At 65.8% G+C, this 89,269-nt stretch carries 81 protein-coding genes, 1 tRNA gene and 9 pseudogenes (1 of these 91 cut by a window edge); 49 read left to right on the top strand and 42 right to left on the bottom strand.

Annotated features, from left to right (window positions below; genetic code table 11):
• Positions 1–772: 772 nt before the first annotated feature.
• The 5 genes from IPM60_16975 to IPM60_16955 form a co-directional block, all read right to left on the bottom strand.
• On the bottom strand, positions 773–982 hold the full coding sequence (locus IPM60_16975) for a hypothetical protein (GenBank protein ID MBK8909496.1): 210 nt from the start codon (positions 980–982) through the stop codon (positions 773–775).
• Between the two features lie 1,186 nt (positions 983–2,168).
• The gene (locus IPM60_16970) at positions 2,169–2,534 is read right to left on the bottom strand and encodes an efflux RND transporter permease subunit (GenBank protein MBK8909495.1); all 366 of its coding nucleotides are present in this window, start codon (positions 2,532–2,534) and stop codon (positions 2,169–2,171) included.
• Between the two features lie 725 nt (positions 2,535–3,259).
• On the bottom strand, positions 3,260–4,039 hold the full coding sequence (locus tag IPM60_16965) for an efflux RND transporter permease subunit (GenBank protein ID MBK8909494.1): 780 nt from the start codon (positions 4,037–4,039) through the stop codon (positions 3,260–3,262).
• 253 nt (positions 4,040–4,292) lie between these two features.
• Entirely contained in the window at positions 4,293–5,684 is a 1,392-nt protein-coding gene (locus IPM60_16960; protein ID MBK8909493.1) for a HAMP domain-containing protein, read from the bottom strand.
• Entirely contained in the window at positions 5,681–6,400 is a 720-nt protein-coding gene (locus IPM60_16955) for a response regulator (GenBank protein ID MBK8909492.1), read from the bottom strand. Before IPM60_16955 ends, IPM60_16960 begins: the two co-directional genes overlap by 4 nt.
• Between IPM60_16955 and IPM60_16950 the strand changes: the two genes are divergently transcribed.
• From IPM60_16950 to IPM60_16880, 15 genes and pseudogenes are all read left to right on the top strand, one after another.
• Positions 6,320–7,162 (top strand): hypothetical protein, encoded by an 843-nt coding sequence (locus IPM60_16950; GenBank protein ID MBK8909491.1) that lies wholly within the window; start codon positions 6,320–6,322, stop codon positions 7,160–7,162. The genes IPM60_16955 and IPM60_16950 overlap by 81 nt on opposite strands.
• A 54-nt stretch (positions 7,163–7,216) precedes the next feature.
• Positions 7,217–7,432: a hypothetical protein gene (locus tag IPM60_16945; protein MBK8909490.1), complete on the top strand. Its 216-nt coding sequence runs from the start codon at positions 7,217–7,219 to the stop codon at positions 7,430–7,432.
• An 84-nt stretch (positions 7,433–7,516) separates the two neighbouring features.
• The gene (locus tag IPM60_16940) at positions 7,517–7,996 is read left to right on the top strand and encodes a hemerythrin family protein (GenBank protein MBK8909489.1); all 480 of its coding nucleotides are present in this window, start codon (positions 7,517–7,519) and stop codon (positions 7,994–7,996) included.
• A gap of 15 nt (positions 7,997–8,011) precedes the next feature.
• The gene (locus tag IPM60_16935; protein MBK8909488.1) at positions 8,012–8,353 is read left to right on the top strand and encodes a YHS domain-containing protein; all 342 of its coding nucleotides are present in this window, start codon (positions 8,012–8,014) and stop codon (positions 8,351–8,353) included.
• Between the two features lie 118 nt (positions 8,354–8,471).
• Positions 8,472–8,726 carry a DUF2933 domain-containing protein gene (locus tag IPM60_16930; GenBank protein MBK8909487.1) on the top strand — a complete coding sequence of 85 codons (255 nt, stop codon included), beginning with the start codon at positions 8,472–8,474 and terminating at the stop codon, positions 8,724–8,726.
• Complete coding sequence (locus IPM60_16925) at positions 8,723–9,373, top strand: isoprenylcysteine carboxylmethyltransferase family protein (GenBank protein ID MBK8909486.1); 651 nt, start codon at positions 8,723–8,725, stop codon at positions 9,371–9,373. The genes IPM60_16930 and IPM60_16925 overlap by 4 nt, the downstream gene beginning before the upstream one ends.
• Positions 9,370–10,203 carry a prolipoprotein diacylglyceryl transferase gene (locus tag IPM60_16920; GenBank protein ID MBK8909485.1) on the top strand — a complete coding sequence of 278 codons (834 nt, stop codon included), beginning with the start codon at positions 9,370–9,372 and terminating at the stop codon, positions 10,201–10,203. The genes IPM60_16925 and IPM60_16920 overlap by 4 nt, the downstream gene beginning before the upstream one ends.
• A 139-nt stretch (positions 10,204–10,342) precedes the next feature.
• A pseudogene (locus IPM60_16915) lies at positions 10,343–10,588 on the top strand (ubiquinol-cytochrome c reductase iron-sulfur subunit).
• Positions 10,589–10,669: 81 nt separating this feature from the next.
• A pseudogene (locus IPM60_16910) lies at positions 10,670–11,710 on the top strand (YncE family protein).
• 98 nt (positions 11,711–11,808) lie between these two features.
• Positions 11,809–12,195 (top strand): DUF302 domain-containing protein, encoded by a 387-nt coding sequence (locus IPM60_16905; protein ID MBK8909484.1) that lies wholly within the window; start codon positions 11,809–11,811, stop codon positions 12,193–12,195.
• Between the two features lie 222 nt (positions 12,196–12,417).
• Positions 12,418–12,714, top strand: coding sequence for an SHOCT domain-containing protein (locus IPM60_16900; protein MBK8909483.1), 297 nt, complete (start codon positions 12,418–12,420; stop codon positions 12,712–12,714).
• Between the two features lie 281 nt (positions 12,715–12,995).
• Entirely contained in the window at positions 12,996–13,562 is a 567-nt protein-coding gene (locus IPM60_16895; protein MBK8909482.1) for a TVP38/TMEM64 family protein, read from the top strand.
• 47 nt (positions 13,563–13,609) lie between these two features.
• Positions 13,610–15,988, top strand: a complete 2,379-nt coding sequence (locus tag IPM60_16890; GenBank protein MBK8909481.1) for a copper-translocating P-type ATPase — start codon at positions 13,610–13,612, stop codon at positions 15,986–15,988.
• A gap of 112 nt (positions 15,989–16,100) precedes the next feature.
• Positions 16,101–17,450, top strand: coding sequence for an APC family permease (locus IPM60_16885; GenBank protein MBK8909480.1), 1,350 nt, complete (start codon positions 16,101–16,103; stop codon positions 17,448–17,450).
• 47 nt (positions 17,451–17,497) lie between these two features.
• Positions 17,498–17,839 (top strand): annotated as a pseudogene (locus IPM60_16880) (cation transporter).
• A 208-nt stretch (positions 17,840–18,047) separates the two neighbouring features.
• Here the strand turns inward: IPM60_16880 and IPM60_16875 are convergent.
• From IPM60_16875 to IPM60_16840, 8 genes are read right to left on the bottom strand one after another with little or no spacing between them, the layout of a single operon-like run.
• On the bottom strand, positions 18,048–18,353 hold the full coding sequence (locus tag IPM60_16875) for a hypothetical protein (GenBank protein ID MBK8909479.1): 306 nt from the start codon (positions 18,351–18,353) through the stop codon (positions 18,048–18,050).
• A 15-nt stretch (positions 18,354–18,368) separates the two neighbouring features.
• Complete coding sequence (locus IPM60_16870) at positions 18,369–19,382, bottom strand: major capsid protein (protein ID MBK8909478.1); 1,014 nt, start codon at positions 19,380–19,382, stop codon at positions 18,369–18,371.
• 12 nt (positions 19,383–19,394) lie between these two features.
• On the bottom strand, positions 19,395–19,760 hold the full coding sequence (locus tag IPM60_16865) for a head decoration protein (GenBank protein ID MBK8909477.1): 366 nt from the start codon (positions 19,758–19,760) through the stop codon (positions 19,395–19,397).
• A gap of 6 nt (positions 19,761–19,766) precedes the next feature.
• Positions 19,767–20,777, bottom strand: coding sequence for a Clp protease ClpP (locus IPM60_16860; GenBank protein ID MBK8909476.1), 1,011 nt, complete (start codon positions 20,775–20,777; stop codon positions 19,767–19,769).
• 3 nt (positions 20,778–20,780) lie between these two features.
• Positions 20,781–22,268, bottom strand: coding sequence for a phage portal protein (locus IPM60_16855; protein MBK8909475.1), 1,488 nt, complete (start codon positions 22,266–22,268; stop codon positions 20,781–20,783).
• Positions 22,268–22,486: a hypothetical protein gene (locus IPM60_16850; GenBank protein ID MBK8909474.1), complete on the bottom strand. Its 219-nt coding sequence runs from the start codon at positions 22,484–22,486 to the stop codon at positions 22,268–22,270. Before IPM60_16850 ends, IPM60_16855 begins: the two co-directional genes overlap by 1 nt.
• Positions 22,487–22,489: 3 nt before the next feature.
• Entirely contained in the window at positions 22,490–24,511 is a 2,022-nt protein-coding gene (locus tag IPM60_16845; protein MBK8909473.1) for a phage terminase large subunit family protein, read from the bottom strand.
• A complete protein-coding gene (locus IPM60_16840) occupies positions 24,459–25,031 on the bottom strand; it encodes a hypothetical protein (GenBank protein ID MBK8909472.1) in 573 nt (190 codons plus the stop codon). The genes IPM60_16845 and IPM60_16840 overlap by 53 nt, the downstream gene beginning before the upstream one ends.
• A 116-nt stretch (positions 25,032–25,147) precedes the next feature.
• Between IPM60_16840 and IPM60_16835 the strand changes: the two genes are divergently transcribed.
• The 4 genes from IPM60_16835 (at position 25,148) to IPM60_16820 (ending at position 26,432) form a co-directional block, all read left to right on the top strand.
• Entirely contained in the window at positions 25,148–25,381 is a 234-nt protein-coding gene (locus IPM60_16835) for a hypothetical protein (protein ID MBK8909471.1), read from the top strand.
• A gap of 105 nt (positions 25,382–25,486) precedes the next feature.
• Positions 25,487–25,975: a DUF3489 domain-containing protein gene (locus tag IPM60_16830; protein MBK8909470.1), complete on the top strand. Its 489-nt coding sequence runs from the start codon at positions 25,487–25,489 to the stop codon at positions 25,973–25,975.
• A gap of 11 nt (positions 25,976–25,986) precedes the next feature.
• Entirely contained in the window at positions 25,987–26,214 is a 228-nt protein-coding gene (locus tag IPM60_16825; protein ID MBK8909469.1) for a hypothetical protein, read from the top strand.
• Positions 26,211–26,432 carry a hypothetical protein gene (locus IPM60_16820; GenBank protein MBK8909468.1) on the top strand — a complete coding sequence of 74 codons (222 nt, stop codon included), beginning with the start codon at positions 26,211–26,213 and terminating at the stop codon, positions 26,430–26,432. The genes IPM60_16825 and IPM60_16820 overlap by 4 nt, the downstream gene beginning before the upstream one ends.
• A 33-nt stretch (positions 26,433–26,465) precedes the next feature.
• Here the strand turns inward: IPM60_16820 and IPM60_16815 are convergent, their stop codons facing one another.
• The 7 genes from IPM60_16815 to IPM60_16785 all read right to left on the bottom strand — a co-directional run bounded on the left by IPM60_16815 (position 26,466) and on the right by IPM60_16785 (position 31,654).
• Entirely contained in the window at positions 26,466–26,690 is a 225-nt protein-coding gene (locus tag IPM60_16815; GenBank protein MBK8909467.1) for a hypothetical protein, read from the bottom strand.
• A 41-nt stretch (positions 26,691–26,731) separates the two neighbouring features.
• Positions 26,732–28,039, bottom strand: coding sequence for a site-specific DNA-methyltransferase (locus IPM60_16810; protein MBK8909466.1), 1,308 nt, complete (start codon positions 28,037–28,039; stop codon positions 26,732–26,734).
• A 359-nt stretch (positions 28,040–28,398) separates the two neighbouring features.
• Positions 28,399–28,938, bottom strand: a complete 540-nt coding sequence (locus IPM60_16805) for a hypothetical protein (GenBank protein MBK8909465.1) — start codon at positions 28,936–28,938, stop codon at positions 28,399–28,401.
• Between the two features lie 217 nt (positions 28,939–29,155).
• Positions 29,156–30,616 carry a hypothetical protein gene (locus tag IPM60_16800; protein ID MBK8909464.1) on the bottom strand — a complete coding sequence of 487 codons (1,461 nt, stop codon included), beginning with the start codon at positions 30,614–30,616 and terminating at the stop codon, positions 29,156–29,158.
• Complete coding sequence (locus IPM60_16795; GenBank protein ID MBK8909463.1) at positions 30,594–30,776, bottom strand: primase alpha helix C-terminal domain-containing protein; 183 nt, start codon at positions 30,774–30,776, stop codon at positions 30,594–30,596. Before IPM60_16795 ends, IPM60_16800 begins: the two co-directional genes overlap by 23 nt.
• The gene (locus tag IPM60_16790) at positions 30,737–31,411 is read right to left on the bottom strand and encodes a bifunctional DNA primase/polymerase (GenBank protein MBK8909462.1); all 675 of its coding nucleotides are present in this window, start codon (positions 31,409–31,411) and stop codon (positions 30,737–30,739) included. Before IPM60_16790 ends, IPM60_16795 begins: the two co-directional genes overlap by 40 nt.
• A gap of 42 nt (positions 31,412–31,453) precedes the next feature.
• Positions 31,454–31,654, bottom strand: a complete 201-nt coding sequence (locus tag IPM60_16785) for a helix-turn-helix domain-containing protein (protein MBK8909461.1) — start codon at positions 31,652–31,654, stop codon at positions 31,454–31,456.
• Positions 31,655–31,819: 165 nt separating this feature from the next.
• Between IPM60_16785 and IPM60_16780 the strand changes: the two genes are divergently transcribed.
• From IPM60_16780 to IPM60_16755, 6 genes and pseudogenes are all read left to right on the top strand, one after another.
• On the top strand, positions 31,820–32,380 hold the full coding sequence (locus IPM60_16780) for a hypothetical protein (protein MBK8909460.1): 561 nt from the start codon (positions 31,820–31,822) through the stop codon (positions 32,378–32,380).
• 457 nt (positions 32,381–32,837) lie between these two features.
• Positions 32,838–33,263 (top strand): annotated as a pseudogene (locus IPM60_16775) (DUF2924 domain-containing protein).
• 18 nt (positions 33,264–33,281) lie between these two features.
• Positions 33,282–34,592, top strand: a pseudogene (locus IPM60_16770) (recombinase family protein).
• On the top strand, positions 34,592–34,999 hold the full coding sequence (locus tag IPM60_16765; GenBank protein MBK8909459.1) for a hypothetical protein: 408 nt from the start codon (positions 34,592–34,594) through the stop codon (positions 34,997–34,999). The pseudogene IPM60_16770 and the gene IPM60_16765 overlap by 1 nt, the downstream one beginning before the upstream one ends.
• A 274-nt stretch (positions 35,000–35,273) precedes the next feature.
• A complete protein-coding gene (locus tag IPM60_16760; protein ID MBK8909458.1) occupies positions 35,274–36,716 on the top strand; it encodes an HD domain-containing protein in 1,443 nt (480 codons plus the stop codon).
• Positions 36,709–37,233 carry a hypothetical protein gene (locus IPM60_16755; protein ID MBK8909457.1) on the top strand — a complete coding sequence of 175 codons (525 nt, stop codon included), beginning with the start codon at positions 36,709–36,711 and terminating at the stop codon, positions 37,231–37,233. Before IPM60_16760 ends, IPM60_16755 begins: the two co-directional genes overlap by 8 nt.
• Before the next feature lie 179 nt (positions 37,234–37,412).
• Here the strand turns inward: IPM60_16755 and IPM60_16750 are convergent, their stop codons facing one another.
• From IPM60_16750 to IPM60_16725, 6 genes and pseudogenes are all read right to left on the bottom strand, one after another.
• A complete protein-coding gene (locus IPM60_16750; GenBank protein ID MBK8909456.1) occupies positions 37,413–40,043 on the bottom strand; it encodes a DEAD/DEAH box helicase family protein in 2,631 nt (876 codons plus the stop codon).
• 11 nt (positions 40,044–40,054) lie between these two features.
• Positions 40,055–41,610, bottom strand: a pseudogene (locus tag IPM60_16745) (site-specific DNA-methyltransferase).
• Positions 41,610–41,786 carry a hypothetical protein gene (locus IPM60_16740; protein MBK8909455.1) on the bottom strand — a complete coding sequence of 59 codons (177 nt, stop codon included), beginning with the start codon at positions 41,784–41,786 and terminating at the stop codon, positions 41,610–41,612. Before IPM60_16740 ends, IPM60_16745 begins: the two are co-directional and overlap by 1 nt.
• A 315-nt stretch (positions 41,787–42,101) precedes the next feature.
• Positions 42,102–42,191: transfer RNA gene (locus tag IPM60_16735), tRNA-Ser, on the bottom strand.
• Between the two features lie 103 nt (positions 42,192–42,294).
• Complete coding sequence (locus IPM60_16730; GenBank protein MBK8909454.1) at positions 42,295–43,095, bottom strand: RNA methyltransferase; 801 nt, start codon at positions 43,093–43,095, stop codon at positions 42,295–42,297.
• A 23-nt stretch (positions 43,096–43,118) separates the two neighbouring features.
• Positions 43,119–44,748, bottom strand: a pseudogene (locus IPM60_16725) (citramalate synthase).
• 222 nt (positions 44,749–44,970) lie between these two features.
• Between IPM60_16725 and xrtD the strand changes: the two are divergent.
• Positions 44,971–46,605, top strand: coding sequence for a VPLPA-CTERM-specific exosortase XrtD (gene xrtD, locus IPM60_16720; GenBank protein ID MBK8909453.1), 1,635 nt, complete (start codon positions 44,971–44,973; stop codon positions 46,603–46,605).
• A gap of 42 nt (positions 46,606–46,647) precedes the next feature.
• Positions 46,648–49,086 (top strand): tetratricopeptide repeat protein, encoded by a 2,439-nt coding sequence (locus IPM60_16715; GenBank protein MBK8909452.1) that lies wholly within the window; start codon positions 46,648–46,650, stop codon positions 49,084–49,086.
• Between the two features lie 66 nt (positions 49,087–49,152).
• Here IPM60_16715 and apbC read toward each other — a convergent pair whose 3' ends face one another.
• On the bottom strand, positions 49,153–50,271 hold the full coding sequence (gene apbC / locus IPM60_16710; GenBank protein MBK8909451.1) for an iron-sulfur cluster carrier protein ApbC: 1,119 nt from the start codon (positions 50,269–50,271) through the stop codon (positions 49,153–49,155).
• Between the two features lie 266 nt (positions 50,272–50,537).
• On the opposite strand from apbC, the gene hflK reads away from it, so the two are divergent.
• From hflK to IPM60_16680, 6 genes are all read left to right on the top strand, one after another.
• Positions 50,538–51,665 carry an FtsH protease activity modulator HflK gene (gene hflK / locus IPM60_16705; protein ID MBK8909450.1) on the top strand — a complete coding sequence of 376 codons (1,128 nt, stop codon included), beginning with the start codon at positions 50,538–50,540 and terminating at the stop codon, positions 51,663–51,665.
• On the top strand, positions 51,662–52,546 hold the full coding sequence (gene hflC / locus IPM60_16700; GenBank protein ID MBK8909449.1) for a protease modulator HflC: 885 nt from the start codon (positions 51,662–51,664) through the stop codon (positions 52,544–52,546). The genes hflK and hflC overlap by 4 nt, the downstream gene beginning before the upstream one ends.
• 82 nt (positions 52,547–52,628) lie before the next feature.
• Positions 52,629–52,814, top strand: coding sequence for a DUF2065 domain-containing protein (locus IPM60_16695; protein MBK8909448.1), 186 nt, complete (start codon positions 52,629–52,631; stop codon positions 52,812–52,814).
• A 62-nt stretch (positions 52,815–52,876) separates the two neighbouring features.
• Positions 52,877–54,436 carry a DegQ family serine endoprotease gene (locus IPM60_16690; protein ID MBK8909447.1) on the top strand — a complete coding sequence of 520 codons (1,560 nt, stop codon included), beginning with the start codon at positions 52,877–52,879 and terminating at the stop codon, positions 54,434–54,436.
• Between the two features lie 154 nt (positions 54,437–54,590).
• The gene (locus IPM60_16685) at positions 54,591–55,970 is read left to right on the top strand and encodes a TrpB-like pyridoxal phosphate-dependent enzyme (protein ID MBK8909446.1); all 1,380 of its coding nucleotides are present in this window, start codon (positions 54,591–54,593) and stop codon (positions 55,968–55,970) included.
• The gene (locus tag IPM60_16680) at positions 55,906–57,207 is read left to right on the top strand and encodes a DUF1015 domain-containing protein (GenBank protein ID MBK8909445.1); all 1,302 of its coding nucleotides are present in this window, start codon (positions 55,906–55,908) and stop codon (positions 57,205–57,207) included. Before IPM60_16685 ends, IPM60_16680 begins: the two co-directional genes overlap by 65 nt.
• Here IPM60_16680 and pyrE read toward each other — a convergent pair.
• Positions 57,204–57,791, bottom strand: a complete 588-nt coding sequence (gene pyrE / locus IPM60_16675; protein ID MBK8909444.1) for an orotate phosphoribosyltransferase — start codon at positions 57,789–57,791, stop codon at positions 57,204–57,206. The genes IPM60_16680 and pyrE overlap by 4 nt on opposite strands.
• A gap of 111 nt (positions 57,792–57,902) precedes the next feature.
• Here pyrE and IPM60_16670 point away from each other — a divergent pair, with 111 nt between their 5' ends.
• From IPM60_16670 to purE, 3 genes are all read left to right on the top strand, one after another.
• The gene (locus IPM60_16670) at positions 57,903–59,159 is read left to right on the top strand and encodes a molybdopterin molybdotransferase MoeA (GenBank protein MBK8909443.1); all 1,257 of its coding nucleotides are present in this window, start codon (positions 57,903–57,905) and stop codon (positions 59,157–59,159) included.
• Between the two features lie 206 nt (positions 59,160–59,365).
• The gene (locus IPM60_16665; GenBank protein ID MBK8909442.1) at positions 59,366–62,077 is read left to right on the top strand and encodes a PHB depolymerase family esterase; all 2,712 of its coding nucleotides are present in this window, start codon (positions 59,366–59,368) and stop codon (positions 62,075–62,077) included.
• A 173-nt stretch (positions 62,078–62,250) separates the two neighbouring features.
• The gene (gene purE / locus IPM60_16660) at positions 62,251–62,748 is read left to right on the top strand and encodes a 5-(carboxyamino)imidazole ribonucleotide mutase (protein ID MBK8909441.1); all 498 of its coding nucleotides are present in this window, start codon (positions 62,251–62,253) and stop codon (positions 62,746–62,748) included.
• Between the two features lie 57 nt (positions 62,749–62,805).
• Here the strand turns inward: purE and IPM60_16655 are convergent, their stop codons facing one another.
• The 5 genes and pseudogenes from IPM60_16655 to gltB all read right to left on the bottom strand — a co-directional run bounded on the left by IPM60_16655 (position 62,806) and on the right by gltB (position 70,585).
• On the bottom strand, positions 62,806–63,372 hold the full coding sequence (locus tag IPM60_16655; GenBank protein MBK8909440.1) for a demethoxyubiquinone hydroxylase family protein: 567 nt from the start codon (positions 63,370–63,372) through the stop codon (positions 62,806–62,808).
• Between the two features lie 342 nt (positions 63,373–63,714).
• Complete coding sequence (locus IPM60_16650) at positions 63,715–64,137, bottom strand: DUF423 domain-containing protein (GenBank protein MBK8909439.1); 423 nt, start codon at positions 64,135–64,137, stop codon at positions 63,715–63,717.
• Positions 64,138–64,163: 26 nt separating this feature from the next.
• On the bottom strand, positions 64,164–64,409 hold the full coding sequence (locus IPM60_16645; GenBank protein MBK8909438.1) for a DUF1178 family protein: 246 nt from the start codon (positions 64,407–64,409) through the stop codon (positions 64,164–64,166).
• A gap of 25 nt (positions 64,410–64,434) precedes the next feature.
• Positions 64,435–65,886 (bottom strand): glutamate synthase subunit beta, encoded by a 1,452-nt coding sequence (locus IPM60_16640; protein MBK8909437.1) that lies wholly within the window; start codon positions 65,884–65,886, stop codon positions 64,435–64,437.
• A gap of 12 nt (positions 65,887–65,898) precedes the next feature.
• A pseudogene (gltB, locus tag IPM60_16635) lies at positions 65,899–70,585 on the bottom strand (glutamate synthase large subunit).
• Between the two features lie 311 nt (positions 70,586–70,896).
• Between gltB and IPM60_16630 the strand changes: the two are divergent.
• Positions 70,897–71,709, top strand: a complete 813-nt coding sequence (locus IPM60_16630; protein MBK8909436.1) for an undecaprenyl-diphosphate phosphatase — start codon at positions 70,897–70,899, stop codon at positions 71,707–71,709.
• Between the two features lie 24 nt (positions 71,710–71,733).
• Here the strand turns inward: IPM60_16630 and IPM60_16625 are convergent, their stop codons facing one another.
• Positions 71,734–72,390: a glutathione S-transferase family protein gene (locus IPM60_16625; GenBank protein ID MBK8909435.1), complete on the bottom strand. Its 657-nt coding sequence runs from the start codon at positions 72,388–72,390 to the stop codon at positions 71,734–71,736.
• Positions 72,391–72,619: 229 nt separating this feature from the next.
• Between IPM60_16625 and IPM60_16620 the strand changes: the two genes are divergently transcribed.
• The 5 genes from IPM60_16620 (at position 72,620) to IPM60_16600 (ending at position 76,639) form a co-directional block, all read left to right on the top strand.
• Positions 72,620–73,405 (top strand): sulfite exporter TauE/SafE family protein, encoded by a 786-nt coding sequence (locus tag IPM60_16620; protein ID MBK8909434.1) that lies wholly within the window; start codon positions 72,620–72,622, stop codon positions 73,403–73,405.
• Positions 73,406–73,503: 98 nt separating this feature from the next.
• Entirely contained in the window at positions 73,504–74,094 is a 591-nt protein-coding gene (locus IPM60_16615; protein ID MBK8909433.1) for an SCO family protein, read from the top strand.
• A gap of 13 nt (positions 74,095–74,107) precedes the next feature.
• Positions 74,108–75,439, top strand: a complete 1,332-nt coding sequence (locus IPM60_16610) for a cobyrinate a,c-diamide synthase (protein ID MBK8909432.1) — start codon at positions 74,108–74,110, stop codon at positions 75,437–75,439.
• Positions 75,432–75,902, top strand: a complete 471-nt coding sequence (locus IPM60_16605) for a YcgN family cysteine cluster protein (protein ID MBK8909431.1) — start codon at positions 75,432–75,434, stop codon at positions 75,900–75,902. The genes IPM60_16610 and IPM60_16605 overlap by 8 nt, the downstream gene beginning before the upstream one ends.
• 2 nt (positions 75,903–75,904) lie before the next feature.
• Positions 75,905–76,639 carry a M48 family metallopeptidase gene (locus IPM60_16600; GenBank protein MBK8909430.1) on the top strand — a complete coding sequence of 245 codons (735 nt, stop codon included), beginning with the start codon at positions 75,905–75,907 and terminating at the stop codon, positions 76,637–76,639.
• Here IPM60_16600 and IPM60_16595 read toward each other — a convergent pair.
• Genes IPM60_16595 through modA form a run of 3 tightly spaced genes read right to left on the bottom strand, consistent with a single transcriptional unit; the run spans position 76,630 to position 79,282 of the window.
• The gene (locus IPM60_16595) at positions 76,630–77,808 is read right to left on the bottom strand and encodes an ABC transporter ATP-binding protein (protein MBK8909429.1); all 1,179 of its coding nucleotides are present in this window, start codon (positions 77,806–77,808) and stop codon (positions 76,630–76,632) included. The two genes, IPM60_16600 and IPM60_16595, sit on opposite strands and share 10 nt — an antisense overlap.
• Positions 77,771–78,439, bottom strand: a complete 669-nt coding sequence (gene modB / locus IPM60_16590; GenBank protein ID MBK8909428.1) for a molybdate ABC transporter permease subunit — start codon at positions 78,437–78,439, stop codon at positions 77,771–77,773. Before modB ends, IPM60_16595 begins: the two co-directional genes overlap by 38 nt.
• A 6-nt stretch (positions 78,440–78,445) precedes the next feature.
• Positions 78,446–79,282 (bottom strand): molybdate ABC transporter substrate-binding protein, encoded by an 837-nt coding sequence (gene modA / locus IPM60_16585; protein ID MBK8909427.1) that lies wholly within the window; start codon positions 79,280–79,282, stop codon positions 78,446–78,448.
• A gap of 121 nt (positions 79,283–79,403) precedes the next feature.
• Between modA and IPM60_16580 the strand changes: the two genes are divergently transcribed.
• Positions 79,404–79,823 (top strand): HIT family protein, encoded by a 420-nt coding sequence (locus tag IPM60_16580; protein ID MBK8909426.1) that lies wholly within the window; start codon positions 79,404–79,406, stop codon positions 79,821–79,823.
• Between the two features lie 112 nt (positions 79,824–79,935).
• Positions 79,936–80,118 carry a hypothetical protein gene (locus tag IPM60_16575; protein MBK8909425.1) on the top strand — a complete coding sequence of 61 codons (183 nt, stop codon included), beginning with the start codon at positions 79,936–79,938 and terminating at the stop codon, positions 80,116–80,118.
• Positions 80,119–80,641: 523 nt separating this feature from the next.
• On the opposite strand, the gene IPM60_16570 is transcribed toward IPM60_16575, so the two are convergent.
• A complete protein-coding gene (locus tag IPM60_16570) occupies positions 80,642–81,400 on the bottom strand; it encodes a cyclase family protein (protein MBK8909424.1) in 759 nt (252 codons plus the stop codon).
• 246 nt (positions 81,401–81,646) lie between these two features.
• Here IPM60_16570 and IPM60_16565 point away from each other — a divergent pair, with 246 nt between their 5' ends.
• Together IPM60_16565 and IPM60_16560 are read left to right on the top strand one after the other, a co-directional pair.
• Positions 81,647–82,309 carry a hypothetical protein gene (locus IPM60_16565; protein MBK8909423.1) on the top strand — a complete coding sequence of 221 codons (663 nt, stop codon included), beginning with the start codon at positions 81,647–81,649 and terminating at the stop codon, positions 82,307–82,309.
• 7 nt (positions 82,310–82,316) lie between these two features.
• Entirely contained in the window at positions 82,317–82,934 is a 618-nt protein-coding gene (locus tag IPM60_16560) for a plasmid pRiA4b ORF-3 family protein (protein MBK8909422.1), read from the top strand.
• 6 nt (positions 82,935–82,940) lie between these two features.
• Here IPM60_16560 and IPM60_16555 read toward each other — a convergent pair whose 3' ends face one another.
• From IPM60_16555 to IPM60_16545, 3 genes are all read right to left on the bottom strand, one after another.
• Positions 82,941–83,102, bottom strand: coding sequence for a hypothetical protein (locus tag IPM60_16555; protein ID MBK8909421.1), 162 nt, complete (start codon positions 83,100–83,102; stop codon positions 82,941–82,943).
• Positions 83,103–83,415: 313 nt separating this feature from the next.
• On the bottom strand, positions 83,416–83,727 hold the full coding sequence (locus IPM60_16550) for a hypothetical protein (protein ID MBK8909420.1): 312 nt from the start codon (positions 83,725–83,727) through the stop codon (positions 83,416–83,418).
• Positions 83,728–84,060: 333 nt separating this feature from the next.
• Complete coding sequence (locus tag IPM60_16545) at positions 84,061–84,639, bottom strand: hypothetical protein (GenBank protein ID MBK8909419.1); 579 nt, start codon at positions 84,637–84,639, stop codon at positions 84,061–84,063.
• 37 nt (positions 84,640–84,676) lie between these two features.
• Between IPM60_16545 and IPM60_16540 the strand changes: the two genes are divergently transcribed.
• The 3 genes from IPM60_16540 (at position 84,677) to IPM60_16530 (ending at position 88,569) form a co-directional block, all read left to right on the top strand.
• Positions 84,677–86,971, top strand: coding sequence for a tetratricopeptide repeat protein (locus tag IPM60_16540; GenBank protein MBK8909418.1), 2,295 nt, complete (start codon positions 84,677–84,679; stop codon positions 86,969–86,971).
• Between the two features lie 150 nt (positions 86,972–87,121).
• Positions 87,122–87,709, top strand: a complete 588-nt coding sequence (locus IPM60_16535; GenBank protein MBK8909417.1) for a ComF family protein — start codon at positions 87,122–87,124, stop codon at positions 87,707–87,709.
• A complete protein-coding gene (locus IPM60_16530; GenBank protein ID MBK8909416.1) occupies positions 87,706–88,569 on the top strand; it encodes a putative addiction module antidote protein in 864 nt (287 codons plus the stop codon). Before IPM60_16535 ends, IPM60_16530 begins: the two co-directional genes overlap by 4 nt.
• A 226-nt stretch (positions 88,570–88,795) precedes the next feature.
• Here the strand turns inward: IPM60_16530 and guaA are convergent.
• Positions 88,796–89,269: pseudogene (gene guaA / locus IPM60_16525) on the bottom strand (glutamine-hydrolyzing GMP synthase) (it continues 1,078 nt past the right edge of the window).

The following is an 89,269-nucleotide window of genomic DNA, read 5'->3' as shown; positions in this document are numbered from 1 at the left end:
GATGACTCGGAGCCGCACGCTTTCGCCGGGCGGAACAGGCTGGTCCAGTTCGTCTCGGGGCCGTGGGCCCTGATCAGATAGGTGCAGATTGGCGCCGGTGATGTCGGCGATGCTCTGCGGGGTCCATCCGCATCTGGCCTCACGCATCGCGGTCCTTGGAGCGTCGCGCCAAGACCCGCAGTGGCGAGGTTCCTCGAAAAGGTCGCCAACAGTGCGTTTCTGGAAGTTGTAGGAGTGACTCATCTTCTTGAGCTGGGCGAACACTCGGTAGGGGTCCTCGAATATCCAGTCGGGGAGCACGGGTACGACCGTCGATCGTGATCGGCGTCTCGGCGATGGTGAGGTCGAATTCATGCGGACCGGTGCGGGGACCGGAGGCCGGCACGGCGCCGGCCACATTGCGCGCCCAGGCCGGAAGCAACCCTTGAGCCGCCAGCAGCAGGCCGGCAGACGACGTGGTCCGCAACAGTCGTCTTCTTGTTATAATGTCAGTTGGTGTTCTTGTTATCATGTCAGTCGGTGCCCTTTCCTAGTGTCATCTCCTGCGTTCGCATTCAGGTCTCCGGCATACGATCGACGGCGTCATTGGGCGACTGAGATCTTCCCTCATCCCGGCCTCGTAGTGGCCCGTGAACGTTGCAGGCGCAGCCCGATGTCAAGGCCGGGTGAACGTCCAGACGACTTCGGCGGACTGCCCGGCTCCAGCAGAACGGGCAGGATCGTGTTGCCGGATGCGGTACGGCGGCCGCCGCCCATGTCCATCTTCATCATGTCACGGTTTATCCGATCTGCCTCCCAGAGCGCGCCGTGCTCCATCATCATCGCCATTTCCCTTCTGATGTTCGGCGTGCATCGCGGCGGTGCCGATGTTGAACTCGTGGACAAGCTCGCCCTTGTTCTTGACGTGGTAGGAAGGCACCGTCTCGCCGGCCTTCAACCTCTTGATCGTCTCCGGCTCGAAGTAGCTGTCCTCCATCGTCACGTCGATGGTTTGTGTGGTTTCCGACGCCTCCGCCGGTCGGCCAAATCTTCTGTCGTGTTCCCTGGCCGCCGGCGGGTGAGCCGGCGGCGAAGGCGCCGTTGATAGGTGAAACGCGCTCGTCACGCCTGCGGTGGTGCGACAACGCCCGGAATAGCAGGGACCGCCAATGGGGCAGGACGTTTTTGTTATTGTCACTCCTCGTTCGATCGCCAGGATGTGTCTAAGTTTGATCTTGTCTTTCCAGCACTCGCTGCACTCTGGTCAAAGCAGGACGCAGATATTTCTGCCGCGGCCGCCAGTGGCGGGCGGCTCGCAGTCTCGCAGATTTAAGACGGAGTTGCTTCGAGAGCTTGTCAGCCAACCGACGGTTTGTGACAAAGTTTGCCGGGTCATCGTCCTTCGGCACCGGCCTTGGCGGGCCGAAGCCGGTGCCGGTCATCTTCACGCCGTGCTTGACGATCCAGAAAGTTTCGCCGGCGCCCACTTTGACCGCCTCCGCCAGGTCGGGCAGGTCGGGCTGCAGGCCCTTCCCCGCTTTCGGACGGCCTGACCCCGGGTGCGCCGTGACACATCACGCAAGTCTCGCTGGAAATGCTCGGCCCTTTGCGAACCTGCCATGACCCTTGTCGAAGCCCGTGGAGCGGTGACTTCGTCGGCGCGCCTGAGTCACCGAATCGTACTTCGTCGTGCAGCGCCCAGCGGATGCCATCGGTAGATTGATCCGATCCGTGGACGCCCTCAGCGCGGTTAGGTCATCGACCATGTGATGCCGTCGTCACCGCGGGCTGAGCGTGGACGTTGACCGGCGAACCAACCGGGATTCTGAGTGACAGGTCGACGCTTTCCGGACACCTTCATGTCCATGGTCATCGACGGCCAACCTGAGCGCAGCGACTGGTTCGTGAGACAGGCTGACGCTGCGGCCGGACTCCGTCCACCGAGTTGACCACGCCGATTGCGGAAACGCCTTCGGATGAAACTGGCTGTTTTCGCGGGATCGGTCATCATCTTGTCGTGAGATCCCATGGTTTTTGGTCGTGGTCTCCCTATCTTCCCCCATCGAGCCGTGGCTGACTACCCGAGCCTTGGTGAGCAGCGGCGACGCGCTGATCAAGGCGGTTGCAGCAATGGCTGCGATCATGAAAGTCCTGTGCATGGTGTCTCTCCTTTCGTTGCATGGGTTTGGTTACTCAGCGGGTGCCGCGCTCGGCACTGACAACGGGATGCGCCTTCGCTCGCGTCGCAGCGCGATGCGCTTCCAGATCAGGAAGACCGCGGGAATGACAAGCAAGGTCAGGATGAGAGCACTGCTCATCCCGCCCACCATCGGCGCAGCGATCCGGCTCATCACCTCTGAACCGGTGCCGTGACCGAACATGATCGGCAGCAGGCCAATGATGATCACCGCCACCGTCATGATGATCGGCCGCACGCGCAGGAGCGCGCCCTCGACGACGGCCTCGCGCAGGTCGTCGTTGGAAAGGGGACGCCCTTCGCGCTCGGCCGCCTCGCGGTGGCGGCCGAGGGCCTGCTCGAGATAGGCGAGCAACACGCTGATCTCCACAGCGTGACGCTGGCGAGCGCGATGGAGCTGACGCCGACGGCGACCGACACTTGTCGTAGTCGAGCTAGCATAACAGCCACACCCCGCTGATGAGCGCGAAACGGCAGGGTGCTGAGAATGATCCTGACGGCGACGAAGCCAGGAAGTGGATGTAGAGGTGCACGACGATGATCGCCAGGGTGACCGGCACGACTAGCCCGAGTCGCCCTCTTTGGCCCGCTCCATGGCTTTCTTCGATACTGTCCCGGACCAGCTAACGGAGTAGCCGGGCGGCAGGTCCAGGCCCTTGGCCACGACTTTGCGCCCTCGGCGACGTAGGGAGCCGAGGTCGCGCCGCGATGTCGCACATAGATCCAGCCGTTGAGCCGCGCGTTCTCGCTGCGGATCATCCCCGGCCCATCGCTTAGGGAGATGCCGGCGAGCTTGCTCCTGGGGGACGTGGGCGCCTGCTCGGCGTCACCACCGGGAGACGCTTCAGGCGATCTTCACTGAATCCCGCACCGCCTGCGGGTAGCGGACGTTGACCGATAGCGCTCGAGGCCTTCGACGCTGGTGGTCACCGTCATGCCGCCGATGGCCGTGCGCACGATTTCCTGAACGTCGGCCACGTTCATGCCGTAGCGGGCGGCCTCGATGCGAACGATGTCGACATCGATGAAGCGTCCGCCGGTAACGCGTTCCGCGTAGACGGGAAAGGGTCCCGTCGACCGGTTTCAGCAGCTCCTCGATGCGGGCACCGATGTCGGCGATCGTATAAAGGTCGGGGCCGGCGACCTTGATCCCCACCGGCGTCTTGATGCCGGTCGCCAGCATGTCGATACGATTTTTGATGGGCATGATCCAGACGTTGGTGAAGCTCGAACCTGACCAGATCGTCCAGTTCCTGCTTGAGGCGATCCATTGTCATGCCGTCGCCACTGATCGCGCGGTTTCAGCTTGATGGTCGTCTCCACTATGGTCAGCGGCGCCGGATCGGTCGCGGTGTCGGGCCCGCCCGGCCTTGTTGTGAGACGACCTCGGACTTCGGGAATTGTCGAGATCAGCTTATTGGTCTGCTGTAGCACTTGCTGCATCTTGCCGATGGGACACCGCCGGATAGGCGCTGGCATGTACAGGGAGATCGCCTCGTCGAGTTCCGGCATGAACTCGGAGCCCAAGCGGGAATGCGGATAGATCATGCTCGCCCCGGCCACCGCGGCGATGATCACCATCAGAATCGGCGCCTTCAAAAGCGCCCGAATGAACGGTTGGTAGGCGGCGATCAACAGCCGGTTGATGGGATTGCGACGCTCAGGCAGGATCCGCCCCCGGATGAAGTAGCCCATCAACACCGGCGTCAGCGTGATCGCCAAAATTGACGCCGCCGCCATGGCATAGGTCTTGGTGTAGGCCAGCGGCTTGAACAGCGCCGATGGGGATGGACCTGATACCGGTCTACGAAGGTGAGGAAAAGGCGTGAAGCACATCGAACGGAAACACAGCATGCGCTCCAACGGTGATCGGGACGGGTTGCCGTTGCCCGCAGTGCAAAAGAATCAAGGCGTCCTCCGATCGCTCGCCGGACCGATGCCGCGTTCTCGTAAAACGCCGCAGCGTCAGCGACAAGCCTCCGCTCAGGTTGTTTTTGCTTATAGCCACTCAATCATAAATATGTGCCGAAGTGTGCCGGCGGCAGAGAATTGTGTGACAAAGTTTGACAGCGCCGACGTTCTTCACTGACGAAGGTCCATTGGGCAGCGGCATAGCCTATTGCGGCAGTTGGATTGTCGCCCGCAGGCCTCCTTCCGGACGATTTGCCAGAGTGACTTCGCCGCCGTGGGCGTGGGCCACGGCTCGGGCCAAGCTCAGGCCGAGGCCGGCGCCTCCCGTCTCTCGGCAACGAGACCGCTCGAGACGATAGAACGGCGCGAACACCTCCTCCAGTTCCGCTTCCGGAATACCCGGGCCGGCATCGTCTACGACAATTTCCAGTCGATGCCCGCGCTCGCGCAACTGCACATGGGCGCTGCCGCCATACTTGACGGCATTGTCGATGACATTGGTGACCGCCCGTTTCAGCGCCAGAGGGCGGCAAGGATACTTGAGCGGAGCCCGCTCCTCGAACATCACCGGCCTTCCCGCGTCCGCCATGTCGTCGCAGATGCTCGCCAGCAGCGATGGCAGATCGACGACCCGGCGCTCCTCCTGTTCCGCATCTGCGCGCGCGAACGCCAGGGTCGAGGCGATCATCGTTTCCATTTCATCGAGAGCGGCCACGATCTTGCGCTTTTCCACTTCGTCGGCGATGGCCTCGGCGCGCAGGCGAAGGAGCGTGATCGGCGTCTTCAAGTCGTGGGAGATTGCCGCCAGCATCCGGGTGCGGGTCTCGATGAGGCGGCGGAGACGCTGCTGCATCTCGTTGAACGCTCGGACCGCCTGCCGGATCTCTACCGGCCCGGTTTCCGCCAGCGGCGGCGCCTTTACGTCGCGGCCCAGTCGTTCCGAAGCTTTCGCCAGTGCCCGGAGCGGTCGCATCATGCGGCGCACCACCCAGAGGGAAAGCAGGGCGACGGCTACTGTCATCAGCGCCGTCGAGAGAACGGCCTGCCTCGACCACATCGATTGGGACGCGGGAAAGGTCGTAGCGAAGTTCACCCAGTCGCCGTTGTCGAGGGGAATGGACGCCCTGAGGGCGTGATTCATCGGCTCGCCCGTCATCATTTGCGCCATATGGGAATGCACCCACGCCATCGGCGTGGGCGTTGCATAGTCCTTGTCAGTTTCGGTGGCTTCGAGCCACTGGACAATCACGCTGGTCGCCTCGGCGTCGACCCGGCGTGCCAGGAAATTGCGGATCAGCGCCGTCCGCCAGTCTTCTTCGGCGGGACGGACGAGCACACTCTCCGGCGTCACGGTTACTTGCAGGGACGGACTGTCGGTCGCGTGGACGATGCGCTCCCGCCACGCCGGCGGCGTTTCCTGCAGGAGTCGCGTAATCGCGGCGATCCGATGCGCCATCTGCTGATCGCCCGCCAGCATCAGTACCTCAGCGCGGTCCCACGAGTAGATTGCCATGCTCAACAGGTGCGAGATGACGAGCCCGACGATCAGCACCAGAACCGTCTGTCCGGCGAGCGTTCTTGGAAACAGGCGCCTCATGGCGACCTGAGTTGTGGCGTGAAGACATAACCGCCGCCCCAGACCGTCTTAATGATTTGCGGGTCTCGCGGGTCGACCTCGATCTTGCGGCGCAGCCGGCTGACCTGAGTGTCGATGCTGCGGTCGAACGGCGCGGCCTCGCGGCCCTGGGTGAGGTCGAGGAGCAGGTCGCGGCTGAGCACCCGCCCCGGATGCTGGACGAAGACTTGCAGCAGGTTGAACTCCCCGGTGCTCAGAGGGACGACGGTACCGTCCTCGGTTTCCAGTTCGCGCCGTGCGGCGTTGAACTTCCACCCTTCGAAATGAGCGATAGGCTCATCCGGCGTGCGCGCTTGCTCAGGAAGGCTTTGCGCTCTTCGTAGCACCGCCCTGACGCGCGCCAGCAGTTCCCGCGGGCTGAAGGGCTTCGGCACATAGTCGTCGGCGCCCATCTCCAGTCCGACGACGCGGTCGGTTTCCTCCCCCATCGCGGTCAACATGACGACCGGGATGTTCGACTTGGCGCGAAGCTCCCGGCACAGTGTGAGTCCGTCCTCGCCTGGGAGCATGAGATCGAGCACGATCAGGTCGATGCGGCTGTTGTCCAGGATTCTGCGCATGGCTTTGCCGTCCGGCGCAGTGCTGACGCGGAAGCCGTGCTCGCCGAGGAATTTCGCCAGCGTCTCCCGAATGTCTTTGTGATCATCGACAACGAGAACGTGCGGTTTGTCGTTCATGGCTCGAAGTATAAAGAGGCAAGATCGGCTCGGATCAAAAAAAATGTCACAGAGTTTGTCGAACCGGCCGAATGCCACACTCTGTCACAACAAAGCGAAGCCCCGAAAAACTTGAGCAACAGATTTGCGGTCTTATTCCATTCGTCGAACCTGAAGAAACAGACGAGAGAGGCAGTGATGCACAACACCCGATCGGTCCCTTCCGTCGCCGCCCTTCTGGGCGTGCTTGCCCTGACACCGAACACCGCCCAGGCCAACCCCGCACATCACGGCGACAGCACGCAGTTGTCGGGGCAGAGCGCAGAGGCCGGTGCCCCCCAGTCTGCTCCCCAGTCGCAGAGCGGCCAGGCCGTCGGCGGCATGATGGGCGGCGGCATGATGGCCCCCGGCGCCGCGCCCGAACCGGGCATGGGGTCCAGCATGATGGGGCCCGATATGATGCGGATGATGCAGATGCACGGGTTGGGCGGCGGCATGATGGGCCCAGGAACTGGGGGTCCGGGGATGATGGGGCTCGGTATGATGTCTGGGGGCCTCGGGCCGTGCGGCGGGATGGCCGGGGACAGGGATCTCTCGGCCGATCAGGTCAAGGACATCCTGGAAGGGCAGCTTGCGTGGCTCGGCAACAAACGCCTCAAGGTCGGCAAGGTCGAGAAGAAGGACGACGACAGCTACCTCGCGGAGATCGTGACGGTCGACGACTCCCTCGTCCAGACACTCGCGATCGATCGTAAGACCGGTGCCATGCGGCCGATTAAGTGATTGCTGCAGCGGCCAATCGAGCCGCCGTTGCCGTCAAGAATGGGAGGGAGCGCCATGGAAAACGCAGGCGCCATGCAGGACGCGATGATGGGATGGGGAGGAGTATGGCACTGGCTGACAAGCTTTCAGGGCATCCTCACCCTCTTTTTCGTCGCCGTCATCGTCTTCGCCCTGTTGGCGCTCCTGCGCGACTGGCGGCGGGATCGTGACGAGTCTGCCACCGGGTCGCGGAGCGGGACGACCGGCCGCAACGTCGGATCGAGCGGATAGCGCGTTCGCCGCCCTGTAGGCGGCAAAGCGCCTCATTGCTGAGAAGTTGAAAGCGCACGAAACAATTCTGCACCGGAGTGGTGAATGTCGAAGATCACATGGACGGATGACCTCGCGACGGGCGTCGATCAGATCGATGCCCACAATCAAAGCCTGCTCTACATCCTTGACGAGCTTTTCGCCTCCGACATGCCCTGCGAAATGCGATCGCGGATGTGCCACAAGATCGAGGACACCATCGTCTACCTGACGAGGAATTTCCTTCGGGAGGAAGCTCTCATGGTGGAGTGCGACGTTCCCGATGCCGAGGGCCACAAGCGTGAGCACCGCACTTTGCTCGACGAATTGCTGCGGCTGCAGCGCACCCTCGAATGCGGTCGCTACGACACCTCGGAAATGTTCGATCTCATCTCCAGTTGGGTCCTGGCTCACATCGAGATCTGGGACAAGGAATTGGGCCGCCGGGCGCATGCCAACCCGGGCTTGGCGATAAAGCCCGATGCTTTGGCGGCATCGCTCTCGGACGAACCGCGCAGCGGCATCGCTGTCGGCGCTGCCGAGTGAAAGGACGTCACTAAAATGGAAGGCATTTTGCCGCTGCTGCTTTGGGGCGGATTGATTTTCCTGATGATGCGCTTCGGGTGCGGCGCGCACATGTTCGGGCATGGCCACCGCCAGAAACAGGACGAATCCGCCGGCAAACCCGGCATGGAAAAGCCGGCCATGGAGAAGGACGAGCTGGTCTGGACCGCCCCGGAACAGGACACCGATCCGGTCTGCGGCAAGGACGTCATCACTGCTGGCGCCAAATCCAGCGTTCACAACGGCTGGGTCTACTACTTCTGCTCGCCGGAATGCCGGGCGAAATTCGAGACGGCGCCTGAAACGTACCTGGGCTTGGTGGGACGCGAAGACAAATAAATAAGACTGACTTGGGCTACGCGCGGTCGGGTCTCACGGACGCTGCGGTCGCGCCGGGGATGCGGCGGCGAGGAGACGCCGTCGATGCCCTGCGGATGTCAACCAAGAAAGAATACGAATGAACGAACATGGCGAACACGAGCGCGGGCAACCTCCTGCCCGAGGTTTCCTACGATCACGGGCGGGCATCACGCTGATCGTATTCATCGGTGTCGGCGCCTTCTTGCTGGCGTACGAGCACCGGGCCCACATCCCTGGCTCCGTCTGGCTCCTGCTCGGGCTCCTCGGGTTGTGCGTCCTGATGCACGTCTTTATGCATAGCAGGCACGGAGGTCACGGCGGTGACGGCCCGCGCGAGGGCGGAAACCGATGAACGGGGCTTCGGATTATGGCCTTTGGGTGCTCGTCGTCGTCAACTCGGCGATCTTCATCCTGTTCGCCTTCAGCTTCTTCAAGCCGAAGACGAAGCGCGACTGGCGCTCGTTCGGCGCCTTCAGCGCCTTTCTCGTTGCGCTGTTCACCGAGATGTACGGTTTCCCGCTAACCATCTACCTGCTTTCAGGCTGGCTGCAGAGCACCTATCCGGACGTGGAATGGTTCGCCCATGACTCCGGTCACCTGCCCGAGATGTTGTTCGGCTGGAAAGCCAACCCGCACTTCGGGCCGTTTCACCTGATCAGCATGGTGTTCATCGGCGGCGGGTTCATTCTGCTGTCGGCTGCATGGCGCGTTCTATACGCGGCACAGACGGCCGGCAAGCTGGCAACCGCGGGACCGTACGCCCGGGTCCGCCATCCTCAGTATGTGGCGTTCATCGTCATAATGTTCGGCTTCCTGTTCCAGTGGCCGACCATACTGACCGCGATGATGTTCCCGATTCTCGTGTTCATGTACGTGCGCCTCGCGATGCGGGAAGAACGCGACGCGCTCCGGGAGTTCGGCGACGAGTACCGGCGCTATGCGGAGCGCGTTCCCGGGTTCATTCCGCGTCTCTCCGGCACTGAGGAGCGGCCAATTTGACCTTCTCCATCGCGTTTCCCAACGTCGATCCGGTCGCGCTCGAGGTCGGCCCGGTGGTGATCAGGTGGTACGCCCTCGCGTATCTCGTCGGTCTGCTCCTCGCTTGGTGGTACGTGCGCGCGCTGGCCAAACGAACGTCCGGCGCCGCAGCGCTCCAAGACATCGACGATTTCCTCGTCTGGGCGACTCTCGGCATCATACTCGGCGGCCGGCTTGGCTACATGCTGTTCTACAACTTCGAGAACTCCGTCCAGGATCCGCTTACGATTTTCCAGATCTGGCGGGGCGGCATGTCCTTTCACGGCGGCCTCATCGGCGTGATCGTCGCGACGGTGCTCTTCGTTCGCCGCAGGGGCATACGGCTGCTGCCTTTCGCCGACCTGATCGCCTGCGCCGCGCCCATAGGCCTGTTTCTGGGCAGGATCGCCAATTTCGTCAACGGCGAGCTTTTCGGACGGGCGTCGGACGTGCCGTGGGCGGTCGTGTTTCCGCATGGCGGGTCCGAACCGAGGCATCCGAGCCAGCTCTACGAGGCCAGCCTGGAAGGCCTCCTCTTGTTTGTAATGCTTTACCTCTTCTGGCGCACCGAGGGCGTTCGGCAACGACCGGGAGTCCTCTCGGGGATCTTTCTGGTCGGCTACGGTGTGGCACGAAACACCGTCGAGCTGTTCCGTGAGCCCGACGCCCACATCGGATTCCTGCTGTCCGGAACCACGATGGGCCAGTGGCTCTCCGCGCCCATGATCCTGCTCGGCCTCTACCTGATCATCCGCGGAAGCCGGCGATCCGCCGCACCGGAACGGAAGGCGCCGGCCGGAAGATCGGCGTGAGCCGGCGCTTGGCAACGTTTGTCACAAAAAGGGGCTCGGTTCGGCAAACTTCAGCAACAGGTCTCCGCTTCTATCAGCATCAGGCGACCGTTGAGGGAGCCCAGGAACCCGCAGTTTGCCGCAATCGAAAGCGGAGACGATGTCTTCTATTACCGACGCGAATCAGACGGTCGGGTCTCACGCGGACCAAAAACGTCGGGATTTCCTTTTAATCGCCACGGCTACGGTTGCCACGGCCGGTACGGCCATCGCGGTATGGCCATTCATCGACAGCATGAACCCGGCGAAGGACGTTCTAGCGGTCGCAACCTCGGACCTCGATCTGAAGCCGATCGACCTGGGACAGAGGGTGACGGTTGTCTGGCGGGGCAAGCCGGTGTTTGTCGATGGTCCACTTCATGAGGAACGCACTCGCCCACGTCGGCCCGTCGCAGCAGGCCATGGTCGCCGCCGCCATCGAGCGAACATGCTTGAAAAATGGACGATAGCGGGAGCGCTTGCGGTTCTCCTGAGCACACCGGCGACAGCCGAGCCGCTCGTGTATGTGACCGACGGTTCGGCCAACGAAGTGCTGGTCATCGACGCGGCAACCGATACGGTCGTCAACAGCTTGCCCGGCATCGCAAACCCCCACGGTCTGGTGGCCACGCCGGACGGCGAATACCTCGTCGCCGGCAGCCTGAAGGAGACGCCGCAGGACCAGGCCGACCCCGGCGCGCCGAACAGCCGGCTCGCCCTGGTCCACCCGGACCACGACCACGTCATGCTGACCATTCCCGTCGCCGGAATGACGCACCATCAGGCGATCACGCCCGATGGCGGATATGTCATTTCCACCCATTCCACCCGTGGATACGTGAGCGTCGTCGACCTGAACACCAACCGTGGGGCCTGACCATCGCGACCGGCCCGGCCCCCAACTACACGGTCATCTCCAGGGATGGGAAACAGGCTTACGTCAGCAACAGCGGCGACGGCACGATCAGCGAGATCGACCTGAGCACCTGGCAGGTGACACGCTCAGTGGACGGCGGGGCCGGCCCGGAGCACCTGGCCCTGTCCAAAGGACGAGACAACGCTGTTCGCAATCAACCCTCGGGCCGGCATGGTCTCGCCCATTTCGCTCGCAGACGGCACCAACAAGGAAGCGTTCAAGATCGGCAAGGCGTTGCACGGCCTCGGCGCTTCTGACGGCGGAACAACGCTGTTCATTTCGAGCAAGACGGACGACAAGCTCGTCGCTCTTGATCCCGAGACCGGAGAGCTGCGCGAGTTGGCCCTGTCGCCGTCGCCCTACCACCTCGAGACGATCGCGGGAACGGGCAAGGTCTACGTGTCGAGCAGCAAGGAGCCCGGGATCTGGGTCGTCGATCAAAAAACTCTCGCCCTCCTCGGCGAGATTGCGATCCGCGGCAATGCCCGCCAGATGGCCGTCGTCAGCCGTTTAGCGCCTTGCTGCCCCGGTCCGCAGCGACAGGACGGCGAAAAAGGCAAAGGGCAAAAATGAAACCCGGTGATCGGCTGCCAATGATCTTCGTGTCGGGCTGCACCGAATGCAGGCTCTCGGCAGCTTGTCAGGGCCAATCAGGATAGGGAGAAAAAAGAGTGACCTATTACTTCAGCAAGACCGTGTCGATTACCTTCGAGGAGGCGATCGACAAAATGACGTCGGCACTGCAGGAAAAGGGTTTTGGCGTACTGACCACGATTGACGTCAGGGCCACACTAAAGAAGAAGCTGGACGTCGACCTCCGCCCCTACACGATCCTCGGCGCGTGCAATCCTGAATTCGCGCATAAGGCGTTACTGGCGGAGGACAAGATTGGAACCATGTTGCCCTGCAACGTCATCGTTCAGCAGACTGGGGATGGCGCGGTCGAAGTTTCCGCCGTCGATCCCGCCGCGTCCATGCAGGCCGTCGATAATCCGGAGTTGGGCGCCATCGCCGAGGATGTCCGACGGGCGCTCCAAGGAGTTGTCGAAGCGTTGTAGGGCATGTCGATGGCTCGGCGATCATATGACGCCACGTCCGAACGGTTTCCCGGATCGAGCGGTGCAGATCGCCAAAGCCACGGACCGCCGATTGGGAGGAAAGCAATGAGGCGTGAAATGGGCAGGATCGCGACAAAACCACTCAAGCTGCCGGCCCTATGGGTCACCGAGGCGAATGCCTCTAAACGGCTGGGCATCGCGGCGGCAACGACGGCGGCGGCGATGATTGCGCCGTCCCTCGTCCGGGCCGGGCAGCAACGGGGCGACTATGGGCCACACATGATGTGGGACGGAGGCTGGTACGGGATGATTCTCGGACCCATCATGATGCTCCTCTTCATTGCCGCTGTCGTGGTCCTTGTCGTGTTTCTCGTCCGCTGGCTCGGCGGTACCAGCCAGAGCCAGGGCGGATCGTCAAGCTCCGGGAGAAGCGCTGTCGATATCCTCAAGGAGCGTTTCGCCCGGGGCGAGATCGACAAAGAAGACTACGAGGAGCGGCGTCGATTTCTCGAGAAGTGAAAGCGGTTTGGACCCCCGTTAATGCCCGCCTACCGACGGTTTGCAGACGGTGAAGCTTTTGGGCCCATTGCGTGATCTGGAAGGCGCTTCCGACGGCGCGTCCCGGATCAGACGCGCCTATGTCAAGCTTGTCGCCGCCGGCGTGCTCGCGATCCTGATCGGCGGGTCCTACGCGTTTCTCTCGGAGGCAGGTGTGCTCGACCGGATCTCGGAGGGAGAGGCTCTTCGCGATGGAATCATCCGTCTCGGTGCGTGGGGTCCGCTCGCGATCATCGGGCCTCATGACCACAGCCATCGTCATGAGCCCGATCCCCAGCGCGCCGATCGCGCTCGCCGCCGGATACGCTTACGGGCACACCTGGGGCACGGTCTATGTCCTGATCGGGGCGGAGTTGGGCGCGCTCCTGGCCTTTGGCTTGGCGCGTGTGCTCGGGTACGAGGTTCTCAAGCAGTGGTTCGGCGACCGCCTGTCGTTCGGGTTTCTCGGCTCCCAGAACTTGATGATGGCGATTGTCTTCGTGACCCGCCTGCTGCCGTTCCTGTCGTTCGACCTGGTCAGCTATGCCGCCGGGTTGACCTGTTTGTCCCCATGGCGCTTCGCATTGGCCACCCTTGCCGGCATCGTGCCCGCCAGCTTTCTGCTCGCTCATTTCGGGGGCGAACTGGCGTCTGCAAACACGTCGTGGATCATGATTGCAGTCGTTATCCTAGGAGGGCTGACCCTCATCCCGCTCGGCGTCAAAGTCGTCCAGTGGCATAGATTAGGGGTGAATCGGCATGAGCGGCGGTGCACGCGTACATCGGCGGCAGGATCGGAGTTCCGCTCTCCGCCCGCCGCATCCCCTTGACCGCCCGACGGTTACCGGACGGCGCACAGACAAGCGAGGTTTGCGATATGAATGATCGACGACAGCATGCGGCCTCTGCCTCGGAAGCGGCGGTCCATACCTGCCCGATGCATCCCGAGGTGCGCCACGGCGGCCCTGGTAAATGTCCCAAATGCGGGATGTTCCTGGTTCCCGAGGGCGAGGCCGGCGCGCATGGCGCGGACCATGGTCGTTGCGGCCACGACCATCAGGCTCACACCCATCACGGGAAAAGGGCGCCGTCCGACGGCGGCAAATACGACAAGGTGCCTTCGGGCTGGTCAGAGGCGGTCTATACCTGCCCGATGCACCCGGAGGTGCGGCAGACCGAACCCGGCTCCTGCCCGCTTTGCGGGATGGGGCTTGAGCTCGAATCGGCGGCGATGGCCGGGGGCGAACCGAACCCCGAGCTGGTCGATTTCACCCGGCGGTTCTGGGTTGGCGCGGCGCTGACCGTTCTACTGCTGGTGCTCACGATGAGCCCCTTTGTCGGTCTGCCGCAGATTCGCGAGTTTTTTGGCGAGCGCACCGCGCTCTGGATCGAGGTCGTGCTGGCCTCGCCGGTGATCCTATGGTCGGGCTGGCCGTTCTTAGTGCGTGGCTGGAACTCGTTCCGCACAATGAACCTCAACATGTTCTCTTTGATCGGCATGGGCGTGGCGGCGGCCTACGCTTTCTCGATGGTCGCGGTGATCGTGCCGGGCCTCTTTCCGGAAGGCTTTCGCGACCCCGAAACCGGGCAGGTCGGCGTCTATTTCGAGGCCGCGGCAGTGATCGTGACGCTCGTGCTTCTGGGCCAGGTGATGGAGCTGCGCGCCCGCGAGGGCACCGGCAAAGCGATCCGCGCGCTTCTCGACATGGCGGCCAAGACCGCACGAGTAATCCGCGAAGACGGCAGCGAGGAAGAGGTCCCGCTGGAGGAGGTGCAGATCGGCGACCGGCTGCGCGTGCGCCCCGGCGACAAGGTGCCGGTCGACGGCATTGTGGTGGACGGGCGCTCCTCGGTCGACGAGAGCATGATCACGGGTGAACCCGTCCCGGTCGAGAAGGTCGCGGGCGATCCGGTCACGGGGGCCACGATCAACGGCACCGGCAGCCTCGTGATGGAGGCGACCCGCGTCGGCGCCGACACGATGCTGTCCCAGATCGTCGAGATGGTGGCCAATGCGCAGCGCTCGCGCGCGCCGATCCAGAAATACGCCGACAGGGTGGCGGGCTACTTCGTGCCGGCGGTGATCGGAGTCGCGATCCTGTCCTTCATCTCCTGGGCGATTTGGGGACCGGACCCGGCTCTGAGCTACGCGCTCGTCTCGGCGGTGGCGGTACTGATCATCGCCTGCCCCTGCGCGCTCGGCCTCGCCACGCCGATGTCGATCATGACGGCGACGGGGCGCGGCGCGCAGGCCGGCGTCCTGATCAAGAACGCCGAGGCGCTGGAGCGGTTCGAGAAGGTCGACACGCTGATCGTGGACAAGACGGGCACGCTGACCGAGGGCAAGCCGAAGCTCGTGGGCGTCCTCCCCGAGGACGGCCACGACGAGGCCGAGGTGCTGCGCCTCGCCGCGTCGCTCGAACGCGGCTCGGAGCATCCGCTGGCCGAAGCGATCGTGCGCGGTGCCGAGGAGCGCGGCGTGGACATGGCCGAGGCCGAGGAGTTCGAGGCGGTGACCGGCAAGGGTGTGAAGGGCCGCGTCGACGGCAAGGCCGTGGCGCTCGGCAATGCGCGGATGGTCGCCGATCTCGGCATCGACGCCGGCAATATCGGGGAGACGGCCAACGAGCGCCGCGACCAGGGCGAGACCGTGATGTTCGTGGTGGTCGAGGGCAAGGTCGCCGGTCTGATCAGCGTCGCCGACCCGATCAAGGAAACAACGCCGGCCGCGCTGAAGGAACTGCACCGGCTCGGCTTCCGCATTATCATGGCCACCGGCGACAACGAGCGCACGGCGAAGGCGGTGGCCGGGCGGCTCGGCATCGACGAGATACGCGCCGAGGTGCTGCCCGAGGACAAGGCGCGGATCATCAAGGAACTGCAGGCCGAGGGCCACAAGGTGGCGATGGCCGGCGACGGCGTGAACGACGCGCCCGCGCTGGCGCAGGCCGATGTCGGCATCGCCATGGGGACGGGTGCGGACGTGGCGATCGAAAGCGCCGGATTCACCCTCGTCAAGGGCAATCTCGACGGGATCGTGCGGGCCCGGCGCCTGGTGCGCGTCACGATGCGCAACATCCGCCAAAACCTGTTCTTCGCGCTGATCTACAACGCCTTCGGCGTGCCGGTCGCGGCGGGCGTGCTCTACCCGTTCTTCGGCATCCTGATCGGCCCGATATTCGCCGCCTTCGCGATGAGCGCCTCCTCGATCTCGGTAGTGCTGAATGCGCTGAGACTACGGGGCACGAAGATCTGATGAAAGGGAGCGCCCTGAATCCGCGAGGCGTTGCGCGTCAACGGGATCAGGTTACGGCAACGCCTCCGCAGGACCGCCCGGCCGCCGCCATCGCGCGACCAATAATGAAGCAATGGAAGGAAAATTGAAAAGTTTGCAGCACGACCAAAGCGACGGCGCCTACAGGAAGAACTCGATAACACTCGGCGGCGCGGTAGCGATGGGCACCGGCGTGATGATCGGCGCGGGCATCTTCGCGCTCACAGGCCAGATCGCCGAGCTCGCCGGCCCGCTCTTTCCGCTCGCCTTCATCGCCGGAGCCGTGGTCACCGCCTTCAGCGCCTACAGCTACATCCGTATGTCGAACACGTGGCCGTCCTCGGGCGGGATCGCGATGATCCTGCAGAAGTGCTACGGGCTGGGAGCGATCGCAGCGGGGGCGGCGCTTCTGATGGCGCTCAGCATGGTGATCGCCGAAAGTCTCGTAGCGAGAACCTTCGCGACCTACGTGCTGCAGCCCTTCGACATAGCGGACGGGCCGCTGGTGCCGGTGCTCGCCGTCGCGGTGATCCTGTTCGCCTTCCTCGTGAACGTCGCGGGCAACCGGTCGGTCGGGCTCTTCTCCCTGGTCATGGCCGCGATCAAGATCGGCGGCATAGCGCTCTTCGGGATCGCGGCGCTGTGGTCGAGCGGCTTCGGCTTCGCCGCCGCCACCGAGAGCGGCCGGGAGTTCACCGCGACCGGATTCGTCGCCTCGGTGGCGCTCGCCATTCTCGCCTTCAAGGGCTTCACCACGATCACCAACAGCGGCGCCGAGATTACCGAACCGCGCCGCAATGTGGGCCGGGCGATCACGGTCTCAATCGCGCTCTGCGTCGTCGTCTATCTCCTCGTTGCCTTCGGCGTCGGATCGAGCCTGACGATCGACGAGATCATTGAAGCGCGCGACTATTCGCTTGCGGAGGCCGCCGAGCCCGCGCTCGGCCAGGTGGGGTTTCTCCTCACGGTCCTTCTCGCAGCGGTCGCGACCGCCTCGGGCATACTGGCGAGCGTCTTCGCCGTATCGCGGATGCTGGCGATGCTGACTGACATGGAGATGATCCCGCATAGCCATTTCGGTATGTCGGGTCCGATCCAGCGCCACACGTTGATCTACACCGTCGTCATCGCTTCAACGCTGGCTGTGTTCTTCGACCTCGGCCGCATCGCGTCGCTGGGCGCCTTCTTCTATCTCGTCATGGACATGATCATCCACTGGGGCGTGTTCCGTTTCCGGCGGCGCGAGATCGGGGCTGCGAGCCCTGTCCTGCTTGCGGCGCTGGCCTTCGACGCCGTGGTGCTTGCGGCCTTCACGGCGATGAAGCTGCAGAGCGATCCCGCCATCGTCCTTTACGCCGCGATCGCGATCGGCGCCGTGTTCGGCTTCGAGCGGATCTACCTGTCCCGCTGGCTGGGACCGAAGGCCGAACGCGAGGGCGGATGAAGCAGTCGTTGCGAGCACGGAATGACAGTCAGGAAAGGAGCAGATCCATGACGGACCACGCAGGAGGCGGCAGGCACGGCCATGCCGGCCACATGCCGTCGATCGGGCGCGGGATGGCGTTCTCCGCCTGGCTTACGTGAATCTATTTCGTCATCGAGATGGGGATTGGCCTCTGGACCGGGTCGATCGCGGTCATCTCGGATGCGTTCCACACCTTCTCCGCCGTGGGCGGGGTCCTCGTGGCGATCACGGCCCGGCTCGCCCTGCGCCCTGCCGACGAAGACCGCAGCTTCGGCTGGTACCGGGCCGAGATCATCGGGGCGCTGGTAAACGGCGGCTTCCTGCTCGCCATGGCAATCGTCGTGATCTGGATGGCGGCGATGCGTCTCTAACGTACCAATGCGCCGTGCGACCACAGACCGGGTCGATCTCCTCGCAACTCGTCGGGTGAAACCCAGTTGTCTGCAGGACTTCCGGAGCGGCCGTCCTGTCGGTGGCGGTCCTGTCGATAATCGCCTTCACATTGCTGATAACGCGGCAAGACCGCGCATGCGCGGCGATCGCCGTTCATACACCTCTGAGCGGCTTGCTCAACGTTTAGTACGTCCCAGGCGTGAGCATCGGCCATAACCACAAGCCCAGCGGACACGATCGCGCCGGCGGATCAGCCCGCGCAGCTTGCGGCCGCCGGCCCGGACTCAGCGCCGCAATCTCCGACACCCGCACGTCGAACAGCGCCGTCGGCGTTTGGATGCGGGTGTCGCCGAAACCGGCGATCTCCTCGGGCCGCCGAGCGACGACCCGCACCGTCGTCGGATCGCCGCCGGCGGGCGTGTAGACGGCTTCCGTCGCAATGTTGGGGTCGGCGAACAGCGCATCGACCGCGGCAGCAAAGACCGACATCCAAGTGCAGCCCGGTTACGCCCGCTTCGCCCGCTGCAGAACCTCCGGCCGGGTGCAGACGAACAGCGGATAGGCGTAAAGCTCCACCCGCACCCAGGCGTTGCGGTCGCGGTCGGGGATGGTGAGCGCGTAGACCTCGCGGCCGGGCGTGTTGACGAAGTCGATGAACTCGGCAGGTGACTGCGCCACCTGGAAGATCCCCGGTGCGCCGACCGGGAAGAACTTCGCCTTGTCGGCGCCGACGGTGATCGTGGTGTCGTCGTCGGTGCCGCGGTAGTTGTGGAAGACGATGCCGCCGAACGGGAACGACTCGTAGGTCATGTCCTGGCGGAGATCGGCAGCTGCCGCCCAGTTGCGGTAGGTCTCCTTGACGCTGTCGTGGCCGATCAGGTCGTCGTAGAAGGTGTCGCCGCAGAGAGCGTGGATCCGGGTGCCGGGCGTCCAGGCGCCCTTCGCCGCCTTGGCCATGGCGCGGACCACCTGGGCGCACTTCTTGCGCACGTCGGTGGTGGCCTGGTCGAGGGCGAAGTTGATCTCGGCCGGCTGTGACAGGCCCCACGCACCGTACCAGTCGATGATGGTCGAGCCGTCGGCGTCGGTGACGATGCCCTGCACGGCGCCGAGGCGCATGTTCTCGCGGGTGAGCTCCATGTCCTCGCGCAACCGGCCCATGCGGCGGGCGACCTCCGCCTGCACCGTCTGCAGCTCGGTCTCGGAGCCGAACGCGCGCATGTTCTGGATCTCGTCGGCGTAGAGGGTATCGCCTTTGGCGACCCGGACCGTCCGGAAGTCCCGGATGTCGCGCTTTTCCAGGGTCTGCTGGGCCAACGGGGCACCACGGTTCGAAGTCTGGATCAACGCGAGCGTGTTCTCGCGCTTCTCGATGGCGACCGTGATCGTCCGCACCGGCACCGGCTCGAAGATGTTGAGCGCGCCGAGAAACTGCGGGCGGTAGGGAACCTTCTCGACGGCGGCGGTCATCTGCACCGCCGAGAAGGCATCGTTGCTGAAGATATCGAGGTTGGGCATGGGTGGTCCTCCTTAGCGGACGAGGATGCCGAGCGCGGCCAGCTGGCCGATGGCGGTGGTCTTGTCGGGTGCGGTGATGCCGTCGGGCCAGACGATCTCGCCGCCGTTGACCTCGGCATCACGGAGGATGGCGGTGCGCGTGGCATCGGCGGCGCTGGCGTCGACGCCCTCGTAGAGGATTGCGGCGGCCGCTTCGGAGCCGTCGCCGGCGGCGGGAGCGAGCTCGACGTACTTGCCGGACGCGGTGACCTTGCCGAGCACGGCTCCGGGGTCCAGCACCTCACCGGAGAGGATGGTGACGACGTCGCGGGAGCGGGCGCCGTTGGCCTCGGAGACGAGGAACTCGGCCGTGTAGCGGCCTTCGGTGAGAACGGTCATGGGGGATCAAGCCTCCTGCTTGCGGGGGAACATGCGGGCGATGACGTCGCCCCAGCCGCGGTCGGCCGGCGGCGCGGCGATCACCCGGGCATTGCGATGGCTGTCGATGAGGGTGTCGTCGTCGGCCTGGGCGCGGGCTTCGAGCAGCGCGGCGCGCACGGCCTCGAGGGGCGTCGCCTGGGCCAGGAACTCGTGGCTCCTGCCGGGCTGGCCGGCGAGCGCGCACAGCTCGGTCACCGCGCGGGCGTAGCCGAGGGTGTCGTCGCGAATGCGGGCCTCGATGGCGGTGAGGTCCGGCTCACTGGTTTTGTCACGTTGTTCCCGCGGAACATCGGCGGGCGTGGCCGGATCCGGCTCGGTCGGCTCAGAGATGACGTCGGTCATCGGGGTCTCCTGGTGCTGGTTGCGAAGGTCTTGCTCCGCGGCCGGCGCCCATGTGGTGGGCGGGTGCCGGAACCGCTTGAGATCGAAGGACGCGGCGATGCGGACGGGCTTTTCGATGCGATCGGCGAACCCGAGGGCGACGGCTTCCGCGGCCGTCAGCCACGTCTCCTCGGCCATCAGCCGCTCGATCTCGTCGTCGGGCTTGCCGGACTTGTCGCGATAGGCGGCGACCAGGCCGCCCTTGATCCGATCCAGCGCCTCGGCGGTGGAGCGCATGTCGGCCGACGTGCCGACGACGACGCCGCTCGGGTCGTGGATCATCAGCATCGCGTTCTCGGGCATCGCCACCTCGTCGCCGGCCATGGCGATGACCGAGGCGATGGAGGCGGCGAGACCGTCGACGTGGACGACCTTGCGCGCCGGATGGCGCTTCAGGGCGTTGTAGATGGCGATGCCGTCGAAGACGCTGCCGCCCGGGCTGTTGAGCCGGAGCGTGATCGTCTTCGCCGTGCCGGCCGCCTTCAGGTCGTCGGTGAACTGCTTGGCGGTGACGCCGAAGGCGCCGATCTCGTCATAGATCAGGATCTCCGCGCCATCTGCAGCGGCGGCGCGGATCGTGTACCAGGATTTCATGGGCTACTCCGGTTGATCGGATGCAGGCTGGTCGGGCTGCTCGGGGGTTTCGCGGGCGCCCTGGGTTTCGCCGGCGCCGGCGGCGAACGACAGGCCGAGCTCGGCTTCGCGCGCCCGGTCGGCGGCGATGCGTTCGTCCACCTCCTCGGCGTCGTAGCCTTCCGCCTCGACCACGTCGGAGCGGGCCTTGAACCCGGCATCGACGGCGAGCTTTTCGGCCTGACGGTCCTTGAGCGGGTCGATCCACTCCCACCGCGGCGGGATCCACTTGGCCGGCCACCACGCCCGCGGGGCGCGCCCGAAGCCGGGGAGCGTCAACGCACCGGCGAGCACGGCGTCGGCGAGCCAGCGCTGCCACACCGGCCGGCACAGCTGGTAGACGAACACTGCGTGCTGCAGCTGTTCCATGCGTCGGCGAAACTCGACGAGGCCGGCCCGCTGGCTGCCGTAGCTCGCCTGGCGCAGATCCCCGGTCACGGTGGCGTACGGGATGCCCATGGCGGCGGCCAGCTCCAGGCTCACCCGATAGACGAACGGCTCGAAGTCGCTGCCGACCCCGGTCGGCGTCGAGAACCGCACGTCCTCGCCGGGAAGCAGCACCTGCATGGTGCCCGGCTGCAGCGGCGCCCGGGCGATGCCGTCGCCGTCTTCGCCCTCGACCTCGTTGAGGAGGGCGTCGTCCGGCAGGTTCTTGACGATGAAGCCGACGAACAGCGCCGCCGTCTTCTGCCGCTCCACCTGGGCGTCCATGTACTGATCGATCTGGTGCAGCCGGACCAGCGCCGGCGTGATGTGCGGCAGGCCGCGCAGCTGCCCCGCCTCGAGGGGCCTCCGGACGTGCAGCACCTCCGCTGCCGGCACCCGCACGAACGGATCGTAAGCCGGCATCGCCTCGGTCCGGTCGCCCGGATGCTTGCGCAGGAACCAGTAGGCGACGCGCCGGCCGATGCGATCGAACTCGATGCCGCAGCGGATCGCATTGCCGTTCGGCGCTACGCCGCTCTTGTCCAGCGGCAGCATCTCCGCCTGCAGCAGCTGCAACTGCAGCGGAACGACGAGACCGTCCTCGGGACGGCGGGCGCGCAGACGGACGAAGCATTCGCCGGCGACGAACACCTCGCGGGCCACCAGCGCCTGCAGGCCGTAGAAGTCGGTCAGGCCGTCGGCATCGGCCTCGTCGGTCCAGGCGAGCCACAGCTTCTGGATCGCCCGCTTGGCCTCGGCGTCCTCGGTCAGCGACGACGGCTTGATGCCGGCGCCGATGGCGTTGGCGACGAACGCCTCGCAGGCATTGGCGGCGATGGCGTTGGAGAGCACGATCTCCCGCGCCCGCCGGAGCGTCAGGTCTCCGTCGCTGACCACCTGGGTGTTGAGGTTGCGAAGCGGCGGCACCCAGGCGGCGAGCCGGCGCGAGCGCATGGCGCTCTCCAGCCGGGCGCGCGGCTGCAGCCGGCCGATGCGCCGGAACGCACCCGACAGCGAAACCGCCATCAGAGACCCTTGCCGTCCTGGTAGAGGCGCACCTGGCGAACCGGCCTGCGGTTTTCCGCCGCGCCGATCTCGGCCTTCAGGGTGGCGATGGCGCGATCGATCTCGGCGAGGCCGCGATACTCCACCGTGCGACCATCGTAGCTGACGCGCGCGACACCGCTGGCGCGCTGCCGTTCCAGTTCGTCGACGCGGGCAGTCAGTTGTTCAAGCGTCGCCATCAATCAATCCGTCATCCAGGGGCTGCCGACCACCGTGCGCCGGGTCCGCATCGGGCGAGGGACCCGGCCGGCCATCGGGGCGGCAACCTGCGTGTTGGTTTCGTGCACGGCAGCACTGTCGTCAGTCTCGACAAGCTGCTCGGCGAGCCGCTTCCAGAACCCGGCGCCATAGCGGTCGGCGCCCAGGACCCACAGGGCGGCCCGGGCATAGACCCGGCAGTCCAGCGCCTCGTTGCGCTCCCGAAGCTTGCGCCATTCGTGGCGGGCGAAGCCGCGCCGGTCATTGACCGTCACCAGCTGCTCGGCGACCAGTTGCTTGACCCACTCCGCCTCGATTCCCCGCGGCAGGTGGACGAACCCGCCTGCGTAACCGCCACCCGTCGCCAGCGCCTCGTCGGTGGGCCGTTCCAGCCACAGCCAGCGATAGGTCTCGGCCTTGAACGTGGAGACGGCGACGGTCCACAGCTTCGCGCCGCGCCGGATCTTGCGGCCGCCCTCGGTGGCGTCGACGTAGGACGGTCCCGTGACCGGCTGCGGCCGGTCGAAGCGCTCGGCGCCCTTGACCGGCATCACCTGTGCGGAGCCCTGCTTTCGCGACCAGGCGTAGACCTCGGCGGTGAACTCGCCGCCGGTGTCGATGGCGAGCCTGGCGAGACCCAGCCGGGCCCCGGACGCATGCGGCCAGCTGTGCGACAACAGCTCCGACAGCTTCGCCCAGACCTCGGCCGATCCGGGACTGCCGTCGAGAACGAGGTGGTCGACGAGCCAGCTCGTGAAGCCGTGGCCCCACGCCCACACCGAGACCTCGATGCGGTCCTTCTGGACGTCGGCGCCGGCGGTGAGCACGAGCCCGCCCTCGGGCACCTGGCCGAGCGGCAGGTCCTCCCGGCGCTCGTAGAGCCGCTGCCAGTCCGGCGCCTCGCCGCGATCGATCCAGGCTTCGCCGAGCACGCTGTTCCTGAAGCTGCGCACCGCCTCGATCGATCCCTGTGCGGCCTCCCAGTCGCGGGCGATCTGCTGCCAGGAATGCCACCCGACCGGCGAATAGAGGCTCGACAGGTGAAAGCCGATGGTCAGCGGATCGGCCGATACGGCCGTCGGTCGCCATTCGCCCTCGGCCAGCATCTGCGTCTTGTGATGCTCGGCGACCGGCTGCTCACAGACCTCGCAATGGTACGCCACGGTCTCCGGCCGGCCCTTCTCCCACCTGAGCCGCTCGAACTTGAGCCACTGCCGTTCGCCGCAGTGCGGGCACGGCAGAAAATACCGCCGCTGGTCCGAGGCATCGAACTCGCGCTCGATGCGGGACAGGCCCTTGATCGTCGGCGTCGACGCCAGGAACGCCTTGCGCCGCCACGAGAACGTTCGCGTCCGCGCCTCGGCGAGGGCGACCGGCTCGCCCTCGTCGTCGGCCGACGGCGGATAGGCGTCGACCTCGTCGAGGAACAGATAGCGGACCGGCATCGAGCGCAGGCCGACCGCCGAATTGGCGCCGGTCATCACCAGGATGCCGCCCGGAAACTCCTTCGACAGCACCGTGTTGCCCGAGTCGCGCGATCGCGCCGGCGCCACCTTCCGGCGCAGCACCGGGCTCTCCTCGATCAGCGGATCGATGCGCTGCTGCGAGAAGCGTTTGGCCAGCTCCACCGTCGGCTGCACCGCCAGCATCGGCCCCGGCGCATGGTGGATGACGTAGCCGATCCAGTTGTTGCCCGACTCGGTGGCGCCGATCTGGGCGCCCTTCATCACCGCGACCCGCTGCGCCGGATGGGACGGCGACAGCGCGTCCATGATCTCGCGCAGGTACGGCGTCCGCGATGTCCGCCACGGCCCCGCCTCGTTGGCGCCGCGCGGGCTCAGCACCCGGTGGCGATCGGCCCACGCCGAGACGGTGAGGTTGGGATCGGGGGTGAGACCGTCGCGCCAGGCCCGGAACAGATCGTCGCCGCCGTCAAAGGCGAGGTCGATGCCCTCAGCGGAACTCGGGCCGGACCTCGGCGAGCTCTCCGAGGTGGGCTCGAACATGGCTCTCCAACACCGTTTGTACGCCGTGAGCGTCGGCTCCCAGCTCCGCCGCCATCACCGCGGCGGCACGGGCCGGCCAGCCGGCCCAGGCATCCCGTTCCTGGCGCGCCAGACGGAAGACAAGAGCGGTCGCGCGAGACCGGTCGACCAGTTCGCCTTTCAGCTGCTGTAGCCGCAGCCGGCGTTCCTGCGCCTTCAGCACCTCGTTGGCGGTGCGCGCCTGCAGATAGGTCATGCCGCCGGCAACCGCCGGTGCCGGTCGTCCGTCCTCACGCAAGGTGTCGCTGACCGCTTCGACCGCCGTATCCGGTACCGGCCGCATGGCGGGCGAGGGACCGCGACGTTGTTTTGCCGGGTCGGTTGTCTGGGCGCGCCGCGCATCCGAAGCCGCGGCATTGATCGAGCCGTCGGCGTGCAGCACCAGCCGGCTCGAGGTGCGTGCCTTCTGCACCGCGCCCCGCGAAATCCCGGCGTGGCGGGCGTACTCGCGCTCGCTCATGCCGTGGCGTTGTGCGGTCATCGAATGATCAGCGTTCGGCCGAAAAAGCCATGAAATAACAACCGATTAGAGTTGATGTCAGGGCGCTCGTACGCCCTTATGTGATCGTCAACAGCGAACGAACCAGGAGCGCACCCATGAGCACACAGCGACATCGCCAGCCCGACAACAACGACGCGCTCGCCGCCTTCGTCGCCGCCAAGGCCGAGATCGATACGATGCTCAAGCGCTTGTCGGCCTTCTCCGACGATCACTTCGACGTCGCGCCCGATGACGTCACATGGGGCCACGTCGGCAACCTCGGCCACGTCCTCGAACGGCTGCGCCAAGCCAGCGACTTTATCTTCCAAGAGGGCGACTGCGCAGGATAGCGCGCCCCTTTGGCCCCAAGGCCCTGCCTGGCTTCGCGGGCGGGGCTCGGGGTGGTAGCAGCGCCGCGATGGTCGCGGCGCCGAAGCCACGAAAGGGCGTCAACCATGACCGACCTCACCAAGTCCCAGCTCAACACCATCCTGAGCGCCCTCGACGGAAAGCCACGCAATCCCAACACCAAGGACGCCGCACTCAAGGCCATCGCCAATCATGGCGACCGGCTCGGACTGACCATCGATGACATCCTCGCCGCAGCCGGCGGCTTGCTCGACGGACGGATGGGCGCCGAGGCCTTCCGGGCCTCGCTGCAGGAGACCGAACAGCCTGCCGAAGAGCCGATCGAGCCAGAGGCCGAAGCGATCAACGCCCAGCCGAAGGCGCCAAAACTTCGCAACGGCACGAAGCAGGCGCTGATGATCGAACTCCTGCGCCGCCCCGAAGGCGCCACCGTCGACCAGATCGCCGAAGCGATGGGCTGGGCCCGGCACACCGTTCGTGGCGCCATGGCCGGCGCGCTGAAGAAAAAGTTCGGCCTCATCATCACCTCGGAGAAAACCAAGGGTGCGGCCCGCGTCTACCGCATCGCCGGCTGAGGGACGCAACGATGCCGAAACTCACCCTTCAGCAAAGGCTGGTCGACGCGCTCGTCGCCAGCGGCCGCGCCACGCCGGTCGACGGCCGCAGCAGCAAGTACGTCACGCTCAAGCGCGCCGATGGCGACTACTACTTCATCGGTCGCGCAGGTGCGCTGCGGTTCGGCCGCACCGTCACCGACAGCCAGGCCGCTCCCGACAGCTTCAAGACCCGCCTGCTCGAGGAGGCGGGCCGATGAAGCGCATCCGCATCAGCGACAGCACCTATCGGGCGATCGCCGAGGCCGCCCTTCTTCCCTTCCGGTCCACCGGAAAACGGCAGCCGGACGGGACCTGGCTGGTGCCCATCGAGGATGACACCTACGAGCGCCTGCGAAGCCACCGTCTTCCGGGTGAGACGGACGACGATACCATCGCGAGGATGATCCACGCCGCCTTCCGGCGGCCGACCAACTGACCAACCTCCAAGAGAAACGCGATGCCGCCGGGTTTACCGCCCGGCGGCGATCGTCATCGCAGAGCGCACCCGGATCGCCTCGAACATGCGGCGAAGCATGAACGAACGGGCGATGGAGATCAGCGTAAACAAGCAGCCGATCGCCAGGTTCTCGCTCAATGTCGCGTGGATCCCGAACAACGGGAACACCAGGATCTGCGCCAGCACGGCCAGGCCGAAGCCGACCGCGACGTTCACGACTGCCTCGATCAGCGACATGCGGCGGGACTGCTTGCCGCCAGCGGCGTCCGCTGCTGCGCTCATGCCGCAACTGCCAGCCGCTCCCGGGAGATCTCGTCGAATGTCCGGCCGTCGCTGTCCAGGATCGCTTGCTTGCCCGCCGCCGTTTGCCAACGCTTTGCCGCCACATCCACGTACTGCGGGCTGATCTCGATCGCGAACACGCGCCGGCCCGTCGTCTCGCCGGCGATGATCTGCGAGCCGGAGCCGGAAAACGGCTCGTAGCAGACTTGGCGTGGCCGGGTGTGCTGGCGCATCGGGATGGCGAACACCTCGATCGGCTTTGACGTCGGGTGATCGGTCTTCTCGCCCACCTTCACCGTCGGGATCGTCCACACCGTGCTCGGATAGTCGTCGGACACCCGCGGCGGCTTGTTGCCCTTGATCCAGCCGAAGAAGCAGGGCTCGTGCTGCCACAGGTAGTACGACCGCGTCAGGATGCCGCGGTCCTTGGCCCAGACGATCTGTTGGTGGACGAAGGCGCCGAGCTTCTCCCAGACGCTCTCGACCATCGCCTGCCGGCGGCTGGCGTGCCAGCAATACCAGGCGGCGTTGGGCTCGATCGCATGGTCGATGGCGGCGCGAATGAACCCCTCATAGAGCTCCGGGCCCTGCGACGAGTCGTCCCAGGTGATGCCGTAGCTGTCGCCCCAGTCCTTGTTCTTGTCCGGCCCGCCCTGCCTTGACGGGTGGTTGGTGCCGTCGTAGTCGACGAGATACGGCGGATCGGTCGCGAACAGGATCGCCCGCTCGCCGTTCATCACCCGCTTAACATCTTCGGCCTTGGTCGAGTCGCCGCACAGGAGACGGTGATCGCCCAACAGCCACAGGTCACCCGGGCGCGACACCGGATTGACCGGCGGCTCGGGGATGATGTCCTCGCCGGCGAGGCCAGTTTCGTCATCGTCGAGCGGCGCCAGCAGCCGGTCCAGCTCCTCCTGGTCGAAGCCGGTGAGGTCGAGATCGAAGCCGGCGGCGTTCAGCGCATGCAGCTCGGCGGCGAGCAGTTCGTCATCCCACCCCGCCAGCTCCGCCAGCCGGTTGTCGGCGATGCGATAGGCGCGCACCTGCTCCGGCGTCAGGTGCAACAAGCGAATGACCGGCACCTCGTCGAGCCCCAGGTGTTGCGGGGCCAGCAAGCGGCCGTGGCCGGCAACGATCTCGCCGTCATCGGCAACCATCACCGGCGCCGTCCAACCGTACTCGACCAGCGACGCGGCGATCCTGGCGACCTGATCGTCGGTGTGGGTGCGCGCGTTCTTCGCGTACGGCTGGAGGCGCGCGATCGGCCATTGCTCGATCTGCTCGGGCAGGAAACGAAGCATCACGGTGCGATCCTTGCGGAAGAGGAGTAGCCGGAAGCCGGCGTGGACTCCAACTCTGGATCCTGGATCCAGGCGGTGGATCCAAAAGTGGACTCCAGGAGTCCACCCGGAGGCCAGGTTGGGGTCCAGCTAATGTGCTGAATTCACGAATTTATTTGAGGTGCAGGGGTGGCTTCTGGCTGGGTGGCTTCCCAAAAATCGCGGCTCACGCTGGAAACCTTCCGCGCTACGCCCACCAGCATACGTTGTTGCCCGGAAGGGACCCGTACAACCCTGGCCGACATGCCAGGCGCCTTCACGGCGGGGCTTCTCCAGACACAATGCGAATCCTTACGCCCGTCTACTACTTGCATGTCCATAAGTCAAGAACACAATAATCGCCAGTTGGTGCGGGTATACCCGTAGTATCCCGCAAGCACCCCGAGCGCCGCAACTAATATGCCATGCGCTTGTTTTTCTCCGATCGACTTGCCGCCCCACCCCTGACGGAGCGACCACTCGCGTATCGAGCGCTGCAAGCCGACCACGTGCCAAACGCAACTCCCGGCGGGGCTGCCGAGACCACCGAGGGCGTCGAGCGCTTCGCCCACCCGGCGACGAGCGTCGACCTGTGCATCGGTCAGGTCGGCAGGGTTGCCTGAGCCGGGAATACGATTGAGCGACATGCAGACGACGGGATCGAACCGGGCGATGGTGAACGTCGCGGCGAAATCCTGCGCCGCATCGTGCATGGCCTGGGTGATGCTTCCGTTCCGGAGCATTCGACCCATCGTGTCGACAGTTCGATGGTGGACGACCGGCCGGCCATCAGGGTCGCTCTCGTAGACCGGCTCGACCAGCATATTCGGCCTGACGACGGCGGGTGCTGCCAGCTGCTTCGGTGTGCGCTTGCGCCGCTTCATTGACGCGCCCCCGGATTGCGCACACACCTCCCGTGACGCATGGGTGACGCAATAGTGACGCACTTTTGCGGGTTAAGTATTTGAAAGTGCTGAGATGACGCACCACCCCCCGAACTATGTATATGTGCGCGCGGGTCGTACTCAAAAGGTTTTGGCAGCCGATGCGTCATCTGAACACTTTCAATGGTTTAAGGCACAATGCAGCGTCACGGGTGCGTCATGGGTAGTGAGGCGAGGGGGTGAAGTGGCGAATGTCCATGCCGAGAAAGAACCTCCCCTCGTTGGTCCGCCGGTACTCGACGCCTGACGCGTTCGCTTTGATCCTCTGCACGAATCCGTTGATCGCCGGCAACATATCGCGCTTGAATCCTTCGGCCTGTGCCCACGCCTGGAACTGCTCATGGGCATAGCTTGTTCGGGCTTTCGGGCCATCTCCGACGATAGGCCGCACGTCGACCCGATCGTCCAACCAGGCGAGAACAGGATCCGCACCGTAGAGCCAGTCGGTGAGCGTGGCCTTGCAAGTGGCCGGAGTGGAAAAATCGCGGTTTCGGATAAGGCGAGCCGCGCCGTCAATAGCCCACGCAAGCAGCAGATCTGCCTCGTCTTCCGCAATACGCCGGCCGATGGACTCCACGCGCTCCTCGGTCGGGATCACCCGATTGAACGGAATGACGAGGAGCCGACGCTGCACACCCCGGTCCATGCCGCCGGCGAACACCGGCAGGTTGTTGGTTGCGAAAAGGTGCTGGGCGACCGGTCGGAATTCGACGCGGGATTTGTAGACGTCGCGGCCTTGAACCGGTTCACCCGTCACGACTGCCTTGAAGGTCTCGCTGGCGATGGCCGTCGCCGATGATAGCTCGTCGCTGGCATTCAGCAGCTTTCCCACCAAGCCGACGATGTGCCTCTCGTCACCCATGCGCGCGGCGGTGACGGAGCAAATCGCAGATGGGGGCAACAGGCCTCGAGCGAGATCAAGGATCTGGCTCTTGCCGTTCTCGGCGGTTTCGCCCTTGAGAATGATCGCGCGCGGCTGACGGAGCTTCGTCGCGTAACCAAGGGCGGCACCGCCGATAACCTCGGCGAGCAGATCGACCTTGGCGCCTGAGTCCTCGTCGCCCCGAAACACGCCGCCGAGAAGCCGCGCGAGAAGCGATCCGGGTGCGGGCGTGTCATCCACTTCGGGCGACCAGCGTCCGGGGAGGACGTGTCGACAGCGGTGGTCCGGATCGTGCGGTTCCAGATCGGCATGTCCGTCGTGCGCGAAGCGGATAAAGCCGGAATCGCAATTGATGCCGATTGCCGACCTCTCGAAGAAGCAAGGGTCTTCAACCTTCGCCGCGAGTTCGTGGAGCACCGAGTCAACGCGGCCCTTACCCAGCTTTGCCCGCGAAAAATCGCCCTTTGGTGTTTGAAAACTGGCGCCGTCGTAGGCATGCACGGCGAGCCTTAATTCGTGCTCTGGAATCGTCACCCAGTGGGCGTCGCCGTAACACCAGAAGTGCCCCTCGGCGTGAACGATGTCTCCACGGGCGCGATGCAGGTCCTCTCCGACGCGCCCGGCAATCTCGACGTCGGAGCCGATTTCGAGCGATTTCCGTTTGACGTCATTGGCGTCGGGACGGTTGAGATAGACGAGGCGGTCGAGGGGATCATCGGGCATCACGCCGCTCACGGCGTTCGACCTCGCGGCGGGCGATGCTTCGCACCGTCTTCATGATCTCGTTGTCAGGAAGCGGAGGTTCGCACCGCGCTCGGTTCCACGCCTGCAGCAGATCGATCGTCACCCAGGGGTCTATGCGGTTGCGGAGCATATGTCCGGCGAGGCTTGCCACGGTACGATTGCGCTCGCCTTCGACGACGATGCTCGCCACCGTATTCCGCCATTCGGCAGGCGCTTTCGCCGCGACCTCTTGTCTGCCGGCCGACGGAGTGCTGCTAGCAGCCAGCCCGGAAGCGGAGCAAGCGCTATGTCGTCCGGATGGTGATCGACCGAGATGGCGTAGCGGCGGCCGGAAATATGCATGGATGGCGGAGCGACGATATAGCCGCCGTCGCCGCGCATATCGATGCCAGGCCCGATCTTTCCGGCGCTGTTGGATACAGTCTTTCCGGGGTGCCGGAAGATGATGTGCTCCCCGCCGCCGCCGGTCAGAAACCGCCACGTATTGGCCAGCGGACCATGTTCTCGTTCGAGCGCGGCGAGTGCTTCGTCACCGCCATGACGCGGATCGATATCAAGAGCGACGATGCCGCTAACGGTCCCGGTAGCGATCCCAACATTGAGCTCGCTGTTCTCGAACCAGCTCGCGACCACGGTCTGATCCTTGCTCGCGTCCCGCAGTCCGTGCGCAACCAGCTTTGCAAACGGATGCTTGGCGGGGGATTCGCAATCGCCTTTGCCGCAGGAGCATCGGAGTCCCTGGGCATGGCGAACTGGCCGGTGGAGCGGCAGCACCGCGATACCCATGCGGACGTATCGGCTCGCGAATTCCGGGACGGTGTTCAATGCTTACCCCGTGCCGGTCGAGCCCAGGCTGTCCACTTCGCCTCGTTTGAGGCGATCCACTTCCGCTTGCCGCCAACGAAGCGACCGACCGATGCGAATCGGCCGCAACGGCCAGGTTCCGTTGCACAGCTTGTTGCGGATCGTCTTCACCGGAATTTTCAGCTGGATCGCCAGATCCTGTACGTCAATCAGCTCGTCGTTCATGCTCTTGCCTCACAGGTAACGCTTTTACACGCCAGATCCTGCCAGCCATGCTTGGTACGCGCAAGATAATCTTGCACCGGCTTTTACACGCCTATATAGTCAGGACATTACGGGAAGTGGAGGGATCAGACGGTGCCTGCCGAGAAACAGCCGAGAGCGAAAACGTTGACGCTATCCCTGCGGCTCGATCCGAAGACGAAGTTCATCCTGGACTTCGTGTCGCGAATCAAAGGCCAGAACATCACCACGGTGGTCGAGCGGGCCATCAAGGAGACGGCTGACGGGACCGGGATCGGACCGAGGTTCGACGAATTCGGGAGCGAGATCGGCCAGGAAACGTGGTCGAAGTTCTGGGATCCGAGCGAGGGCGTTCGCACGCTCAAGCTCATCGCTTGTCCCTACTATCCGACGACATTTGACGAGGACGAATTGAAGGCTTTCACCGACGCCCATCGGGAATTCTTCTATGTTGGCAGTCGCGGCAACGAGCCTCGGCGAGCCTTTGTCGATATCCTCTGGCCCAAGATCGAGGATTACCTCGCGATCTGGCGCGAGAAGAAGAGCACCGACTATTGGGCAGCCGGCGAGGCCATGAAGGCTGACCTGGGGGTCGCGCGGGTGCAAGCGCCGGATTGGCCCACTAAGCCGAAACTGCCAGAACGGCCTGCTGCCCCTGCGCGAACACCCGCTTCAGAACCTGATCTGGAGGATGATATCCCTTTCTAGGATAATTAACCTATATAGGTGCTGGTGGCGTAATCCCTGAAAGGGCGAAGTGATTCGCTGGAAACTCTCCGCCAGACCGGCACGATGTAGCTTTGGGACAGTATCACAGCTGTTCCCGTGCGCTCCCCAAGCCTCCCCGCATGTCCTTAACCAATTGAAAACGCTGCATAACAGCTGAGTTTCGATTAGATTTACGGCAAGCAATCGCGCCCTTCGAACCGATCCTGAAGGCGCACCCACCACACAGGTGTCGCAGCTTGCCGAACGCCCTCGACCCCAACCTGATGACGCCCGCCGAGCGGCTCGACGAACTGGCGTCGATTCTAGCCGCCGGGCTGGTTCGCCTGCGGGCACGACAGTCAAGGCAACTATCTGGCGACTGCGGAGACAGTTGCCTCGACTTTCCCGCGACCCGGAGCGGTCATGGACCCGTCACAAAACGGACGGAGACCACCCCATGACAGACACCATCCTCGCCCGGCTGGCGGCGTTGAAGACCACGTCCACGCCGGACCTCAAGAAACAGTGGCGCGATCTCTTCGACAGCGAGCCGCCGCCCTACAACCGGCGCTTCCTGGAAAGCCGGCTCGCCTACCGGATCCAGGAGCTCGCCTATGGCGGCCTGAAGCCCGCGACCGCCGCCCGCCTGGAGGCGCTGGGCGACGACCTCGATGGCGGCAAAATCGAGGTGCGCCGCAAGCGCGGCGATGACCGGCCGATCGCCGGCACGAGATTGATCCGCGAGTGGCAGGGCGTCGAGCACACGGTCACCGTGCTCGACGACGGCTTCGAATGGCAGGGGCGGCCGTACAAGTCGCTGTCCGCCATCGCCCGCGCCATCACCGGCACGCGCTGGAACGGCTGGGTGTTCTTCGGCCTCCGAACCACCGGAGGCGCGCAAATGAAGAAGCCAGTTGCCCGCAAGCTTCGCTGCGCCGTCTACACCCGCAAGTCCTCCGAGGAAGGCCTGGAGCAGGAGTTCAACACCCTCGACGCCCAGCGCGAGGCCTGCGAGGCCTACATCGCCAGCCAGCGCCGGAGGGCTGGGTGCTGGTGCGCGACCGCTACGACGACGGCGGCTTCTCCGGCGGCACGCTGGAGCGCCCCGCGCTGAAGCGCCTGCTCGCCGACATCGAGGACGGGCTGGTCGACGTGGTCGTGGTCTACAAGATCGACCGCCTCAGCCGCTCGCTGATGGACTTCGCCAAGCTGGTCGAGGTGTTCGACGCCCACGGCGTCACCTTCGTCTCGGTGACCCAGTCGTTCAACACCACGACCTCCATGGGCCGGCTGACGCTGAACATCCTGCTCTCCTTCGCCCAGTTCGAGCGCGAGGTGATCGGCGAGCGCATCCGCGACAAGGTCGCCGCCTCGCGGGCGCGCGGCATGTGGATGGGCGGCCATCCGCCGCTCGGCTACGACGTCAAGGACCGCAAGCTGGTGGTCAACGAGGCCGAGGCCGCGACGGTGCGAATGATCTTCGAGCGGTTCTTGAAGGTCGGCTCGGCGACCGTGCTGGTCAGGGAACTGGCAGCCGAGGGCGTCACCACCAAGCGCGGCAAGCCGATCGACAAGGGCTTCCTCTACAAACTGATCAACAACCGGGTCTACCTCGGCGAAGCCGTGCACAAGGGCACGGCCTATCCCGGCGAGCACGAGGCCATCATCGACCTCGACCTTTGGGACAAGGTCCATGCGATTGTCCAACAGAACCCCCGCAGCCGCGCCGCCAGCACTCGCGCGCAGACGCCGGCCCTGCTGAAGGGCATCCTCTTCGGCGCCGACGGCCGCGCCATGACGCCGACGCATGCGCGCAAGGGCGGGCGGCTGTACCGCTACTACGTCGCCGCTGGCCTGCTCAAGGGCGATGTGCCGCCGGGCGTGGTGCGCCGCGTTCCAGCCGCCGAGATCGAGGCCGCCGTCGTGGACCAGTTGCGCGCCCTGCTAAGGGCGCCAGAGATCGTCGTCGGGACGTGGCGGTCGGCGCGGCCGGAAATCGAGGCGCTTTCGGAAACCGAAGTGCGCGAGGCCTTCGAGGCTCGACCCGCTCTGGGACGAACTGTTCCCGGCCGAGCAGGCTCGCATTGTCCAGCTCCTTGTCGAGCGCGTCGATATTCACCCGGACCGGCTGGACCTGCATCTGCGCGTCGACGGCCTGCAAACGCTGGTCGCCGATCTGCGCGCCAGCGGGACCGAGCGGAGGGCGGCCTGATGACCGACGCCCGCCTCAGCGCCGACGGTCTCACACTGACCGTCAGCGTGCCGATGACATTCACGAAGCGAGGTGGCCGAAAGCTGGTCATCTCGCCAGACGGTGCGCCGTCATGGGCGCCGCCACGCCGCCGGGTCGACAACGCCATGGTCAAGGCGCTGGCGAGGGCGTTTCGGTGGCGGAAGCTCCTGGAGACGGGGGCGTGCGGTACGGTCGAGGAAATCGCCACAGCCGAGAAAATCAACGCCTCCTACGTCAGCCGGGTGCTGCGGCTTACCCTGCTCGCACCCGACATCGTCGAGGCCATTTTGGATGGGCGGCAGCCGCCGGAGATGACTCTAGCGGTTATGATTAAGCCGTTCCCAGAAGAGTGGGTGGGGCAGCGCGAAAGTCTCTACCATCAATGAGCATGGAAGCTCAGTCCGACATGGGGCGTCTGCAGTTAATGGTTAATCTCTCCAGCGTCATCTGTGTCTTATTTTCTATACGCCGCAGTCTCTCATTTTAACTGCAAGCAGCCTATGCTGGTTTATATGATTTCACCGCGCGACTACTTATTTATTGAGCTTTGTTGCCAGCCGGTGCTAGAATCGCCGGATCTGGCCCCGGTCAACGACCGCACGGTTTTGTTTCGATGGGCTTGGTACAAGCGAATAATGATGGGTTGGGGGAGCTTTGCGTATGCCCGGTACCGTCAAGCCTCAGCGCATCCGCGATCCCCTGCATAACCTTATCGAGTTCGGCACGGATCAATTCGAGCACGTCTTGTGGAAGGTTATCGAGACCCGGCCGTTTCAGCGGCTACGTCGAATTCGTCAGCTCGGCTTTTCAGACTTGGTGTACCCCGGAGCGACACACACCCGTTTCGCCCACAGCCTTGGTGTGTTCCACACGGCACGACAACTGATGACTATTATAAGGCGGCATATCACACAGCAAGGTGGGCAGGTGAAGGACCACCAATTGCGCGCGGCTTTGGCCGCCGCACTCGTGCACGATATAGGTCACGGGATGCTTAGCCACGCTTTCGAAGATGTGGGCAAGAAGTTGAACCTGAAGATGGCGCATCACGAACACGTCAGCGACCTTCTGATACGCGATAGCGAGGTCAGCGAAGCATTCAAGAGCGAAATGGGCAGTGGATTCGCCACGGACGTTGCCGATGTGATTGGACGTGGACGACCCGGCAATCTCTACGACGCCGTGGTTTCTAGCCAGTTCGACGCCGACCGACTGGACTACATGCAGCGCGACCGACTGATGACAGGAGTCCAGAACAGCGGCATTGATTTTGTTTGGCTGATGGCCAACCTCGAGATTGGCACCGTGCCGATCGGCGTAGACGGGCAGCAGGCCGCTGAAATCGAGACATTCGTGCTGGGCCCGAAGGCGAGCTACGCCGCCGAAACCTACGTGCTCGCCCTTTTTCAGCTCTATCCGACGGTCTACTTCCACAAGACGACACGCGCGGCCGAGAAGGTTTTCTCGGCGCTAATGCTGCATTTGATGACCCTCGCCCTCAATGGAGACGCCGGGAAAACTGGGCTGCCGACGGTCCACCCCATCGTTCGCTTCGCGCTGGAGCCAAACCAACTGGTTCACGCCCTGTCTCTGGACGACACTGTTTTCTGGGGAGCACTGCCGATGCTGATCGACGCCCAGGATCCGCTGGTTCGCGAACTTGCTACGCGCCTGCGGGATCGGCGGCTACCTAAGTGCATGGACATATATCAGCAGCTCGTAAATGCTATTGCGCCCGAACACGCCTCAACAGTCGAGGATCGCGACGTACGGAGAAAACGGCTCAAGCGTGCAATTTCATCCATTGAGGAACGCCTGCAGATTTGGTCGAACGCAAACTCCGAGGATGCCCCTCGAATCCTGACCGATAGTAGCGCACGCGCCCCTTATAAAAGTTTTCAGGAATCGAAGGGACCATTGAACCAGATTCGCATCCGCAGTGCAGATGATAGAATTCTTGACATGGCAGAAAGCTCGAGGGTGGTTGCCAGCATCGAGACATTCGAGTTGTTCCGGGCATATTTCGACGACGCGGATCTGGAGGCCAGGAGTGTGGTGGAAAGCACCATAGAGGAAGAACTCAGGAGCGACAGCGATGGGTAGTGACAAGCGAGATCGAGAGAAAGCAGCCGAAATCGTGCGCGACGCCGGTGGCGAAATTATCGGCCGCACCAAACTCCAGAAGGTTGCGTATCTATTGGAGCTGGCTGGCTTCGGAGACGGGTTCGACTTCGAGTACCGTCACTACGGACCGTACAGCGAGGATTTAGCGAACGCCATAAGGATGGCTGATGCATTCGGCTTGGTAACAGAGGTCGAACGCGTGGCGAATTGGGGGGGGGTCTACTCGATCTACAAGGCCTCCGACGCTGCAGGCGCCCGGACTAACGGGCCACGTGCCACTTTCTGTAAGAGCGCCGCGACAATAGCCCCCATCGAATTGGAACTCGCCGCCACTGCTGCCTACCTCAGTGCGGTGGAGGGCTATAACGATCCATGGGAAGAGACGGCCCGACGGAAGCCGGAGAAGGTCGGTGGCGGCCGAATCGAAGGAGCGAAGGAAGCATACCGGCAGCTCGTCGCCTTGGAGACTGCGAAGCCCCTGCCCATGATAGTTTGAGCCGCAATGTCTCAAGGCGGGCCGCCGTGATCACGAAACCTATGTTAGTGCCATTCTTATCGAGCATCCGGATACTCCGCTCTTGACCTTCCTCCATCAAATTTTTGCGTTCCAAGCTTCGACGCGCCGCCTTTGAGAAAAGGGCGACCGTCAGCACATCTGCTACGGAAGCCGCTAACCTATGCGCCAGTCATGTCTATCATCTGCGTCCGCATGTCTTTCCCGTCGACTGTTTTCTCGACAACGATGAACATCCCTTCGCCTCCGCTCCTGTTCTCCCATAGCTGGCCGATGGTGCGCTTCTCGGCAGTGTCGGGGCCGTCGACGATATGGGCGCCTTTGTACTCGACGACAAACAGACGGCCGTCATCCAACTGCGCCACGAAATCCGGATAGAACTTGTCCGTAGCCGTCGGCAACCAGAACGAGTTGGGGTGGCGTGCGACGTTGCGGATCCAGAACTTCAGGCCCGGCAAGCTGTCGATGGCCCGGGCGCACTGGAACTCCTCGCCATTCTCGGCGCCGTCGAAGGCCGGAACGTGGTCGGGGCCGAGGAAGTGCTTTCGCGGCTTCCAGTGCCCACGATACCGGCGCTGGTCCCAGTACATCCCGTCCTTGAAGGCGAACGCCTCGTCAAATGACACGTCCACCTTGGCTTCCGGGGCGAACAGGTAGCGCTGGTAGACGCCATCCCTTTCCTGTTGGCGGATGGCAGCGAGCTTTTCTCGAACCTTGCGAGCGAGGATGAACTTGCAGCGCATGAGCGCCGCGATGTGTATCCCGCGTCCATTGATCAAATGGCCGACGAGGTCGCGTAGCCAGCGCAGTAGCTCGGTCTGGTGGATATCCGGCTGGCGCACCTGCCTGTCAAGCCACAGCACCAGCGCCTCCGGCGTCCAGCCCTCGACATCGACGTCGAACGCCAGCTGCTCTGCCTCGTCGGCAAACTGATAGGTGATGCGGTTGCCGTCGAGGTCGATTTCGAAGCTGCGCGCCGTCTCGCGGATCGCGAACTCGGCCTCGCCCAGCTTCGACGAATGATCAAGCAGCGACCAATCGTGAAATTCCATGAACACGTCGGTGTCGGCGAACTCCAGCTCGCCCTGGATCTCCGACATCAGGCGCGGGACCTCGAAGGTCTCGCCCTGTTCGGCGGGCGACAACTGGTCCTTCACATCGACGCGGTATTTCGAGACGGCTTCGGCGAATCCCTTCCGTTCCGTCTCGGGCAGCGCCTCGGTGATCACCTTTTCGAGCCCGCCGTCGACGCGGCCGGTGACAGCGATCTCGATCTTGCCGCCGCCGGTGTCGCGGACGCTTACGCCCTCGCGCTTCTTCAACTCGGCAACCACCTCGGGCTTCGCCGTCACGGTATGCGTGAAGGTCGGTTTCGGCTTGTCGCGCGGGCCGAACAGTCCGGTATCGGCATCGAGAGAGGTTTGCGCGGGCTCGATGTTGTCGCGTGCCTCGTCCTCCTCGAAGCCCATGGCGACCAGTTTGTCGGCCAGCGACCGCGCCGCTTCGCCAAAGGATGGCTCCGATAGAAAGGCATAGGACCGGTTCAGCGCGTCCGCCTTGCGGCGCTCGGCGTAGGGCATCCGCAGCACGCGCCCGAGCAGCTGCTCGACGTCCACCGCGCTTTGAATCCGCGAGACAGAGCAGAAGGCGTAAGCGAAGGAGCAGTCCCATCCCTCCTTCAGCGCCTCCACGGTGATCACGTATTCGATGGGGCACTTCGGATCGAACAGATTGATGCCGTCGAGCTCGCGCTGGTCGCCGGTCGCCACGGCGATCTTCTCTTCGGGGATCTGCTCGACCTCCATCAGGTGCTTCTTCAGCGCGTCGACCGTCACCTCTTGGTTCTTCGGCTGCGCCTGAAACAAGACGATGGGGCGGATGTAGTCGGGGTCCTTGTCGGCCTCCTCGGCCAGCGAGGCGCGTGCCGCGATGGCGCCGTTCACCGCGTTCTGCCATGTGTCGTGCTCGGACAGCATGATCGGCAGCTTGATCATCTCTTCGAGCTTCAGCTCCTGCGCCGTCACGCTGTGCAGGATGTTGGAGTTTAGGCGCGGCGTCGCCGTGAACTCGATGATGGCGGACGGGTTTACCCGCGCCTGCATCTCCCGCGTAAGCCCGGTGACGGCATTGTGCGCCTCGTCCACGATCATCAGCGGCCGGTGGATGTGCATCAGGTTGGCGAAGGAGAATTTCACGCCGCCGCCGTCCAGTGACTCCAGCCCGGGCAGGGACTTGGGCAGCGCGATGAAATGCGGCTCCATATTTTCGTTGTGGGCATAGACCTTGCGGCCCTCCGTGTTCGACACCCGCAGGGTCTGGATCGTGCCCGCGACGATGCAGCAATGGTCGCGGATGTCGTGTGGGCGGATGTGCGTGAAATCGGCGATGTCGAACACGCGCACCCGGCCGTCGAAGGCCTCGTCCAGCGCCTGCCGATAGGGGTGGCGGGCGTTCTTCAGCGCCTCGGCCGTCTGCAGCCGGATGGTGTTCGACGGCACCAGCCACAGGACCATCGGATAGTCCTTCTCCACCCAGGAATCGCGCGCGATGCCGATGGAATGGGCGCCGAGGATCGTCTTGCCGCCGCCAGTCGGCAGTCGCAGGCAGACGTAGGGCACGGCCGGCAACTCTGCGAGCGGCGTGTAGGTGCCGCCATAGCGGCCGAGCCGCTTCGCCTGCTCAGTCTCCTTGGTGATCGCCTCGTAGGCGCCCTTTGGGCCCGCGACGCGTGCCTCCTCGAAAAAGCGGCGGAGAATGGAGAGAGTATCGGTCTGGTATTGCTTCAGCTTCATCAGATGCCCCCTCAGGCCCGCGCTTTGACGTCGTAGGGCGTCTGCTTGAACGTGATGCGCTCGCGGTCGAGCGTGGCGGCAGTTAGCCGGGACTGCTCGCCATAGACCGTGAGCGGATAGTCCGGGTACTCCTTGGCGAATCCCGGTGCGGTCTTCGCGATGTCTTCGCGGATCAGCGCGAGCGTCGCGCGGGTCAGCACATTGCCGCCACCCGGCCGCTTGTCGCCGAGGATGCCGTTGTAGAGCAGCGCATAGGCGCGGCCATCATGAGTACCGAGCAGCGGGCTATCGCCCTTCCCATCCCACGGCCGGTCGGTTTCCGAGAACCAGACATGCGCCGCGAGCACGGGGAAGCGGATGTCCTGCCGGATGTGGCCTTGCCCGTCGAAGACGGGCGGGCCGAGCCGATAGAACCGGAAACCGCCGCTTCCCTTCCAGCCGACCGCGTCGGAAATCCCGCCTTGCTCGCCATCGATGCTCTTTTTGAGACGTGGAGCGCAGTGGGTTACTGCTTGCTCGCCCATCTCGATGCCGATGTAGCGTCGGGCCATCTTGTGGCGACAGCGGCCGTTGTGCCCGAGCCAAGGAAGGAGTCGAGCACGAGATCGCCGGGGTTCGTAGCCACCTGAAGTACTCTCTGCATGAGACGCTCTGGTTTCGGTGTTAGAAAAACGTCCTCCCCAAAGAGCTTCAGGATTTCCTTTTTCGCTTCCTGAGTGTGACCAACTTCCTCGTATGACCAGATTGTCTGGGGAGTAACACCCTGCTTTACCTCTGAGAGAAAGCGCTTGATCTGCGGGATTGCGTCGCCGTTCTTGCCCCACCAAATGCGCTTGTCCGCGTCCAGTTCCCAGAAGTTTTCTTCTGAAACGCGCCAATAGTTGCCGCCTGGTGGCCCCTTGATCACACGTCCACTGGGTGTGGTGATCGCGTACTTGCCGAGGCTATAAAAGTTGCGGGCTGAAAGGTCGCTTGTCTTCCAAGGGCCGCGAGGGTCGTTATCAAGATTCCTATACGCCTTGTCCTGCTTCTCGGTCCGGGGCATCAAGTTCGGTTTGAAGGCGTCCGCGTTTCTGGCAAAAACGAGAATGTAGTCGTGGTCGGACGAAAAATGGCGAGCACTCGACTTTGGCGAATAGTTCTTCCGCCAGATGACGGTATCGATGAAGTTTGATCGACCGAACACCTCATCCAAGATGACCTTGAGGTAGTGCCCTTCGTTGTCGTCGATGGACACCCAGATCGAGCCATCCTCGGCCAACAGATCGCGCAGGAGTTCGAGCCGGGGCCACATCATGGCGAGCCAATGCGTGTGCTCGAGGTTGTCGTCGTAATGCTCGAAGGCCGAGCGCGTGTTGTAGGGCGGGTCGATATAGATGCACTTCACCCGACCTGCATAGAACGGCAGCAGCGCCTTCAGCGCTTCGAGGTTGTCGCCCTGTATCAGCATGTTGCCCGAATCGCCGTCGCCCGCCGACAGGTCGGAGACTTCCTCCAGAAGCCGGTAGGGAACGCGCTGCGCAGTGCGAATGTCCTCGTCTCGGGTGAGCCAGCTCAAGATCGGCATCAATCACCGTTCGTTTCCGTGTTCTTGTCGCGGGTCGGCGGAACGACGGTGCCGGTCACCTTCTCGTATTCCTCGACCGCGATTACCACCAGGGCTTCGTTGCGTTCGCCGTCGCATTGGGGCGCCAGGAGCGAATTAGTCGCCCACGCTCGAAGCGGCTGACGACGGGTTAGCAACAAATGATCATCGTCCCAACCCCATTGGGGAAATTCTCAACGATCAATGCAAAGTTCGACGCCAGATTCCGTCGCCCATCCGAGCGCAGTTCGAAAAGTACGGATTTTCTATGCCGAATAAGGACGTCACATCAACGCTTTAAAAAACCGTACTGTTTGGGCGAAGTCAGGAGCTTCGGAGAAAGGGGGCGGAGAGAGAACGAATTCGGCTCTTCCGCCGCCTGCGAGGTCAACAGGTTTTCGGCCAGAAGTGCGCAATTCTTGGCGTTTTTTGGCACCCCACACGGCGCCGGAGAGTGTTGTGCGCGACGCAGTTGGCGGAGGGAGTGGGATTCGAACCCACGTCACGGTTGCCCGTGAACACGCTTTCCAAGCGTGCGCCTTCAGCCGCTCGGCCATCCCTCCGACGATGCGGCGCAGGGGAATCGCCGCCTGCACAACCTAGCCGACGTTGCTCCGGCTCGCAACGGAGAGGTGACCCCCCAGGAAGCGGGTTCCGCTGCGTCTTTCAGTCCGATCCGTGCGTGCGATGCGAGCCTCGCGGGGCGGCGAGGCAGGCGATGACGCCGCGCAGCGTCCGGACTTCCTGCTCGGTCAGCCCGGCGCGTCCGAGGGCGTTGCGCAGACTGCGGATCATGATCGGCCTCTTCTCCTCGAGGCGCAAGAAACCGCAGGCATCCAATTCGCGCTCCAGGTGCTCGAACAGCCCCAGCATCTCCTGCTTGTTAGCGGGCCGGGTCCCCTTCGGCATGGTCATGCGGACGCCCGCCGGCGGCTGCTCCGCCGCCCCGCCGAGGTACCACTCGTAGCCGACCAACAGCACCATCATCGCCAGATTGAGCGAGCTGAAGGCAGGGTTCAACGGCGCCGTGACCACTGCGTCCGCCATGGCGACGTCATCGTTGTTGAGACCGTTCGCCTCCTTGCCGAACAGAATGCCGCTGCTCCGCCCGCGGTCATCCTGGGCGCGGAGGTCGGCGGCGAGATCCCGCGGTGTCACGACGCGTTTGGTCATGTCGCGAAGACGCGCCGTCGTCGCATAAACCCGACGAAGATCGGCGATCGCCCCACCCGTCGTTCCGAACAGGCGAGCGCCCGCGATCACCCCGTCGGCGCCGGCGGATGCGGCCTCTGCCTTGGCGTTCGGCCAAGGCTCGCGCGGTCGCACGAGGCGCAAATCGGAGAGGCCGCAGTTGAGCATGGCGCGGGCAACCATGCCGATGTTTTCGCCGAGTTGCGGCTCGACCAACACGATTGCGGGACCGCCGTGCGGCAGCGACGACGCGACCGTCACATCGGGCGTGGCCACGTCGGCGGTCGGATGGCTGGCGGTCAGGCGGCGGGCGGCCGACGGCGGCTTTCTTCCGCTTTGTCCAGGCGGTCGCGGAACAGAATGTAGACGATGCTGTCCCGCAATGCCCTGTAGGAGGCGTCGATGATGTTGGTGGACACCCCGACCGTCGTCCAGTGCCGCCCGGTCAGCGCGCATGCCGACTCGATCATCACCCGGGTCTTGGCGCGGGTCTTGGCTTCCGGATTGAGGATGCGGACCTTGTAGTCCACCAGCCGCACGTCGCTGAGCCGCCCGTATACCGGCGTCAAGACCTTGCGCAAGGCATGGTCGAGGGCGTCGACCGGCCCGTTGCCCTCGGCCACGGCCGCATCGCGATGACCGGCGACGTCGACCTTCACCGTCGCTTCGGAGAGGGTCTTGAGATCGCCGTTGGCGTCCCAGCGGCGCTCGTCGATGACGCGGAAGCTCGAGCACCGGAAAAAGTCGGGCACCTCGCCCAGCGCCTGGCGGGCCAGAAGTTCGAAGCTGGCCTCGGCGCCGTCGTAAGTATAGCCGTCGTATTCGCGCTCCTTCAAGGTCTCGAGCAGGGTGCCGATCCGCGCATCCTTGGTGTCGATCTCGACACCAATATCGCGGAACCGCGCCAGGATGTTGGCGCGCCCGGCCTGGTCGGAGAGGACGATGTGTCGGCGATTGCCCACCGCCTCCGGCTCGATGTGCTCGTAGCATCGCGGATCGCGCTCCACGGCGGAAACGTGCAGACCACCCTTATGGGCGAACGCGGAGTCGCCGACGTAGGGCGCGCCGCGGTTGGGCGCCCGATTGAGGCGCTCATCCAGCATGCGCGAGACGTGGGTGAGGCGCGTGAGGTCGCGGCGGGTGACCCCCGTTTCGAACCCCATCTTGAGGACCAGCGACGGAATGATGGAGACGAGGTTGGCGTTGCCGCAACGCTCCCCCAAGGCCATTCAACGTGCCCTGCACCTGCCGCGCCCCGGCGCGCACCGCGGCCAGGCTGTTTGCGACGGCGTTGCCGGTGTCGTCATGACAGTGGATGCCGATGTGCGCGCCCGGGATGTGCCGGGCAACATCTCCGACGAAGGCCTCCACCTCATGGGGCAGGGTGCCGCCGTTGGTGTCGCACAGCACGATCCACCGCGCGCCGGCCTCGTACGCAGCCGTGAGGCAGGTCAGGGCGTAGTCGGGGTTGGCGCGATAGCCGTCGAAAAAGTGTTCGGCGTCGAACAGGACTTCGGAAAGCTTATCCCTGGCCAGAGCGATACTGTCGGCGATCATCCGAACGTTCTCGTCGAGCTCGATGCCGAGGGCGGTGCGTACCTGGAAATCCCAGCTCTTGCCCACCAGGCACGCGACCTCTGCGCCCGATCCCAGCACGGCGTTCAGCCCGGGGTCGTTGTCGGCGCTGCGTCCGGCGCGCCGCGTCATCCCGAAGGCGGAGAGCCGCGCACGGGACAGCTTCGGCAGCGCCGCGAAGAAGGCGTCGTCGGTCGGGTTCGCCCCCGGCCAGCCGCCTTCGACATAGTCGACGCCGAGTGCGTCCAGCTCCCTGGTTATCGCCGCCTTGTCCGCCGGGTTGAAACTGACCCCCTGGGTCTGCGCGCCGTCGCGCAGGGTGCAGTCATAAAGGTACACGCGGTTATCGCTCATCGTTCTCACTCGCTTCCAGCCGTGCCGGAGAATGACGAAATCCGCGGTCAGGCACAAGGCTTACCGGGTGCGCTTGCCCAAACCTTAATGAGTCGGCAAGATTGAACAGCTAGAAACTCACATCAGGCGCTATCGGCGGGAGCGAAGTGTGTTCCTTAATCGCAACGGTTGCGCTACCATCGGCCCAGCTTGGATGCTCGACAACAGACAACGGGATACGGAATGAGGCCGTCTACTGCCAATCCAGCATCGACGCCCGGCGTCGGCCGGGACGCCGCCGAGGCGCGGCATCACACGATCGGTTGGTTGCTGAGCGGGGCGGTGGTCATTGGGCTGTGCGTCGCCATCTTCTTCGACGGCGTCGCAAAGATGGTCAACGACTGGTCCCTGGATGAATACAGCCACGCCTGGCTGATCCCGTTCATCTCCGCGGCGCTGATCTGGCAGAAGCGCGGCGAGCTTGCCGCCGCCGGCATCCGACCGACCTGGACCGGTGTCCCCATCGTCGTCATCGGCCTTGCGGCCGGACTGTTCGGCGAGCTGAGCACGATCTTTGCGATCATTCAGTACGGCTTGTTGATCACCCTGTTCGGGGTCGTGGTCTCGAGTATCGGCTGGCGTGCGGTAAAGGTCATCTGGGCGCCGCTGGCGTACTTCATCTTTCTCGTGCCGTTGCCGACGTTCCTCTACCGGGGCCTCGCCAGCAACATGCAGCTCATCTCGTCAACCCTCGGCGTGGACATGATCCGCCTGATGGGGATCAGCGTGTTTCTGGAAGGCAACGTCATCGACCTCGGGATCTACAAGCTTCAGGTCGTCGAAGCCTGTTCGGGCTTGCGCTACCTTTTCCCGTTGATGAGCTTCGGCTTTCTGCTCGCCTACCTGTACAAGGGCCGCACGTGGGAAAAGATCCTGCTGTTCGTCTCCACCGGGCCGATCACGATCTTCATCAATAGTTTCCGCATCGCCGTCACAGGCGTCATCGTCGACCGGTTCGGGATCGAGACGGCGGAGGGATTCCTCCACTTCTTCGAAGGCTGGATCATTTTCATTTTCGGGGTCGGCCTTCTGTTTCTTGAGATGCTGCTTCTGGCGCGGCTCAGCGGGCGCACGGACTCGCTTGCAGACCTGCTCGAACTGCAATGGCAACGGCAGCAGCCGGCTTCGGGAACGGCGGCGGCCCCGCCGTGGCGGGCTCCACCCTACGTGGTCAACCTTGCATTGCTGGCAGTCATGACCAGCGTCGCCCTCATGCTGCCGGCGCGCGCCGAGGTAGTTCCACCGCACAGGAATTTCGCGACGTTTCCGATGCGCATCGACGACTGGCGCGGTCAGGAAGAGCCCATCGAGCAGGTCTATCTGAACGTTCTCAAGCTCGAGGACTACGTCCACGCAAACTACGTCGCTCCGGACGAGCGGGTCCCGGTGAACTTTTTTCTGGCGTACTACCCATCGCAGCGCAAAGGACATTCCGCGCACTCGCCCCGCTCCTGCATTCCCGGCGGCGGCTGGGAAATGATGCAGGTGGACCAGCGGCGGATCGACAACGTCGACGGCGCCGGCGGCGCCCTTTCCGTCAACCGCGTCGTCATCGCCAAAGGGACGCTGCAGCAGGTGGTCTACTACTGGTTCCAGCAGCGGGGCCGCCTGCTGACCAATGAATACGCCGTCAAGTGGATGATTTTCTGGGATGCCCTGACGCAGAACCGCACCGACGGCGCCATGATTAGGCTGGTCACCGCCGTGCATCCGGGAGAAAGCCCGGACGCTGCGGAAGCTCGGCTCGCAGATTTCGTGCGGGCGGTCTATCACCAGGTCGACGATTTCGTTCCGGGACAGGAGACCGCCGATGGCTGACCGTGCAGGACCCGGGACGCTGGCGGGGGGCATTGAAAGGTGATGAGCGCACGACACGCCGCGCCGCGACGTCTCCGTCGCATCGGCTGGCTGGCAACGATCGCCGTGCTGCTGCTCACCTTGGGCGTTGCCACCGCTTGCAGCGATCCCAAGCAGCGCGAGAGCGAATACATCGAGCGCGGCAAGGCGCTGTTCGAGGAAGGCGACCTGGTCAAAGCCAGGCTCGAATTCAAGAACGCGCTGCAGATCGATCCCAAGGGGATCGAGGCGCGCTACTACATGGGGCTGATCAACGAACGCGAAGGCCAATGGCAACGCGCGTTCTCGGCCTTCAAGTCTGTCGCGGAGCGGCAGCCTGATAACCTTCAGGCGCAGCTCAAAGTGGCGCAGTTCTATCTGGCCGCCAAGGAACTCGACTTGGCCGCGGCACAGGGCGACGTGCTCAAGTCGCTGTCGCCCGAAGACCCTGACGTCCTCGTGTTTCTGGCGACCCTGGCGCTCCGGCGGGATCAGGTCGACGACGCCATGGCCGGCGCCAAGGCTGCTCTTGCCCGCGATCCGGACCACACTGCGGCGCGCATTCTCCTGGTCCGGGTGTATCAGCGACAGGGCGACCCTGCAGCGGCGCTCGCCGCCCTCGACACGTTGCTTGCGAGCGAACCGGACAACGTCGCCTTCCTGTTGATGAAAGCCGGCATACTTCATGAGCAGGGACGCCAGGACGAAGTCGAGGCGATCTACCAGCGGCTCGCCGCAAAAGAGCCCGACAACTTCAGCTATCGCTTGGCGCTCGCCAATCTCCATGCGCAACAGGGACGCATCGACGATGCGGAAGCGGTGCTGCGCCAGGCGATTGCCGACGATGCCGGCGGCGCCCAATCGCGCCTCGCGCTGGTGAACCTGTTGCTGAACACCAAGGGGCGGGCCGCCGCCGAGGCCGAGTTGACGGACCTCATCGACAAGAATCCCGACCAGGCGGAGTACCCCGTCAAGCTGGCCGAAATCTATGCCAACAACGGCGAGATGGACCGGGCAACGGAGACCTTGCGCGCCCTGATCGACCGCACCGCGCCCGCAGCCGGCACCGCGCTGGCGCAGGGGGATCTGCCGATTCGCGTGGCGCTGGCCCGTCTCCACCTCCTCAACGACGATCCCGACGCCGCCGCACCGGTGATCGCAGAGGTTTTGGCGGCGGCTCCCAACAACGCGGACGCGCTCCTGATGCGAGCGTCGATCGCCCTGCAGAAGGGGGAGATCGACCCGGCAATATCCGACCTGCGCTCCCTGCTGCGCGACGACCCGGAGTCGGTGCAGGCCCTCCGGCTTCTGGCCCAGGCACAGATGCTGAACGGCGAACCGGAGATTGCCATGGATACCCTGAAGCGGGTCATCCAGTTGGCGCCCGCCGATACCGAAAGCCGCCAGCGCCTGGCTTCGCTCCTGGCTCAGCAGGGCAATCCGGACGCGGCGTTGAGGCTGCTGGACGAAGTGCTGGAGCAACAACCCGAGGCCGCCCCTGCGCTGCAATCCAAGGCGTCAATTCTCACCGCACAAGAAAAATGGCGCGAAGCGAAGGCGACTATCGATCGCCTTCTCCAGCTCCCAGACCAGCACGCTTCAGGCTACACGCTGCAGGGCGCCTACCATCTCGGCCGCGGTGAATACGAGGATGCGCTCGCCTCGTTCAACGCAGCTCGCGATGCCGCGCCACGGGCGGCGGAACCGCTGACCGGCGCCGTCCAGGCGTATCTCCTTCAGGGCAAATCGGAAGACGCGGCGGCGTACTTGCGGGCGCTGATCGCAGACGACGGCGACAACGCAGTCGCGCACAATCTGCTCGGCGAGGTGCTGTTGCGCCTCGACCGACCGGAAGAGGCGGTCCAGTCGTTCCAGAACGCCATCGCACATTCCAGCGGCTGGTCGGTGCCGCACAGCAACCTCGGACGCCTTTACGCCAGCGAGGGCCGGATCGACGCGGCAGTCGAGGCGTTCCGCTCGGGCGTCGCGGAAATGCCGAACAGCGTCGAGCTGCTTCTCGGGCTTGCGGAGACGCTCGAAAAGAGCGGCCAATACGACGAAGCCGCCGCCACCTACGAGACCATCCTGGCGCAAGACCCGAGCATCGACATCGCCGCCAACAACCTTGCCGCGCTGATCGCCGATTACCGCAATGACGATCCCGACCAGTTGCAGCGCGGATTGAGTTTGGCGAGGCGGTTCGAGAACTCCACCAATTCCCTGTTCGTCGATACGCTCGCTTGGCTGCAGTACCGAACCGGGGAGCTTCGCCTTGCCCGCGTCAACCTGGAGCGCGCCATCGCGCTGGATTCGACGGTGCCTCAACTGCACTATCATCTCGGCATGGTGCTACACGCACTGGGCGAAGACCAACTGGCGCGCGCCGCTCTGGAAAAGGCGACGAGCGGCGACGCCCGATACCCCGGCATCGACGAGGCCCGCCAGACGCTCGAACAGCTCTGAGGGCGTCGTCTTGCGAGTTTTTGCGCAGCGAACTCGGGCAAAAATATATGGCCGGCTGCTGCCCCTCTATTGGATGACGATGCGGGGCGCTGCCTCGGCTTGTTGGCGGCTGCTCTCCCCGATCCTCTCCCACAGGTTGTCGGCGATCGCCATGTAGGCGCGCGCATGTTCGCTCTCAGGGTCCTGCACGACGATGGGCGTGCCCTCGTCCGACGTTTCGCGAATGGCCATGTGCAGCGGGATTTCGCCCAGGAACGGCATGCCGAGCCGGTCGGCTTCAGACCTGGCGCCGCCGTGCCCGAAGATTTCCGAGCGATGGCCGCAGTTCGGGCACAAGAAATAGCTCATGTTCTCGATCAACCCCAACACCGGCACATCCACCTTGCGGAACATGTTGAGCCCCTTGCGGGCATCGATCAGGGCGATGTCCTGGGGTGTGGAGACGATGACCGCGCCGGCGAGCGGCACCCGCTGCGCCATGGTCAACTGGGTGTCGCCGGTGCCCGGCGGCATGTCGACCACCAGCACGTCAAGCTCTCCCCAGTTGACGTCCCGCATCATCTGCTCGAGCGCAGACTGAACCATCGGGCCACGCCACACCAGCGGCGTTTCCTCTTCGACAAGGAACGCCATCGACATGGCCTTGATCCCGAATTTCTGGATCGGATCGAGCCGCACGCCGTCCGATGACGTGGGTCCGCCGCTGACGCCCAGCAACCGCCGCATCGACGGCCCGTAGACATCGGCGTCGAGCAGTCCGACGGCGTGGCCGCGAGCGCTGAGCGCCAGCGCGAGGTTGACGGCGGTGGTCGATTTGCCGACCCCGCCCTTGCCGGAGGCGACGGCGACGATGGCGCCCACGCCCGGCATGAGCGCCGCGGCCTGCGGTTGCGGCGCAGCGGCGGGCTTTCCAGCGGGAGGACGGGTGGCGCCGGCGCGCTCGGCGGTCAGCACCACCTGCGCCGTCAGCACACCCGGCAACCGATGCACCACCTGTTCCGCCTGCCTGCGAACGTCCTCCAGGAGCGGACCGCGCTCCGGGTCCACCTCCAGCGACAAGGCGACGTGGCCGCTTTTGATCTGCAGTCCCTTGACCATGCCGAGGCTGACCACATCCCGCTTGCGGTCAGGATCGAGGATGCAGCTCAGCGCACCGAGAACCTGTTCTTCCGTAACGTCAGCCATTGTACCGAGAATCCTTGTCTTGTTTGTGCGATTGCCGTGCGAAGAGACTTACTGCGGTCGATCCCGCAGCGCGTCCGCGTTGCACCGCCCGGCAAGCTGTCCTATAAGGCAGGCAGTGCGCCCCGCACATCACTATATCGTGGAGATATGGCACCAGCGGCGTGCATCGCCAAGATGAGCGCCGGTGTGAGCCGTCCAGATCAGTGAGCCGCCGTCCACGGCGACGCGGCAGACGCGAGACCTTCAGACAGGAGTGACGCACGAGAATGGCGTGGAATCCAAAAGGTGGGCCTTGGGGCAGCGGTGGTGGAGGTGGAGGGCCATGGGGAACCGGCCCGTCAACACCGCCGCCTCCGGATGTGGAAGAGATGCTTCGCCGCACCCAGGAGCGCTTCAAGCGCCTTCTGCCCGGCGGAGTAGGAGGCGGGCGGGGCCTTGTCCTGTTGGTCGCCGCGGCGCTCGGGATCTGGTTGATTACCGGTTTCTACCGCGTACAGCCCGGCGAGCAGGGTATCGAACTCCTGTTCGGCAAGTTCGTCAAGATCACCGCTCCGGGCCTCAACTACTGGCTGCCGGCGCCGATCGGCGACGTCATCTTGACCAACGTCGAGCGCACCAATCAGATCACCGTCGGCTACCGCTCGCCCAGCGATACCGGTCGCACCGGCCGCAAGATCAAGGTGCCCGAGGAAAGCCTGATGCTGACCGGCGACCAGAACATCATCGATGTCGAGTTCGTGGTGCAGTGGCGCATCAAGGACGCCGCGAACTATCGCTTCAACATTCGCGAGCCGGAAGCGACTGTGAAGATCGCCGCGGAGAGCGCTATCCGGGAGGTGATGGGCCAGACGCCGCTGGAGGGCGCGTTGACCAATCAGCGCCCCGAAGTCGAGGCAAAGACACGGGATCTGCTGCAGGGCATTCTCGATAGTTACGCCTCCGGCATCCTGATTGTGGCCGTCAAGCAGCAGGAAGTGAACGCGCCGGCCGCGGTCATCGACGCGTTCGACGAAGTCCAGCGCGCGCGGCAGGATCAGGAACGGCTGATCAACGAAGCGCGGCTTTACCGCAACGACATCGTGCCCCGCGCGCGGGGCGAAGCCGAAAGGGTCATCCAACAGGCCACGGCCTACAAGGACAAGGTGGTTCGCGACGCCGAAGGCGAGGCGCAGCGTTTCGTCTCGGTGTACGATGCCTATTCCAAGGGCCAGGAAGTGACCGCGCGCCGCCTTTACCTGGAGCGCATGCAGGATATTCTCGGCGACACGCAAAAGATCATCATCGATCAGGGCGCCGCCGGCTCCGGCGTGGTTCCGTATCTTCCGCTCCCGGAGATCCAGAAAAGACAACTAGGTCAGCAAACTGAACAAACCAACCGGGGGGCCGACCGATGAAGCAAACCAGGCTCTTCATGCTCGGCATCATCGTCGTCGTTCTAGGCATCCTGGCGTTCAGCGCACTGTTCACCGTGCACCAGACGGAGCAGGCGCTGATCCTGCAGTTCGGCAACCCGGTTCGGGTCATCAAGGAGCCCGGCCTGCACGTCAAGGTCCCGCTCATCCAGAACGTCGAGTACTTCGACAAACGCATCCTGGCGCTGGATCCGGAGCCGGAAGAGATCCTGCTCACCGACCAGAAGCGCATCCGCGTCGACGCGTTCGCCCGATTTCGCATCATCGACCCGCTCGAGTTCCGTAAACGCGCCGTGACCACGGCGAACTTCATCAATCTGTTCGGACGGCTTCTGAATTCGGCGGTGCGATCGGAGGTGGCGCAGGTGTCGCTCGCCGACATGCTGTCGTCGAAGCGAAGCGAAATCATGAGCCACATCAACGACGATCTGAGATCCCAGGCGCCAAACTTCGGCATCGAGGTCGTCGACGTGCGCATCGGCCGCACCGACCTTCCTGAAGTCACCAGCGATGCCGTCTACAGCCGGATGCGCTCCGAACGCGAGGCTCAGGCCGCCCAATTGCGAGCGGAAGGAGAGGAACAGAAGGCGGAGATCCAGGCAAATGCTGAGCGGGAACGCACGGTCATCCTTGCAGACGCCAACAAGATCTCTCAGATCCTGCGCGGCGAGGGCGATGCGGCAAGAACGAACGTGCTCAACGACGCCTATGGGCGCGACCCTAGCTTCTTCGATTTCTATCGTTCTTTGGAAGCGTACACGGCGTTGAAAGGCGACGACACCACGATGATCCTGTCGCCGGACGCTGACTTCTTCCGCTATTTCTTCAATGAAGCCGGCGCGAAGCCGCAGACCCAGCAGTGATGCCCGACTGCGAGGCGCTGAAGAATGCGGCGCAATTTGAGCCTCCGGGCGATCGGGCGACGGAGCGGGGTGGCGGAGCCGCATGGTTGATCTGGTCGTGGCATTGGGCCTTGCGATGACCCTGGAGGGCATCGCCTACACGCTTTTTCCGGATGCGATGAAACGCCTTATGGCGCAAATTCTGGCGCACCCGTCCCACAGCCTGCGGAGTGCTGGCCTCGTCGCCGTCGTATTCGGCGTCATGCTGGTGTGGATGGTCAAAGGCTGAATTTCCTGGGGACGCCACCCCAACAGAAGCGCGATGACGGCGCGCAGGGCGGAGACATGACAATGGCAAACCAACTATTCGCACCGGTAAGCCCGTCCGCGATCATCCGCCGCCCGGCAGGCGCGGCGCAGGTGCGGGGAGTGCCCGCCGCGATCGCGAGGCGCTGGGTCGGCATCGGGCTCGCCGTGCTTGCGGCCTTCATCGTTGCGACAGGCCCTCGGGCTTCGACCGCACGCACCGCACCGGAGAGCTTCGCAGAACTTGCCGACCGTCTGTTGCCGTCGGTCGTCAACGTGTCGACGACCCAGTCGCTGGAGGGCCAGCCTGGCCTTGAGTTGCCCGTGCCGCCGGGCTCGCCGTTCGAGGAGTTCTTCAAGGAGTTCCTGGAACGAGGCCAGCCGCCGCAAATGCGCCAGAGCACGTCGCTCGGCTCCGGGTTCATCATCGACGCCGGCGGCTACATCGTCACCAACAACCACGTCATCCAGGACGCGGATGAGGTGACGGTCGTACTCCACGACGAGACGCGGCTGCAGGCGGAGGTGATCGGGCGCGACTCCAAGACCGACATCGCCGTGCTCAAGGTCGATCCGCCAACCGAGCTGTTCGCTGTCCGTTTCGGCGATTCCGAAAAATCGCGGGTAGGCGACTGGGTGGTGGCGATCGGCAACCCGTTCGGCTTCGGCGGCACTGTGACCGCCGGCATCATCTCGGCCCGCGGCCGCGACATCCACGCCGGGCCGTACGACAACTTCCTGCAGACCGACGCGTCCATCAACCGCGGCAATTCCGGCGGGCCGATGTTCAATCTCGACGGAGAAGTCATCGGTATCAACACCGCGATCTTCTCGCCCTCGGGCGGAAGCATCGGGATCGGTTTCGCCATCCCCACCAGCACCGCCCAGCCGGTCATCCGCCAACTCATCGAACACGGTCAAGTGCGGCGCGGCTGGCTCGGCGTGCGGATCCAGACCGTGACCGAAGAACTGGCCGAAAGCCTGGGTCTCGATGATGCGCGCGGCGCCCTCGTCGCGGACGTGATCGCCGAGGGGCCCGCGGAGAAGGCGGGCATCCAGCGGAGAGACGTTATTCTCGAGTTCAACGGCAAGGATGTCGACGAGATGCGGGCGCTGCCGCGCATCGTCGCCGATACGGAAGTCGGCAACACCGTCCCCGTCAAGGTGTGGCGCGATGGCAAGGACATGGAACTCGAAGTCGAAATCGGCTCGCTGGAGGAGGGCGAGAAGACATTGGCCGAGAGCGGCGCGCAGGGGACACCCGGCGGCAAGGACATGGAACTGCAGAGGCTGGGAATGAGCCTCGCTGAAATCGACGCCAAGCACATCGAGACGTACCAGTTGGCGGAAGGAGCAAAGGGGGTCGTCGTCACCGATGTCGATCCCGCGGGCGCAGCGAGCGAAAAGGGGATTCGGCCGGGCGACGTGATCGTCGAAGTCAGCCAGGAGTCGGTCAGTACGCCGCGCGAGGTCGCAGAGAAAGTCGAAGCGGCGGCGGAAGCCGACCGTAAGACCGTCCTGCTGCTGGTGGAGGGCTCGACCGGCTTGCGTTTCGTCGCTTTGCGCCTCGACGACAAGCCCGACCAGAAACCCGACAAGGAATAGGCGAGCAGGTTGACCTAACCGGATCCACTGAGAGCACCGCGAAGCGGATGCGCGGCACCCCGATACCTGAGGACGGGTTGTCTCCGGACTGCCGGTTCGGCTCCGCCTCCTCGCATTGATGACAGAAGAGAACAGAGCGCGCCGTGAAGCAGGCATGAAGAGCACGACGAACGAGACGACCAAATACGGCTTGGCCGACGACCGCTTGCCGCGGTTCTGGTATAACATCGCGGCGGACCTGCCGCAGGCAATGCCGCCGGTGCTGCATCCGGCGACGCGTGCGCCGGTCGGCCCGCACGACCTTGCGCCGCTGTTCCCGATGGCGCTGATCGCCCAGGAGGTATCGACAGAGCGCGACATCGAGATCCCGGAGCCGGTCCGCGAGGTCTACAAGCTGTGGCGCCCGACCCCGCTCCATCGCGCCCGCCGTCTGGAGCAGGCTCTCCAGACGCCGGCGCGCATCTACTACAAGAACGAGGGCGTGAGCCCGTCTGGCAGCCACAAGCCCAACACCGCCGTCCCGCAGGCATTCTACAACAAGGCGGAGGGCACCCGCCGCCTCACCACTGAAACCGGCGCCGGCCAGTGGGGCACGTCACTGGCCTTTGCCGGCAGCGTGTTCGGCCTCGACGTCGACGTCTACATGGTCAAGGTTTCTTTTCAGCAGAAGCCGTATCGTCGCGCCGCCATGCAAGCATACGGGGCGCGCTGCGTCGCCAGCCCGAGCACGGAGACCGAGGCTGGTCGCCGCGTCCTGGAAGCGCATCCGGACTCTACCGGCAGCCTCGGGATCGCCATCTCCGAGGCGGTCGAGATGGCCCGCCAGCGGGACGATACCCGTTACGCGCTCGGCAGCGTCCTCAACCACGTGCTGCTGCACCAGACGGTGATCGGGCTCGAGGCAATCGAGCAGATGGCCATGGCTGGGGACGAGCCGGACATCCTCATCGGCTGCACCGGCGGCGGCAGCAACTTCGGCGGCCTGGTGTTCCCGTACCTCGCTCGGCAGCTCCGGGGCGGGCGCACTTACCGGATCATCGCCACTGAGCCGACCTCTTGCCCGACCTTGACCCGCGGTGTCTATGCCTACGATTACGGTGACACCGCCCACCTGACGCCGCTGATGAAGATGCGCACCCTTGGCTCCGGCTTCATGCCGCCCGGCATCCACGCCGGCGGGCTCCGCTATCACGGCATGTCGCCGCTTTTGAGCCATGCCATGGACCTCGGCCTGTTCGAGGCGCGCGCCCTCAAGCAGACGGACTGTTTCGCGGCCGGCGTGTTGTTTGCCCGCGCCGAAGGCATCATTCCGGCGCCCGAGGCCAACCACGCCGTGCGGGCGGCGATCGACGAAGCGCTGGCGTGTAAGCGGGACGGCACCGCCAAGACCATCCTCTTCAATCTCTCCGGCCACGGCCACTTTGACATGCAGGCCTACGCCGACTACTTCGCCGGCAAGCTGACCGACGATGCCGAGCAAGAGTCCGCTCTCGCAGCGTCGCTCGGCGACCTCCCGGCCGTGGCCGCGGAATGACGGCCTCAGGGCGGTGGTCAACGTGACCGCGCTGCTGATCAAGCCCTTCGCCGCCCTGCGCCCGGCGCCCGGTCGCGCCGACGAGGTGGTTGCGCCGCCGTATGACGTTATCACCACCGAGGAGGCGCGGGCGCGCGCCGCGCATCGCCCATGGGATTTCCTCCACGTCTCCCGGCCGGAGATCGATCTCCCGGCGGGCGCCGATCCCCATGGCGACGACGCCTATGCCGGCGCGGCAGCAGCGTTTCGGCGCATGCAGGAGGAAGGCGTGCTGATCCGCGACCCGGAGCCCGCATTCTACGCCTACCGCATCACCGACGGCGGGCACGTGCAGACCGGCCTCGGCGCTGCCGCCTGCGTGCCGGCCTACGCCGATGGCCGCATCCGCCGCCACGAGTTGACGCGCCCGGCGAAGGAACAGGACCGTGCCCGACAGATCGCCGCCGTGGGCGCCCACACCGGCCCCGTGTTCGTGGTGCATCGTCCGAATGCGGTGGTCTCGGCGGCGCTGGACGCGGCGACCGCGCGGGCGCCGGATGCGGATGTCGCGCTGGATGGGGCCCGGCATCAGGTGTGGGCGATCGAAGCCGCGGCTGCGATGTCCGGTCTCGCTCAAGCGTTCGAGGCAATGGCGCGGCTTTACGTCGCCGATGGGCACCATCGCGCCGCCGCCGCGGTGCGTGTCCATGCCGCTCGCCCGGCGGCGGACCGGTTTCTCGTGGTCAGCTTTCCGGCCGACCAGGTGCGCATCCTCGACTACAACCGCGTTGTTCGCGACCTCAAGGGGATGACGCCCGAGGCGTTCGTTGAAGCGGCGCGGGCGCGCTTCGATGTGGAACCCTGCGACCACCCTGTCCGTCCCGACCGGGCCGGGGTGTTCGGCATGGTCGTCGGCGGCGGCTGGCATCGCCTCGCATCCCGCTCCGGCGCCAGCGAGGCGGCGGGGCCGCTGGCCCGTCTGGATGTCACTCGCCTCACCGAGGATCTGCTGGCGCCCGTTCTTGGGATCGGCGATGTGCGCACCGATCCGCGCATCGACTTCGTCGGCGGCAGCCGCGGCCTCGAAGCCCTGGACTCGATGGTCCGGTCGGGTGACTGGGCCGTTGCCTTCTCGCTTCATCCCACGTCGCTCGACGACCTCATGGCCGTCGCCGACGCCGGCGAGGTGATGCCCCCCAAGTCCACGTGGTTCGACCCCAAACTCGCCGACGGCCTCCTGTCGCTGCCGCTGGATTAGGCGCCTGCCGCCTCGGCGAAGTCGTCGCGGGTGAACAGGGCGGCGAGGTCGATGCCGTGGGCGGCGAGGTTACCGCGGGCGCCTTCCAGGCGGTCGATGATGGTGATGGCTCGGTCGACATGCCCGCCCGCCGCACGGACCGCCTCGGCCGCCCGCAACGTTGCTGCGCCGGTGGTCGTGACGTCCTCCAACAGCACGACCCGCGCCCCTGCCTCGAAGTAACCCTCAATCACGTTCTGGGTGCCGTGCTCCTTGACCTCCTTGCGGACGAAGAACCCGCGGATCGGGCGGTTGGGGAAGCTCCTGGCGCATACCGCGGCAACGATCGGGACGGCGCCCAGCGCCATGCCGCCCACACAATCGAAGGTTTCACCGCGGAGCCTCTCCAGCATCTCGTCCGCAATGAGCGCCGCGCATTCCGGGTCGAACAGGGGCTTCTTCACGTTGAAATAGAGGGTGCTGGTCCGCCCGGACGCCAAGGTCATCTCCCGCCCGGTGATCAACGCCTCGGCGGCGAGCAGCAGCCGCAACCGTTCGTGCCGCCGAGCGGTCCCGTCGTCCGATGGTGATGATGTCGCAGCCACCTCAAGCTCCTTCCCGATCCGATTCCAGAACGTCGATCCGCTACGGGTGGGATACACTGTGGCGTATGGCCTTGGCCACCACCGCTTGATCGGGAGCAACCGGTTGTCGCGATGACCCAGTTGAGTGACGACTGCTTTGCGTTCGGCGCGACGCTAATGCCGCTCGAAGATGCGCTAGCGCTGATCGATGCGCGCGTCACGACGGTCGTCGGGGCGGAGCCGGTCCGGTTGCGCCATGCCGCCGGCCGCATTCTGGCGGAGGACGTCGTCGCTCATCACAGCGTCCCGCCCCACGACAACGCCGCTGTCGACGGCTACGCTGTGCGCCACGCCGATCTTGCCAACGACGCCGAGACGCGGCTCCGGATCGCTGGCCGCGCCGCCGCGGGTCATCCCTACGCGCCGCCGGTCGGCGCCGACGATGCGGTGCGCATCTTCACCGGCGCGCCGATGCCGGCCGGCGCCGACACGGTGTTGATGCAGGAGGACTGCCGGGCGGACGGCGACGCCGTGGCGATCCCGCCCGGTATCAAGCTCGGCGCCAACCGCCGTCGCGCCGGCGAGGACGTCAAGGCCGGCGGCACGGTGCTGACCTGCGGCCAGCGGCTGCGCCCCCAGGATGTCGGCCTCGCCGCGGCGGTCGGCCGGAGCGACCTCACCGTCTATCGCCCGCTGCGGGCGGCAGTGTTCTCCACCGGCGACGAACTGTCGGAGCCCGGCGACGCGCTGCCCCCCGGCGGCATCTGCGACTCCAACCGATACGCACTGATGGCGATGCTGGAGGGCCTCGGCGCCATCGTCACCGATCTCGGCATCCTCCCGGACCGGTATCGTGACATCCGCGACGCCCTCGCCATGTCCGCCGCCGGGCACGACCTTGTCGCCACCTCCGGCGGCATGTCGGTGGGCGAGGAGGATCACGTCAAGGCCGCCGTGCAGACGCTCGGCTCGCTTCATTTCTGGCAGTTGGCGATCAAGCCCGGGCGACCGATCGGGCTCGGCCAGATCAGCGGTGTCCCGTTCGTCGGCCTTCCCGGCAACCCGGTGGCGATGATGGTGACCTTCATGCGCATCGCGCGGCCGATGATCCTCGGCCTCGCCGGTTGCACTGACCGGGCACCGCACGTCTACACGGTTTCTCTTGGCGAAGCGGTGAAGAAAAAGGCCGGACGGCGCGAGTGGATGCGCGCCCGCCTCCGCACCGCGCACGACGGGAGCCTGGTTGCGACCCGATCCGCACGCCAAGGCTCCGGCATCCTGTCCTCCCTCGTACAGGCCGACGGGCTCATCGAGCTTTCCGAGGACGTAACCGACCTGCCAGCCGGCGCCGCGGCGGACTTTCTGCCGTTCCAGGAACTTCTCCGCTAAGGCCGTTCGTCCGAGACCCTCACCGTCGTCAACGGCCCCTGCGGGCCCCTGCAGCCCGCGGGCGATGGCGCCGTGGATTTTCGGCGCGCGAGCGAAATGGCACGTCGCACCCCCTTGCACCGCCGCCGGCACGGCCCATTTATCAGTAGTCGCCACTTACTTAAAAACTTGTGGCGCTCGGTGGATGGATGCTGCAGGATAGATCCATGGCGAAACCCCTCAGACGCTATGAGTTCAGCGAACGGCTCGCCGATATCCTCGGCCTCTCGCGCCGCGATCTTCGCTTCCGCGTGACTTTGCTGGTCTCGGACGGACTGGTGCCGCCGGGACCCCGCGGACCGGGCTCGCCGCCGGCGACATCGCGCTACGCCGCCGACCTCCTGATCGCGGCGATGGCGGCGCCGCAGCAATCCTACACCGTAGAGGCGATACGCTGTTATCGGGAGCTCCACTGCGCCGGATCGGCGACCGAGGACGCCGCGCCCCGCGTCACCCTGGGCGCACCCGGCACGGCCCTCGGCACACACCATCGCCCGGGCGATCAGCCCGACCTGCGGCTGCTCGCCGACCGCCCGAGTTTCGGCGAGGCCGTGATCCGCCTGCTCGACCAGGCAAGGGACGGGCCGGCGCGCACGGCGCTGGCCATGACCGTGTTCGGCATCTGGATCAGCCGCGGCTTCCCGGTCGCCGCCGTGCAGTTCGTGGCCGGCAAAGCCGGGCGCCGCGGCATCGTCACCCAGCGCTTCGAATTGCCCGAAGGCGGCCGTCCGCCCTCGTGGCTCGATCCCAGCCGGGGCGGAACCGCCGACCCGGGCCTGTTCCACACCGTCTTCCTGCCGATCGGCAAGATTCTGCAAATCGGCGACCTCACGAGCCCAGACGACGAAAGGAGTCCTCCGATGCTCGACCTCGGCCCCGCCCTCTCCCATATCGCCAAGCTCACCCGCGACGGGCGCAACAGCGGCCGCTGGGAGTCGTTTCTCGCCACGGCCCGAGCCGCGCGCGCCGCGGCGGAAAAGCTGGATGCCCGCTCCAGCCGCCTCGTCGAGGTGACCAATTTCGGCTCCAACCCCGGCAACCTCCGAATGCAGACCTACCTGCCGGAGACTATGGCAGACCCGGCGCCGCTGGTTGTCGTCCTGCACGGGTGCACCCAGACCGCCGCCTCCTACGACTACGGCGCCGGATGGACGGCATTGGCCGACCGCTACGGCTTCGCGCTCCTGTTGCCGGAACAGCGCCGCAGCAACAATCCGCTCCGCTGTTTCAATTGGTTCCGCAGCGAAGATATCGAGCGGGACGGCGGCGAGCCGCTGTCGATCCGCCAGATGGTCGACCGCATGATCGCCGACCAGGGCATCGACCCCTCCAAGGTCTACGTCACCGGCCTGTCGGCCGGCGGCGCCATGACGTCCGTAGTTCTGGCCACGCACCCTGACGTGTTCGCCGGCGGCGCCATCGTCGCCGGTGTCCCCTATCGCTCCGCCAACGGCCTGCAGGAGGCGTTCGAGACCATCTTCCAGGGCAAGAGCCGTCCGGCCGAAGAGTGGGGCGACCTGGTGCGGAACGCCTCCCCCCACCGCGGCGCCTGGCCAAAGGTCTCGGTATGGCATGGGGATGCGGATGGCACCGTCAAGCCGGTCAACGCCGAGGAGATCATCAAGCAGTGGACCAATGTGCATGGGCTGAGGGCGGTGCCGACCGTGGAGACGATGATCGACGGCTGCCCGCGCCGCTTGTGGCGCAACGCCGAGGGTCACGACCTGGTCGAGGCAGTCACCGTGCCCGGCATGGCGCACGGGCAGGCGGTCAGTGCCGGCGGCCCGGAGGCCTGCGGCAACGCCGCGCCCTTCTTCCCTGACATGGGCGTGCCGTCCGCCAGCCACATCGCCCGCTTCTGGGGGCTCACGGACGCCGACCCGGCGACCCGCCGGCCGACCCGGCGCCCGTCCGCCAAACCGTCCGCGGATCCGGCGCCTCAGCCGGCGAAGCCTCGAGCTGATCCCGTGCCGGTCGCCGCAGCCAGCACCGCGACCGCCGGCGCCGGCGCCGGTGAGGATGCGCCACTGCACGCGGAGACGAACGAGCCGGCGGCGACCCCGCAGTCCGCGCCACCGCCAACGCTCGACCTGCAGGCGATCCTCACCAGATCGTTCCAAGGCACAAGCCGCCGGGAAGGTGCGGGTCCGCAAGCGGATTCCGCGGCCCATGCCGCCCCGTTCGGCGGGATCGATGTCCAAGACATAATCGCCAAGTCGTTCGAAGCGGCAGGCTTGCTCAAGGGCGAGCGCGGCGTTCGCCGGGGGAGACCCAGCGGTGCGCCGCTCGGCATCGACATTCCCGGCATCCTCGCGACCTCGTTCGAGGCCGCCGGCCTGCTCAAGGGCGCCCGCAGCAGCGCGGAGAGCCAGACAAGAGTGGCGGCCGACGCCGCGGCCCAACCCCCACAAGGCCCGAGCGGCTCCGGCTGGGAAGGCCGAGGCTGGGAGGCGCTGGCGGGCGAAGGCGGCCCGGCCGGCGGCGGTCCGCTGCTGTTCGGCCACGCGGTTTCGGGCGCCGGCAGCGAGGTCGGCAACCGGGTGCGGACCGTCTCGTGCAGGATGACCCTCGGCGATTCGCCCCGTCTCAGCTACGCCCGGCGGTTGGACCTGAACGCCGCGGTCAACATGTTCACGAAGGCGGCGTTCACCGTGCTCGTCGACGGTATCGTCGTCGACGAGGCGTCGGCGGTCGGCCTCGATTACGCCGAACCCGAATGGATCGAACAGGCCGAAGTCGATCTTGCCCGCTTCGCCGGCCGCACGGCGACGGTGAGCTTCGAAGTTTCAGCGCGCTCCAACGTCTACGCCGAAGTCTCGGCCAAAGCGTGGCTCCGCGACATCAAGGTGATCGACGCGGTCGCCGCCGGCGGAAACTGAGAATGCGGCCAATGTGACCACGGGGCGTGATCGGGCGGTGCGGCGGCGTCCTCCCCGCCGCACCGCCCCCTCGTCGCCCAAGCAACTCCCGCTGACGCATTTGCGTCGCGCCGGGAGCGCCGTATACTCCGCGCCGCTTACGTCAGCGACACGACCAATTCGGAGGAACAGCAATGACCAGCGAGCCTGTCGTCGGCATCATCATGGGCAGCCCGTCCGACTGGCCGACCATGCGCCATACTGCCGACACGCTTGGCAAGCTGGGCATCGGCTGGGAGGCGCGGGTGGTCTCCGCGCACCGCACTCCCCAGCGCCTGCACGACTACGCGAGCGCGGCAAAGGGGCGCGGCCTCAAGGTGATCATCGCCGGCGCCGGCTTGGCGGCGGCGCTGCCCGGATCGGCCGCAGCCCTGACACCCCTGCCGGTTCTCGGGGTGCCGATGGAGGGCAAGTTGATGGGCGGGCTGGACGCGCTCCTGTCCATCGCGCAGATGCCGCCCGGCGTACCGGTCGGCGCCCTTGGTGTCGGCCGTCCCGGCGCCATCAACGCGGCCCTTCTCGCGGCCGCCATCCTGGCGCTCGCCGATCCGCCGCTCGCCGACCGCCTCGACGCCTTCCGCGCCGAGCAAACCGCCGCCGTCCCCGAGCACCCGGATGACGCCGCGGCCTGAAGCCTCCGTCACACGGAGCGCGGAACCGTTATTGTGAGTCCGGATGGCGGTCCGGACCTAGATGCGCTCCGACAGCCAGATTGCCGCGCGCGAGCCACGCTTGATCAGCGCCGTCAGCGGCCGGTAGGCGGGGGATTGGGCGGCGCCGTGCGCGACGGCCGTATCCCGGTGCTCCAGTTCGTCGTCGCGGAAGCGCTGGCAGATACCGCGGAGTTCCGCCTCGTCTTCGCCCAGTAGGGCGACCTGCTTCGCGTAATGCTCGTCGATGACGTCCTCGACCGCCACCGTACAGGCCATCGCCGCCTTCGGCCCCATCAGGGCTGTCGCGGCGCCCAGCGCGAACCCGGCGACATGCCACAGCGGCTGCAGCGCCGTCGGCCGCGCCCGCCGTTTGCCAATCAGTTCGTTGAAGGTGGCGAGGTGCTCCCGCTCCTTCACCGCCATGCTCCGGATGACCGGCCCGGCCCGCGTGCGTCCGAGGACGCTGAGCTGCCCCTCGTAGATGCGCACGGCCCCGTATTCGCCGGCCTGATCGACGCGGATGATCCGATCCACCAGCCTCTCCCGGCTCAGATCCCCCGGCAGGCGGCCGCTCCTCGGCGTCGTTTCGGCAATCCCGCTCATGATCTCCAGTCTATCACCTGCCGCGACCGGCGACGAGCCGCAGTGTTGCGCGCGTTGCAAGCCGGCGACGCCAGCGGGGCGACCTCGACACCGGCGGGCGCCTTTGGGCCGGAACAGCCGCCATGCTTCGCGTCCTGAAGCGCCCGGTTGCCGGCGGAGGCGCTCAGGGGTCCTGCCGGTTTTGTTGGTCGAGCCACTCCCAACTGCCGCCACCACGACGCGCTGGACCGCTGTTCAAGGAAAAAGACGTGTTGGTGCATGCCGAGATTGCGCATGCCGCCAAGACCAGGGCGGCGATCGTCCATGATGTGCGCGCCGGCATGGCAGTGTCCCTCGACCAGTTCAGTTCCCAGCCTCATATATGTTGCCGCCGTGGATGGTGCGAGCGCCGCCGAGCGCGGCGACAGCGGCGACGATCATCAGCAGCAGCCAGCCGGCCATCAGCAGCATGCCGCCGACGGGAGCGGCGCCGCGGATCAGCAGCGTGTCGGCGAGGACGAGCCAGTAGAGGGTGCCGGAAAACAGCACGAGGCCGAGCAGGAAGCAGGCGCCTGCGGCGTGGACGAGGACGCGGGTTACCCGGTTTCCGCCCGTCGCCAGCCACGCCACGGTCAGCATCGCCAGCCCGTGCACCATCTGGTTGAACGAGGCGATCTCGAACATCTTCTGCAGGGCGGGCTCGCTCGCCAAGGCGTGCCAGCCATAGGCGCTGGCGCCGACGGCGATCAGGCCGTTGAGGCTTCCGAGAAACAGCCAGAGAGGCATGGTCGCGCGGCTCTGTCCCGCCGGCGTTACTCGCCACCCATCATCGCGCAGCCGCCGGGCGCGCAGGCGGGAAGGCCGCACGGGCCGGCCGGTTGCGGCGCGGCTGCGCCGCTGTTGATGCGCGGCGCGGACAACGCTTTGGCGACATGGGAATCGCCGCACTTGGGGCAGGCAACCGCACCAGCCTCCATCTGCTCGGCCGACTCTGCGCCGGAGGAGAACCATTCCTCGAAGGTGTGGCCGTTCCGGCATTGCAAATCATAGACGATCATGGCGTCGTTCCGTCTCGAGGTGTGCTCAGCGGGGAAGCTCGGAGGCGCCCATCAGGAACTGATCCACCGAGCGGGCGCACTGGCGGCCTTCACGGATTGCCCAGACCACCAGGGATTGGCCGCGGCGCATGTCGCCGCAGGCAAACACCTTGTCCAGAGAGCTCCGATACGCCCCCGGCTCCGCCTCGGTGTCGGCCTTGACGTTGCCGCGCCCGTCCAACTCGACTCCAAGTTGCTCCAGGAGCCCGTTGTGGACCGGGTGGATGAAGCCCATGGCGAGCAGCACCAGATCGGCGTCGATGGCGAACTCGCTGCCGTCGACCGGGCTCATTTTCATGCCGCCGTTGCCGTTGCCGATCCATTCCAGCCGGACGAGGTGCAATTTCTCGACCTGGTTGGTGCCGCTGAGGCGGGTGGTCATCACTGACCAGTCCCGGTCGCACCCTTCCTCGTGGGAAGTGGAGGTGCGCAGCTTCAGCGGCCAGTTGGGCCACGACAGTTGCTTGTTCTCACGCTCCGGCGGCCGCGGCATGATCTCGAGCTGGGTCACCGAGCGCGCGCCTTGGCGCACAGAGGTGCCGACGCAGTCGGAACCCGTGTCGCCGCCGCCGATAACGATGACGTGCTTGTCGGCAGCGAGGATGGCCCGATCCTCCGGCACGTCGATGCCGGCGACCCTGGCGTTCTGCTGCGTGAGGAAGTCCATGGCGAATTCGACCCCGGGAAGGGAACCGCCGGGCACGTCCAACGGCCGCGGCTGTTCTGCCCCGCCGGCCAGAACCATCGCGTCGTACTCCTCCAGCAGCGTCTCGGTCTTGACGTTGACGCCGACATGACTGTTGGGGCGGAACTCCACGCCCTCCGCCTGCATCTGCGCCATGCGCCGGTCGATGTGGTGTTTCTCCATCTTGAAATCGGGGATGCCATAGCGCAGCAACCCACCGATCTTGTTCTGCTTTTCGTACACGACCACCGTATGGCCGGCACGGGCAAGCTGCTGGGCGCAAGCGAGGCCGGCCGGACCCGACCCGACCACGGCGACGCGTTTGCCGGTGCGATGGGCCGGGATCTCCGGGCGCACCCAGCCCTCCTGCCAGCCGCGATCGATGATTGCGCACTCGATGGTCTTGATGGTCACCGGCTCGTCGAAGATGTTGAGCGTGCAGGAGGCCTCGCAGGGCGCCGGGCAGATGCGGCCGGTGAACTCGGGGAAGTTGTTGGTCGAATGAAGCACCGCCAGCGCCTCCCGCCACTGCTGACGGTAGACCAGGTCGTTCCAGTCGGGGATGATGTTGTTGACCGGGCAGCCCTCGTGGCAGTAGGGAATGCCGCAGTCCATGCAGCGCGCGCCCTGGCGGCCCAGTTCCGCTTCGTTGAGCGGAATGACGAATTCGTGCCAGTGGCGGATACGCTCCTCGACCGCGGTGTAGAGCCGGTCGTGGCGCGGGATTTCCTTGAAGCCGGTCGGCTTGCCCATCTGCTTGGCCCCCTACATCCCCACCGCGACGCTGATGCCGGTGCGTTCCGTCGCCCGCCAGCGGGACTGCATCTGCTCCAACGCCCGGCGGTAGTCGAGCGGCATGACCTTGACGAACCTGGGCAGCGCGGCGTTCCAGTTCGCCAGCACCTCGGCGGCGCGTTCGCTGCCGGTGTAATGGTGGTGCCGCTCGATCATGGCGCGCAAGCGTTCCGCATCGAACCGCGTCATGTCGTGCATCACGTCGACGCGGCCCTGGGTCTCCAGGTCGCCACGCTGGTGCCCTTCCGCTTCGAGCAGGTCATCCTCTTCGACGATCGGCTCCAGCTCGACCATCGCCATGTTGCAGCGCCGGGCGAAGCTGCCGTCCTCATCCAGAACGTAGGCGACGCCGCCGCTCATTCCGGCCGCGAAGTTGCGCCCGGTCTGGCCGAGCACCACCACGCAGCCGCCGGTCATGTACTCGCAGCCGTGATCGCCGACGCCTTCGACGACGGCCTGAACGCCGGAGTTGCGGACCGCGAAGCGCTCGCCCGCCACGCCGCAGAAGTACGCCTCGCCGGCAATGGCGCCGTAAAGGACGGTGTTGCCGATGATGATGTTCTCGGTCGGGTCGATCGGGCATTCCCGCGCCGGATAGACGACGATGCGCCCGCCGGAGAGCCCCTTGCCGACGTAGTCGTTGGCGTCGCCTTCCAGCTCCAACGTCACGCCGCGGGCGAGGAACGCCCCGAAGCTCTGGCCGGCGGTGCCCTTGAACTTGACGTGGATGGTGTCGTCCGGCAGCCCGTCGTTGCCGTAGCGGAGCGCGATCTCGCCCGACAGCATGGCGCCGACGGTGCGGTTGACGTTGCGGATTCGATGCTGGAGGCGCACCGGATGCTTCATGTCCAGCGCCGGCCGCGCCGCCGCGATCAGCTCATGATCGAGGGCGCCGTCGAGACCGTGATCCTGGGCCCGGCAGTTGTAGCGGTCGATGTCGGAGCCCGCGTGGGCCGACGTGAAGATGCGGGAGAAATCGAGGCCCTTGGCCTTCCAGTGGTCGAGCGCCGGCCGCATCTCGAGCCGGTCTACGCGCCCGATCATCTCGTTCACGGTGCGGAAGCCGAGCTCCGCCATGATCTCGCGCATCTGCTCGGCGATGAACACCATGAAGTTGACGACATGCTCGGGCCTGTCCGGGGAAGCGCTTGCGCAGTTCCGGATCCTGGGTGGCGACGCCGACCGGGCAGGTGTTGAGGTGACACTTGCGCATCATGATGCAGCCGGCAGAGATCAGCGCTGCCGTCGAAAACCCGAACTCGTCGGCCCCGAGCAGGGCGCCCACCACAACGTCGCGGCCGGTTCGCATACCGCCGTCCACCTGCACGGCGATGCGGCCGCGGAGGTTGTTGAGCACCAGGGTCTGGTGGGTCTCGGCCAGGCCGATCTCCCACGGCGAACCCGCATGGAGGATGGAGGTCAGCGGCGAAGCGCCGGTCCCGCCGTCGAAGCCGGCGATGGTGACGTGATCGGCCTTCGCCTTGGAGACGCCGGCGGCGATGGTGCCGACGCCCACTTCCGACACCAGCTTGACGCTGATCCGCGCCTTGGGATTGGCGTTCTTCAGGTCGTGGATCAGCTGGGCCAGATCCTCGATGGAGTAGATGTCGTGGTGCGGCGGCGGCGAGATCAGCCCCACGCCCGGCGTCGAGTGGCGCACGCGGGCGATGCGGGCATCCACCTTGTGGCCCGGAAGCTGGCCGCCTTCGCCCGGCTTGGCGCCCTGGGCCATCTTGATCTGAATGTCGTCGGCGTTGGCAAGGTACTCGGCGGTGACGCCAAACCGGCCGGAGGCCACCTGCTTGATCGCCGAGCGCATGGAATCGCCGTTCGGCAGGGGCTGGAAACGCGACGCTTCCTCGCCGCCTTCGCCGGTGTTGGACTTGCCGCCGATACGGTTCATGGCAACGGCAAGGGTGGTGTGCGCCTCCCACGAAATCGAGCCGAACGACATGGCCCCGGTGGCGAAGCGCTTGACGATCTCGGTCACCGGCTCGACCTCGTCGAGCGGCACCGGCGCGTCGGCCGGCTTGAACTGGAACAGGCCGCGGAGGTTTTTCAGCTTGCGGCTGTGGTCGTCCACCTTGCGGGTGAAGGCCTTGAACTTGTCGTAGTCGGCGGACCGCACCGCGTGCTGGAGCAGCGCCACCGTCTCCGGCCCCCACACGTGCTCCTCGCCGCGGAGCCGGTAGGCCACCTCGCCGCCGACGTCGAGGGCGTCGCGCAGGATCGGAGAGCGTCCGTAGGCTTCGCGATGGCGGCGCGTCGTCTCCTCGGCGATTTCCAGAAGACCAACGCCGCCGACTGCAGAATGGGTGCCGCAGAAGTACTGGTCGATGAACGCCTGCGACAAGCCGACCGCATCGAAGATCTGCGCCCCGCAATATGACTGATAGGTGGAGATGCCCATCTTGGCCATGACCTTGAGCATGGCCTTGCACACCGCCTTCACATAACGCTTGTGCGCGTCCTTTTCAGAGATGTCTTCGGGCAGACTGTCATGCAGCGCCGAGACGGTGTCGAACGCCATGTACGGATTGATGGCCTCGGCGCCGTAGCCGGCGAGACAGCAGAAGTCATGGGTCTGCCGCGCTTCACCGGTCTCGATGACCAGTCCGGACTCGGTGCGCAGACCCTCGCGGATCAGGTGGTGGTGGACGCCGGCGGTGGCCAACAGCGACGGAATGGGGATGCGGTCGGCGGCGACGTTGCGGTCCGACAGAATAATGATGTTGTAGCCGCGGCGGACCACATCCTCGGCGGTCTTCAACACGCGATGGAGCGCCGGCTCCAGGCCCGCGGCGCCGTCCGCCGCCGGCCAGGTGATGTCGATGGTGTAGGTCCGGAACGCCTGGTCGAGGTGGTTCTCGATGCGCCGCACCCGCTCCAGGTCTGTGTTGGAGAGGATCGGCTGCCGTGCCTCCAGGCGGCGGACGCCGGCCGCGCCCTCCGGTTCGAGCAGGTTCGGCCGCGGCCCGATGAGGGTCACCAGCGACATCACCAACTCTTCGCGGATCGAGTCGATCGGCGGGTTGGTGACCTGCGCGAAGCACTGCTTGAAGTAGTCGAACAGCATTTTCGGCCGGTCGGACAGAACCGCCAGCGGCGTGTCGCGGCCCATGGAGCCGACCGGTTCCTGCCCGGTCAGAGACATCGGCGTCAGGAAGAACTTGAGGTCCTCCTGGGTGTAGCCGAAGGCCTGCTGCCGATCGAGCAAGGTGCCGGGATCGGGCGGCATCGGACCCACCTCGTGGGGCAGCGAGTCGAGCTTGGTCTGGGTCGCGTCGAGCCATTCCTGATAGGGGCGCGCCGTCGCCAACGTGCTCTTCAGTTCCTCGTCGCTGACGATGCGCTGCTGCTCCAGGTCGATCAGGAACATCTTGCCCGGCTGGAGGCGCCACTTCTTGACGATCTTCTCCTCGGGGATCGGCAGAGTGCCGACCTCCGAGCCCATGATGACGCGATCGTCATCGGTGATGACATAGCGGGCCGGGCGCAGGCCGTTGCGGTCGAGCGTCGCGCCGATCTGGCGCCCATCGGTGAAGGCGACGCCGGCCGGTCCGTCCCACGGTTCCATGAGCGAAGCGTGATACTCGTAGAAGGCGCGGCGATCGTCGTCCATCAGCGGGTTGTCGTCCCACGCCTCCGGAACCATCAGCATCATCGCGTGGCTAAGGGAATAGCCGCCGGCGACGAGCAGCTCGAGGCAGTTGTCGAAGGTGGCGGAGTCGGAGACGCCGTCGCCGATCAGCGGCCACAGCTTCTCCAGGTCGTCGCCGAGCAGTTCCGAATGCATGTTGTGCTTACGCGCCAGCATCCAGTTGACGTTGCCGCGGAGCGTGTTGATCTCGCCGTTGTGGCAGAGGTAGCGGAACGGATGCGCCAGCCGCCACGACGGGAAGGTGTTGGTCGAGAACCGCTGGTGGACGAGGGCCAGCGCCGATGTCAGGCGCGGATCGCGCAGATCCGGATAGTAGGTCGCGAGGTTCTCGGCGAGGATCATCCCTTTGTAGACCAAGGTCCGGGAGGACATCGAGACCGTGTAGAACCAGTTGGTCAGGCTGTCGTCGGCATCCCAGACCTTGTGGTGAGCCACCTTCCGAATGACGAACAGCTTGCGCTCGAACGCGTCGGCGTCGCGGCAGTTCCCGCCGCGGGCGATGAACACCTGGCGGATGACCGGCTCGATGGGTTTGACGCTGTAGCCGAGGACCGAATTGTCGGTCGGCACGTCCCGCCAGCCAAGGATGCGCTGGCCCTCCTCCGCCGCGGTGTGCTCGATGACATCGACGCACCTCCGGCGGGCGTCCTCGTCCCGCGGCAGGAACACCATGCCGACCGCGTATTCACCTACGGCCGGCAAGGAGAAGCCGAGGCGCTCGCTCTCCTCGCGGAACAGCGCATCCGGGATCTGGATCAGACAGCCGGAACCGTCGCCGGCAAGCGGATCGGCGCCCACCGCGCCGCGATGGCGGAGGTTGACGAGGATCTGCAGCCCCTGCTCGACGATGTCGTGGGTCTTGCGGTTCTTGATGTCGACCACGAACCCGACGCCGCAGGCATCGTGTTCGTTCCGCGGGTCGTACAGCCCATGCAGTTCGGGCAGTCCCTGTGTTTCCGGCAGATCATACTCTTCGGGCAGCACGCGCACGTTCATCGGCAACCTTCCGTTCCCTGTCCTCCCGATTTCGTGTGACGCAGGTCGACGGCCGTGTTTAACGTTTTTGTTGGTTCGGCGCGTCTACCATCTCAACCACCCTTTCGGGGTCGGCCAGAACTGCATGCTCATGCACTTTGCGTTCAAGGCCACACGCGCCCGCGACCGTAGTCCCTAGGCCGAGGCCTCTAGAGAATCACGCCGGATCGGTCAAAACACAAGCGCAAAAAATTCACGCGAAGAAAACTTTCCGGCGCACGGCAAACGTGTCACAGTGCGCGCTCCACCGCTTCATCGATGGTTCCATCTCCGTGCCCCTCCTCCATATCGTTGTCCTGGCGCTCGTCCAGGGAATAACCGAATTCCTCCCGATCAGCTCCTCCGGCCACCTCATCCTGGTGCCGGCGCTCAATGGCTGGGCGGATCAGGGCATCGTCATCGACGTCGCGGTCCACGTCGGAACGCTCTGCGCGGTGGCCGTCTACTTTTGGCGCGACGTGGCCGCAATGCTCAACGGGCTCATCAGGCTGGTAACCAACCGGCCCGACGCCGACAGCCGCCTGGTGCTGATGGTAGTCGTCGCGACCATTCCGGTGGTCGTCGCCGGGTTCATCCTCAAGACAGTGTTCCCCGAGGGCATCAGGAGCGTGATCGTCATCGGCTGGACGACGCTTCTGTTCGGGCTCGTGCTCTACGCCTGTGACCGCTGGGGCGGCATCGGCCGGCGTATCGCGGACTTGGGCATGCCGGACGCGATGGTGATCGGTCTCGCCCAGATGATCGCGTTGATCCCGGGCACCAGCCGCTCGGGCATCACCATGAGCGCCGCCCGCGCCCTCGGCTTCGAGCGCGTCGACGCCGCTCGCTTTTCGCTGCTGCTGTCCATGCCGACAATCCTCGGCGCCGGCCTGTTGCTGGGCGTGGATCTCTTCGAAGACGGGAACTCCGGCTTGACCTCCGACGCTCTTCTCGCGGGGGGGTTGGCGTTTCTCGCGGCGCTCGCGGCCATCGCCCTGATGATGCGATGGCTGCGCCACGCCACGTTCACGCCGTTCGTCGTCTACCGGGTCTTCCTCGGCATTGCACTGCTCGTCTACGCGTACGGGGGCTTCGGACCGAGCTAAGCATGCCGCGGCAGGTCATCCCCGTCAGATGCTGTCGTACTTGTCGACCGCCCACGTCTCCGCCTCGGCGGCAGCAAACCACGCGACGACCGACGGCCGGGCAACGACGGCCCCGGCATATGCCCGACACACGTCATCCAGGTCGACGCCGTAGGTTCGGAAACGGCTGACCACCGGCGCGTAGAAGGCATCCGCCGCGCACCAGCGCCCGAACAGGAATGGGCCGCCGTCGCCGAACCGCTCGCGACAATCGCGCCACAAGCCAACCACGCGGCGTATGTCGGATTCCACGGTTTCCGGCCGGTCGCGACCGGGCTTCGACGCCCGGACGTTCATCGGCAGGTGACCGCGGAGTTCGCGGAAGCCGCCATGCATCTCCGCCGCGGCGGATCGCGCCACGGCACGCGCTGAGGCGTCTTCCGGCCAGACGCCGGCGTCGGGCAAATGTACGGACGCGTACTCGGTGATGGCGAGCGAATCCCAGATCACCGTGTCGCGGTGCTTCAACACCGGCACCAAACCCGATGGAGAATGTTGCGCTATGGTCGCTGCCGTCTCCGGGTGGTCGAGCGGGATGACGATCTCGTCGAACGCCGCCCCCGTCTCCGCCATGACCAGCAGCGCCCGCGCCGACCACGACGAATAGTTCTTGTTCCCCAGCACCAGCGTCCAGTCCGCCATCGGTCTTCCCTTCCCCTTCCCCTTCCCCCGTCGTGCACGACGACGAAGCTCATGTTTCAAGAGGCTCGGCATGAAGTACGGTCTGCTGAATCAGTTTACCACGTCTTGAGAACGGGACGCCCGCCTTACTCATCCTGTCCGTGCTGCGATTGCAAAGGGGGCCGGGCCGCAATATGTTGGATGGGAGGCGTCGACCGCCGCTTTCGCGCATGACCCCTGCCACTAGGCCATGACCTCCGATCCTCAAGTCTTCGGACTGCTGTCGTCCGGACTGGCGTACTGTCAGGCGGTCGCGGTTCAGCATGGCGACCTCCTCGCCAGTCTGTTCGTGGCCGGGCTGGTGGGCAGCATCGGGCACTGCGTCGGCATGTGCGGGCCGCTGGTTCTGGGCCAGACCGTGGCGCGCCTGGAGGCGACGCCGGCGGCGGGAATGCGCGAGCTCGATCGCCTGTTCGGGGCGGCGCTGGCGCCCTATCATCTCGGGCGCATGACCACCTACACGGGGCTCGGGGCGGCGGCGGCGGCTGTCGCCGGCGGAGTCGCCGACGTCACCGGCCTCCGCTGGCTTTCGGCGGCGTTGCTTGCCATCGCGGCGCTGCTGTTCCTCGGCTACGGCCTCGAGCGCCTGGGCGCCGTCCTGCCGAGGTTCGCGACGCCGTGGCTGTCGCGGGGCGGCGAGGACTGGTGGGGGCGCTCCGTCGGACGCTCCGTGCGGCCGCTGTTCCAGCGGCCCATCGGGATCAGGGGGTACGCGCTCGGCCTTGCCCTCGGCTTCCTGCCGTGCGGACTGCTGTACGGCGCCCTGGCGGCCGCGGCGTCGAGCGGCAGTGCGCTGTCGGGGGCCATGGCGATGGCGATGTTCGCGCTCGGCACCGTGCCCGCGCTCGTCGGGGTCGGTTTCGCCGGGCATGTGGCGGGACTCCGCTGGCGAACGATGACGGCGCGCGTTACGCCGGTGTTGTTGATGCTCAACGCCGCCGCGCTCACCTACATGGCGTGGCGGATCATTGCCTGATCGAAGTGAAGGAGTTGCACGACATGACGGACGCCGATCCCGCCCGGAAGCAACAAGCGACCCGCGGCATCAATGGCGTGATCGTGGCGCTCGCAGTCATGATCCTCATCATCGTCGCCTTCCTCGCCGGCCGCCACTACTTCGGACCGGCGGGTGAGGACGCTGCCACGGTTCCCGGCACGCCGCAGTCTTCGGCCGCGGGCGCCGCCATTGGTGGACCGTTCACCCTGGTGGACCAGGATGGACGAACGGTGACGGACGCCGACTTTCACGGCAAATACATGCTGGTCTACTTCGGCTACACCTACTGCCCCGACGTCTGCCCGACGTCGCTTTCGCGCAACTCCGGCGCCATGGAGTTGCTGGGCGACAAGGCGGAAGCGATCGCGCCGGTGTTGATCACCGTCGATCCGGAACGGGACACGCCGGAGGTGCTGAAGGACTACGTGGAGTTCTTCCATCCGCGGCTCGTTGCCCTCACCGGCACGCCGGAGCAGGTCGCGGCGGCGGCCAAGGCCTACAGGGTCTATTCCGCCAAGGTCGAACAGGAGGGGGCGGAGCAGGGCGCCTACCTGATGGACCACACCTCGATCACCTACTTGATGGGGCCCGACGGGAGCTATGTGCGCCACTTCAGCCACAACCTGAGCGCCGAGCGCATGGCCGAGCAACTGGAAGCGGCTCTTTAGGCCGCACGACGCTATGACGCGCGGGCTGATCATCGCGGCGCCCGCCTCCGGGTGTGGCAAGACGGTCGTCACCCTGGGCCTGCTGCGCCACCTCGTCCGTTCGGGAGTAGTCACGGCGTCGGCAAAGATGGGCCCGGACTACATCGACGCCGGGTTCCATGCCGCCGCCACCGGAAGGGCGTGCATCAATCTCGACGTATGGGCCATGCGCGAGGCGACCCTTTCGGCCGCCATGACGACGCTCGCGACCAGCGCGGAGCTGGTGGTGTGCGAAGGCGTCATGGGCCTGTTCGACGGCGCCGATGCCCGCACCGGATCGACCGCCGACCTTGCCGCCATGAGCGGCTGGCCGGTGGTTCTCATCGTGGACGCCGGCGCTCAAGCGGCCTCCGCAGCGGCAGTGGTGCGCGGCTTCGCGACCCATCGGCGCGACGTCCATGTGGTCGGGGTGCTGTTCAATCGGGTCGGCGGCCCCGGCCACGCCGCGGTCCTGCGGGACGCCATGGCCGACCATCTGCCCGATGTCGCAGTGCTGGGCTGCCTGCCTTATGCGGAGACGCTCCGTCTCCCCGAGCGCCACCTCGGCCTGGTGCAGGCGCTGGAGCACTCCGATCTCGCCCGCTTTCTCGATGATGCGGCGGAGTTCTTCGCGACGCATGTCGACACCGCGAGACTCTGCGCGCTGGCGCGCCCGTCGTCGGCTCCTGGCGCCCCTACGACGACCTCGCCGCCGCTGCCGCCACTGGGGCAGCGGATCGCCGTCGCCGATGATGTCGCTTTCGCGTTCCGCTATCCGCTGGTGACGGAAGGGTGGCGCGGGGCCGGCTGCGAGCTCGTGCCGTTCTCGCCGCTCGCCGATGAACCACCCGCGGAGGACTGCGACGCGATCTACCTCCCCGGCGGATATCCGGAGTTGCACGCCGCGCGCCTCGCCGGCAACCGGCGGTTCCTCACCGGCTTGCGGGAGGCCGCGGCGCGGGGCGCGGCGGTGTTCGGGGAATGCGGCGGCTACATGGTCCTCGGCGAACAGTTGATCGACGCCGGCGGCGAAGCGCATGCGATGGCCGGCCTGCTGCCGGTGGAGACGTCGTTCGCGGATCGCGGACTGCACCTCGGCTATCGGCGGGTATCGCTTGCGTCTTCTGGGCCTCTGGGACCGAGCGGCGCCGTGTTCCGCGGCCACGAGTTCCACTTCGCAAAGGTGCTCCGCGAAGGCCCCGGCCAGCCCCTGTTCGATTGCGCCGATGCCGGCGGACGGCCGCTCGGCGCCACCGGCCTCGCTGCCGGCTCGGTCATGGGCTCGTTCGTGCACCTGATCGACCGGGAGGATGCGGCGGATGGCTGAACTTTCCGGACCGCCGTTCTGGCGGCGGAAAACCCTTGCCGAGATGACCGCGGCGGAGTGGGAGTCGCTCTGCGACGGCTGCGGCAAGTGCTGCCTCGCCAAGCTCGAAGACCCGGCGACCGGCGACATCGCCCACACCAACGTCGCCTGCCGGCTGCTCGACACCAGCGCGTGCCGGTGCCGGGACTACGCCAATCGCGTCCAGCGGGTGCCGTCGTGTCAGATCCTGAGACCGGACAACGTCGCCGAGTTCGGCTGGCTGCCGGCGAGCTGCGCCTATCGCCGCCTTGCCGCGGGCCGGGATCTGCCGTGGTGGCACCACCTGGTCTCCGGCGACCCCGAACTGGTGCATCGTGTCGGCGCTTCCGTTCGCGGCCGGGCGGTTCCGGAGCGCCAAGCCGGCCCGCTCGAGCACCACATCGTCAGTTGGCCCGATGACGACGAGACTTGGGAGCGCACCTGACCATGCGCATCATTTCGCGCCTGCGCCGGGAGAGGATCGCGGTCGCCAGCGCGTCGCTGACCCTCGCGGATCGGACGCTGCCCGTCACCGTTCGCTGCAATCCGCGCGCCCGCCGTATGATCCTGCGCATCGCCCCCTGCTCCGGCGCAGTGGTCATCACCGTGCCCTCCGGCGTCTCGGTGGACGATGGCGTCGCCTTCGCCCGCAGCAAGAGCGAGTGGCTGCGAAGCCGGCTGGGCGCCTTGCCGAGGCGGATTCCGTTCGCGCCCGGCGCCGAGATCCCGCTCCAGGGGGTCCCGCACCGCATCCGCCATGACCCGGCACAGCCACGCCGCGCGGTGAACGCCGCGGGCGGCGAGATCGTGGTCGGCGGCACCCTCGGCCGGCTTTCGGATCAGGTCCACGCCTGGCTGCGAAATCGCGCGCGGGAGGCGTTGGCGCCGCGCGTGGAGGGCGCAGCGGCGCGGATCGGTCGCCGCCCTGGGCGCATCGCCATCCGCGATCAGCGCACCCGCTGGGGCTCGTGCGCGGCCAATGGCAACCTGTCCTTCAATTGGCGGCTGATCATGGCGCCGCCAGTGGTTCTCGACTATGTGGTCGCGCACGAGTTGGCGCACCTCGTGGAGCGCGGCCACGGCCCGGCGTTCTGGCGCGTTGTCGAGACTCTGACCCCGGAGGCGCGCAACGCGCGGCAGTGGCTCTCGCAACACGGCAGCGGCCTGATGCTCTACGGCTGAGGCTCGACCGGAGCGACTTCGGCCGGCATCAGGTGGATGCCGGCGGCGAGCAGCGACACGGTCGCCTCCTCCCCGATGGCCAGCCCGTTTCTACGCGCCACATGGCTCGGAACGGTGAACGTCAAAGAGTCGCCGCCGCCGCCCCCGCTGCCGATGCGCAGCACGCAGATGACCGTGTCGCGCATCCCGGTGCACTCGCTCAACACACCGCTGACGGGGTTCTCCGCCTCGCCCCGCGATGGCCGACCGCGGCGGTGGAGCAGGATATGCGCCGGCGGCACCAGCCACGCGACCGCGGCGCCGGCCGAAAAGCTCCCGTCGCCGCGAACATCATGGACCCGATCCCGCCAGCGCACCATGGTCAATCCGCGTTCCGTGTCGTGGCCGACCACCGTCCCCTTGAAGATGTTCTTGTGACCGACGAGGCGCGCCACCTCGGCCGAATCCGGACGATCCACCACCTCGGCCGGCGTGCCCACCTGCAGGGTGTTGCCGTGATGGAGGATGCAGAGGCGGTCGGCGAGCAGCGTCGCTTCGTCGAGGTCGTGGGTGACGAGCACCACCGGCATCGACAGCCGCGTCCGCATCGCGGCCAGCTCCCTGTAGAGCTTCTCGCGCGTTGCCTTGTCGACGGCGGAAAACGGCTCGTCCAGGAGCAGCACGTCCGGCTCGCGGGCCAGCGCCCGGGCGACGGCCACCCGCTGTTGCTGACCGCCGGAGAGCTGCGCCGGCCGGCGGTGCTCGAGGCCCGCGAGATTGACGATCTCGAGAACCTCGCGGGCCCGCGCCTCCCGCGCCGGCGCCGGCAGGTGGCCGAGGGCGCTCAGCACGTTGCCGAGCACGGTCATGTGCGGAAACAGGGCGTAGCTCTGCAGCACCAAGCCTGTGCGGCGGCGGTAGGGAGCCAGATGGACCCCGGCCGCCGCGTCGAACCACGTCTCGCCGTTGACCACGATCCGACCCGCAGCGGCCCGGTGCAGCCCCGCGATGCAGCGGAGCACCGTCGACTTGCCGCTGCCCGACGGCCCCACCAGCGCCAGCACCTCGCGCCCGCGGGCGGCGAAACGGACGCCGAGAGGGATCGGCTGCGTCTGCGCCAGCCGGACGTGGAGGCCGGGACCGGCCGGGCCCTCAGTCGAGCCGCCGGCCGACGCGCGCGGAAAGAGCATAGGTCAGGGCGATGGCCGCGACGGAGAGCACCACCAGGACGATCGCCATGCGGCCGGCCGCCGCGTCGTCGAACGCCTGGACACGATCATAGATGGCGATGGACATGGTGCGCGTCTCGCCGGGAATGTTGCCGCCGATCATCAATACCACGCCGAACTCGCCCAGCGTATGGGCGAAGGTCAGCACCGCGCCGGTGAGGATGCCGGGCCAGGCGAGCGGCAACTCGATGCGCGTGAACACCCGCCACGGCGTCATGCCGCAGCAGAACGCCGCGTCGCGCAGCTCCCCCGGGATCGCCTCGAAGCCGCGCTGCACCGGCTGCACCGCGAATGGCAGGTTGACGATGACGGAGGCCAGCAACAGGCCTTCGAAGCTGAACACCAGCGGTCCGCCGAACACGTCGCTCCACGCGCGGCCGACCGGAGACGCGCCGCCGAAGGCGAGCAAGAGGTAATAGCCGAGCACGGTCGGCGGCAGCACCAGCGGCAGAGCGAACAACGCTTCGACGATGGCCTTGCCGCGAAACCGCCGCCAGGCGAGCGGGCGCGCGACCAGTATCGCCAACGGCAGCAGGACCACGACCGTGAGCGCGCCGAGGCGCAACGACAGCGTCAGCGCGCTCCAGTCCATGCGCCCCTAATCCCCGGCCTGCGGGTCGGGACGCGCGAACCCGTAGCGGTCCAACAGCGCCCACGCCGGCGGCTGCTGCAGGTAGTCGTAGAAGCGCGCCGCCGTCGCTCCTGCCGGCCTGAGCAGCACCATGCGCTGGCGGAGCGGCGTGTGGTACGCCGCCGGGATCAGGGCGAAGCGGCCGAGCCGGCCGACGGCCGGCGACAGCGCCAGCGCGTGCGCAAAGATGCCGCCGTCCGCCGAGCCGGACGTGGCGAACTGCGCCGCCTGGGCCACGTTTTCCCCGTACACCAAATGTGGCTCGACGGCCTCCCACAAGCCTGCGTGGCGCAGCGCTTCACGGGCGCGAGCGCCGTAGGGCGCGTGCTCCGGATTGGCGATGGCGAAGGCTTGCACCCGCCCTTCGTTCAACGCGCCGCGCAGGCCGTCGAGGCTGCCATCAGGCGCAACGGGCGAGCCTTGGGGCGCGAAGACGACCAGGCGGCCATTAGCGTAGACGGCGCCGGGGCCGCGCGTGAACCCCTCCCGCGCCAGATCGAGCACGTAAGCCTCGTCGGCTGACAGATACAGCTGATAGGGTGCGCCCTGGCGGATCTGGCGGGCCAGGTTGCCGGAGGCGCCGAAGGTGAGCGTCACCGACGCGCCGGTCTCCCTGCGGAACGCGGCGGCGATGTCGGCCAGCGCGAACTGCAGGTCGGCCGCCGCGGCGACCACCGGAGCCTCCTCCGCCCGCAACGGGGCGCCGGGCGCCGAAGCCAGCACGAGCAGGACAGCGGCGGCGACAGCGCGCGCGCCGACGCGGCCAAGGCGCGCGATTTGGTTACCGATCGTGCTCGACCCCATTCCGGCACTCCGGATCCCGGCACTCCGGATCCTGGCACTCCGGCCGCAGCGTTGCCGCCGGCAGTCGCAGACATTAGGGTGCGATTCCGGGAAGGCCAACACTTGCATCGGGAGGCGCTGAATGACGCTTGTGGACGACTGCATTTTCTGCAAAATCGTACGGGGAGAGGTCCCGAGCGTCAGGGTCTTCGAGGACGAGCGGAGCATGGCGTTCATGGACATCAATCCCGCCAATCCCGGTCATGTCCTGGTGGTCCCCAAGGCGCATGCTGCGGATCTGTACGCCATGCCGGATGACCTCCTGGCGGCGACCGTCGCAACGGTCAAGCGGGTCGCGGCGGCGGTGCGCGACGCCATGGCGCCGGACGGGGTCAACATCGTCCAGGCCAACGGGCCGGGGGCGGCGCAGTCAGTCGCTCATTTTCATTGGCACGTGCTGCCGAGGATCGAGGGCGACGACCTCAGGCTCAACTGGGGCCTGAAGCCGGGCGACAAGGACGCCATCGCCGCCGCCGCCAACGGCATCCGCCGGCACGTGTGAAGGACGCCGGACCGCGTGCCTTTACGGAGCGGTTACGCCTGTGTTTGTATGGGGGACCCGCGCCGGAAGCTTGCGCCTGTCCAATCCAGATTCAACAAGGAGAAATGACGACATGACCCATGCCGAACTCGCGGCAAAGCTGCTGCGGGATGCAGCCCAGTTGTTCGGCGCCGTCGGCGGCCGCGATCCCGAGTCCGCGGAGCGCGTCGAACGCTTCGCCGCCCTCTACGTGCGCGCCGCCGAACTGGTCGAAGCGGACCCGGAGGGCGAACTCGACCCCGAATTCGCGCAATGACAAAGCCGCTGCGGCCGGCGTCGAACTGCGCCGAATTCGCGCAGGTTTGTGGCGGAATCGCACAGGGGGATTGGGTCTAAAGTCCTGATAGTAGGCCTTTTGTGTCCGTTTCGGCCGCAATTCTGTATGCGGATGTATGCAAATGTATGCAGAGCCTGCGCTAACGTATTGATATACAACGACTTCGCGAAGAGAGTTTTTTCCCAAACGTTTCGGTGTAGGGCAACGCCCATGTTTGCGGGTGTTGCCGAACCGGTTCCCCGCAGGGAGCCCGCAAGCCAAATATCCCCGCCGCCGGAGCAGTCAAGGGCTGACGCGGCTCAATCGAGCCATTCAGAGCAACTTTGTAACGCTCTCGCACTGCCGAAAGCTGTCCGCCCAAGAAGCTATATTATCTTCCCCACCGCTTGAACTCGTCCGTGAAACTCCGACGCGATTTCGTCATCAAACACCTTCCTGCTCCCAAAGGAGCTCAACAAAGGTGTCCACCAATTCGAGGGAGGTTCAAGCCGGCGGTCCACAGTTATTCGGGCAGGTGAGCAATGATCCGCAACGGTCCGCCCGACCCGCCTTCGATCTTCATTGGCAGAGCAACTACAGTGGAGCCCGTCGGCGGCAACTCCGACATGTCAGCCACGTTCTCGAAGGCCGGGATGTTGTTGGTCATCAGTTTGACGTGCGTCTCGAAATTCTTCGACTGCCCATAGTCGATTGACGGCGTATCGATGCCCACCGCGCCGATCGCACGTTCCACCAGGAGCTCGACGCCGTCCTCACCGAGGCCTGGGAAGTGGAGTTTTGCCACCGCCTCTTCGCCCCGCTCGAAGGTGCCCATGTAGAGCGCGCGGTCCGGGTAGAGCGGCGCGCGGCCGGTATTGATGAGCACGATAGCTCCCTCGGGGATGCGTCCATGCTTGCGTTCGAACTCCTCGATATCGGCGGCGCTGACCCGATAGTCGACATCGTTGGCGACGCGATCGCTGACGTCGATCACGACTCCCGGGCCAATCACCTGTTCGACCGGGATCTGATCGGCAGTATTGGCGCCTTCTGCAAAATGGACCGGCGCGTCGAGATGCGTGCCGCCATGTTCGGCTGCGCTGAAGTTGTAAGCGCTATAGTAGTAGCCGCCCTCCGTCCGCCCCGCGAAAACCTCCTCCTTCTCGAACATTTTGGCAGTTGGCCAGTAGACGGACTGCGCGTTGAAAGGATGCGTCAGGTCGATCCACCGGCCGGAGGACAGGTCCTGCGCAAGGGCGGGAAGTGCGAAAACAAGCGCCATCGCGGAGGCGGCGACGGATTTGGTTCGAGGTAACATTGGTCTGTCTCCCGTCCGAAACACAATGCAGGTGCACCCGCCACTCAGAACGTATCGAAACCCGCTTCAAAACTATCATCCGAGATCGTGTGACGACAGATATCGTGTGACGACAGATAATGTGACCGCCTGACGACAATCAGGATGGCCGGTTGGTGGCTGCAGGGATCAGCCTTCCCCTGCGATGACAGGGGAAGGCTGATGCCAGGAATGCCGATCACTGACCGCCAGGTGAGGCGGGACATTGAGCAGCGTCGATTGGGCGGGACGCAGGCGGTTGCTGCGGCGAAGGCAGGGTTCAGTGAACGAACGGCTCGGCGGCTGGAAGGCAACCCGGTTCTGCCTAGACAGCGGGTCGGCAACCGGCGCAAGCGGACCCGTGCGGATCCGTTTGCAGGGGTTTGGACGGAAGAGATCGTCCCATTGTTGCAGGCGGCTCCGCATCTGCGCAGCACCACCATTTTGGAGGAGTTGCAGCGGCAGCATCCCGGCCGGTTCGACGACGGTGTGCTGCGGTCGCTGCAACGACGGATCGCCCACTGGCGTGCGACCGAGGGACCGGAGCGAGAGCTGATCTTTCGTCAGGAGCATCCGCCGGGCGAGCAGGCCTTGTCGGACTTCACCGACGCGTCGAGCCTGGCATTGACGATCAACGGCATGCCGTTGCCGCACTTGCTCTACCATTTCTGGCTGGCGTTCTCCGGCTGGAAGTGCGTACCCGATCCGGCAATGACCGTCGCCGCCCATCGACCGGGTTGGTGCACCACGCCGCCATTCTCGAGTTCAACACCGAGAGCTATCGCCGCCGCACCGCGCTTGCGGCAGCGGAGCAGACGGCCGGGTAATTGTCGCCGGACCGCGTCGCCGCCATGATGGCGGCATGGCCACCATCGACCAGACAATCATCCAAGCCAAGGTCACGCTGCAGGACATCGGGCCGCCGATCTGGCGACGCTTGCTGCTGCCGCCGTCGCTGAACCTCGCGGAACTGCACCATGTGTTGCAGGCCGCCTTCGGCTGGCGCGACGAGCATCTCCACGAATTCATCATCGGCGGGCTCGTCTACGGCGCGCCGGAAACGGCGGAGGACACCGCAAGCGAAGACGACCCACGGACGTTCGAGGCCACCGACGTCCATCTCCGCGACTTCGACGTCTATCATGTGCCCAACCCGCGGTTTCTCTATCGCTACGACTTTGGCGACAGCTGGCTGCACCTCATCGAGTTCGAACAGCGCCTCGGCAAAAACACCGCCAGCAAATACCCGGCGTGCGTCGACGGCGCCCGCCACCGCCCACCCGAGGACGTCGGCGGAACCTCCGGTTACGTTCAGTTCCTCGAAACCTGGGGCGACCCCGCTCACGAAGAGTACGAAACCATGCGCCAGTGGGCCGGCCGCACCTTCCATCCCGAGAAATTCGATCTCCAGGCCACCGACAAGGCCGTCAAGGCCGCCTGGCGCAAAGCCCGCGGCGACTACCTTTTCCGTCGCCAGTAAAACCAATCAGCCGGCCACCGCAATCGTCGCCGACCGGTCACGAAAATCGTCGTTGCACAGCTGAACGCCCGCATCCAGCTTGGCAACGACGACTGCCCCGGCTACCCTCGCCACGAATGTTGCTCCCAACAGGTGCCCGGCGATGACCGATGTCGTGCGGATCTTCATCTCCTCGCCAAACGACGTCGCGTTCGAACGGGCGCGAGCAGAGCGGGTGGCCGAGCGCCTCGCCGGGCTGATCGACGGGCTCCAGATCGAGACCTATCGCTGGGAGGCCGGGCGCTACTTCTCGGCGCACCAGAGCTTCCAGCCGCAAATCCCCGAGATCGACAGCTTCGACCTGGTGATCGGCCTCTTTTGGTCGCGGGTCGGCTCGCCCCTGCCGGCGGACTTCCCGGCCATGCCCGACGGCCGGCCCTACCTGTCCGGCACCGCCTACGAGCTGCTGACCGCCATCGAGCATCGCCGCCAGGGCCGGCCGCTACCCGACGTGCTGATCTTTCGCAAGACCGCACCGGCCGAGGTGCCGACCAACGACCCGACCGCCCGGCAGCAATGCGTCGAGCAGCTGCAGGCGCTCGATGCCTTCGCCGCCGAATGGCTGGTCAACGACCAGGACGGCTTCAAGGCCGCCTTCACCTCGTTCCGCACCACCGACGAGTTCGAAGCCCTCCTCGAAGCACAGCTGCGCACCTGGCTGCGCGACCACCGCAGGCTCGGCCGCGAGCGCCGCTGGCGGGTCGAGGAGCGGGGCTCGCCCTTCGTCGGGCTCGAGGCCTTCGGGCCGCACCACCAGGCCGTGTTCTTCGGCCGGCGCGCCGACGTCGAGCGGGCCCGCGAGCGCCTCGAGGACGCCGCCGCCAAGGGCTGCGCCTTCCTCCTGGTCGATGGCGCCAGCGGCGCCGGCAAGTCGTCCCTGGTCCGCGCCGGCCTGCTGCCACGCCTCGCCGTCCTCTACCCGAACCTGCGCACAGCCACGCTGCGCCCGGGCGGCGCTGACCCGCTCGCCGCGCTCGCCGCCGCCCTCTCCGGGGAGGCGGGCCGGCAGGATGAAGCAAAGGCCGGGCCGGATGAAGCAGAGGCCGGGCCGGCTAAGGAAGAAGCCCAGGCGGATAAGATAAGGGCCCTACTCGACAAGAAGGCGGCCCTGCCGGAGCTCGCCCAGGGCGACTACCGCTACCAGGCCGACCTCGCTGCCCACCTCGCTGCCGGCGGCGGCATCCAGCCCATCCTGCGCGCCCTCGACCGCGCCGCCACCGCCCTGAGGGAGGCGGAGAATCGCGACTCGACCCCTGAGCTGCGCCTCGCCCTGCTCGTCGACCAGCTCGAGGAGCTCTTCGCCAAGGAGGTCGCCGCCGACGCCCGCAGCCGCTTCGCCGCCACCCTGGCAGCCCTCGCCCGCTCCCGCCGGGTCTTCGTCGTGGCCACGCTTCGCGCCGATGCCCGAGCCGCCGCCCTGGCCGAGCCCGCGCTGAAGAGCCTGATCGACGACGGCGCCGGCCTGGCGCTCGCCGCCCCCGGCCCCGAGGCGCTCGATGCCATCGTGCGCGAGCCGGCGCGGGCCGCTGGCCTCGCCTTCGAGCGCCGGGACGGCCTGGGCCTGGACGAGGTCCTGATCCGCGATGCCGTCGGGGCCGAGGCCCTGCCGCTCCTCCAGTTCACCTTGGACCAGCTCTACCGCAAGGCCGAAGCGCGCCTGCGCCACCGGCCGCAAGCTCGGCGATGTCGGCCCGGAGGAGCCCGTGCTGACCCTGGCCGTCGCCGACTACGGAGGCCTCGAGAGCGCGGTGCGCGAGCAGGCCGAGGAAGCCTTAAAAGTGGTCTCGGACAGGGCCGAGGCCTCCCTGCCGCGGCTCGTCCGCACGCTGACCGACCTCGCCGAGACTGGCGAAGGGCGGAGCACCACCCGGGTGCTGCGTGCCGCAGCGGTCACCGCCGCCGCCCCCGACCCCGCGGCGCAGGATCTCCTCGACGCCCTGGTCGACGCCCGCATCATCGTCAAGGACGGCGACACCGTCCGCTTCGCCCACGAGAAGGCGATCACCGCCTGGGACCGCGCCGCTACTGCCGCCGCCGCCGCCGAGACATTCCTGCGCGTCCGCCCCGACATCGAGCGCGCAGAGCGCCGCTGGCGCGACGCCGGCCAACCGCGCAGCCTGCTGCTGCCCAGTGGCGTGCGCCTCGCCGAGGCCGAAGCGGCGCTGAAGACCCACGCCGACGAGTTGCCCGAGCCGTCCCGGGCATTCGTCCGCCGCTCGCGCAGCCGCGCCCGCCTCGGCCAGACCCTGACCGCGATGGCCGCGGTCCTCTTCGCCGTCGTCGCCGGCGCCGCCGGCTACTTCTTCACCCGGGCCGAGGCCGCCCGCGACGACGCCGAGCAGGCCCTGCGCACTGCCACCGAAACCGCGAACACCCTGGTCTTCGACCTCGCCCGCGAATTCAAGAATCGCAACTTGCCGAGCAGCCTCACCCGCGTGATCCTGGATCGTGCGCGAGCCCTGCAGGACAGTCTAGCCGAGCGCTTCCCGGACGACCCCGCCTTGCAACGCAGCCGGTCTGTCTCCCTGAGGTTGATCGGCGAGATGCTGGTCCGGCAAGGCAATGGCTTGGCAGCGCTGGACGCCTTCACCGAGAGCCTCGCCATCAGCCGCGAGCTGCGCGCCGAGGACCCGGACAACGCCGTATGGCCCAGCGACGTCGCGGCAACTCTCTCCATTATGGGCGACCTGCGGCGCATTGCCGGCGATACGGCAGCGGCGCTCGACGCCTATACCGAGGCCCTCGCCATCAGCCGCGAGCTGCGCGCCAAGGACCCGAAAAACGCCGGATGGTCCCGCAACGTCGCGATGAGCGTCGTCAGGATCGGCGACCTGCGGTGCGAGGCGGGCGACAGGGCGGCAACGGTCGACGCCTACTCCGAGAGCCTAGCCATCAGCCGCGAGCTGCGCGCCGAGGACCCGGACAACACCCAATGGGCCGGGGACCTCGCGGCGATCCTGATGGTGATGGGCGACCTGCAGCTCCAGGCGGGCGACATGGCGGCAGCGCTCGACGCTTATACCGAGGGCCTCGCCGTCAGCCGCGAGCTGCGCGCCAAGGAACCGGGCAACACCCAATGGACCCGCTTTGTCGCCGCGAGCCTCCTCAGCATCGGCGACTTGAGGCAGCAGGCGGGCGACACGGCGGCTGCGCTCGACGCCTACACCGAGGGCCTCGCCATCAGCCGCGAGCTGCGCGCCGAGGACCCTGACAACGCCCTATGGGCCAGCGACGTCGCGCTCAACCTGGACTACCTTGGCGACCTGCGGCGCCGTGCGGGCGATACGGCAGCGGCGCTCGACGCCTACACCGAGAGCCTCGCCATCAGCCGCGACTTGCGGGCCAAGGACCCGGACACCGCCGCATGGGCCCAGCGCGTCGCGGAGAGCCTGAATAAGATCGGCGACCTGCGGTTCCAGGCGGGCGACACGGCGGCTGCGCTCGACGCCTACACCGAGGGCCTCGCCATCGGCCGCGAGCTGCGCGCCAAGGACCCGGACAACATCGAACGGGCTCGTTTCTTCGCCGCGAGCCTCATCAAGATCGGCGACCTGCGGGGGCAGGCGGGCGACACGGCGGCAGCGCTCGACGCCTACACCGAGGGCCTCGCCGTCAGCCGAGAGCTGCGCGCCAAGGATCCCGACAACACGGAATGGACCCGCGACTTGGGGTTAAACCTGAACAGGATCAGCGCCATGCGGCACAAGGCGGGCGACACGGCGGCTGCGCGAGAAGCCGTCACCGAGAGCCTCGTCATCTTCCGCGAACTGTTGGCGCGCGCACCGCCGGACGCAATCCAACCGCGAACGGACATGGTGATTAGCCTCTGGTTGCTCGCCGAGCTCCATGCCGGCGCCGAGCGGATGGCACTCCTGGCCGAGGCGCTGGCGCTGCTGGAACCGTTGGCGGCGAACGGCGTGCTGCCGCCAGCACAGCAGGGCATGCCCGAGCTGCTGCGCCAAGCGCTCGTCGAAGCCGAGGCCGCCGCCTCGCCATGAAGCGCATCCTCTCCCTCCAGGGCGGTCAGATCGCCCCTACCAACGGTCCGGGTGCCGCCTTCGACTAGGGCAAATTCAGCGCGGACGGAAGACCTTGCCTAACTGTAACCTACAGGTTACAGTGTTGCCATCCCGGCAAGGGAGTTGCCTGTGATCGCCATTCACCCGCAAAACATCGTCGGGCGCTGGAGATGCGGCGTCGCGCTTGATTTTCATACGACTAGTAGCACTCCGACAGGACCCAACGAGTTTGGCCATATGCAGTTCGACACGGTGCGCCCGGAGATCGCCGAATTGCTGTATCAGCTCAAGTACCGGGGCAAACAGGATGCGGCGAAGGACATGATCGAGGCGGCCGCCACGTTCTTGATGCCGCACCTGGGCAAGGTCGATCTGATCGTTCCCGTACCGCCTTCTAGCGCACGCGCCGTTCAGCCGGTCCTGGTCTTGGCGCATGGCCTCGGTGATGCGGTCGGTCTGCCCGTTGCGGAGTGTGTCACGACGACACGCTCGACAACGCAACTCAAGGGTGTCACCGACCCCGACAAGCGGAATGCGCTGGTCGATGGGCTCTATGTGGTCGATGCCAACCAGACCGCAGGGAAAAACGTTCTGCTCTTCGACGATCTTTTCCGGTCTGGCGCCACCATGAACGCCATCACCGACGTGCTGCTACAGCAAGGAAAAGCCAGTAGCGTGCGCGCCCTGGCAATCACCAAGACCAGGAGCAACCAATGAACACGGTTTTCGTCGGCGGCTCGCGCCATGTCTCTCGCCTCCCTACGGACGTGAAAACCCGATTGAACAACGTCATCAGGAGCGGGCACCGTGTCATCGTCGGCGACGCCAACGGAGCCGACAAGGCCGTGCAGAAGCACTTCCACGATGCCGCCTACGACAAGGTAACGGTGTTCTGCTCAGGCGATAGCTTCCGCAACAACTTGGGCCAATGGGAGACACATAAGATCGACGTACCCAAGCACACCAAGGGATTCCAGTTCTACGCCGCCAAGGATCGCGAGATGGCGCGAGAGGCGGATTTCGGTCTGATGATCTGGGACGGCAAAAGTCCTGGAACACTCCTGAACGTCCTGCGGCTGGTGCGCTCTGGCAAGATCGCTGTGTTGTTCAGCGTGCCGGATAAAGGCGCGATCAACTTCAAGAATGAAGCCGATTGGGAGGCATTTCTGGGCCGTTGCAGTGGCGAGTTGCGTCGTGATCTGCGCGAACGCGCTACGCCGGATGAATGGCTGCCAAGCCGGCAGCAGAGCCTTCTGGATGTGCCAGCGGAGGCCAACGCCGCGAGCGATGAACAGCCGAGTTCGCAGTCACCACCAGACGACCAGGAGGGCGAACTGGCGAACGATCTCAATGTGGCGCTGGCAGCTGGCGATCCTGCCGCCGTTGTGAATGTCCTGGGAAGCCTTGCCAAGACGCGGGGCATGAGCCAGGTGGCGAGGGAGACGGGCTTGGCGCGCGAAGGCCTCTATCGTGCGCTTAGCATGGATGGCAATCCGGAGTTTGCTACCGTGCTCAAGGTCCTCTCGTCTCTGGGGCTGCGTCTCACTGCGGAGCCTGTCCAGCACGCAAGCAAATAAGAAGTAGCAAGCTATGAATGACCGACACCCACGACGATGCTATGGCAGAGTCGTACCGGGATGACCCGGATTTGGCCCAGAGCCAGCTACCATGCCATAGAAAAGTGGTGCTCGGCGACGCAGAAAATTGCCGGGCGCTGCCGGACCCAGAATTAAAAAACCTGAAGTTATGCGGGCTGGCTTTTGTTTTCCTGCTACTTGGTGCCAGCCCATGCCGAACGCGGCGTCATTCCCACTCGATTGTGCCTGGGGGTTTTGAGGTTATGTCGTAGACGACGCGGCCGATGCCGGGGACTTCGTTGATGATGCGGGCGGCGACGTGGGCGAGGAAGGCGTGGTCGAAGGGGTAGCTGTCCGCGGTCATGCCGTCCATGGAGGTCACGGCGCGCAGCGCGGCGACGCTGTCGTAGGTGCGGGCGTCGCCCATGACGCCGACGCTTCGGACCGGGAGCAGCACCGCGAACGCCTGCCAGATCTCGTCGTAGAGCCCGGCTTCACGGATCTCCTCCAGGTAGATGGCGTCGGCGGCGCGGAGCAGGTCGGCGCGATCCTTCGTGACCTCGCCGAGAATGCGGACCGCCAAGCCGGGCCCCGGAAAGGGGTGGCGCCGCACCAGCGTCTCCGGCAGGCCGAGTTCGCGGCCGAGTTCCCGCACCTCGTCCTTGAACAGCTCGCGGAGCGGCTCGACCAGCGTCAGGTT

This window comes from Rhodospirillales bacterium (assembly GCA_016710335.1).
GTDB lineage: Bacteria > Pseudomonadota > Alphaproteobacteria > Rhodospirillales > Defluviicoccaceae > JADJXQ01.
The sequence above is the reverse complement of the archived record's forward strand: the minus strand, read 5'-3'. Positions and strand labels throughout refer to the sequence as shown.

Coding starts and splice junctions, on each gene's coding strand:
- IPM60_16960 (MBK8909493.1), bottom strand. CDS start 5,684: ATGAGGCGCCTGTTTCCAAGAACGCTCGCCGGACAGACGGTTCTGGTG.
- IPM60_16955 (MBK8909492.1), bottom strand. CDS start 6,400: ATGAACGACAAACCGCACGTTCTCGTTGTCGATGATCACAAAGACATT.
- IPM60_16945 (MBK8909490.1), top strand. CDS start 7,217: ATGGAAAACGCAGGCGCCATGCAGGACGCGATGATGGGATGGGGAGGA.
- IPM60_16940 (MBK8909489.1), top strand. CDS start 7,517: ATGTCGAAGATCACATGGACGGATGACCTCGCGACGGGCGTCGATCAG.
- IPM60_16935 (MBK8909488.1), top strand. CDS start 8,012: ATGGAAGGCATTTTGCCGCTGCTGCTTTGGGGCGGATTGATTTTCCTG.
- IPM60_16930 (MBK8909487.1), top strand. CDS start 8,472: ATGAACGAACATGGCGAACACGAGCGCGGGCAACCTCCTGCCCGAGGT.
- IPM60_16925 (MBK8909486.1), top strand. CDS start 8,723: ATGAACGGGGCTTCGGATTATGGCCTTTGGGTGCTCGTCGTCGTCAAC.
- IPM60_16900 (MBK8909483.1), top strand. CDS start 12,418: ATGATTGCGCCGTCCCTCGTCCGGGCCGGGCAGCAACGGGGCGACTAT.
- IPM60_16895 (MBK8909482.1), top strand. CDS start 12,996: ATGACCACAGCCATCGTCATGAGCCCGATCCCCAGCGCGCCGATCGCG.
- IPM60_16890 (MBK8909481.1), top strand. CDS start 13,610: ATGAATGATCGACGACAGCATGCGGCCTCTGCCTCGGAAGCGGCGGTC.
- IPM60_16885 (MBK8909480.1), top strand. CDS start 16,101: ATGGAAGGAAAATTGAAAAGTTTGCAGCACGACCAAAGCGACGGCGCC.
- IPM60_16875 (MBK8909479.1), bottom strand. CDS start 18,353: ATGTCGGTCTTTGCTGCCGCGGTCGATGCGCTGTTCGCCGACCCCAAC.
- IPM60_16870 (MBK8909478.1), bottom strand. CDS start 19,382: ATGCCCAACCTCGATATCTTCAGCAACGATGCCTTCTCGGCGGTGCAG.
- IPM60_16865 (MBK8909477.1), bottom strand. CDS start 19,760: ATGACCGTTCTCACCGAAGGCCGCTACACGGCCGAGTTCCTCGTCTCC.
- IPM60_16860 (MBK8909476.1), bottom strand. CDS start 20,777: ATGAAATCCTGGTACACGATCCGCGCCGCCGCTGCAGATGGCGCGGAG.
- IPM60_16855 (MBK8909475.1), bottom strand. CDS start 22,268: ATGGCGGTTTCGCTGTCGGGTGCGTTCCGGCGCATCGGCCGGCTGCAG.
- IPM60_16850 (MBK8909474.1), bottom strand. CDS start 22,486: ATGGCGACGCTTGAACAACTGACTGCCCGCGTCGACGAACTGGAACGG.
- IPM60_16845 (MBK8909473.1), bottom strand. CDS start 24,511: ATGTTCGAGCCCACCTCGGAGAGCTCGCCGAGGTCCGGCCCGAGTTCC.
- IPM60_16840 (MBK8909472.1), bottom strand. CDS start 25,031: ATGACCGCACAACGCCACGGCATGAGCGAGCGCGAGTACGCCCGCCAC.
- IPM60_16835 (MBK8909471.1), top strand. CDS start 25,148: ATGAGCACACAGCGACATCGCCAGCCCGACAACAACGACGCGCTCGCC.
- IPM60_16830 (MBK8909470.1), top strand. CDS start 25,487: ATGACCGACCTCACCAAGTCCCAGCTCAACACCATCCTGAGCGCCCTC.
- IPM60_16825 (MBK8909469.1), top strand. CDS start 25,987: ATGCCGAAACTCACCCTTCAGCAAAGGCTGGTCGACGCGCTCGTCGCC.
- IPM60_16820 (MBK8909468.1), top strand. CDS start 26,211: ATGAAGCGCATCCGCATCAGCGACAGCACCTATCGGGCGATCGCCGAG.
- IPM60_16815 (MBK8909467.1), bottom strand. CDS start 26,690: ATGTCGCTGATCGAGGCAGTCGTGAACGTCGCGGTCGGCTTCGGCCTG.
- IPM60_16805 (MBK8909465.1), bottom strand. CDS start 28,938: ATGAAGCGGCGCAAGCGCACACCGAAGCAGCTGGCAGCACCCGCCGTC.
- IPM60_16790 (MBK8909462.1), bottom strand. CDS start 31,411: ATGGGTATCGCGGTGCTGCCGCTCCACCGGCCAGTTCGCCATGCCCAG.
- IPM60_16785 (MBK8909461.1), bottom strand. CDS start 31,654: ATGAACGACGAGCTGATTGACGTACAGGATCTGGCGATCCAGCTGAAA.
- IPM60_16765 (MBK8909459.1), top strand. CDS start 34,592: ATGACCGACGCCCGCCTCAGCGCCGACGGTCTCACACTGACCGTCAGC.
- IPM60_16760 (MBK8909458.1), top strand. CDS start 35,274: ATGCCCGGTACCGTCAAGCCTCAGCGCATCCGCGATCCCCTGCATAAC.
- IPM60_16755 (MBK8909457.1), top strand. CDS start 36,709: ATGGGTAGTGACAAGCGAGATCGAGAGAAAGCAGCCGAAATCGTGCGC.
- IPM60_16750 (MBK8909456.1), bottom strand. CDS start 40,043: ATGAAGCTGAAGCAATACCAGACCGATACTCTCTCCATTCTCCGCCGC.
- xrtD (MBK8909453.1), top strand. CDS start 44,971: ATGAGGCCGTCTACTGCCAATCCAGCATCGACGCCCGGCGTCGGCCGG.
- IPM60_16715 (MBK8909452.1), top strand. CDS start 46,648: ATGAGCGCACGACACGCCGCGCCGCGACGTCTCCGTCGCATCGGCTGG.
- apbC (MBK8909451.1), bottom strand. CDS start 50,271: ATGGCTGACGTTACGGAAGAACAGGTTCTCGGTGCGCTGAGCTGCATC.
- hflK (MBK8909450.1), top strand. CDS start 50,538: ATGGCGTGGAATCCAAAAGGTGGGCCTTGGGGCAGCGGTGGTGGAGGT.
- hflC (MBK8909449.1), top strand. CDS start 51,662: ATGAAGCAAACCAGGCTCTTCATGCTCGGCATCATCGTCGTCGTTCTA.
- IPM60_16695 (MBK8909448.1), top strand. CDS start 52,629: ATGGTTGATCTGGTCGTGGCATTGGGCCTTGCGATGACCCTGGAGGGC.
- IPM60_16690 (MBK8909447.1), top strand. CDS start 52,877: ATGGCAAACCAACTATTCGCACCGGTAAGCCCGTCCGCGATCATCCGC.
- IPM60_16685 (MBK8909446.1), top strand. CDS start 54,591: ATGAAGAGCACGACGAACGAGACGACCAAATACGGCTTGGCCGACGAC.
- IPM60_16680 (MBK8909445.1), top strand. CDS start 55,906: ATGCCGAGCAAGAGTCCGCTCTCGCAGCGTCGCTCGGCGACCTCCCGG.
- IPM60_16670 (MBK8909443.1), top strand. CDS start 57,903: ATGACCCAGTTGAGTGACGACTGCTTTGCGTTCGGCGCGACGCTAATG.
- IPM60_16665 (MBK8909442.1), top strand. CDS start 59,366: ATGGCGAAACCCCTCAGACGCTATGAGTTCAGCGAACGGCTCGCCGAT.
- purE (MBK8909441.1), top strand. CDS start 62,251: ATGACCAGCGAGCCTGTCGTCGGCATCATCATGGGCAGCCCGTCCGAC.
- IPM60_16655 (MBK8909440.1), bottom strand. CDS start 63,372: ATGAGCGGGATTGCCGAAACGACGCCGAGGAGCGGCCGCCTGCCGGGG.
- IPM60_16650 (MBK8909439.1), bottom strand. CDS start 64,137: ATGCCTCTCTGGCTGTTTCTCGGAAGCCTCAACGGCCTGATCGCCGTC.
- IPM60_16645 (MBK8909438.1), bottom strand. CDS start 64,409: ATGATCGTCTATGATTTGCAATGCCGGAACGGCCACACCTTCGAGGAA.
- IPM60_16640 (MBK8909437.1), bottom strand. CDS start 65,886: ATGGGCAAGCCGACCGGCTTCAAGGAAATCCCGCGCCACGACCGGCTC.
- IPM60_16625 (MBK8909435.1), bottom strand. CDS start 72,390: ATGGCGGACTGGACGCTGGTGCTGGGGAACAAGAACTATTCGTCGTGG.
- IPM60_16620 (MBK8909434.1), top strand. CDS start 72,620: ATGACCTCCGATCCTCAAGTCTTCGGACTGCTGTCGTCCGGACTGGCG.
- IPM60_16615 (MBK8909433.1), top strand. CDS start 73,504: ATGATCCTCATCATCGTCGCCTTCCTCGCCGGCCGCCACTACTTCGGA.
- IPM60_16610 (MBK8909432.1), top strand. CDS start 74,108: ATGACGCGCGGGCTGATCATCGCGGCGCCCGCCTCCGGGTGTGGCAAG.
- IPM60_16605 (MBK8909431.1), top strand. CDS start 75,432: ATGGCTGAACTTTCCGGACCGCCGTTCTGGCGGCGGAAAACCCTTGCC.
- IPM60_16600 (MBK8909430.1), top strand. CDS start 75,905: ATGCGCATCATTTCGCGCCTGCGCCGGGAGAGGATCGCGGTCGCCAGC.
- IPM60_16595 (MBK8909429.1), bottom strand. CDS start 77,808: ATGCTCTTTCCGCGCGCGTCGGCCGGCGGCTCGACTGAGGGCCCGGCC.
- modB (MBK8909428.1), bottom strand. CDS start 78,439: ATGGACTGGAGCGCGCTGACGCTGTCGTTGCGCCTCGGCGCGCTCACG.
- modA (MBK8909427.1), bottom strand. CDS start 79,282: ATGGGGTCGAGCACGATCGGTAACCAAATCGCGCGCCTTGGCCGCGTC.
- IPM60_16580 (MBK8909426.1), top strand. CDS start 79,404: ATGACGCTTGTGGACGACTGCATTTTCTGCAAAATCGTACGGGGAGAG.
- IPM60_16575 (MBK8909425.1), top strand. CDS start 79,936: ATGACCCATGCCGAACTCGCGGCAAAGCTGCTGCGGGATGCAGCCCAG.
- IPM60_16570 (MBK8909424.1), bottom strand. CDS start 81,400: ATGGCGCTTGTTTTCGCACTTCCCGCCCTTGCGCAGGACCTGTCCTCC.
- IPM60_16565 (MBK8909423.1), top strand. CDS start 81,647: ATGCCGATCACTGACCGCCAGGTGAGGCGGGACATTGAGCAGCGTCGA.
- IPM60_16560 (MBK8909422.1), top strand. CDS start 82,317: ATGGCCACCATCGACCAGACAATCATCCAAGCCAAGGTCACGCTGCAG.
- IPM60_16555 (MBK8909421.1), bottom strand. CDS start 83,102: ATGAAGATCCGCACGACATCGGTCATCGCCGGGCACCTGTTGGGAGCA.
- IPM60_16530 (MBK8909416.1), top strand. CDS start 87,706: ATGAACACGGTTTTCGTCGGCGGCTCGCGCCATGTCTCTCGCCTCCCT.